116 protein-coding genes, 9 tRNA genes and 1 CRISPR repeat array (1 of these 126 only partly in view) are annotated in these 113405 nt (G+C 48.1%); of the genes, 81 read left to right on the top strand and 44 right to left on the bottom strand.

Annotation, left to right across the window (positions count from 1 at the left end; translation table 11 throughout):
• Both WHS43_00750 and WHS43_00745 read left to right on the top strand, forming a co-directional pair.
• Positions 1-336: the 3' portion of an archease gene (locus WHS43_00750; protein ID MEJ5338169.1), read on the top strand. The gene continues 81 nt to the left of window position 1, outside the view; only the last 336 of its 417 coding nucleotides appear in the window; its start codon lies beyond the left edge, outside the window; its stop codon occupies positions 334-336.
• On the top strand, positions 333-1175 hold the full coding sequence (locus WHS43_00745; GenBank protein MEJ5338168.1) for a UbiA-like polyprenyltransferase: 843 nt from the start codon (positions 333-335) through the stop codon (positions 1173-1175). The genes WHS43_00750 and WHS43_00745 overlap by 4 nt, the downstream gene beginning before the upstream one ends.
• Here the strand turns inward: WHS43_00745 and WHS43_00740 are convergent.
• Entirely contained in the window at positions 1172-1924 is a 753-nt protein-coding gene (locus WHS43_00740) for a YebC/PmpR family DNA-binding transcriptional regulator (GenBank protein MEJ5338167.1), read from the bottom strand. The genes WHS43_00745 and WHS43_00740 overlap by 4 nt on opposite strands.
• Positions 1925-1987: 63 nt before the next feature.
• Between WHS43_00740 and acpP the strand changes: the two genes are divergently transcribed.
• The 3 genes from acpP to rnc are packed head-to-tail and all read left to right on the top strand — an operon-like array spanning position 1988 to position 4138.
• On the top strand, positions 1988-2224 hold the full coding sequence (acpP, locus tag WHS43_00735) for an acyl carrier protein (GenBank protein MEJ5338166.1): 237 nt from the start codon (positions 1988-1990) through the stop codon (positions 2222-2224).
• Positions 2224-3462 carry a beta-ketoacyl-ACP synthase II gene (gene fabF / locus WHS43_00730; GenBank protein ID MEJ5338165.1) on the top strand — a complete coding sequence of 413 codons (1239 nt, stop codon included), beginning with the start codon at positions 2224-2226 and terminating at the stop codon, positions 3460-3462. The genes acpP and fabF overlap by 1 nt, the downstream gene beginning before the upstream one ends.
• Positions 3434-4138, top strand: coding sequence for a ribonuclease III (gene rnc, locus WHS43_00725; GenBank protein MEJ5338164.1), 705 nt, complete (start codon positions 3434-3436; stop codon positions 4136-4138). The genes fabF and rnc overlap by 29 nt, the downstream gene beginning before the upstream one ends.
• Here the strand turns inward: rnc and WHS43_00720 are convergent.
• Positions 4116-4619: a hypothetical protein gene (locus WHS43_00720; protein MEJ5338163.1), complete on the bottom strand. Its 504-nt coding sequence runs from the start codon at positions 4617-4619 to the stop codon at positions 4116-4118. The two genes, rnc and WHS43_00720, sit on opposite strands and share 23 nt — an antisense overlap.
• Positions 4561-4995, bottom strand: coding sequence for a toprim domain-containing protein (locus WHS43_00715; GenBank protein ID MEJ5338162.1), 435 nt, complete (start codon positions 4993-4995; stop codon positions 4561-4563). Before WHS43_00715 ends, WHS43_00720 begins: the two co-directional genes overlap by 59 nt.
• Here WHS43_00715 and WHS43_00710 point away from each other — a divergent pair.
• The 8 genes from WHS43_00710 to WHS43_00675 all read left to right on the top strand — a co-directional run bounded on the left by WHS43_00710 (position 4994) and on the right by WHS43_00675 (position 10372).
• Positions 4994-7285, top strand: coding sequence for a DNA topoisomerase (ATP-hydrolyzing) (locus tag WHS43_00710; protein ID MEJ5338161.1), 2292 nt, complete (start codon positions 4994-4996; stop codon positions 7283-7285). The two genes, WHS43_00715 and WHS43_00710, sit on opposite strands and share 2 nt — an antisense overlap.
• Before the next feature lie 87 nt (positions 7286-7372).
• Complete coding sequence (locus WHS43_00705) at positions 7373-7639, top strand: hypothetical protein (protein ID MEJ5338160.1); 267 nt, start codon at positions 7373-7375, stop codon at positions 7637-7639.
• A 1-nt stretch (position 7640) separates the two neighbouring features.
• Entirely contained in the window at positions 7641-7985 is a 345-nt protein-coding gene (locus WHS43_00700; GenBank protein MEJ5338159.1) for a hypothetical protein, read from the top strand.
• The gene (locus tag WHS43_00695; GenBank protein ID MEJ5338158.1) at positions 7954-8376 is read left to right on the top strand and encodes a PIN domain-containing protein; all 423 of its coding nucleotides are present in this window, start codon (positions 7954-7956) and stop codon (positions 8374-8376) included. The genes WHS43_00700 and WHS43_00695 overlap by 32 nt, the downstream gene beginning before the upstream one ends.
• A gap of 8 nt (positions 8377-8384) precedes the next feature.
• The gene (gene leuD, locus WHS43_00690; protein ID MEJ5338157.1) at positions 8385-8888 is read left to right on the top strand and encodes a 3-isopropylmalate dehydratase small subunit; all 504 of its coding nucleotides are present in this window, start codon (positions 8385-8387) and stop codon (positions 8886-8888) included.
• Positions 8881-9423, top strand: coding sequence for an orotate phosphoribosyltransferase (gene pyrE, locus WHS43_00685; protein ID MEJ5338156.1), 543 nt, complete (start codon positions 8881-8883; stop codon positions 9421-9423). The genes leuD and pyrE overlap by 8 nt, the downstream gene beginning before the upstream one ends.
• A gap of 41 nt (positions 9424-9464) precedes the next feature.
• Complete coding sequence (locus WHS43_00680) at positions 9465-9650, top strand: hypothetical protein (protein MEJ5338155.1); 186 nt, start codon at positions 9465-9467, stop codon at positions 9648-9650.
• Positions 9647-10372 (top strand): ZIP family metal transporter, encoded by a 726-nt coding sequence (locus WHS43_00675; GenBank protein MEJ5338154.1) that lies wholly within the window; start codon positions 9647-9649, stop codon positions 10370-10372. The genes WHS43_00680 and WHS43_00675 overlap by 4 nt, the downstream gene beginning before the upstream one ends.
• Here the strand turns inward: WHS43_00675 and WHS43_00670 are convergent.
• Positions 10364-11182 carry a hypothetical protein gene (locus tag WHS43_00670; GenBank protein MEJ5338153.1) on the bottom strand — a complete coding sequence of 273 codons (819 nt, stop codon included), beginning with the start codon at positions 11180-11182 and terminating at the stop codon, positions 10364-10366. The genes WHS43_00675 and WHS43_00670 overlap by 9 nt on opposite strands.
• A 93-nt stretch (positions 11183-11275) precedes the next feature.
• Here WHS43_00670 and WHS43_00665 point away from each other — a divergent pair, with 93 nt between their 5' ends.
• Positions 11276-12043, top strand: coding sequence for a Gfo/Idh/MocA family oxidoreductase (locus tag WHS43_00665; protein ID MEJ5338152.1), 768 nt, complete (start codon positions 11276-11278; stop codon positions 12041-12043).
• Here WHS43_00665 and WHS43_00660 read toward each other — a convergent pair.
• Both WHS43_00660 and lysS read right to left on the bottom strand, forming a co-directional pair.
• Positions 12040-12771 (bottom strand): ferredoxin reductase, encoded by a 732-nt coding sequence (locus WHS43_00660; protein MEJ5338151.1) that lies wholly within the window; start codon positions 12769-12771, stop codon positions 12040-12042. The two genes, WHS43_00665 and WHS43_00660, sit on opposite strands and share 4 nt — an antisense overlap.
• Positions 12771-14474, bottom strand: a complete 1704-nt coding sequence (lysS, locus tag WHS43_00655) for a lysine--tRNA ligase (GenBank protein MEJ5338150.1) — start codon at positions 14472-14474, stop codon at positions 12771-12773. The genes WHS43_00660 and lysS overlap by 1 nt, the downstream gene beginning before the upstream one ends.
• 40 nt (positions 14475-14514) lie before the next feature.
• On the opposite strand from lysS, the gene WHS43_00650 reads away from it, so the two are divergent.
• Positions 14515-15444 carry a histone deacetylase gene (locus WHS43_00650; GenBank protein MEJ5338149.1) on the top strand — a complete coding sequence of 310 codons (930 nt, stop codon included), beginning with the start codon at positions 14515-14517 and terminating at the stop codon, positions 15442-15444.
• Positions 15445-15651: a hypothetical protein gene (locus WHS43_00645; protein ID MEJ5338148.1), complete on the top strand. Its 207-nt coding sequence runs from the start codon at positions 15445-15447 to the stop codon at positions 15649-15651. It begins immediately after the preceding gene.
• Here the strand turns inward: WHS43_00645 and WHS43_00640 are convergent.
• The gene (locus tag WHS43_00640) at positions 15626-16642 is read right to left on the bottom strand and encodes an Lrp/AsnC family transcriptional regulator (GenBank protein ID MEJ5338147.1); all 1017 of its coding nucleotides are present in this window, start codon (positions 16640-16642) and stop codon (positions 15626-15628) included. The genes WHS43_00645 and WHS43_00640 overlap by 26 nt on opposite strands.
• A gap of 96 nt (positions 16643-16738) precedes the next feature.
• Between WHS43_00640 and WHS43_00635 the strand changes: the two genes are divergently transcribed.
• The 10 genes from WHS43_00635 to WHS43_00590 all read left to right on the top strand — a co-directional run bounded on the left by WHS43_00635 (position 16739) and on the right by WHS43_00590 (position 25668).
• Positions 16739-16813: transfer RNA gene (locus WHS43_00635), tRNA-Val, on the top strand.
• A 75-nt stretch (positions 16814-16888) separates the two neighbouring features.
• Positions 16889-17929 (top strand): hydrogenase small subunit, encoded by a 1041-nt coding sequence (locus WHS43_00630; GenBank protein ID MEJ5338146.1) that lies wholly within the window; start codon positions 16889-16891, stop codon positions 17927-17929.
• 1 nt (position 17930) lies between these two features.
• On the top strand, positions 17931-18602 hold the full coding sequence (locus WHS43_00625) for a hypothetical protein (GenBank protein ID MEJ5338145.1): 672 nt from the start codon (positions 17931-17933) through the stop codon (positions 18600-18602).
• 11 nt (positions 18603-18613) lie between these two features.
• Positions 18614-19921: a (Fe-S)-binding protein gene (locus WHS43_00620; GenBank protein ID MEJ5338144.1), complete on the top strand. Its 1308-nt coding sequence runs from the start codon at positions 18614-18616 to the stop codon at positions 19919-19921.
• Positions 19918-21618, top strand: a complete 1701-nt coding sequence (locus tag WHS43_00615; protein ID MEJ5338143.1) for a nickel-dependent hydrogenase large subunit — start codon at positions 19918-19920, stop codon at positions 21616-21618. The genes WHS43_00620 and WHS43_00615 overlap by 4 nt, the downstream gene beginning before the upstream one ends.
• A 32-nt stretch (positions 21619-21650) precedes the next feature.
• The gene (locus tag WHS43_00610) at positions 21651-23093 is read left to right on the top strand and encodes an RtcB family protein (protein MEJ5338142.1); all 1443 of its coding nucleotides are present in this window, start codon (positions 21651-21653) and stop codon (positions 23091-23093) included.
• A gap of 30 nt (positions 23094-23123) precedes the next feature.
• Positions 23124-24689, top strand: a complete 1566-nt coding sequence (locus tag WHS43_00605; GenBank protein ID MEJ5338141.1) for a S1 RNA-binding domain-containing protein — start codon at positions 23124-23126, stop codon at positions 24687-24689.
• Positions 24686-24928, top strand: a complete 243-nt coding sequence (locus tag WHS43_00600) for an HU family DNA-binding protein (protein MEJ5338140.1) — start codon at positions 24686-24688, stop codon at positions 24926-24928. The genes WHS43_00605 and WHS43_00600 overlap by 4 nt, the downstream gene beginning before the upstream one ends.
• A gap of 6 nt (positions 24929-24934) precedes the next feature.
• Positions 24935-25007 (top strand) — tRNA-Pro (locus WHS43_00595).
• A 22-nt stretch (positions 25008-25029) separates the two neighbouring features.
• Positions 25030-25668: a helix-turn-helix domain-containing protein gene (locus tag WHS43_00590; GenBank protein ID MEJ5338139.1), complete on the top strand. Its 639-nt coding sequence runs from the start codon at positions 25030-25032 to the stop codon at positions 25666-25668.
• On the opposite strand, the gene WHS43_00585 is transcribed toward WHS43_00590, so the two are convergent.
• A complete protein-coding gene (locus WHS43_00585; GenBank protein MEJ5338138.1) occupies positions 25646-26734 on the bottom strand; it encodes an AI-2E family transporter in 1089 nt (362 codons plus the stop codon). The genes WHS43_00590 and WHS43_00585 overlap by 23 nt on opposite strands.
• Before the next feature lie 124 nt (positions 26735-26858).
• A complete protein-coding gene (locus WHS43_00580) occupies positions 26859-27839 on the bottom strand; it encodes an NAD(P)H-dependent glycerol-3-phosphate dehydrogenase (GenBank protein ID MEJ5338137.1) in 981 nt (326 codons plus the stop codon).
• A 251-nt stretch (positions 27840-28090) separates the two neighbouring features.
• Between WHS43_00580 and WHS43_00575 the strand changes: the two genes are divergently transcribed.
• The 22 genes from WHS43_00575 (at position 28091) to guaB (ending at position 53231) form a co-directional block, all read left to right on the top strand.
• A complete protein-coding gene (locus WHS43_00575; protein MEJ5338136.1) occupies positions 28091-29170 on the top strand; it encodes a HEAT repeat domain-containing protein in 1080 nt (359 codons plus the stop codon).
• Positions 29158-30582 (top strand): glycosyltransferase, encoded by a 1425-nt coding sequence (locus WHS43_00570; protein MEJ5338135.1) that lies wholly within the window; start codon positions 29158-29160, stop codon positions 30580-30582. Before WHS43_00575 ends, WHS43_00570 begins: the two co-directional genes overlap by 13 nt.
• A complete protein-coding gene (locus WHS43_00565; GenBank protein MEJ5338134.1) occupies positions 30560-32977 on the top strand; it encodes a tetratricopeptide repeat protein in 2418 nt (805 codons plus the stop codon). Before WHS43_00570 ends, WHS43_00565 begins: the two co-directional genes overlap by 23 nt.
• A complete protein-coding gene (locus WHS43_00560; GenBank protein ID MEJ5338133.1) occupies positions 32974-33732 on the top strand; it encodes a polysaccharide deacetylase family protein in 759 nt (252 codons plus the stop codon). The genes WHS43_00565 and WHS43_00560 overlap by 4 nt, the downstream gene beginning before the upstream one ends.
• Positions 33729-35204 carry a hypothetical protein gene (locus tag WHS43_00555; GenBank protein MEJ5338132.1) on the top strand — a complete coding sequence of 492 codons (1476 nt, stop codon included), beginning with the start codon at positions 33729-33731 and terminating at the stop codon, positions 35202-35204. The genes WHS43_00560 and WHS43_00555 overlap by 4 nt, the downstream gene beginning before the upstream one ends.
• A gap of 42 nt (positions 35205-35246) precedes the next feature.
• On the top strand, positions 35247-35951 hold the full coding sequence (locus tag WHS43_00550; protein MEJ5338131.1) for an energy transducer TonB: 705 nt from the start codon (positions 35247-35249) through the stop codon (positions 35949-35951).
• A 4-nt stretch (positions 35952-35955) separates the two neighbouring features.
• Positions 35956-36747, top strand: coding sequence for a 2-amino-3,7-dideoxy-D-threo-hept-6-ulosonate synthase (locus tag WHS43_00545; protein MEJ5338130.1), 792 nt, complete (start codon positions 35956-35958; stop codon positions 36745-36747).
• 11 nt (positions 36748-36758) lie between these two features.
• Positions 36759-37580, top strand: a complete 822-nt coding sequence (locus WHS43_00540) for an enoyl-ACP reductase (protein ID MEJ5338129.1) — start codon at positions 36759-36761, stop codon at positions 37578-37580.
• Positions 37577-39790, top strand: a complete 2214-nt coding sequence (gene purL, locus WHS43_00535; protein ID MEJ5338128.1) for a phosphoribosylformylglycinamidine synthase subunit PurL — start codon at positions 37577-37579, stop codon at positions 39788-39790. Before WHS43_00540 ends, purL begins: the two co-directional genes overlap by 4 nt.
• Positions 39760-40245 carry a signal peptidase II gene (gene lspA / locus WHS43_00530; protein ID MEJ5338127.1) on the top strand — a complete coding sequence of 162 codons (486 nt, stop codon included), beginning with the start codon at positions 39760-39762 and terminating at the stop codon, positions 40243-40245. Before purL ends, lspA begins: the two co-directional genes overlap by 31 nt.
• Before the next feature lie 23 nt (positions 40246-40268).
• Entirely contained in the window at positions 40269-40538 is a 270-nt protein-coding gene (gene gatC / locus WHS43_00525) for an Asp-tRNA(Asn)/Glu-tRNA(Gln) amidotransferase subunit GatC (protein MEJ5338126.1), read from the top strand.
• A 12-nt stretch (positions 40539-40550) separates the two neighbouring features.
• Positions 40551-41573 carry a recombinase RecA gene (gene recA, locus WHS43_00520; protein ID MEJ5338125.1) on the top strand — a complete coding sequence of 341 codons (1023 nt, stop codon included), beginning with the start codon at positions 40551-40553 and terminating at the stop codon, positions 41571-41573.
• A complete protein-coding gene (locus WHS43_00515; protein MEJ5338124.1) occupies positions 41554-42651 on the top strand; it encodes a PilT/PilU family type 4a pilus ATPase in 1098 nt (365 codons plus the stop codon). Before recA ends, WHS43_00515 begins: the two co-directional genes overlap by 20 nt.
• Positions 42651-43316, top strand: coding sequence for a (d)CMP kinase (gene cmk, locus WHS43_00510; protein ID MEJ5338123.1), 666 nt, complete (start codon positions 42651-42653; stop codon positions 43314-43316). Before WHS43_00515 ends, cmk begins: the two co-directional genes overlap by 1 nt.
• A gap of 78 nt (positions 43317-43394) precedes the next feature.
• Positions 43395-44393, top strand: coding sequence for a 3-dehydroquinate synthase II (locus WHS43_00505; GenBank protein ID MEJ5338122.1), 999 nt, complete (start codon positions 43395-43397; stop codon positions 44391-44393).
• A gap of 82 nt (positions 44394-44475) precedes the next feature.
• Positions 44476-45873: a UDP-N-acetylmuramoyl-L-alanyl-D-glutamate--2,6-diaminopimelate ligase gene (locus tag WHS43_00500; protein MEJ5338121.1), complete on the top strand. Its 1398-nt coding sequence runs from the start codon at positions 44476-44478 to the stop codon at positions 45871-45873.
• Positions 45860-46120, top strand: a complete 261-nt coding sequence (locus WHS43_00495) for a hypothetical protein (GenBank protein MEJ5338120.1) — start codon at positions 45860-45862, stop codon at positions 46118-46120. Before WHS43_00500 ends, WHS43_00495 begins: the two co-directional genes overlap by 14 nt.
• Positions 46121-46130: 10 nt before the next feature.
• Positions 46131-47024 carry a decarboxylating 6-phosphogluconate dehydrogenase gene (gene gnd / locus WHS43_00490; protein MEJ5338119.1) on the top strand — a complete coding sequence of 298 codons (894 nt, stop codon included), beginning with the start codon at positions 46131-46133 and terminating at the stop codon, positions 47022-47024.
• Positions 47017-48351, top strand: a complete 1335-nt coding sequence (gene zwf, locus WHS43_00485) for a glucose-6-phosphate dehydrogenase (protein ID MEJ5338118.1) — start codon at positions 47017-47019, stop codon at positions 48349-48351. Before gnd ends, zwf begins: the two co-directional genes overlap by 8 nt.
• 16 nt (positions 48352-48367) lie before the next feature.
• Positions 48368-49392: a CRISPR direct-repeat array (repeat unit 29 nt; unit sequence GTTTCAACTCCACACGGTAGATTAGCAAC).
• A 381-nt stretch (positions 49393-49773) separates the two neighbouring features.
• Positions 49774-50418 carry a 6-phosphogluconolactonase gene (locus WHS43_00480; GenBank protein MEJ5338117.1) on the top strand — a complete coding sequence of 215 codons (645 nt, stop codon included), beginning with the start codon at positions 49774-49776 and terminating at the stop codon, positions 50416-50418.
• Between the two features lie 7 nt (positions 50419-50425).
• A complete protein-coding gene (locus WHS43_00475) occupies positions 50426-51766 on the top strand; it encodes a sigma-54 dependent transcriptional regulator (protein ID MEJ5338116.1) in 1341 nt (446 codons plus the stop codon).
• A 7-nt stretch (positions 51767-51773) separates the two neighbouring features.
• Positions 51774-53231, top strand: coding sequence for an IMP dehydrogenase (gene guaB, locus WHS43_00470; GenBank protein MEJ5338115.1), 1458 nt, complete (start codon positions 51774-51776; stop codon positions 53229-53231).
• Here guaB and queA read toward each other — a convergent pair whose 3' ends face one another.
• The 7 genes from queA to WHS43_00435 form a co-directional block, all read right to left on the bottom strand.
• Positions 53232-54236 (bottom strand): tRNA preQ1(34) S-adenosylmethionine ribosyltransferase-isomerase QueA, encoded by a 1005-nt coding sequence (gene queA, locus WHS43_00465; protein ID MEJ5338114.1) that lies wholly within the window; start codon positions 54234-54236, stop codon positions 53232-53234.
• Entirely contained in the window at positions 54233-55420 is a 1188-nt protein-coding gene (locus WHS43_00460; GenBank protein MEJ5338113.1) for a cation:proton antiporter, read from the bottom strand. Before WHS43_00460 ends, queA begins: the two co-directional genes overlap by 4 nt.
• A 3-nt stretch (positions 55421-55423) precedes the next feature.
• The gene (gene dut / locus WHS43_00455; protein ID MEJ5338112.1) at positions 55424-55870 is read right to left on the bottom strand and encodes a dUTP diphosphatase; all 447 of its coding nucleotides are present in this window, start codon (positions 55868-55870) and stop codon (positions 55424-55426) included.
• A gap of 11 nt (positions 55871-55881) precedes the next feature.
• A tRNA-Thr gene (locus tag WHS43_00450) sits at positions 55882-55953 on the bottom strand.
• Positions 55944-58019, bottom strand: a complete 2076-nt coding sequence (locus tag WHS43_00445) for a polyribonucleotide nucleotidyltransferase (GenBank protein ID MEJ5338111.1) — start codon at positions 58017-58019, stop codon at positions 55944-55946. The genes WHS43_00450 and WHS43_00445 overlap by 10 nt, the downstream gene beginning before the upstream one ends.
• Complete coding sequence (gene rpsO / locus WHS43_00440; GenBank protein MEJ5338110.1) at positions 58019-58291, bottom strand: 30S ribosomal protein S15; 273 nt, start codon at positions 58289-58291, stop codon at positions 58019-58021. Before rpsO ends, WHS43_00445 begins: the two co-directional genes overlap by 1 nt.
• A 40-nt stretch (positions 58292-58331) precedes the next feature.
• Entirely contained in the window at positions 58332-58637 is a 306-nt protein-coding gene (locus tag WHS43_00435; GenBank protein MEJ5338109.1) for a dephospho-CoA kinase, read from the bottom strand.
• A gap of 16 nt (positions 58638-58653) precedes the next feature.
• Between WHS43_00435 and rnr the strand changes: the two genes are divergently transcribed.
• Positions 58654-60738: a ribonuclease R gene (gene rnr / locus WHS43_00430; GenBank protein MEJ5338108.1), complete on the top strand. Its 2085-nt coding sequence runs from the start codon at positions 58654-58656 to the stop codon at positions 60736-60738.
• On the opposite strand, the gene WHS43_00425 is transcribed toward rnr, so the two are convergent.
• The 13 genes from WHS43_00425 to WHS43_00365 are packed head-to-tail and all read right to left on the bottom strand — an operon-like array spanning position 60735 to position 70365.
• A complete protein-coding gene (locus WHS43_00425; protein ID MEJ5338107.1) occupies positions 60735-61781 on the bottom strand; it encodes a flagellar basal body P-ring protein FlgI in 1047 nt (348 codons plus the stop codon). The genes rnr and WHS43_00425 overlap by 4 nt on opposite strands.
• Entirely contained in the window at positions 61781-62443 is a 663-nt protein-coding gene (locus WHS43_00420) for a flagellar basal body L-ring protein FlgH (GenBank protein ID MEJ5338106.1), read from the bottom strand. The genes WHS43_00425 and WHS43_00420 overlap by 1 nt, the downstream gene beginning before the upstream one ends.
• Positions 62444-62453: 10 nt before the next feature.
• The gene (locus WHS43_00415) at positions 62454-64187 is read right to left on the bottom strand and encodes a bifunctional 3'-5' exonuclease/DNA polymerase (GenBank protein MEJ5338105.1); all 1734 of its coding nucleotides are present in this window, start codon (positions 64185-64187) and stop codon (positions 62454-62456) included.
• A complete protein-coding gene (locus WHS43_00410; protein ID MEJ5338104.1) occupies positions 64171-64656 on the bottom strand; it encodes an N-acetyltransferase in 486 nt (161 codons plus the stop codon). Before WHS43_00410 ends, WHS43_00415 begins: the two co-directional genes overlap by 17 nt.
• Complete coding sequence (locus tag WHS43_00405) at positions 64650-65612, bottom strand: hypothetical protein (GenBank protein MEJ5338103.1); 963 nt, start codon at positions 65610-65612, stop codon at positions 64650-64652. The genes WHS43_00410 and WHS43_00405 overlap by 7 nt, the downstream gene beginning before the upstream one ends.
• Positions 65609-66904 (bottom strand): 3-phosphoshikimate 1-carboxyvinyltransferase, encoded by a 1296-nt coding sequence (aroA, locus tag WHS43_00400; protein ID MEJ5338102.1) that lies wholly within the window; start codon positions 66902-66904, stop codon positions 65609-65611. The genes WHS43_00405 and aroA overlap by 4 nt, the downstream gene beginning before the upstream one ends.
• 4 nt (positions 66905-66908) lie before the next feature.
• Positions 66909-67661: a sulfite exporter TauE/SafE family protein gene (locus WHS43_00395; protein ID MEJ5338101.1), complete on the bottom strand. Its 753-nt coding sequence runs from the start codon at positions 67659-67661 to the stop codon at positions 66909-66911.
• Positions 67661-68281: a nitroreductase family protein gene (locus WHS43_00390; protein MEJ5338100.1), complete on the bottom strand. Its 621-nt coding sequence runs from the start codon at positions 68279-68281 to the stop codon at positions 67661-67663. Before WHS43_00390 ends, WHS43_00395 begins: the two co-directional genes overlap by 1 nt.
• A complete protein-coding gene (locus WHS43_00385; GenBank protein ID MEJ5338099.1) occupies positions 68278-68856 on the bottom strand; it encodes an NAD(P)H-dependent oxidoreductase in 579 nt (192 codons plus the stop codon). The genes WHS43_00390 and WHS43_00385 overlap by 4 nt, the downstream gene beginning before the upstream one ends.
• Before the next feature lies 1 nt (position 68857).
• The gene (locus WHS43_00380) at positions 68858-69424 is read right to left on the bottom strand and encodes a class I SAM-dependent methyltransferase (GenBank protein ID MEJ5338098.1); all 567 of its coding nucleotides are present in this window, start codon (positions 69422-69424) and stop codon (positions 68858-68860) included.
• On the bottom strand, positions 69425-69652 hold the full coding sequence (locus tag WHS43_00375; protein ID MEJ5338097.1) for a hypothetical protein: 228 nt from the start codon (positions 69650-69652) through the stop codon (positions 69425-69427).
• A 12-nt stretch (positions 69653-69664) separates the two neighbouring features.
• Positions 69665-69859: a CDGSH iron-sulfur domain-containing protein gene (locus tag WHS43_00370; protein MEJ5338096.1), complete on the bottom strand. Its 195-nt coding sequence runs from the start codon at positions 69857-69859 to the stop codon at positions 69665-69667.
• Positions 69860-69861: 2 nt separating this feature from the next.
• A complete protein-coding gene (locus WHS43_00365) occupies positions 69862-70365 on the bottom strand; it encodes a hypothetical protein (GenBank protein ID MEJ5338095.1) in 504 nt (167 codons plus the stop codon).
• Here WHS43_00365 and WHS43_00360 point away from each other — a divergent pair.
• Positions 70364-70726 (top strand): helix-turn-helix domain-containing protein, encoded by a 363-nt coding sequence (locus tag WHS43_00360; GenBank protein ID MEJ5338094.1) that lies wholly within the window; start codon positions 70364-70366, stop codon positions 70724-70726. The genes WHS43_00365 and WHS43_00360 overlap by 2 nt on opposite strands.
• 2 nt (positions 70727-70728) lie before the next feature.
• On the opposite strand, the gene WHS43_00355 is transcribed toward WHS43_00360, so the two are convergent.
• The 6 genes from WHS43_00355 to WHS43_00330 form a co-directional block, all read right to left on the bottom strand.
• A complete protein-coding gene (locus WHS43_00355; protein ID MEJ5338093.1) occupies positions 70729-71112 on the bottom strand; it encodes a PaaI family thioesterase in 384 nt (127 codons plus the stop codon).
• Positions 71109-73193: a xanthine dehydrogenase family protein molybdopterin-binding subunit gene (locus tag WHS43_00350; GenBank protein MEJ5338092.1), complete on the bottom strand. Its 2085-nt coding sequence runs from the start codon at positions 73191-73193 to the stop codon at positions 71109-71111. The genes WHS43_00355 and WHS43_00350 overlap by 4 nt, the downstream gene beginning before the upstream one ends.
• Positions 73190-73651, bottom strand: coding sequence for a (2Fe-2S)-binding protein (locus WHS43_00345; protein ID MEJ5338091.1), 462 nt, complete (start codon positions 73649-73651; stop codon positions 73190-73192). The genes WHS43_00350 and WHS43_00345 overlap by 4 nt, the downstream gene beginning before the upstream one ends.
• Positions 73645-74202, bottom strand: coding sequence for a flavodoxin domain-containing protein (locus tag WHS43_00340; GenBank protein MEJ5338090.1), 558 nt, complete (start codon positions 74200-74202; stop codon positions 73645-73647). Before WHS43_00340 ends, WHS43_00345 begins: the two co-directional genes overlap by 7 nt.
• Before the next feature lie 2 nt (positions 74203-74204).
• Positions 74205-74753 (bottom strand): DJ-1/PfpI family protein, encoded by a 549-nt coding sequence (locus WHS43_00335; protein MEJ5338089.1) that lies wholly within the window; start codon positions 74751-74753, stop codon positions 74205-74207.
• A 90-nt stretch (positions 74754-74843) separates the two neighbouring features.
• Entirely contained in the window at positions 74844-75107 is a 264-nt protein-coding gene (locus tag WHS43_00330) for a hypothetical protein (GenBank protein ID MEJ5338088.1), read from the bottom strand.
• 56 nt (positions 75108-75163) lie between these two features.
• Between WHS43_00330 and WHS43_00325 the strand changes: the two genes are divergently transcribed.
• Positions 75164-76222 (top strand): hypothetical protein, encoded by a 1059-nt coding sequence (locus tag WHS43_00325; protein ID MEJ5338087.1) that lies wholly within the window; start codon positions 75164-75166, stop codon positions 76220-76222.
• A 9-nt stretch (positions 76223-76231) separates the two neighbouring features.
• Complete coding sequence (locus tag WHS43_00320; protein MEJ5338086.1) at positions 76232-76753, top strand: gamma carbonic anhydrase family protein; 522 nt, start codon at positions 76232-76234, stop codon at positions 76751-76753.
• Here WHS43_00320 and WHS43_00315 read toward each other — a convergent pair.
• Complete coding sequence (locus WHS43_00315; GenBank protein MEJ5338085.1) at positions 76737-77567, bottom strand: DMT family transporter; 831 nt, start codon at positions 77565-77567, stop codon at positions 76737-76739. The genes WHS43_00320 and WHS43_00315 overlap by 17 nt on opposite strands.
• Positions 77568-77587: 20 nt before the next feature.
• Here WHS43_00315 and WHS43_00310 point away from each other — a divergent pair, with 20 nt between their 5' ends.
• Genes WHS43_00310 through WHS43_00285 form a run of 6 tightly spaced genes read left to right on the top strand, consistent with a single transcriptional unit; the run spans position 77588 to position 83577 of the window.
• Positions 77588-78712 (top strand): alanine--glyoxylate aminotransferase family protein, encoded by a 1125-nt coding sequence (locus WHS43_00310; protein ID MEJ5338084.1) that lies wholly within the window; start codon positions 77588-77590, stop codon positions 78710-78712.
• Positions 78706-79341, top strand: a complete 636-nt coding sequence (locus tag WHS43_00305) for a histidine phosphatase family protein (protein ID MEJ5338083.1) — start codon at positions 78706-78708, stop codon at positions 79339-79341. Before WHS43_00310 ends, WHS43_00305 begins: the two co-directional genes overlap by 7 nt.
• A complete protein-coding gene (locus tag WHS43_00300) occupies positions 79316-81856 on the top strand; it encodes a tetratricopeptide repeat protein (protein MEJ5338082.1) in 2541 nt (846 codons plus the stop codon). The genes WHS43_00305 and WHS43_00300 overlap by 26 nt, the downstream gene beginning before the upstream one ends.
• Position 81857: 1 nt before the next feature.
• Positions 81858-82472, top strand: coding sequence for a MotA/TolQ/ExbB proton channel family protein (locus tag WHS43_00295; GenBank protein MEJ5338081.1), 615 nt, complete (start codon positions 81858-81860; stop codon positions 82470-82472).
• On the top strand, positions 82469-82861 hold the full coding sequence (locus WHS43_00290; GenBank protein MEJ5338080.1) for a biopolymer transporter ExbD: 393 nt from the start codon (positions 82469-82471) through the stop codon (positions 82859-82861). The genes WHS43_00295 and WHS43_00290 overlap by 4 nt, the downstream gene beginning before the upstream one ends.
• Positions 82858-83577 (top strand): YdcF family protein, encoded by a 720-nt coding sequence (locus WHS43_00285; GenBank protein ID MEJ5338079.1) that lies wholly within the window; start codon positions 82858-82860, stop codon positions 83575-83577. The genes WHS43_00290 and WHS43_00285 overlap by 4 nt, the downstream gene beginning before the upstream one ends.
• On the opposite strand, the gene WHS43_00280 is transcribed toward WHS43_00285, so the two are convergent.
• From WHS43_00280 to serS, 3 genes are read right to left on the bottom strand one after another with little or no spacing between them, the layout of a single operon-like run.
• The gene (locus WHS43_00280; protein MEJ5338078.1) at positions 83545-84546 is read right to left on the bottom strand and encodes a bifunctional oligoribonuclease/PAP phosphatase NrnA; all 1002 of its coding nucleotides are present in this window, start codon (positions 84544-84546) and stop codon (positions 83545-83547) included. The two genes, WHS43_00285 and WHS43_00280, sit on opposite strands and share 33 nt — an antisense overlap.
• A gap of 25 nt (positions 84547-84571) precedes the next feature.
• The gene (gene ileS, locus WHS43_00275; protein MEJ5338077.1) at positions 84572-87313 is read right to left on the bottom strand and encodes an isoleucine--tRNA ligase; all 2742 of its coding nucleotides are present in this window, start codon (positions 87311-87313) and stop codon (positions 84572-84574) included.
• Between the two features lie 9 nt (positions 87314-87322).
• Complete coding sequence (gene serS / locus WHS43_00270) at positions 87323-88594, bottom strand: serine--tRNA ligase (GenBank protein ID MEJ5338076.1); 1272 nt, start codon at positions 88592-88594, stop codon at positions 87323-87325.
• Positions 88595-88615: 21 nt separating this feature from the next.
• Between serS and WHS43_00265 the strand changes: the two genes are divergently transcribed.
• Both WHS43_00265 and WHS43_00260 read left to right on the top strand, forming a co-directional pair.
• Entirely contained in the window at positions 88616-88984 is a 369-nt protein-coding gene (locus WHS43_00265) for a HEAT repeat domain-containing protein (protein MEJ5338075.1), read from the top strand.
• Between the two features lie 11 nt (positions 88985-88995).
• Positions 88996-89292 carry a cupin domain-containing protein gene (locus tag WHS43_00260; protein ID MEJ5338074.1) on the top strand — a complete coding sequence of 99 codons (297 nt, stop codon included), beginning with the start codon at positions 88996-88998 and terminating at the stop codon, positions 89290-89292.
• Here WHS43_00260 and WHS43_00255 read toward each other — a convergent pair.
• The 5 genes from WHS43_00255 to WHS43_00235 are packed head-to-tail and all read right to left on the bottom strand — an operon-like array spanning position 89262 to position 95069.
• Positions 89262-90842 carry an alkaline phosphatase D family protein gene (locus tag WHS43_00255; protein ID MEJ5338073.1) on the bottom strand — a complete coding sequence of 527 codons (1581 nt, stop codon included), beginning with the start codon at positions 90840-90842 and terminating at the stop codon, positions 89262-89264. The genes WHS43_00260 and WHS43_00255 overlap by 31 nt on opposite strands.
• A gap of 35 nt (positions 90843-90877) precedes the next feature.
• Complete coding sequence (locus WHS43_00250) at positions 90878-91729, bottom strand: prephenate dehydrogenase/arogenate dehydrogenase family protein (protein ID MEJ5338072.1); 852 nt, start codon at positions 91727-91729, stop codon at positions 90878-90880.
• Positions 91722-92996: a dihydroorotase gene (locus WHS43_00245; GenBank protein ID MEJ5338071.1), complete on the bottom strand. Its 1275-nt coding sequence runs from the start codon at positions 92994-92996 to the stop codon at positions 91722-91724. Before WHS43_00245 ends, WHS43_00250 begins: the two co-directional genes overlap by 8 nt.
• Positions 92932-94134, bottom strand: a complete 1203-nt coding sequence (locus tag WHS43_00240) for a cation diffusion facilitator family transporter (protein ID MEJ5338070.1) — start codon at positions 94132-94134, stop codon at positions 92932-92934. The genes WHS43_00245 and WHS43_00240 overlap by 65 nt, the downstream gene beginning before the upstream one ends.
• Positions 94131-95069 carry a TIGR01212 family radical SAM protein gene (locus WHS43_00235; protein MEJ5338069.1) on the bottom strand — a complete coding sequence of 313 codons (939 nt, stop codon included), beginning with the start codon at positions 95067-95069 and terminating at the stop codon, positions 94131-94133. The genes WHS43_00240 and WHS43_00235 overlap by 4 nt, the downstream gene beginning before the upstream one ends.
• Positions 95070-95231: 162 nt before the next feature.
• Here WHS43_00235 and WHS43_00230 point away from each other — a divergent pair.
• The 21 genes from WHS43_00230 to WHS43_00130 all read left to right on the top strand — a co-directional run.
• Positions 95232-95304: transfer RNA gene (locus WHS43_00230), tRNA-Val, on the top strand.
• Between the two features lie 55 nt (positions 95305-95359).
• Positions 95360-95431 (top strand) — tRNA-Thr (locus tag WHS43_00225).
• Positions 95432-95440: 9 nt separating this feature from the next.
• A tRNA-Tyr gene (locus tag WHS43_00220) sits at positions 95441-95527 on the top strand.
• Positions 95528-95599 (top strand) — tRNA-Gly (locus WHS43_00215). It abuts the tRNA gene before it with no gap.
• A 13-nt stretch (positions 95600-95612) separates the two neighbouring features.
• A tRNA-Thr gene (locus WHS43_00210) sits at positions 95613-95685 on the top strand.
• An 18-nt stretch (positions 95686-95703) separates the two neighbouring features.
• A complete protein-coding gene (gene tuf, locus WHS43_00205; protein MEJ5338068.1) occupies positions 95704-96921 on the top strand; it encodes an elongation factor Tu in 1218 nt (405 codons plus the stop codon).
• Between the two features lie 10 nt (positions 96922-96931).
• Positions 96932-97090, top strand: coding sequence for a 50S ribosomal protein L33 (rpmG, locus tag WHS43_00200; GenBank protein MEJ5338067.1), 159 nt, complete (start codon positions 96932-96934; stop codon positions 97088-97090).
• Positions 97090-97162, top strand: a tRNA-Trp gene (locus tag WHS43_00195). Before rpmG ends, WHS43_00195 begins: the two co-directional genes overlap by 1 nt.
• A 12-nt stretch (positions 97163-97174) precedes the next feature.
• The gene (gene secE / locus WHS43_00190; protein MEJ5338066.1) at positions 97175-97366 is read left to right on the top strand and encodes a preprotein translocase subunit SecE; all 192 of its coding nucleotides are present in this window, start codon (positions 97175-97177) and stop codon (positions 97364-97366) included.
• A 2-nt stretch (positions 97367-97368) separates the two neighbouring features.
• Positions 97369-98094 (top strand): transcription termination/antitermination protein NusG, encoded by a 726-nt coding sequence (nusG, locus tag WHS43_00185; GenBank protein ID MEJ5338065.1) that lies wholly within the window; start codon positions 97369-97371, stop codon positions 98092-98094.
• Entirely contained in the window at positions 98091-98585 is a 495-nt protein-coding gene (locus WHS43_00180; GenBank protein MEJ5338064.1) for a hypothetical protein, read from the top strand. Before nusG ends, WHS43_00180 begins: the two co-directional genes overlap by 4 nt.
• The gene (gene rplK, locus WHS43_00175) at positions 98582-99016 is read left to right on the top strand and encodes a 50S ribosomal protein L11 (GenBank protein ID MEJ5338063.1); all 435 of its coding nucleotides are present in this window, start codon (positions 98582-98584) and stop codon (positions 99014-99016) included. The genes WHS43_00180 and rplK overlap by 4 nt, the downstream gene beginning before the upstream one ends.
• A gap of 4 nt (positions 99017-99020) precedes the next feature.
• Positions 99021-99746 (top strand): 50S ribosomal protein L1, encoded by a 726-nt coding sequence (gene rplA, locus WHS43_00170; GenBank protein MEJ5338062.1) that lies wholly within the window; start codon positions 99021-99023, stop codon positions 99744-99746.
• Between the two features lie 21 nt (positions 99747-99767).
• A complete protein-coding gene (rplJ, locus tag WHS43_00165; GenBank protein ID MEJ5338061.1) occupies positions 99768-100301 on the top strand; it encodes a 50S ribosomal protein L10 in 534 nt (177 codons plus the stop codon).
• 15 nt (positions 100302-100316) lie between these two features.
• The gene (gene rplL / locus WHS43_00160; GenBank protein ID MEJ5338060.1) at positions 100317-100706 is read left to right on the top strand and encodes a 50S ribosomal protein L7/L12; all 390 of its coding nucleotides are present in this window, start codon (positions 100317-100319) and stop codon (positions 100704-100706) included.
• A 129-nt stretch (positions 100707-100835) separates the two neighbouring features.
• Entirely contained in the window at positions 100836-105242 is a 4407-nt protein-coding gene (locus WHS43_00155) for a DNA-directed RNA polymerase subunit beta (protein ID MEJ5338059.1), read from the top strand.
• The gene (rpoC, locus tag WHS43_00150) at positions 105239-109936 is read left to right on the top strand and encodes a DNA-directed RNA polymerase subunit beta' (protein MEJ5338058.1); all 4698 of its coding nucleotides are present in this window, start codon (positions 105239-105241) and stop codon (positions 109934-109936) included. The genes WHS43_00155 and rpoC overlap by 4 nt, the downstream gene beginning before the upstream one ends.
• 24 nt (positions 109937-109960) lie before the next feature.
• Positions 109961-110368: a 30S ribosomal protein S12 gene (rpsL, locus tag WHS43_00145; GenBank protein ID MEJ5338057.1), complete on the top strand. Its 408-nt coding sequence runs from the start codon at positions 109961-109963 to the stop codon at positions 110366-110368.
• A complete protein-coding gene (rpsG, locus tag WHS43_00140; GenBank protein MEJ5338056.1) occupies positions 110368-110850 on the top strand; it encodes a 30S ribosomal protein S7 in 483 nt (160 codons plus the stop codon). Before rpsL ends, rpsG begins: the two co-directional genes overlap by 1 nt.
• Before the next feature lie 10 nt (positions 110851-110860).
• The gene (gene fusA, locus WHS43_00135) at positions 110861-112945 is read left to right on the top strand and encodes an elongation factor G (GenBank protein MEJ5338055.1); all 2085 of its coding nucleotides are present in this window, start codon (positions 110861-110863) and stop codon (positions 112943-112945) included.
• Between the two features lie 12 nt (positions 112946-112957).
• Positions 112958-113405 (top strand): GTP-binding protein (locus tag WHS43_00130; GenBank protein MEJ5338054.1); only part of this gene is annotated, 448 nt, incomplete at its 3' end.

Raw genomic sequence — 113405 nt, 5'->3', positions numbered from 1 at the left:
TGCAAGAGCATACTCGCTACCTTCAACGAGATGACGCCCATAGAGGCAGTTCGACCGGAGGAAGAGAAGATAGTTGAGGCCTCTTCAGAGCTGCCCTTTCTTCTTCCGGACATAATAAACTCGGCGATTGTCCTCCACGAGGCGGAGCTCTTCGTAGCGTCAAAATGCGAAGTTCTTGAGCTGAAAGAAGACTACGCCAGAGTAAGGCTTCTGGGCGAGAGGTTTGACCCTGACAGGCACGAATCTAAGCTCGTGATAAAGGCGGCAACTTACCACGACCTTAGGGTGGAGAGGGAAGGAGACCTGTGGGTGGCGGAGGTGATATTTGATATATGAGAAAGTACCTTGAACTCACCAGGTTTGAACACACCATCTTTGCCCTTCCTTTTGCGCTCGCAAGTATAGTTCTGCTCTATCAGCAGATGCCTTCTCTGTGGAGGCTTTTCTGGGTTCTTCTTGCCTTTATAAGCGCCCGCACTGCAGGAATGGCCCTCAACAGGCTCATAGACCTACCAGCAGACCGGCTCAATCCACGCACAAGGGGGTGGGTTCACGCAAGGGGTGAGGTTTCAGAGGAGAGCATAAAAAGGCTCGTGCTCCTGTCCTCAGGGCTATTTGTTTTTTCCACACTCATGATTAACCTATATGCCTTTCTTCTATCACCTGTAGTTCTCTTTCTCCTCTGGTTCTACCCCTATGCAAAAAGGGTCACATACTATCCACATCTTGTGCTTGGATTGGTCTATTTTCTGGTGCCTCTGGCAGTGGATGTTTCCTTCAATGAGCGTGTATCCCTCAATGCCATAATCCTTGGTCTTGCCATGGGCTTCTGGGTTGCGGGCTTTGATGTGCTGTATGCTCTTCAGGATTATGACTTTGACAGAAGCTATGGCTTGAAGTCCATACCGGTAAGATATGGAATTGAAAAAGCTATCTGGTTTGCCAGGTTTTTTCACGCTCTCACTTTTCTTTTCCTGCTGGTGCTTATGTTCAGAGTTGATTTTTTGGGCGTTTTATACCTCCTTGGGCTTCTTGCAGTGGCTGGCTTTCTCTACTACGAGCATTATCTTATAAAGCCTAACGACCTTTCAAAGATAAACAAAGCTTTCTTCACGGTGAACGGCTACATAAGCCTTGTGTTTTTTGTAGTTGTCCTGCTTGACAGGCTTCTTTAGAGGCTGACCTGCTGCATTAATTCCTTTGGTATATCAAAGTTGGCTATTACCTCTTTAACATCATCAAGGTCTTCCAGAGCATCAAGCAGCTTAAGCACCTTTTTTGCTGTTTCTGAATCCTGAACCTGAACAAGTGTATTTGGCTTATAGGCTATCTCTGCCCTTTCTATCTGAAGCCCCATGGACTCAAGGGCTTCTTTAACTGAGTACAGCTCCTCAGGATTTGTGTAAAGGGTATAGGCAACCTCTCCCGCTTCAATATCTTCAGCACCAGCCTCTATAGCCTTTTCATAAATCTCCTCCTCGCTCATGCCCTCCCTTGGCACTTCAATGATTCCTACCCTGTCAAAAAGAAAAGAAACACATCCAGAAGAGCCAAGGTTTCCCCCGTGCTTTGAAAGCACGTGCCTTACCTCGGAGGTTGTTCTGTTCCTGTTGTCTGTGAAGGTGAGTATCATAAGAGCCACACCGCCTGGGGCATAGCCCTCATACAGCACTTCTTCATAGTTTTCACCACCAAGTTCACCAGTTCCCTTCTTTATTGCCCTTTCTATAGTATCTGTGGGCATGTTGACCCTTCTGGCATTTTCTATGGCGGTTCTTAGCCTGGGGTTCGTTTCAGGATTTGGTCCTCCTTCTCTAACTGCAACGGTTATCTCACGGATTATTTTTGTGAATATCTTGCCCCTCTGTGCATCTATCTTTGCCTTCTTGTGCTTAATCTGCGCCCAGTGACTGTGTCCTGCCATGTTAAATATTATAGCCCGGTTTGTGGTATAATATCCATACACACAATATACAGGAGGTAAAAAATGGACCTGGAGCAGAGGATAAAAGAAATAATAGCAGACCAGCTTGGTGTTGAAGTGAGCAAGCTAAATCCTGGAGCTAAGTTTGTGGAAGACCTTGGTGCAGATTCTCTGGATGTGGTGGAGCTTGTGATGGCTTTTGAAGAAGAATTTGGCATTGAAATACCTGATGAAGATGCAGAGAAGATAAGAACTGTAGGGGATGTCATGGACTACCTCAAGGAGAGAGTAAAGGGCTGATGCGCCGCGTTGTGATAACAGGTCTCGGGGCTGTAACCCCCATAGGGACCGGTGTGGAGAAGTTCTGGGAAAATCTTGTGGCTGGCGTAAGCGGTATAGATACAATAAAGAGGTTTGACCCTGTTGAGATAGGGCTTTCCGTTCATATAGCAGGTGAGGTTAAGGATTTTGACCCTGAGAAATACTTTGACAGAAAGGATGTTCAGAAGGTCTCAGATTTTATAAAGTTTGCAGTTGCTGCTTCAGAAGAAGCCATAAAGGATAGCGGAATCTTAGAGAGCAAGGTTGACCCATACAGAGTGGGCGTGATAATAGGCACTGGCATAGGTGGGCTCAGGGACATAGAGGAACAGCAAAAGGTGCTTATGGAAAAGGGTCCCAGGAGGGTTTCTCCCTTCTTCATACCCTACGGCATCTCCAACATGGCAAGCGGCCTTGTGGCCATAAGGTCTGGCTTTAAGGGACCAAACTACTGCGTGGTATCCGCGTGTGCCACGGGAAACCATGCCATAGGTGATGCCATGAGACTCATACAGAAGGGGGACATTGATGTGGCAATAGCCGGTGGATGCGAAAGCGCCATAACTCCTCTGGGTGTGGCTGGTTTTGCTTCCATGAGGGCGCTTTCTACGAGGAACGATGAGCCCCAGAAAGCTTCAAGACCCTTTGACAGGGACAGGGATGGCTTTGTGATGGGTGAGGGTGCGGGAATTCTTGTGCTGGAAGAATACGAGCATGCAAAGGCACGAGGTGCAAGGATATACGCAGAGCTTGTGGGCTATGGTGCCACCGACGATGCCTATCACATAACAGCGCCCTGTGCGGACGGTGAGGGTGCCTACATGTGTATGAAGCTTGCCCTTGAGGATGCAGGAGTAAGACCTGAGGAGATAGACTACATAAACGCCCACGGCACATCCACACCACTTAACGACAAATCTGAAACCCTTGCCATAAAGAGACTCTTTGGAGAACATGCCTACAGGCTCAAGATAAGCTCCAACAAATCCATGATAGGTCATCTCCTTGGTGCTGCAGGGGCTGTGGAGGCGGTAGCAACAGTAAAGACCATAGAAACCGGCATTATACCGCCCACCATAAACCTTGAAAACCCGGACCCTGAATGCGACCTTGACTATGTGCCCAACAGGTCAATAAGCTATTCGGTAAATTATGCCCTTTCAAATTCCTTCGGTTTTGGTGGAACCAATGCCTGTCTCCTCTTTAAAAGACCTTGAAGACCTTCAGAAAAGGCTGGGCTATACCTTTAACAACTCCGAGCTTCTAATTCAGTCCCTCACCCACAAGTCATACGCCGGGGAGCATGGGCTCAAAAGCTATGAGACCCTTGAATTTCTAGGAGACTCTCTTATAAACTTCTTCGTTGTTGACCTTCTTCTTTCTGAATTTCCTGGGGCTTCTGAGGGTGAACTTGCCATGATGAAGTCCTACTTTGTCAGTGAAGACTATCTGCACGAGCTTGCGGAGGAGCTTTCCCTTGACATGCACATACTCTACGGAGGCAGGAGGAGGAACAACCATCTGAGTTCGTCGCTGATGGCAGACACCTTTGAGGCCCTCTGGGCTGCGGTATATCTTGACTGTGGCAGGTCTGCAGATTTCGTTAAATCTCTCTTTAACAACCTCTACAGGGAAAAGATAGTATCTGCTGTCAGAAGCAGAGACTACAAGAGGGATTATAAAACACTCCTTCAGGAAGAGACCCAGAGACGCTGGAAAGAGAGACCTGTATACCGTGTTGTAAGCACGGAGGGTCCCCATCACAGCAGAGTCTTTGAGGTGGAGTGCAGCATAAGGGAATTCAGAGCGACGGCAAAGGGGAAGAGCAAGAAGTCCGCGCAACAGCTCGCGGCAAAAAAGGTTCTTGAGCTTATCCTGTCTTCTGAAGGCTGAGCTCGTTTAGCCTTCTGTTAAACTCAATGCCCTGCTTTATTACCTCCCTGTAAACCCTGAAGGGAGTCAGTATGGCAAACATCTTCGGGCTTTCCTCTGCAACAAGGAGTATTTCATCCATTATGGTGATTATAAGCTCAAGCTTTGAATTTATTGAGTTCACCGCATCCAGCCTTTCTATCTCTCTTCCCAGCTCTTCCGGCAGCGTGGATAAGAAGGTTATGTCAAAGTTAAAAACCTCGTATATGTCGTATATGTGGTCCACGATCTCAGAAGTCTTGGTCAACAGGTCTGCTTCCACCTTGAGAACTATATCCCTGTATCTTCTGTATTCATCTTCAGAAAGGCAGGCTTCGGCAAGTAGATTCAATTCTTCCACATCTGCCCTTATTTCTCTAAGAACCCCTTCCAGCATCTGCATGTTAAGCCTTATAAGCCTGTCCTGCACCAGTAGAGCAGTCAGGACCGCCGACTTCTCCATGTAAGTCCTCCACGTAAATTATTCCCTTGTTCCTAAGTTCCTCACGGAAATCCTCTATTAAAATATAGCCCTGTTTTTCCAGAATTTCCTTAACCTTTGTGTTTATCCTCTCTCCATGTTTGTCAAGGTCAAAGAGGAGCACAACTTCTCTAAAGTCTTCTAGAAGGTCTGGAAGGTCTGACAGTCTTTTGCCCTCAAGGGTGAATACATTTTTAATTCCAAACCTCTGAAGAGCCCATCTGTCCCTTTTGCCCTCCACGAGGACAGCTCTGCCCTGAGAAGCTTCACGCAGTTTTCTTCTCCATTCCTCCAGCATGCTTTTATTATGGGTCTTGAGAAAAAGAAGGTCAAGGTGGTATAATATTTTCAACTTCATGGAAGTCATAACTGTCCCCATAGAGGAAGAGGTCAAGCAATCCTACATAGACTATGCCATGTCCGTTATTGTGGGCAGGGCTATCCCGGATGTGAGGGACGGTCTCAAGCCCGTCCAGAGAAGGATACTCTACGCCATGCACGACATGGGGCTTTATCCTGAAAAGCCCTTTGTCAAGAGTGCCAGAATTGTGGGTGCGGTGCTTGGATACTACCATCCGCATGGAGACCAGGCAGTCTATGAAGCCCTTGTGCGTATGGCTCAGGACTTCAACATGAACTATCCCCTCATAACTGGACAGGGAAACTTTGGCTCTGTGGACGGGGACCCGCCTGCAGCCATGAGATACACGGAGGCAAAGCTTTCCCGTTATGCGGTAAAGCTCCTCGAAGACATAGACAAAAACACGGTGGATTTTGTCCCCAACTTTGACGGCTCAACCTTTGAGCCCTCGGTGCTGCCCTCAAAATTTCCAAACCTTCTGTGCAACGGCACAAGCGGAATTGCGGTTGGTCTTGCCACTTCCATACCCTCTCACAACCTCAGAGAAGTATGTCAGGCTCTTATAGAGCTTGCAAAGAACCCTGAGCTAACCACCCAGGAAATCATGAAATACATAAAGGGTCCTGACTTTCCCACTGGCGGAATAGTGGAAAACTACTCAGAGCTGGTGGATTTTTACGAAAAGGGCAGGGGACAGGTGCGTATAAGGGCAAAAGCTCATGTGGAAAGGCTTCAGGGGGGAAAGGAGCAAATTGTAATAAGTGAGCTACCCTATCAGGTAAACAAGGCAGAGCTCATAAAACGCATGGCGGACCTTGCAAGAGAGGGAAGGTTAAAGGAAATATCCGATATAAGGGATGAGTCTGACAAAGAGGGCATAAGAATAGTGGTGGAACTCAAGCGTGAGGCAAAGGGTGAGAAGGTTCTTGAAAAGCTATACAGGCATACAGCCCTCAGAAAAAACTTCCCTCTGAACTTTGTGGTGCTGGTGAGGGGGGAGCCAAAGCTCCTTGGTATAAAGGCTCTCCTTCAGGAGTTTATAGGGCACAGACTGGAAGTTATATTAAGAAGGTCCAATTTTTACCTTCAGAAGGCAAAGGAAAGACTCCACATAGTGGAAGGTCTCCTCATAGCCCTCAAAAACCTTGACAATGTTATACAGGACATAAGGAGCTCCACAGATACTCAGGAAGCAAGAGAAAGGCTCATGAAAAATTACGGACTATCTCAGGCTCAGGCAAACGCAGTCCTTGACATGAGGCTTCAGAGGCTCACATCCCTTGAAAGAAGCAGGCTGGAAGAGGAGGAGAAGGAACTCAGACAGAAAATAGAGTATTACACAAGGCTGGTGGAGAAGGAAGAAGAAAGGATAAGGGTCTTTATAGAAGAGATGCAGGAAATTTCAAAATCTTACAGCACTCCAAGAAGAACTCTGGTTGAGGGACTTCAGACTCCAGAAGAGGGCAGTCTCACAGTGGTGGTATATGCCAGAGGAAGAGTCGTGCCTCTTGAAGAGATGGAAGAAGGCGAAGAGGTGGTAAACATTCTGGATGTGCCTTTCACCGACGGGCTCTTTATGGTCTCCGACAGGGGGAGAGTTTACTGGATAGCAGGCTCTCAGGCTCTCAGAGGAAGTATCCTGTCTCTGAAAGAAGCGGAAGAGAAGATAGTGGGCGCCTTTGTGCGTTCTGGTATGGAGGGAAGAATACTTCTTGCTACAGAAAAGGGCTATGTGAAAAAGATACCTCTTGTTGACTTTGAATACAAGTCTCAGGGAATGCAGATAATAAAGTTCTCTGAAGAAGATAGGGTTGTGAAGGTGGTTCAGGCTCCTGAAGAGGGGGACCTTTTGCTGTTCACATACAGGGGAAGGCTTCTGAGATTTCCTGTGGGCGAAGTTCCGCCTGCAACCACTGGTTCAAAGGGAGTTCAGGGAATAAGGCTTGAGGAGGGAGACAGGGTGGTGGGCATAAGGGCTCTGCGAGAAGCAGAAAACCTGCTGGTAATAACGGAGGATGGAAGTATCAAGAAGGTATCTCTGCAGGAAATCCCACAAAGGGGCAGATACACCAAGGGTGTGGAAATCCTTGGCTCCTCAAGGGAAAGGCTTTCAGATGTGGTGCCGCTGATAGGCTCCGTTGAGCTTATGCTTGTGAGCGGGGAAGGCAAGGTCTTTTACGACAGGATTGAAGAGAAAGACCTGCCTCTGAGCAGGCTTGACCAGAGGGCAAAGAGAAGGTGGGATCTGGAGGGGGACAGGCTCATAAGGGTGGTGGTAAAAGGATAGGGCAAACTCCCGTATATGTGAAAGGTCTTGACAAAGTAAACCGAAGTTATTACATTATAGAGTAGTAAAAACTAAGGAGGTGTGAAAATGGAAAAAGTCACTTTTAGAAACAATTCAGCATATGTAGATTTGCAGAAAATACCCATAGCTGCACTTTGTGCATATTCTAGTCTAGGCCACAGCAAATTGAAATACTTTGCAGAGATTAATTTGGGAAACTTAAATCGTTGTGTACCGCTTAGGAAGTTCGTTATTGAACTTCTTAAACGGAGTGGGAATAAAGTTAGCAGTTTTACTACGCAAGATGCGTGTATGGTTGCTGCACAGCTTGGGATAAGGGTGAAAAAGGTATAATATGAAAGTCAGTGAAATTTTTAGAATAAGAGGTAAGACAGTTGAAATAAGCTACGAAGACATAATAAGGTCTGCTCAGAAGGAATATGAAATCTATAAGGGAACAGATTATTTTGCCCTGGTAGAAGGTAGGCTGGTTCCAGCCAAGAGACTTGTGGAGGACGTGCTCACTTCAAAGGGTACAGGGCTCACTCTGCAGGACATTACCACCAAGTATGCGGTGGACATACTGAGAAAGTTTGATATACCTGTTATGAGAAAATCAGACGTTCTGAGGATGCTGGCGGGAAGTTTAAGCATTGGAGGCGATGCGGTTGAGGAGGAGAAGAAACTCTATTCTTCTTGACGCAAATGTGCTGGTTGCTTTCATAGACCAGAGAGATGCCCATCATGGGAGGGCAAAAGATGCCCTCCTTTCCCTTTCTGAAAATAAGGAACTTTCAATTCTTATACCGGTGCTTGGAGAGGCTTATTCTGTTATTGCGAGAAGATGTAGAGAAAGAGGTTATGACTGCAAAAAAGCCCTCCAAGCTATGAAATATATGGATGCCCTGCTTATAAAAGAGAATCCGTCACAGAACTATCACCCGAGGGTAGTGGATAGCATTCTGGATTTCCCAGATCTCAACTACAACGACTGGCTAATTATTCTGTATGCTCTTGATAATGGGATAGAGGTTTTATCCTTTGATGAAAAACTAAATCAGAAGATGAGAGAGCTTTCCGGTAGGTTATAATAAACATCATGCTTATAAGAGGAAAGGTCTGGAAGTTTGGAGACAACGTGGATACAGACCAGATAATACCAGCCAGATACCTCAACACCTCCGACCCCTACGAGCTTGCCCAGCATGTGATGGAAGACTCAGAGCATCCCGAGTTTGCAAAGGAGCACACAGAGGGTGACATCATAGTGGCGGGCAGGAACTTCGGTGCGGGTTCCTCTCGTGAGCATGCACCCATAGCCATAAAGTATGCAGGTGTTCCCGTAGTAATTGCCAAGTCCTTTGCAAGGATATTCTTCCGCAATTCCATAAACATAGGCCTGCCAATAGTGGAGGCGCCTGATGCTGTGGATGAGATAAGAGAGGGTGATGAGGTGGAAGTGGACCTGGAAAAGGGCATAGTCAGAAACCTCACCACTGGCAAGGAGTATCAGGCTACGAGGTTTCCAGAGACGCTGATGGCAATACTCAAAGCCGGTGGTCTTATGGAGTATGCCAAGGAAAAGCTAAAAGCCAATGGATAGACAAAGGCTCAAGGCTCTCATAAGGGAAAGGTCTTTGAGAGTCTCAGACCAGCCGGTCTTTAAACTATCCTCTGGAAGGCTCAGCAGATATTACATAGACCTCAAGCAGGTTACCTTTGACCCGGAGGGTGTGTATCTTCTGGGCAGGGTGCTTTATGAGAGCTTGAGAGAATTAAAACCCGATGGCGTGGGCGGACTTACCCTCGGTGCAGACCCCATAGCCTATGCAGTAAGCATGGTTTCATACCTTGAGGGAGACCCCATAAAGCCCTTTGTGGTCCGAAAAGAACCAAAAGCTCATGGCACTGGCAGGCAAGTGGAGGGGCTCTTAAAGTCTGGAGACAGGGTAGTGGTGCTGGAGGATGTGATAACCACCGGAGGTTCTGCCCTCAAAGCAGTTCAGGCGTGCAGAAGGGAGGGTTATGAGGTGCTCTGCGTGTATGCGGTGGTGGACAGAGAAGAAGGGGGCAGAGAAAACCTGCAGAGGGAAGGTCTTGAGGTTTACTCCCTTTTTAAACTTTCTGAGCTCCTGTAAAATAAGACTTTATGAAAGAGGAGCTTTAGCTTGTACCCAGCATGAGGCAGAGGCTTGAGAAGGAGCTTGACAGGGCGTGGGATTACGCAAGGGTGAGGATAAAGCTCTGGCTTGGAGATATGGAGAAGTCCTCTGAAGCTATAAGCTTTTTCTTCTATACCTTTGTAGCCTGCCCATACAGCCTTACCCAAGCACTTACCGAAAGCACAGAAGAAGACGAGGCATGAGCATACTTTTTGTATCTTCTCTTCTTCTTGCCGGCACCTTTCTGGGAAGTCTGCTCGCTGTGGTTTTCAGAAAGCCTTTTCTGAGCGTTGGCGTGAGCCTATCCTTTACAGGTGGGGTCATGCTGGTTGCTAGCTTTACGAGCCTCATACTGCCCGGGCTTGAGGTGGGTAGCTTTTTTGATGTAGCCCTTGGTATTGTTATGGGCTTTGCTGTTATGGCTCTTTTAGAAAACCTTGTTCCCCACGAGCATACTCTCAAGGGTGTGGAGGGTTTTTCACCTCAGAGAGTGGGCAGGCTCTACCTCATAGTGCTTGCAGTAATAATTCACAACATACCGGAGGGTCTGAGCGTGGGCATAGCCTCTGCTTACTCTCCAGAGAAAGGCATTGAAACTGCTATAGCCATAGCCCTTCAAGATGTGCCTGAGGGCTTCGTAGTCAGTCTTCCTCTCATGGTAATCACTGGTAAAATGCTCATGCCTCTGTGGGCTGGCTTTCTCAGCGGTCTTCTTGAAGCCCTCTTTGCCCTCGCAGGGTATGCCTTCTTTGAGGTTTTTAAAGGTTTTCTGGCAATGGGCCTTGGCTTTGGTGGCGGTGCCATGGTATACATAACCGCAAAGGAGGTTTTTCCAGAAGCTTATGCAGAGGGCAAACACACGCAGGTAACCCTCGCTTTCCTTCTGGGCCTTCTGCTCATGCTCTTTCTTGACACTTCACTTTAGAGCATCCTGCACCAGAACAGGTATAAGGTGCACATTGTGGCACCTGTAGCAATACTGACCTACTTCTGAAAGATGTCTGAAGACCACATCTCTGTTTACCTGGGGTGCGTTCAGTGCCTTTTGAAGGTTGTCAAGGGCGGCAAGATATTCCCTTCCTGCAAGGGATTCCACGGAAGCCTTTGATGTGTGGCACTTGGTGCACATGGTGTTTAGCTGCTTTGCCCTTTCAACAAAGTTATCTCCATGCTCTCTTGCTTTTGCAACTTCACCCTGAACCAGAAAGATTCTGAGAGACTTCATGGAATCTGAGAGCTTCTTCATGTAATCTCTGGTCTTTAAATTCTGAAGCTCCACAGGGTCTTCGAGGGTTATGTTATCATACCTCGGAAAATGGTAGTAGAGCTTTACAACTGCCTGATTTTCCTGATGACACTTGTTACAGGTCTGTCCCAGCTCCCTTGATGCTCTTATTACCGCATCCACATTCTTTGACTGAACAGCCCTTATGAGGCTATCCGCCAGTGCTGGCTTGAAGTAGTCTTTCCATTCAGGTACCATTCTTGCAGATTCTTCGTAAGTTCTTTTTAGCTGGTTTGCCCATTCAAGAGCCCTTTCCCATTTGCCTTCGTTGATGTTGAGAGTGATTCCATGAAAGGCTGTGCTCATGGTGTGCATGTTGGAAAGATACTCCATTTTTTGAGACTGGGGAGGATAGTATCTGTCCAGAGACTTTGGAGGTCTTTTCATGGTTATCTGCTGGGAAAAGGAGATTCCTGCAAGCAATGTTACCATAAGGGCTATATTTCTCATAGCTCCACCTCCTGAGTTTAAGCATAATTTTAGTAAGGACTCATGGGATTTCAACCTTATAAGCTTATGGCTATTCCTTTAAAATTCTATACCATGCATGTTCTGCTTGTGGGTCTTGGAAACATGGGAAACAAGTATTTCTGGAAGCTGGAACAGCTTGGTGAAAAGCTTGTGCTGTGTGATATAGACCCCACAAAGGAGAAAAAGCCCTACCCCTTCTATTGTCATTTTGGTGATGTTCAGGAAGAGCTCAAGTCGGTAATAGTGGCGGTCAGTCCCGAAGAACACGCAAAAATAGCGGAGAGCTTCTTGAAAAGGGGTATACCCGTTCTCCTTGAAAAACCTCCAGCCCTGAGCTCTGAGGAGTTTACAAAAATAGGAGATTATCCCTGTCTTTACATATCAGAGGTGGAGAATTATTCCGTATGTGTCAGCTTTTTGAGAAAGCCCAGGAGGTTTCTCAGAATAGAAAGGTTTGGAAGGGGAAGAGGGTATATCTCACCCCTCTGGGACCTTGCCTGGCATGACCTTTACCTCCTTCAGAGGGTTTCTGAAGATATAAATCTGGAAGGGCTCCATGTAAAAGAAGGTGTCTGGACGCTTAGTGGCTATTTGGAGGGAGTCCCTTTCAGTCTCAGCGTGGCGTGGGAACATCCAGAGCCAAGAAGGATATGGAACATAGATGATGAGCTGATTCTTGATTTTGGTGAGGAAAAAGTCTACCAGAGGGGTGAGCTCCTGACGGAGGAAAAGAGGGACAAGCTCAGGCTCATGCTGGAGGACTTCCTGAGGGGAAGTTATGACACAAAAAGCGTGGAAAGGGCTTACAGAAACCTAAAACTTCTTGAGAGCCTTTCTTAGTCGTATTTTTCCTTCTTTATCTTTTCTCTGTCCACCCTCAGCTCGAGGAGCATGCTGGCTATGTCTTCCACAAAGTTGGGAGGTCCACAAAGATAGTAGAGGTTAGTGGGTATGTCTTCCACTTCTTTCAATAGCATATCCGGGTTTATCCTTCCTGTGTATCCCTTCCAGTCCGGTGGATGTGACCTTGTGAGCGTGTGCACCACCTTAATGTTGGAACGCCTGTCCATTCTCTCCAGTTCTTCCCTGTATATTATTTCCTCGTAGTGGGTGTTGGAATACAGAAGCGTTGCCTTCACATGCTCAAGTCCGGCTGAGACTATGTATCTGAGAATGCACATGAGCGGAACAATACCGCTCCCCGCACCTATGAGAACTACACTTGTCCCCATCTGTGGAACCCAGATAAACTTTCCGTAGGGTCCCTTTATAAGAAACTTATCTCCCTCCCTCACGCTCTCCGTCAGATAAGCGGAAGCTCTTCCATCGGGCACCCTTTTTATGGTAAGCTCAAGTGTTTCCTTCTGCGTTGGAGGGCTTGCTATGGAGTAGGCTCTTTTGAGAAGCTGCCCCTCAAAGGGCACGTTCAGCATCACATACTGACCGGGGTAAAAGTCAAAGTCCACATGCCCTGTGTCAAAAACCAGAGTCTTTGTGGTGGGTGTTTCCTGGATTACCCTTATCACTTCTGCGTTGAATTCTTTTATGGGCTTTTTCTCAAGATCCATCAGGTCCTCCTGAGTGCAGGAAACAGAATTACTTCCCTTATAGAGTCCACATCCGTCAGTATCATTACAAGCCTGTCTATGCCTATTCCTTCACCTGCGGTGGGCGGCATTCCATATTCAAGGGCGGTTATAAAGTCCTCATCCATCTGCATGGCTTCTTCGTCCCCCATCTCCTTCTCTCTCAGTTGCTCCAGAAATCTCTCCCTCTGCTCAAAGGGGTCATTGAGCTCCGTGTAGGCGTTGGCAAGTTCCTTTCCTGCCACGAAGAGCTCAAACCTTTCCACAAGGTCAGGGTCTTCTCTGTGTGTTTTGGCAAGGGGTGAAAGTATTTTGGGAAAGTCAAGCACAAAGCAGGGTCCCCACAGCTCATCCTCCACCAGCAGGTCAAAGACCTTGTCAATGAGCTTTGCATGAGTAAGGCTTTCTGCCTTCGGCACTCCTATCTCCTTCGCCAGTTTTCTCAGCCCTTCTATATCTCTCAGAAAGAAATCCTTGTCCTTTCCTGTTTTTTCCTTCAGAAGCTCAAAGTAGCTATACCTCCTGTAAGGTGGTGTAAAGTCAAGCTCCCTGCCTCTGTAAAGCACTTTCAGGTTGCCCAGGGTGGAGAGAAGCACATGGGAAAGAAGCTTTTCCGTAAAGTCCATGAGGTCCCTGTAGTCCCAGTAGGCTGTGTAGAACTCCAGCATGGTAAATTCTGGGTTGTGGGTGGTATCCACGCCTTCGTTGCGAAAGTTTTTCCCAAGCTCGTAGACCCTGTTGAAGCCTCCCACCACAAGCCTTTTAAGATAGAGCTCAGGGGCTATCCTGAGATAGAGGTTCTGTTCAAGGTAGTTGTGGTATGTGATAAAGGGCTTTGCGTTGGCACCGGAGGCCACATGCTGAAGCACGGGGGTTTCCACTTCAAGAAAGCCTTCTGAGTTTAAAAAGTTTCTCAGCTCCTGAACAACCCTGCTTCTAATTAGGAATATGTTTCTTGCATCTTCGTTTGCCAGAAGGTCAAGATATCTCTGCCTGTATCGGACCTCCACATCCTTTATACCGTGCCACTTTTCTGGCATGGGGTGCAGGCTTTTTGAGAGTATCTGGAAAGTTTCCACCTCAACGGTAAGCTCGCCCGTGTTTGTCCTGAAGAGCTTTCCCCTCACCCCAAGTATGTCCCCCGTGTCCACAAGCTCTTCAAAGTCTCTGAAGGCTTCTTCTCCCACCACATCCTTTTTCAGGTATATCTGAATCCTTCCAGTGGCATCTTGAAGGTGACCAAATATGGCCTTTCCCATGCTTCTGAGAGTCATCAGCCTTCCGGCAATGGCCACCTCTTCAAAGCCAGGGTCAAGGTCGTATTCAGCTTTTACGGATTCTATTTCCAGAGCATCACCATCGTAAGGAGACGAATCATAAAGACAAAGTTTGCCCTCATACCTGCCGAGCCTTCCTCTCAGCGTGTATTCCTGCCCAACCTTCAAATCTTCCTGAGTTATGGCAAGCATTTCAACGCCTGAGAGGCTGGATAGCCTTATGAGATTACCTTCTTCAAGCTTTGAGGACCTTTTTACCACGCCCTTCAGTGTGATTTCTTTCCCCTCAGGGTGTTTCTCATACCTTTTCCTTATATCACCTATCTGTGCGCTCACCTCAAACCTGTAAGGATATGCCTGTTTTTTTTCTCTCAGCCTGCTCAGCTTTTCAAGCCTTGACCCTTCCATAGAAAAAGGATTATAGCACTTCTGAAGTATAATTTTCCCTATGAAAACTGGGCTGGTTTATGACAGCGTCTACCTTGAGCATCATTGGAAAGGACACCCTGAAAGCAAGGACAGGCTCATAGCCATTGTCCAGGAGCTTGAAAGGAAAGGCGTTTTAAAGGAGATGGTTCATATAAACCCGAGGAGAGCGTCAGCCCAGGAAGTAGCTCTCAACCATGACCCTGCCTATGTGCAGGAGGTGGCAGACTTTTGTTCTGCGGGTGGGGGTTATCTTGACCCAGATACTTACGCAGTGCCTGCCTCCTACGAGGTTGCCCTGTTTGCGGTTGGGGGTGTTCTTGAAGGTATTGATAGGCTCATAAGGAATGAAGTGGAGGCTGTCTTCTGTGCGGTAAGGCCTCCAGGGCATCATGCAGAGCATGCAAAGGCTATGGGCTTCTGTCTCTTCAACAACATAGCGGTTGGTGCCCACTACCTTCTCCAGAAGGGCTATCAGAGAATCTTCATAGTGGACTTTGACGCCCATCATGGCAACGGCACTCAGAGAAGCTTCTACGAGGATGACAGGGTCTTCTACTTTTCTTCACACGAATACCCCTTTTACCCCGGCACCGGCTCTTCGGAAGAAAAAGGTGCTGGTAAAGGCTACGGCTTTACCCACAATGAACCCCTTCCTGCAGGTGCCGGAGATGCAGAGTTTGAGAAAATATACGGAGAAGTCTTTCCAAAGCTCTTCTATGAGTATTCACCTCAGTTCCTTCTTGTTTCCGCAGGTTACGATGCCCACAGGGAGGACCCACTCACCTATCTGAATCTTTCCACAGAAGGCTTTGGGAGGGTTATAGAGCATCTTATTGATAACGCGAAAAGGCTTTCTGTGCCTGTGCTCTTTGCCCTTGAGGGGGGCTACAACCTGAAGGCCCTTTCTGAGTGCGTGAGCCTTACCCTGCAGAAGATGCTGGAGGCGTGAATGCTTAAGAAGGTAAAAAACTACCTCTTTCAAGCTTTTTCCTTTATACTGGTTGCTTATGGCTTTTACCTTCTCTTTCTCTTTTTTCTTGATACCATGCTGAGGGTAAACAGACCACTCGCCTACCCTTTTTCCGTTGCCCTCACACTTTTTCTTGTTACCCTCACCCTCTTATACTGGGTCAAGAAGAAGAGACTGCCCCTGTAAAGTCTCTGTACCAGGCGTAAAAATCTTCGGTAAAGTATATTACCCTTTTCTTCTTGAATTCTCTTGTGGAGAAAAGAACCCTGTAATCTTTTAGGGAAGCTTCATATGCTATTTTCCTTATGAGAGCCTTTACCTCTTCTCTGTCCCTTCCGTGCACCATAGAAAAGAGATTATACTTCCAGACACTGTTGGTAGTGCGTTCATAGCAGTGTGATACACCTCTGAAGCCTGCTATAAACCTTCCCACCTCCTCAACCCTTTCTTTTTCCACATTCCACACGGCCATTCCGTTGGCGGTAAAGCCAGCCTTTCTGTGGAAAAGTATGGCACCTATCCTTCTGAGAATACCTCTTTCTTTAAGGGAGCTCATAAGTTCAATAAGCTCTTCTTCTTCCATATCAAGTTTATCTGCCCATTCAAGAAAGGGTCTTTTTACAAGTGGCATATCCTCCTGAGTGACTCTTACTAACCTAATCTCCCTATCTCCAAGTGGTTTGTAAATGAACTCCTTTTCTTCTACCTCTTCTCTTTCTTCAAGATTTTCGTAAGTTAGCCTGACTCCAATCTTAAACATCCTGATGGTCCTAAGTATCACAAAGTCTTTCACACCACCCATCTTCGCCATAAGTTTTACAGTATCCTCAAGTCCGAGAGGAGAATCTGGGGGGACCGCCAGCGTAAACCACAGGTTGAATTCATCTTCCCTCTCGTAGTTATGGCTTACACCTGGATGGGAGTTCACGAGAGCTGCCACGTCCTCCAGTTTCTCTGCTTGGACTCTGAAGGCGACAAGGGAAGAATCGTATCCAAGCATTCTTGTGTCGTATATGGGGGATATCTGTCTGATAACTTTCTCTCGCTTCAAAGTGTTAAGCACCTCAATGACTTCTTCCTCTTTCATACCGATTTTATTTCCAACAAGCAGGAAAGGTCTGTTAGTGATTGGTATTTCCTGTTGAACCTCTTTGAGCAGGCTTTCATATGTTTTCATGTCTAATTTTAAATATAAACCTCTGTATGTAACTGACAACTTACTTCTGTTTTTAGCCAGAAAAGAGAAAGGATGTATAATAATAATAGAGTCACCGGGCGATTAGCTCAGAGGTAGAGCGCCATCCTCACAAGATGGAGGTCGGAGGTTCGAGTCCTCCATCGCCCACCATTTACAAAATTTGAGTTGACAAAAATCATACTACTCATATTTTCATACTCAACAATCTCCTCACTGGAGGCGATTATGGAAACCCTCTATGACATTTACAGAAGGAGGGGCTACTCAAGAAGGGACTTTCTTAAGTCCGCCCTGTTGCTTTCCACTGCCCTTGGGTTGTCCTCATCCATGCTTACAGACGTAGTAAGGGCTCTTGAAACAAAGCCCAAGCCAGTGGTCATATGGCTTGAGTTTCAGGACTGTGCAGGATGTACCGAATCTTTTATAAGAAGCACGAGCCTTCTGCCTGCCGATGTGCTGCTTGACTATGTATCCCTTGAATACCATGAAATCTTGATGGCACCTTCTGGTTTTTATGCAGAGGAGTCAAAGAGGGAGGCAATGGAAAAACACAGAGGCAAATATGTGCTCATAGTGGAGGGCTCTGTATCTCCAGACAGAGGAGGTGCATACTGCACCGTGGCGGGCAGGTCTAATCTGGAGCTCCTGAAAGAGGCGGCAGAGGGTGCTGGTCTCATAATCGCAGTGGGTAGCTGTGCCAGCTGGGGAGGCATACCCCATGCCTATCCCAACCCAACAGGTGCAATACCCGTCAGTGAAGCCCTGAGAGGAAGGCAGGTGGTCAATATCCCGGGCTGTCCCCCCATAGGGGATGTGATGGTCTCAGTAATAGCGGGCTATGTGCTCACAGGGAAATCTCCAGAGCTTGACAGCATGGGAAGACCAAAAACCTTTTACGGTCAGACAGTCCACGACAGATGCTACAGAAGACCCTTTTACAACGCTGGCAGGTTTGCCAGCTCCTTTGACGATGAAGGTGCTAAAAAAGGCTACTGTCTCTACAGGCTTGGTTGTAAGGGTCCTGTGACCAGAAACGCCTGTGCCACCATAAGGTGGAATGGGGGAATAAGCTTTCCCATACAATCCGGGCATCCATGCTTTGGTTGTTCAGAGCCAGACTTCTGGGACAGGGGGATGATATATACCCCTTTGTCCGTGGTAAGCGGAGGCTTTGGCCTTAAAGAAGCTCTGGCTGGCGTTGCGGTGGGGACTGCGGTGGGTGTGAGTGTGGCATACATGAACAAAAAGCTCAGGGGAGGTAAGTAAGATGACCGATGTTGCCTTCTACGACTTTGTCAGAGGTCCACTTCTAAGGTTTGCCCTTTTTGTTTTCTTCCTTGGCATAGCCTACAGGTTCTTCAGGGTGCTTTTCCTTGGACTTCCTCCAGACTACGCCAAACCCAAAGGTAACCCCTACCTCATGGCTGTAAAGAAAATAGTCATAAAGCCTACCATGGGCTGGACTTTCAATGAGATATTTTCAAGGAGGGCCATCAACTTCATAGGTGGCTTTCTCTTTCATCTTGGCTTCATAGGTCTTACCTTCTTTGTCCCAGCCCATGCTCTTTTGTGGAAAGAGATTACCGGCATACCCTTTCCAGTCCTGCCAAACATAGTCTCCGACATACTTGCCTACGCAGCCCTTGGGTCTCTCATAGCACTCACGATGCACAGAGCTTTAAACCCTGTTCTGAAGCTCCTGACAGGCAAGGACGAATACTTTGCCAACTTCCTCATAGCCATGATACTCTTCACTGGCCTTCTTGCCACACGCTGGGCCGGGGGCGGTAGCTACATATGGCTTTTGTCCCTTCATATGTTTCTTGCAGACCTTCTTATCCTCTACATTCCCTTCAGCAGACTTTCTCACTTTGTCTACTATTTCCTCTCTGTGGGCTTTATGGGATGGAACGCAGGCAAGAGGGGCGTTTCCTTTTGAGGAGGTGAGCCATGGCAGTGCTTTCAAAGGAAGAGATAGGTCAGGAGGAGGTTGAAAAGTTCTACCAGTTCTGTAAAAAGAGCATCGATATGGAGGTGGCTTCTTACCTTGAAGCCTGTGTACGTTGCGGCATATGTGCGGAGGCATGCCTCTTTTACATGGGGGAGAATGTCTCTGGAAGGATAGACCCAACCCTCACACCTGCCTACAAGGCAGACCTCCTGAGGGAGATATACAAGGAAAACTACACACTCTTGGGAAGGCTTAAAAAGCTCTTTGGCTTTGGGGTCAAGATAAAACCAGAGGAACTGAAAGAGCAGGCAAGGCTTGCCTTTTACACCTGCACCAACTGCGACAGGTGCACAAAGGCATGCCCCATGGGCATTGACACACCAAGGCTTGTGAGCATAGTAAGGGGTGCTCTCACCCATGCAGGACTGACGCCAAAGGACCTTGCGGATGCCACCAACCTTTCAGTGGAAAAGGGCAGTCCCCTGGGCGTGGACACGCAGACCTTCCTGCAGAGGCTTGAGTTCATCTCCGATGAGTATGAGGTGAACATTCCTATAGACAGAAAGCCCTCCGAGTATCTTTACATTCCATCCTCCATAGAGCTTATGAAGTTCCCATCCTCTGTCGCCTCTGCGGCAAAGGTTTTGAATAGGGCGGGAGTCAGCTGGAGCATGTCCACAGTAGCCCACGAGGCCACCAACTTTGGACTTTTTGCCCAGAGCAGGGAGGTAACGAGGGAGATGCTCAGAAGGGTGCTTCAGGGTGCAAAGGACCTTGGCGTCAAATACATCATAGCCCCAGAATGCGGACACGCTTATCAGTCCATGAGGTTTATAGCACCAAACGTGTTTCCAGAAGAGTGGGACTTTGAAGTGCTCAACATCGTGGAGCTCATAGACAGGATGCTGACGGAGGGCAGGCTCAGGTTGAAGGGCAAGGTGCTTAAAGAAACTGCAACACTTCACGATTCCTGTCAGATTGGAAGGAGAGGAGGGGTTCTCAGAGAGCCGAGAAGGATACTCAAGGAGCTTGCGGAGGACTTCAGAGACTCAGTGCTCATTCCAGAACACAACATATGCTGCGGCGGGGGTGGAGGTGTGCTTGTGATAGGCGATGCGGACTACTACAGACAGAAGGCTTTTATATCCAAGATGACCCTCTTTGACAAGACAAAGGCAAGGACGGTAGTCTGCTACTGTGCCAATTGCATGCTCGCCCTTACAAAGAGCAGTCAGGAGCTTAAGAGAGATTACAGGTTTGTCAGCATGGTTGAGCTTGTGGCAGAAGCTCTGGAGGAAGAGACATGAAAAGGCTGGTGATTGACCCCATAACAAGGATAGAAGGACACCTCAGGATTGAGGCTGAGCTGGAGGGGAACAGCATAAAGTCCGCCTACTCCTCTGGCACCATGGTGAGGGGCATTGAGATAATTCTGAGAGGAAGAGACCCCAGAGAGGCATGGGCTTTTGCCCAGAGGATATGTGGCGTATGCACCACGGTGCACGCCTTTGCCTCCATAAGGGCTGTGGAAGACGCTCTGAGTATAAAGGTGCCGAAGAACGCCTCTCTCATAAGAAAGCTCATGATAGGGACGCTCTTTGTGCACGACCATGTGGTGCACTTTTATCACCTTCATGCCCTTGACTGGATAAATCCCGTTCATGCCCTGAAGGCGGACCCCGTAAAGACCTCCGAACTTGCCAGAAGCCTGTCCAGTTATGAGAAGTCCACACCCTCTTACTTTAAAGAAGTTCAGGAAAAGATAAGGGCTCAGGTGGAGAGGGGTCAGCTGGGCATCTTCAGCAAGGGATACTGGAACCACCCCGATTACAGGCTTCCACCAGAGGCAAATCTGATGGCTGTTGCCCACTACCTCGATGCCCTCAACTGGCAGACACAGATAGTTCAGCTCCACACCATTTTTGGGGGCAAAAACCCCCACCCCAACTTTGCCGTTGGTGGCATGCCCTCACCCATAGACCTTCAGAGCGACACAGCCATAAACATGGAAAAGCTCAGCAGGGTTAAAACCCTCATAGACCAGATGGCGGACTTTGTGGAAAAGGTCTATCTTCCAGACCTTCTTGCCATAGCCAGCTTTTACGGGGACTGGTTCCAAAAGGGGGAAGGCGTTGGGAACTTTCTGGTTCTCGGTGAGCCAGAAGGGGACTCCTACAGAGATGGCAGGTTCTTTATACCCCCCACCTTCATAAGGGACAGAAAGCTGCAGGCTTATGAAGATGTGGACTACTCAAAGGTGGAGGAGTATGTGACCCATAGCTGGTATAAATACTCTAAGGGCGACCAGATAGGGCTTCACCCCTTTGAGGGGGAGACTGTTTTAAACTATACGGGACCAGAGCCACCTTACGAATATCTCAACGTGGAAGGCAAATACAGCTGGCTGAAGGCTCCAAGATACGGAGGCTTGTCTGCTGAGGTGGGACCTCTTGCCAGAATCCTTGCCCTCTACGCGAGGGGATTGCCGGGTGTGAGAGAGATGGTTGACTCCTACCTATCAAGGCTTGGACTTCCCATTTCAGCCCTTTACTCCACCATGGGCAGGACCCTCTCAAGGGGTCTTGAGACCTACCTTTATGCTCATGCCATGAAGGGCTGGTATGCCCAGCTCATTGAGAACATAAAGTCTGGCGACACAAGAACCTTCAACGCAGAAAAATGGGAGCCCTCCACATGGCCCCGAGAGGCAAAGGGTCTTGGACTTATGGAGGCACCACGGGGCTCTCTTTCCCACTGGGTTCATGTAAAGGAGGGCAGAATAGAAAACTATCAGGCTGTGGTGCCCACCACGTGGAACGGCTCTCCAAGGGATGCAAAGGGACAGCCCTCACCCTATGAAGCATCTCTCGTAGGTCACACCCTTGCAGACCCCAGAGAGCCCCTTGAGATTTTGAGAACCATACACTCCTTTGACCCCTGCCTTGCCTGCGCGGTGCATCTGTATAGGGAGGAAGAGGAGCTTATTTCAGTAAAATTGCTGTAGCTCAGGGCACTTGAAAGCATAAAATTAATACTATGAGCCTCAAGGAGAGCCTTCTTAAGGTTTCTGATTTTGTCTACAAACTTCCAGAAAATACCCTTCAGGGGCAGAAGGTGCCAGTCTACTTCTACCTGAGCGAGAGGCTCTATGAACTCCTTGAAGAGGATGCCATAAGACAGGCAGGTAACGCAGGGACGCTCCCCGGCGTAGAGAAAGCCATCTATGTAATGCCAGATGTGCATGTGGGCTACGGATTTCCTGTGGGTGGGGTGATGGCAACGGACATAGAAGAGGGCATAATAAGCCCAGGCTCCATAGGCTACGACATAAACTGCGGTGTAAGGCTTATAGCCACAAACCTGACCGCAGAGAGGGTCCAGCCTGTTAGAAAAGAGCTCATGCAGGAAATACTCAAAAACGTTCCTGCCGGTGTGGGTTCCACGGGAAAACTGAAACTTTCAAAGGCAGAGCTTGCTGAGGTGGCGATAAAAGGTGCAAGGTGGGCTATAGAGAAGGGTTATGGCTTTGAAGAAGACCTCGAGCATATAGAGAGCAATGGTGCCCTCCCGGGTGCAGACCCTTCAAAGGTTTCAGATTTTGCCTTTCAGCGGGGTTCTGATGAGCTGGGCACAGTGGGCTCTGGCAACCACTTTGTGGAAGTGCAGTATGTGGATGAGATTTACGAAGAGGGTGTGGCAAAAAAACTGGGTCTTCATCTCGGCCAGGTTACCATAATGGTTCATTCCGGCTCAAGGGGCTTCGGTCATCAGGTATGCGTGGACTACCTTAAAACCGCAAAGGATGCTCTAAAAAAATATGGCATAGATATACCCGATATGCAGCTTGCCTGCATGCCCTTTAAATCTCCAGAGGGTCAGGACTATTTTAGGGCGATGAACTCTGCAGCCAACTATGCCTTTGCCAATAGACAGATACTTGGCTATCTGACTGCAGACACGGTCAGAAGATTTTTTGGCTTATCTTGGGAAGAGTTTGGTTACAGGCTCCTATACGACCTTGCCCACAACATAGGAAAGGTAGAGGAGCACCGTGTTGAAGGTAAAAGGAAGAAGTTGCTTGTTCACCGTAAAGGTGCTACGAGGGCATTCCCCCCACACAATCCTGATGTTCCACCCGCCTACAGGGAAATAGGCCAGCCTGTCCTCCTTCCGGGAGATGTAGGAAGATATTCCTTTCTCCTCGTTGGTCAGGAAAAAAGCATGGACATGAGCTTTGGAAGTGCCTGCCATGGAGCTGGAAGACTTATGTCAAGGACAAAGGCAAAGGAGTTTGTCAGAAAAGAGGGGCTTGAAAAGGTTCTTGGTGGTCTCGTGGTGGTTGCAAGGGGTAAGGGAACGGTTGCAGAAGAGATTCCACAGGCATACAAGGATGTCTCAGAGGTTGCCTATGTGGTTCACTCTCTTGGCATAGCCAGGCTTGTGGCAAGATTCAAACCTTTAGGCACTTTAAAGGGTTAAGTGTTATAATAGAAAATTCTGGAGGAACTTATGGGTGAGTTTGAAAAGCTCTTTGAAGAGGGTCTTGAACTTAAAGAGATAAAGAGAGGGGAGGTGATAAAGGGTAAGGTGGTAAAGGTTGATGAAAGGAACCTATACGTGGATGTAGGATACAAGGTGGAGGCTATAATCCCAAGAGAAGAACTGCCAGAGGCCAGGGTTGGTGATGAGGTAAAAGCAGTGGTCCTCAGGTTCAGCAAAGGAGGTTCTCCCATACTGTCCTACAGGAGATACCTTGAAGAAAAGCTTACAGGTTTTCTAAAATCCTGCTATGAGAAAGGCAAGTTCATAACAGGGACGGTGCTGGAAAGGAAGGATGATAGTTATGTGGTTGATATTAGTGGTTTGAGGGCATCCCTTCCTGCAAAGGAAGCTCTGAGAAACCTCAAGGAAGGCAAAAAGATAGTGGCAAAGATAACGGAACTCAGAAGGGAGGAGGACGGTCTTAAGGTTGTGCTATCCCAGAGGGATTACATAAAGGCTCAGGAAGAAAAAAAGAAATCAAGGCTTCTCTCCAAAATAAAGGTGGGAGATTTGGTGGAAGGCAGGGTTATAAAGATAGACCCAGATAAGGGAATAACCCTGCTTGTGGGCAACGCCCTCAGAGCCTTTCTTCCCCTTGAAGAGCTGAGCTGGGGAAGGGACAGGAATCCTTACAACTATGCGGAGATTGACGAGAGGCTGAGGGTAAAGGTAAAGAGAATACCCAAAGACGGACAGTTTATCTTCGTTAGCCTGAGGGAAACAAAGGAAAACCCCTGGCTGAAAGCAGAACAGAGCATACAGAAGGGCCAGGTGGTGAGCGGAAGGGTTGTGGAGGTGAGGGAAAACGGACTGCTCCTTGAAGTCATAGAGGGTGTTGAGGGCTTTGTGCCAAAAGAGGAAATATCCTATGACGGAAGCACCTTCAAAAAGGGCGACAGGGTATCAGCTCAGGTGCTTGATTTTGACCCAAAAAGACACAAGCTGGTTTTGAGTATAAGGAGAACCCTTCCAAAGCCATGGGAAGAATACATAAAGGAACATCCCGTTGGAAGTAAGGTCACCGGCACCGTAGAGAAGATAGAAGGAGCCAGAGCTATAGTAAGGCTCGAAAAGGGTGTGCAGGGGGTTGTTCACAGAAGCGACCTGGCATGGATAAAGCCGGGTAGAGTTGAGGATGTGCTCCATGTGGGACAGTCCCTGGAGTTTATGGTGCTTGGGCTAGATGGAAAGTTTGTAAAGCTTGGTCTCAAACAGCTTATGGAAAATCCCTGGGAAGCCGTGCTTAAAAGCTACAGCATTGGTAAGAGGGTGAAGCTAAAGGTCAAAAGCGTGCATCCCTTTGGTGCCTTCCTGCAGTTTCCAGAGGGTGTGGACGGACTCTTGCCTATATCTGAAATGCCAAAAGGTCTGAAACTCCAGGAAGGTCAGGAGGTGGAAGCAAGAATAATAGAGCTCTCTCAGGATAAGATAACCTTCAGCATGAAGGAGGAGGAGAAAAGGGAGGAAATAATAACCACTTCTGACAAGGGCTTTACACTGGGCGACATACTCAAGAAAAAAATGAAGATATGAAAAAGAAAATACTGGTTCAGAAACTGCACGAGGAGCACTCTTCTCTTTATTCAAAGAAAAAGGTATACAGAATGGTGAACTTTCTGCTAAATATGATGAGGGAGGGCATAGCTTCTGGAGATGGTTTGAAAATCTCAGGCTTTGGCAGTTTCAGAAAGAGGGGAAAACGGGTAATATTCAGACCGAGTAAAAAGCTTCTATACAGGTTGAAAACAGAGGCAAAAAGGTCTAAAATGTAAGAATAACGGGGTGTGGCGCAGGCGGTAGCGCGCTGGCATGGGGGGCCAGAGGTCACGGGTTCAAGTCCCGTCACCCCGATATTACACAAAGGAGGCTAAATATGGTGGTGCTGGTAGAACCCGTGGAGAGAGACCTTGAATCACTTGTTTTGAGGGTCTTTTTAAAATCCATTGATGTGCTCGGTGGACTTTCCAGGCTGGCAGAATACAAAACCCTCACATGGCTTCCATCTCTTGCCAGGGCAGTTTACTGCGTGGTGCTAAGGGAAGAATACTTGAAAACAGACAGGGAAATAGCGGAGAAGGTGGGTCTCACTGTTCAGACGGTAAGAAACATACTCAGGGCGGAGCCATCCACAGCACTTGAAAAGCTCAGAAGGATAGAGGAACTCCTTGAAGAGGAAAGGAAAGAGCTGAAGGTCCACACCGCAGGCGGAATTGCAAAACTTGCATACAAGCTGGTGAAGGAGGGACACGAAGAACCACAGGTCTTTCTCCAATACTGTGAGAGGGTTGCCTATGCCCTTGACATTCCCTGGGCCTATATGGTGCTAAAAAGGCTCAAGGGAACAGACTTCCCCATACAGTCCGCAGACAGCATATCCAACAGACTTGAGGGTGTTTATATAAGGGGCAGAACTGCAAGGGAAGTGCTCCAGGAGCTGGAGTATCCCATAAAGAACCCGGCAGAGCTACTTCACAGGATAAGGGAAAACCTCAAGATGCACGGGCTTGAGTAGGCTCTTCCTTGCCCAGCACTCTCTTCTCATATATCAGGGCAAGGGTGAAAAGGGTTGTGAATATAATAGGTCCGAGGAATATACCCACAAAGCCAAAGGTCAGAAGACCACCCACTATGGAAAAAAAGAGCACTATGTAAGGCACGCTTATACCCATTTTCATGATAAGAGGTCTTATAAAGTTGTCTATGGTTGATATAATAAACATGCCATAGAGGAACATGAAAACGCCAGGGTATGTTCCCTTTGTTGCAAGGGTATAGACTGCTACAGGAAACCATACAAAGCCTGCGCCAAAGGGCGGTATAAAGGAGCTTATGAAGGTTGCCATGGCGAGGAGTATGGCGTAGTCCATGCCTGCCAGCTTGTATCCAATAAAACCCACCGAGCTCTGGGCTATCCCAACCCCTATGGAACCGTAGACGGTGGCAAGGACTGTCTTGTAAATGGTTATGGAGACCTGCTCTATATCTTCCCTGTGCATAGGAAGAAAACGCTCAGCGAATCTTACGAATTTTGGACCGTCCCTGAGTATGAAAAACAACGTGAGTAGAAATACGAAAGTTTTGAAGATAAAACCACCAATTGCCGGAAGCATGGAAGCTGCAAGGTTCAATCCCCTCTGAAGAAAGTCCCTGAGTCCGCTCATAAGTATGTTTCTGAATTCTTCAGACTCAAGGTATGCCAGAAAACCCTTTATTTCCTCTTCGGTAAATATCCTCTTGAGTAGCGGGTTTTCAAGCGTGCCCTTTATTAAATCCATGTAGGAGCTGTTCTGGGTGAGGCTGACCGCAAGATGAAGTAGCTCTATGGACTGCCTTATGGCCATGGTGAGCACGAGGCTGAAGGGGATTACCACAAGGGCGAGCACCAGCAATGTAAGCAAGAGGGCAGAAGATGTATTGCCTATTTTTCTTGAGAGTTTAATGTGTATGGGATACAGAACCAGAGAAAATATGACAGCCCAGAGTATGGGCTTTAGAAAGGGCAGAAGCATTGTAAAGGCAAGTGCCACAAAAAAGGCTGTCAGAGTAAGGAGAAAGTAAAGAAAGACTCTTTCTCTCACAGGACTAAATTATAAGTCATGGAAAAATGTCCCAAGTGTGGAGCTCTGCTTGAGGTTATAGAATGCTGCGGTGGTGGTATCTTCAGGTGCGAAAGCTGTGGGGAATACTACTTTTACGGAGAAATCATATCATCTCAAAAGGGCTCTGAGGAGGTCTTTTCAGAAGCTCAAGAGCCACATCCTTTGGAGGATAACCCTCAACCACAACCCTGTAAACCGCATTGTTTATAGGGGTATGTATTTTCCTATCCATTGCCAGCCTCTGAACAGCTCTTACGGTATGTATACCTTCCACTGTTTGATTGAGCCTTTTGAGGGCTTCTTCCAGAGGAAGGCCCTGACCTAGAAGATAGCCAAAGGTTCTGTTCCTTGACTGTGCAGAACTGGCGGTAAGAAATAAATCCCCCATGCCAGAGAGTCCGTAGAAGGTATCCTTTCTTGCACCAAGAGAAACACCAATCCTAACCATCTCTGCAAGCCCTCTGGTCATAAGGGAAGCCCTTGCATTCTCTCCCAGACCAAGACCATCAGATATACCGCAGGCAATGGCGATAACATTTTTCAGGGCACCACCAAGCTCAACACCCACAAGGTCTGTGGAAAGATAAACCCTGAAGTTCTCAGAGCTTATCCAGTTTCTTATCTTCTCCATTTCCTCAAGTTCTTCACCTGCGAGCACAAGGGCTGTGGGAAGCCCTTTTGAAACCTCGCTGGCAAAGGATGGACCAGACAGACAAAAGACCTTCAGAGAGGGTTCAAGCTCAAGAAGAAGCTCGGAAACTCTCTTTTCAGTGCCCACCTCAAGTCCCTTGGAAGCGGAGACAACCCTCTTACCCCTCAGAGGTTTTTGGGCTAACACCTCCCTTATGGCCTGGACTGGAAGGGCTATTATTACATAATCTGAAAAGGCAAGTGCATCCTCAAGGTCCTGAGTGGCTCCCACGTTCCTGAGCCTGACGCCCTCCATGTAGGGATGCTTTCCTTCCTCAATAGTTCTCACCGTTTCCTCTTTCCTGTCAAACACCATGATGCTGTGCCCCAGTTTACCGAGATGAATGGCAAGAGCAACCCCCCACCGGCCACCGCCAAGAATGGAAAAGTTCATAATGCTAATTATAATATTTTCACAAATACTTCACGCACAGGAACAACAAAGAATTTAAAATTAAAGCCATCATGATTGAGCTATTAGAGAGTAGATTAACTATTCTAATAATAGTCTCAATCATAATCTCTATACTTCTGGTTTCTACTCTTCTGTTGACTATTTCTATAATACGAAGAGTTAAAAATTCTATTGTCTACAGAAAAATAGACCAATTGAAGTCTTATTATCGTAATAAGATTTACAACATCGTGATAGAAACGGGGAATATAGAGCATATAAAAGATTTGGATAGGACCTCATTGAAACTCAATTCTCTGAGAGGAAGAGCCTTTATAGATATTCTTATTGAATTGTATGATTTGAATTCAGAATATATAAATAAAATTGCCAGAATGTATGAAGTAGACAAGTATTACGTAAACAGGTTAAAAAGTGGTTCCAGTAGAAACAGACTTGAAGCTGTTAAAATTCTTACAAATCTTGGTTTTACAGATAAGTTTAAGGAAATAATAGACACAATTAGAAAAGAGGAAAATTCGGAATTTCTATACAGAATGCTTTTCTATTTAACAAAAAGTTCCTTAAACATACATCAGATTGAAGAGGTCATTTACACCATACTAGATAAATACAAAAAGGGTAAGCTTTCTTTCAAAGAGATGTCTGTTTTGTTTTCCAATATGATTAATAAGCTCAGTATGAACGAAGTTGGAAGATTGATTGAATTATTAAATGATGAAGAACAGGCACTTATGGCGTTTCTTGATGCGCTATATTCTTCAGAAGACAAGGATAATATACCTTTAGATGTAATTTTAAACCTATTAAATAAGTACAATCCTGAAATACTTTCAAGAGCTTTAAAGGTTATAGCAATGTTTAAAGGTAGAAATTTAGAAAAGGGAGATACTTTAGTGCATGTTTTTCTGAGCCATCCAGTATGGTACGTTAGGCTAAATGCAGTTAAGGCTCTTGAATCTTTCAGATGCAATAGATACGTTATAAAGAAGCTTGCGGAGCTTCTTTACGATGATAATTGGCAAGTCAGAAGTGCGTCTGCAGGTATGCTGGTAAGGTGCATGGAGGGTAATTTTGATATAATACTTTCCATATTGGAATCAAAGGATGAATACGCAAAACAAGCTATTGCTGAGGCGATATCAAAATCAAACGCTGGTGTGAAGCTTAAGGAGGCCCTAAAAGCGTGTGACACAGAAGATTTAATTTATGCAATTAAAATAATGGAGATTCTATACCATGAATTAGGTTTTACAAATACCATAAGCCAGGAAGATATTGAGGAGGTAAGGAAATTATGTATTATTTAGCCCTTTTTGTGATAGCTTTTAATATTTTTGTTGGTATTTATTATAGCATATACAATGCTATTCTGACATTTTTGTTTATTTTAGCTTTCGTGTCTATATTAAACTATATAAGAATTATAAGGCTTTTCCCTGTTAAGGAATTACAGAAAACGGACATGCCCCCTGTATCTCTTATAATACCTGCATATAATGAAGAAAATGTAATAGTTAGAACGGTTCACAGTGCATTAAATATTAGCTATTCCAACTATGAAATAATTGTAGTAAACGATGGTTCAGGAGATGCAACACTTATAAATCTTATAAACGCATTTAATCTTAGAAAAATTGATTTAGTTTATAGACAACTGATAAAAACAGAAAAAGTTAAAGCCTTCTACTACAACCCAGAAATTCCTAATCTTATAGTAGTTGATAAAGAGCGGGGTGGTAAGTCAGACGCTCTAAATTGCGGAATAAATGTGAGTAAAGCTCCTTACATTTGCTCAATAGATGCAGACTCAATAATAGAAAAAGACTCTCTAATCAGATTAATGTCAAGGGTAATAGAGTCTGAAGTTCCCGTGATAGGCTTGGGGGGTGTAGTAAGAGTTCTAAACGGTGTAAAACTTAAAGACGGTGAGGTTGAAAAAATCGACCTCTCCAATAAGCCCATCGCAAATCTTCAGATAGTTGAATATTTGACAGCTTTTCTTCTTGGACGCTCGGGGTTTAATGTGCTTAATCAGACGATGATATTATCAGGGGCCTTTTCGCTGTTCAACAAAGGAGCCCTTATTCAAGTGGGTGGATATTCTAAGGATACTGTTACTGAGGACTTGGAAATAGTTGTGAGATTACATAAGCATTTTAGAGAAAGAGGAGAGAAGTACTATATAGGATTTATTACAGACCCAATATGTTGGACGGAAATTCCAGAAGATACTAGGACACTTGCAAAGCAGAGAAGAAGATGGCACCTTGGACTTATTCAAACTCTATATAAGTATAAGTTTATGCTTTTTAATCCCAGGTATGGGAGAATAGGTATGTTTGCTCTCCCCTATTACTTACTTTTTGAAGTGCTCGGTCCAATAATAGAGTTGATTGGGTATATAATGGTGCCATCAGCTTATGTATTAGGCTTAATTAGTTACAAGTTTTTCTTGCTTTTCCTCCTGCTTGCAGTGGTGTATGGCTCCTTTCTTTCAGTATGCGGTGTATTCTTGGAAGAGCTGACATATAGGAGATATCCAGAATGGAAGCACCTCTTTAGGTTAGTACTTTATGGTATCATGCAAAATCTTGGATACAGGCAACTAAATTCCTTTTGGAGATTGCAGGCAACTATAAAGTACATTGCGGGCTATAGAAGATGGGAATATGTAAAAAAGAAGGGGAGTGGTGTGTATGAATTTAAAGAAACTCCTTGAATTGGGCTACACAGCCTTACAAAAAGGTCATAATCAGGAGGCAGTAAACATATTTAGGCTTGCACTTCAGAAAGCTTCTAATAAGGAGGAAACAGGTGATGCTTATTACGGGTTAGGGCTGGCAATGTATAATCTGGGGGATATGCATACTGCGAGGTGGGCTCTATACAAAAGCCTTGAAGCTAATAACTCCGATAAAGTCTTAAAGATGCTGGAAATAGTTGAAAAATATATCACCAGTTTGAATAAGGTAAGCCTCCGAGAAAAATCAATTTTTAGAACTGCGGATGACTATATTCAGATAATGAGGGGAGGTAAATGGGAAAGCTTCTTTATCTTGGGGGTTAACATTGGACTTGGACTACCAGGCTATTTCCCCGGGGAGTATCCTATAAAAATGGGTACCTATCTCAGATGGTTCAAACTTATTTATGAACTCGGTGCAAATACCATAAGGGTTTATACATTACAAAATCCAGACTTTTACAGAGCGCTTTATGAGTTTAATAAAGATGGCATTAAACTCTACCTTTTGCAGGGTATATGGTATGAGCCACCTGAAAAGGGTGCTTTGGATGACAGAGATTTTATGGGCAAGGTTTTGCAGGATATAAGAGAAGTTGTAGACGCGGTCCATGGACATCTTGAACTTAAGGAATCTTATGGAAAACCGCATGGTGTTTATACAGCCGATGTTTCTGGATGTCTTATAGGATACTTATTCGGTAGAGAGCCAGAGGCATGCATGGTTAATAAATACAATGAAAAAAGATTGAGAAAGAAGGAGGACTATTACGGAAAGTTCCTGTACATACTTAACGGCGAACCTTTTGAGGTCTGGAACGTAAAAGTGTGTTATTATATACTTTCATATCAGCAAGAGGTATATGGGCACACAAGCTTGGTTTCTATAACAAATTGGCCTACGCTTGACCCATTAGAACATCATTCAGAATCGAGTTACGAAGAGGAACTTAAGGCTATGGGTCAAGAGGTGGCAGATGTGTGTTCGGAGAATGAGGATATGGAAACGCTCGATACCAGCAAGATAAGATGCACAGGAGAAACCTGCTTCTTCTCCAGTTACCATGTCTATCCTTACTATCCCGATTTCATGGTTAATGACTATCTTCAATCAGAAACTCCATACTTGGACTATTTAAGAGAACTTAAAACTCATCATAAAGGACAGCCCGTGGTTATAGCTGAGTTTGGCGTGCCCACCAGCAGGGAGTCAGCCCACTGGCAACAGGGAGGTTTAAATCATGGCGGACATGATGAAGTTCAGCAGGGTAGATATCTGATTCAGAAGCTGGAAGAAATAAAAAAAGCAGGTATGGCAGGCGCCATAATCTTTTCGTGGTTTGATGAGTGGTATAAAGTTAACTGGTTATTTCAGCCTTACTATAATCCAAAAGATAGAAAATCCCTCTGGTTTAATATAAGAGATCCCGAGGAAAATTACGGACTTGTTGCCGTGTATCCAGGCTACCCAGGTAAGACATGCACACTGTCCGGCAATCTAGGAGAGTGGGTAAATTCAGAAACCCTTTATTCTAAGGAAAAGGGTATACGATACTACAGCTTTGGAGATGATGGAGATGGAGGAAGAACACTAGTAGGTGTAAGAGTCAAGAGGGATGAAGGCTTTATCTATCTAGCGCTGGAGACGGCAGGTGAGATAGATTTTTTAGAAGCCTGTTATATTGTAGCAATAAATGTTGCAGGTCCAGACAAGGGCGAATATCTGCTCCCCTTTAATACGAAGTTGACCTTACCTATGGGCGTTCAGTTTCTCATGCATATATGTGGTAAGGGGAAAAGTAGAATACTGGTGCAGCACACTTACGACAGATTTACCAACTATGGTTCAGGGAAAACATTGTCCGTAGAATCCGCGCAGGGTGCATTTATACCCATGTATTTCTTGACAAATAGAAGGAGATTTAATAAGGAGCTTAGAAAAACATATCCAGCGAGGCATCATGCAGTAAGTCCGCTAAGAATGGGTTCCCTCAATCCCGATAGAAAGGACTATAACAGCCTAGCAGATTTTAATGTGAACGGAAATCTCATAGAACTTAGAATACCTTACTGCCTTATAAATTTTTCTGACCCAAGTTCTAGGAACATAATTTGGTGGGATGGTAAAGTAAAGAGTTTAGAAACAGATGGAGTGCGGTTTATTGTGTTATCTTACAAACCAAAGAAAGATAATTTCAATCTTGCCGAAGAAACAAGAAAACCATATAACATAACAGACATGCTTCCATACCCCCTGTCCTTTGAAAAGATAAAAACCTATAGTTGGGAAAGCTGGAGTACCCCCCTCTATCATGAGTATCTGAAAAAAAGTTACTACATACTCAAGAAACATATTAGGAGTCGAGGATGACAAGAAGAGATTTTCTATTTACGGCAGCCTCTTGGCTCTTTCTGGGAACCAGAATCAGGACAGCCCCAGCTTTCGAAGCCCTGAGCATTCCTGTACTAATGTACCATGATATATCAAACCATTATAAGGATGGTTATACGGTTTCTCCTTCTCTTTTCTACTCTCATATGGAATACCTGTATCAGAACAGCTATATTTCTGTTTTTCCTGAAGAGCTCAACAGATTTGATAAAAGTAGAAAGTTATTTATGCTTACATTTGATGATGGCTATCTTTCTTTCATGGATTACGCCTTTCCAGTTCTCAGAGATTATGGTTTTAAGGCAATCATAAACGTTATAGGCGCTTATGTAGGAAGCTATTACAACTTTAACGGTAAAAGACCTACATTGAGCTGGGATGATTATAGGTTTCTCATATCATCCGGTCTTGTCAGGGTGGGATATCATGGTTACGACATACATGTGACAAACTGGGTCAACAGGTTCACTCCGGAACAGCTCAGGCTAGATTCCATGAAGTTTTTAGATAAGTTAAATAAAGAGCTTGGAACGTCTACTGACATTTTTGCTGCGCCATACGGACAATACTCGGAGAGACATCTGGATGTTCTCAGAAAACTTGGCTTTAAATACTTCTTCACTTCTGAAGAAAGACTGTTTGGAATGACGGATATGGCTATACCCAGACTCAACATAAACAATTCAATAGACCTTGTTTCCTTCTCGCAATACATTGGAGGTGATAGATCATGAAAATAATATCTATAGTGGCTTCTTTTGTTCTTGCATGCGGGGTTTACGCTGTACAACCAGAGCTTCTTAAGTTGAAGGAAGAAGGAGACAGATATTACAGGGAAGGGAACTATAGAAAAGCGGCTGAGGTATACGCAAAAATCTGGAATCAAATGGGCGATTTATCAAGAGAAGAAAGATTTAGAATGGCTGTATCCGTGTCGTGGGGAGGCATGCTGAAAGAAGCCGAGATGATGCTGAAGGAGTTATTAGAAAAGTATCCAGAAGATTTACAGATAAGACTGCATCTTGCAAGAGTTCTTACATGGAGAGGGAAGAATTTTGAGGCTATAAAAGAGCTTGATTATATACTTTCAAAGGAACCTCAGAATTCTGATGCCCTTCTTGTAAAAGGTAATGCCCTTCGTTGGTCTGGAAGACCCGATAAGGCTACAGAAATATACGAGCGGATATACGCTGAAAGAAAGGACTTTGACAGCGGACTTGCTCTTTCTTATGGGTATATGGCATTGGATAGAAGGATTGATACCAAAAATACTCTTGAGAAGCTAAAGCCAATGTATACATATCAATCAAAGGAGCTTGATGAGGCTAAGGAGGCCTATTTACAGAAGTTCGGACCTCAGGTAAGTTCTGGCTATACATATTACAGAGATAGCGACGATAACAGAGTAGATACACTTACCCTTAGAGGCATTTTCTGGTTAGAAGACTATAGATTATCACCCTACTATAGGTATATATGGGCCGAGGATAATACAAGGGATAAGAAAGCCTACGAGTTCGGAATTGAACTGAATAAAAGAGTATCTGAAAATGCCCTCCTGTCTGGCACTTTTGGCACATTGTCTATAGGCTCATCAGAAAAGTTCATAGGTGGCGCTGGAGTATCTATTTTTGCTGGGAGGGGTAGTCTTAATATCTCCTTAAACACCAGCATTATGACTTATACTGCAGAGCTCTTACAAAATAAGATAAGAATGACTGCCTTTGCTATAAGTACCTTTCAGCGCATAAATGATAGTGTTGACTTCAGTGGTTCATATCAACTTCGTCTTTTCTCCGATGGTAATAAAGGCCATTTCATGATACTATCCCCAGCGTATAGGTTGACACAGTCCAATCCAAACTTTAAGATTGGCTACAGATTAATATACAGTAATTATGACAAACATAAAAGAATGGGTTATTTTGACCCAAAAGACTATATTTCAAACCATATATTTTTTGCATTACAGCACAATAGAGGTAATTTTTATGTCTACTTGGAGCCATTTATTGGTTATCAGAACTATAAAAGATACAATAAAACCAACAGTGATCTTATAGGTGGCGGGTATGCTTCTGTTGGTTTCAAGCTTAGCAGGAATACATGGATTGCTCTGGACTTTGAGGCTGGTAACTATGCAATGCAGACGGCTGCCGGTTGGAAGTATTATCAAGTCGGGGTAGGTCTAAGACATATATTCTAATCATTCAAAAAATATAGCCTATGTGCTATACTATGATACATAATGCTGAGAGAGGATAAAGTAGAAACATTATTTCACTGGGGCATATCTATAATTCTGAACCTTATGATGTTTACCCTTCTTTCACTCTATCTCTCTGTTAGAATTGAGGTGAACTCTCCAACGCCTCCCTTACAGGTATATGTTGAAGATATGCCACTTGCAAAGGAAATAAAGTTGGCGGGTGGAAGGCAGGGCATTCTTCATAAGCCAAGAGAGGGAGAAGGTATTACTAAAAAAGGAAAAGATAAGGCCATTGCATCTCCGGTTGAGGTATCAAGAGAGAAGGGAGACATTCAGGTGCCAGCAGGCACTCAAAAGGAAGAGCCTTCACTGCTTCAGGAGATTGAGCAGAAGGTAAGGGGAAGGGAAAGAGAGGTGGAGAGGGAGGGCGTAAAGAGTGCAGACATTGGAAGCATAACGGCGGTTGTATCACCTGGAGGTGTGGGGCTTTCAGGTGGTGGAAGGGCAACGGTTTATACACCCCCCCTTCCGAGGATAAGCTCTGATGAACCCCTCAGCCCCCTTAGAGTAAGGGTATGGATAGAGCCTTCTGGTGTGGTCTCAAGGGTTCAGATAATTCAGAAAAGCGGTTCAACCCAGGTGGACCAGAAGATGGTGGAGTTTGTAAGGGGTATAAGGTTTGAAGCCATAAGGGAAAACACGGTCCAGACAGGCATAATAACTTTCAGGTTTAAGGGAGGTTAAAAACATGAGCATAGGTAAACAGCTCAGGCTTGAGAGACTTATTAACAGAGATACGGGCAAGACAATAATAGTTCCCATGGACCATGGGGTAAGCTCCGGCCCGATGGAGGGGATTGAGAATATAAGAAAGGCGGTGGAAGATGTGGCGGAGGGCGGTGCCAATGCTGTGGTGCTCCATAAGGGCATGGTGAAGGCGGGGCACAGGGGGAAAGGCAGAGACATAGGGCTAATAGTTCACCTCTCTGCTTCTACCGACTGGGCACCTACAAAAAACGACAAGGTGCTGGTCTGCACGGTGGAAGAAGCCATAAAGCTGGGTGCAGACGGCGTATCGGTGCATGTGAACGTGGGTGCAGACATGGAGAGGGAAATGCTCAGAGACCTGGGCTATGTATCCAAAGTGTGTGAAGAATGGGGCATGCCCCTTCTTGCCATGGTTTACGGAAGGGGCAAGGACATGAACCAGTATGAGCCCAGAGTGGTAGCTCACTGTGCAAGGCTCGGTGCGGAATTGGGTGCGGACATAGTAAAAGTTCCCTACACGGGAGATCCTGAGAGCTTTTCAAAGGTGGTGGAAGGATGCCCTATTCCTGTGGTCATAGCCGGAGGTCCAAAGATGAAAACAGAAAGAGAGGTGCTTGAGATGGTTCATGGTGCCATAAGGGCTGGGGCAAGGGGCCTTTCCATCGGGCGGAACGTATTTCAGGCTAAAAACAGAGTGGGTATGGTGAGAGCCCTCAGCCTCATAGTGCACGAGGGCAGAAGCGTGGAAGAAGCCATAAAAATCATTCAGTAGAGGAGGCAAGTATGGGTCTTCTTGAAGGTAAAAGGGCCCTTATAACGGGTGTGGCAAACGAAAGAAGTATAGCTTACGGTATAGCAAAGGCCTTTCATAGGGAAGGTGCGGAGCTTGCCTTCACTTACGCCAGTGAAAAGCTAAAAAAAAGGGTGGAAGAGGTAGCAGAGGAGTTTGGTTCAGGTCTTATCTTTGAATATGATGTGTCAGAGGACCAAAATATAAGGGCTCTCAAGGACTGGCTTTCTGAGGTATGGGGCAGTCTGGACATAATAGTTCATTCCATTGCCTACGCACCAAAAGAAGAGTTCAGGGGTGGAGTGATAGACACGTCAAGGGAAGGCTTCAAAACTGCAATGGACATATCCGTATATTCCCTTATAGCCCTCACCAGAGAGCTTCTTCCTCTCATGGAGGGCAGGAGCGGCTCCATAATAACCCTTTCATACTACGGTGCAGAGAAGGTGGTTCCTCATTACAATGTTATGGGTATAGCAAAGTCCGCCCTTGAGTGCACGGTGCGTTATCTTGCCTACGATATAGCAAAGCAAGGGCACAGGATAAACGCCATATCTGCAGGTCCCATAAAGACCCTTGCCGCATACAGCATAACGGGTTTCCACCTCCTTATGGAACACACCACAAAGGTAAACCCCTTTGGAAGAGCCATAACCATAGAGGATGTGGGAGATACTGCTGTCTTTCTTTGTAGTGACTGGGCAAGGGCTATAACCGGTGAAGTGATTCATGTGGACAATGGCTATCACATAATGGGTGTCTTTGGAAGGGAAGAGGACATAAAGAAGGAGGTTTTCGGAGAACAGAAGGGATGAAACTCTACCAGCTTTATGGTCTCAAAGAGGAAGAATATGAAAGAATAGTCAGCAGGCTCGGGCGTGAACCAAACTCCGTGGAGCTTGGTGTTCTTGGTGCCCTCTGGTCTGAGCACTGCTCATACAAGTCTTCAAAGGTGCATCTGAGAAAGTTTCCCACCAGTGCAGACTGGGTGGTTCAGGGACCGGGTGAAAACGCAGGGGTGGTTGAGCTTGACGATAAGGTATGGCTTGCCTTCAAGATAGAAAGCCACAACCATCCTTCCTACATTGAACCCTTTCATGGTGCTGCCACGGGCGTTGGTGGGATAATAAGAGACATACTTTCCATGGGTGCAAGACCCATAGCCCTTGCAGACTCTCTCAGGTTTGGACTTCCTCCGGACAAAAGGATTGTGAAGGGTGTGGTGAGTGGCATATCCCATTACGGTAACTGCATAGGCATACCCACCGTTGCAGGTGAAACATACTTTGAGGAATGCTACAGAACAAACCCCCTTGTTAACGCCTTCTGTCTTGGGATTTTGCCCGCAGGCAGGATGTTCAGGGCAAGGGGAAGACCCGGAGACCTGCTCTTTCTTCTTGGCTCTTCCACGGGAAGGGATGGCATACACGGTGCTGTGATGGCTTCTGCGGAGTTTGGAGAAGGTATTGAAGAAAAACTGCCAAATGTGCAGATTGGAGACCCCTACTTTGGTAAGAAACTCATAGAGGCAGTTCTTCAAGCCCTTGAAGAAGAACTTGTAAGTGGTCTTCAGGACCTTGGAGCTGCCGGGCTTTCTGGTGCTTCCTCAGAGCTTGCAAACAAGTCAAAGTGCGGGGTGGAGCTCTGGCTTGACCGAGTTCCCCTCAGAGAGGAGGGCATGAAGGACTTTGAGATACTCCTCTCGGAAAGCCAGGAGAGAATGCTTCTTGTGACCCAGGAGGAAAAGGTTCACAGGCTTCTGGAGCTTTCTAAATACTACCATCTTGAGGGGGCAGTGGTGGGCAGGCTCACAGAGGATGGGCTTTTCAGGGCTTACCATAAGGGTGAGCTGGTGGTTGAGCTTCCGGTCAGCCTGATAGTGGAGGAGGCACCGGTATACGAAAAGCCATACAGAGAGCCAGATCGTCTCAAGTCCTTATGGGATTTTGACCAGAACAGCCTTCCTGAGGTTCCTCTTCAGGAGGCTCTTATAAAACTCCTTTCTTCTCCCAACATAGCCTCCAAGGAGTGGGTTTACAGCCAGTATGACCATCAGGTGGGCACAAACACGGTGCTCAAGCCCGGTGGTGATGCTGCGGTGATGAGGGTAAAATGGGTGGAAAAACCGGAGCTGAAAAGTGAGAGATTAATAGCCATCACCGCAGAGGGAAACGGGCGTATGCTTTTTCTTGACCCCTACGAGGGTGGTAAATACGCAGTGGCGGAAGCCCTCAGAAACCTTGCCTGCGTGGGAGCAAAGCCACTGGGCATAACTGACTGCCTGAACTTTGGAAACCCCGACAGACCAGAAGTGATGTGGCAGTTGGTAAGGGCCATAGAGGGCATATCGGAGGCCTGCAAATTTTTTGAGGTTCCTGTAGTGAGCGGTAATGTTTCCCTCTACAACGAGACGGTGGAAAGAGAGGAAATAAGGAACATATACCCCACACCCATAATGGTTGCAGTGGGTTATCTGGAGGATGGAAGGTTTCTTGACCACTGCTTTAAGGAAGAGGGAGACCTTATATTTTTGATGGGAGACCTAAAGAGAGAATTTTCCCTTGCCGGCAGCGAATACCTTAAGGTTATTCACGGAAGAGTTTCGGGGAGAACCCCTCAGGTAAACCTTGAGAAGGAAAAAAGGCTACATGCACTTCTTATTAAGCTAATTAAGGAAAACATACTGAGGTCCGCTCATGATGTTTCTCTGGGTGGGCTTGCGGTGGCTCTTCTGGAATGCCTCTTTGGCACAGGTTTGGGTGTTGAAGTGAACCTCTACATGGAGGAAAGGCTTGACTTTTTCCTCTTCTCAGAAAACCCCACCATGGTGGTGGTGAGTGTAAGAAGGGAAGATGCGGAGGTTTTTAAGGACCTTGTGGAAGGGCATGACCTTGACTGGCTATTTTTAGGGAGGGTGAAGGAAGAAGAGTTTTTTACCCTTACCAACAATGAGGAAAAAATCCTTGAACTGCAAGTCAGCGAACTTGAGGAGATATGGGAAAAAGCCTTAGAAAACCTGCTTTGATATACGCATTTACTGCGCTCGGTATCCTGCTTCTTGACCTTATCACCAAGAATCTTGCAGAATCCCTTCTAAAGGACAGGGATATAAGTCTTCTGCCCTTTTTGCACCTTGTGCTGGTTTACAACAGGGGGGTGGCCTTTGGCCTTCTTGCAGATGCACCAGATTTTTTAAGAATCCCCGTCCTTTTCATAACTCCCCTGGTAGCTCTTGTCATAACCTTTCTTTACGCTCTAAAAACAGGGGGGAAAATCCTTCCCCTTCTGATGGGCATGGTGGGAGGTGGAGCTCTCGGAAACCTCTATGACAGGGTTTTGCTTGGCTATGTGAGAGATTTTATATATCTATCCTACGGAGGGCTTTCGTGGCCAGCCTTTAACCTTGCAGATGCCAGCATAAGCATTGCCATATTCCTTCTCCTCCTGAGAGAGCTCTTTCTAAGGGGTGGAAAAAGCTAAAAGTTCTGCTATATTCTATTTCTATGGTGGAAAAGGTTGCCCACCTTGCAAGGCTCAGGCTCACAGAAGAAGAGAAGGAATACTTTGAAAAACAGCTCAAGAGCATACTGCATTTTGTGGAGCAACTGCAGGAGGTTGATACATGGCAAGTGGAGTCCTTCACCTCTCACTTTGATGAGACACCCATGAGAGAAGATGAGCCATCAAGGGACTTTGAGCCATATCTAATTTTAGAAAAGGCACCAGAGGGTGAAGGGGGTTTCTTTGTGGTGCCAAGAGTGGTAGAATATTAACAGGAGAGGTTTATGATAGAAGAAGTTCAGAAGGAAGTCCTTGAGAAAAGAAAGGCTCTGGAAAACGCCCTTACCAGCATAGAAAGGCGTTTTGGGAAGGGCTCCATAATGCCCCTGAAAAAGGCGGAGAAGGTGAAGGTGGATGTTATACCCACCGGTTCTATTGCACTGGACATAGCCACGGGTATAGGTGGCATACCCCGGGGCAGAGTTGTTGAAATATTTGGCCCCGAGTCCTCAGGTAAGACCACTCTTGCACTTCATATAATAGCGGAGGCCCAGAGGGCAGGAGGCATAGCGGTCTTCATTGATGCGGAGCACGCCCTTGACCCAAGGTATGCGGAGAAAATAGGCGTTGACACAGAAAGCCTCTACATTTCTCAGCCAGACTACGGAGAGCAGGCTCTTGAAATAGCGGAAAGCCTAATAGCAAGCAATGCCGTGGACGTTATAGTGGTGGACTCCGTGGCAGCGCTGGTGCCGAAGGATGAGCTCGAGGGTGAGATAGGTGAAGCCCATGTGGGCAAACAGGCAAGGCTCATGTCTCAGGCCCTCAGGAAGTTAAAGGGCATGGCCCACAGGGCAAACACAGCCATAATCTTCATAAACCAGCTCAGGGAAAAAATCGGTGTCATGTTTGGAAACCCAGAGACCACGCCCGGTGGTAGAGCCCTAAAGTTTTTTGCGGACATGAGGCTTGACGTGAGAAGGATTGGTGAGGTAAAGGATAGTGGAGAAAAGACAGGCAACAGGGTGAGGGTAAAAGTGGTTAAAAACAAGCTGGCACCACCCTTTCAGGAGGCTGAGTTTGATGTGCTCTACGGCGAGGGTATATGCAAGCTCTGTGACCTTATAGATACCGCAAGTGAACTGAAGGTGATAAACAAAAGCGGTGCATGGTATAGCTACGGTGACATAAGGCTGGGACAGGGGAGAGAACAGGCTAAAAAATTCCTTATGGAAAACCCAGAGCTTGCCCGGGAGATAGAAAAAAAGGTAAGGGAGGTAGCTGGGCTTGCTGCAGCTAATACTTAAAAAGGCAATAGAACTGGGTGCGTCAGATGTGCACCTTAAAACGGGAAGCGTGCCCGTCCTCAGGGTAAAGAAAAGGCTTATAAAGCTTTCTGATTTTCCGGCTATAGAAGAAAGAACAATGGAGATGATAGTCCGGGAGGTGCTTGAGAAAAATCGTAGGAAGGTGGCGGAGTTTGAGGAGTTTGGAGAAGCGGACACATCTTATTCACTGCCGGGTGTGGCCCGTTTCCGTGTTAACGTATACAAGCAGAGGACAACAACAGGTCTTGCCTTCAGAGTAATACCCTTTAACATACCATCCTTTGAAAGCCTTAACCTTCCCGAGGTTATGAAAAAGGTCATCCTTGAAAACACCAAGGGTCTTGTACTTGTGACAGGACCCACTGGTTCTGGCAAGTCCACGACACTGGCTTCGCTCATAAACATCATAAATTCCACAAGAGACTGCGTCATTGTTACTATAGAAGACCCCATAGAATACCTTTTCAGGGATAACGAAGCCTTTATAGTTCAGCGTGAGGTGGGTATTGATACCTCCTCCTTTGCTAAGGGGCTGAGGTCTGCATTAAGAGAAGACCCGGATGTAATCATGGTTGGTGAGATAAGGGACCCGGAAACAGCAGTCATAGCCCTGCAGGCTGCAGAGACAGGACACCTGGTAATGTCCACCCTTCATACCCTAGATGCAAAGGAGACCATAAACAGGCTAATAAGCATGTTCAACCTTGAGGTAAGAGAACAGATAAGAATACAGCTCGCTGAAACGCTCATTGCCATATTCTCTCAGAGACTACTTCCAAAAGCAGACGGAACGGGAGTTATTCCTGCAGTTGAGGTGCTGATAAACACTGCAGCCATAAAGGAGGCCATAGTAGACCCCGCCAAGTTTGACGATATACCCCTTCTCATTGAAAAAGGGAGGTCCGTTTATGGAACACAGCTATTTGACCAGCATCTTGAGGAATTGTACAGAAATGGTCTCATTGACTATACTACAGCCCTGATGTACGCCAGCAGGCCGGCAGACCTGGAGTTGAAGCTGAAGGGCATTGCATCGGGTGGCAGAAGCTACTTCTGATGAAAATAGCCATAGATGGACCTGCAGGTAGTGGTAAAAGCACGGCGGCAAGGGAGGTATCCAGAAGGCTCGGAATTCCATACCTGAACACAGGGCTAGTTTACAGAGCCTTTGCCTATGTATGCCTGATGAGGGGAATTGAACCAGAGAGGGCTCTGGAAGTATTTGAAGAGCCTGTCAGCGTGGAGCTCCTCCCGGGCGAGACAAAGGTCCACTACAGGGGGGAAGACATAGGGGGTATGCTGGTATCAGAAGAAGTGGGAAACATGGCGTCCAGAATCGGTGCACTGCCAGCCTTCAGGGAGAGGATAAACATGTTCTTCAGGTCTCTGGTGGGCAGAGGTCAGGTGGTGGCAGAGGGCAGAGACGCTGGCACGCATATCTTTCCAGACGCAGACCTGAAAGTCTTTCTTACTGCCTCTGCAGAAGAGAGGGCAAGAAGAAGATACGAGCAACTCAGAGCTCAGGGGCAGGATGTGAGCTACGAAGAAATCCTGAGGGCTGTGGTAGAGAGGGACGAAAGGGACGCAAACAGACCCCTCTATCCCTTCAGACCTGCGGAGGATGCGGTGGTCATAGACACCACGGGGCTGAGCCCACAGGAGGTGGTGGAGAAGATAATGGAGCTTCTCAGCTCCACAGCCCATGGATGTCAGAAGGAATAGAGTTAGCCAGTTAATGATAATCTGCAGAGAGAAGGGCAGAACAGAAAGGTGCAGAAAAAGTAGGGTTATAATTTTCTTATGAAAGACTTCTGGTACTGGGCGGAGGAATTTGACAAAAAGCTCATAACCACAGCCCTTGAGTCCGGGGCAGGTGTTATACTCCTCTCTGACCCCTCAAGGGTGCAGGAAGTGAAGGCTCTGGGAAGGGTGCAGGTGGCATCTGCAGAGGGGGCGGACCTCATAGAGGGCAGGGACTACGCTTATGTGCTCATAAGGGGCAAAGAGGACGAAGAAAGGGCCGCAAAGTTTCCACCCCATATGAAGGTCATAGTGGAAACCACTGACTGGACCATCATACCCCTTGAGAACCTCATAGCCCAGAGGGAAGAGCTCTATGCGGTGGTAAAAAACGAAGAGGAGGCAAGGCTTGCCGTAAAGGTGCTGGAAAAGGGCGTAAAGGGCATAGTGCTGAAAACTAAAGACATAAACACCATAAAGAGGGTTGGCAAGGTGCTGGAAGAGGAGGAAGAGAGGCTTCCGATGGTGGTGGTCAGAATTACCAGAATCCTGCCTCTTGGTCTTGGAGACAGGGTGTGCGTGGATACCACCTCTATGCTCAGCCGGGGAGAGGGTATGCTGGTGGGCAACTCCTCTGCTGGCATGTTTTTGGTGCACGCAGAGACCGAAGAGAACCCCTACGTGGCATCCAGACCTTTTAGAGTAAACGCAGGGGCAGTCCACATGTACATAAGGGTGCCTGAAAACAGAACAAAGTATCTGTGCGAGCTCTCCGCTGGAGACCCGGTGATGGTCTACGACTACACGGGAAGGGGAAGGCTCGTGTATGTGGGCAGGGCAAAGGTAGAAAGGCGTCCCATGCTCCTCGTGGAAGGGAAGTTTGAAAACAAGAAGGTCAGTGCAGTGCTTCAGAACGCAGAGACCATAAGGCTCACAAGACCTGACGGCACCCCCCTATCGGTGGCGGAGCTTAAAGAGGGAGACGAAGTGCTGGGATACATAGAAGAGGCAGGAAGGCATTTTGGAATGAAGGTGGAAGAGACGATAACTGAAAAGTAGCTTCTTATCCTCTTTTCAGAACCGTGGCTGACGAAAGAGAACTCTACTATGCTAAAATGTTTTGCAAGCATTCAACCAAGAAATGAACCTTAAGGAATTACTATCTGAATCAAAAGGCATAACCTCAAACTCCAAAGAAGTCAAGCCGGGCTACATCTTTGTCGCCATAAAAGGCACGCAGGCGGACGGGCACCACTTTGTTGAAGAGGCTCTCCAGAGGGGTGCCCTGTGGGTGCTGGTGGAGAGGGATGTAGACCTTTCGGACCCTCGCATACTGAAGGTCAAAGACACCAGAAGAGCCCTTGCGGAGCTGGCAGGCCTCTTTTATGGTAAACCCTCAGAGGAGCTCAGGGTCATAGGCATTACAGGCACCAACGGCAAAACCACCAGCACCCATGTAGTGGAGTCCATCCTTAGCAGAGCAGGCATAAAAACCGGGCTTATGGGAACCATATACTATAGGCTTGGCGAAAGGATATACGAGTATGAGGGCAGAACAACGCCAGACCCAGTTAAGTGGCACTCAACCCTCAGGGCAATGAAAGAGGATGGTGCTCAGGCAGTGGTCTGTGAAGTGTCCTCTCACGCCCTTGACCAGAAAAGGGTCTGGGGCACACGCTTTTACATGGTAGCCTTCACAAACCTCAGTCAGGACCATCTTGACTACCACCACACCATGGAAAACTACTTTCTTGCAAAGGCGAGGCTCTTTACAGAATACGAGTATGAGCATGCTCTCATAAATGCCGATGACCCGTGGGGAAAGAGGCTGACTACAATGGCAAAGAATGTAAAAACTTACGGAAGGGATGGAGACCTCAAAATCTTGGACTTTTCCACAGACTTTGAGGGCTCAAGGCTCAGGGTTGAATGCGAAGGAAGGCAATACCATTTCTCTTCTAACCTCAGGGGGAGCTTTCAGGCATATAACCTTTCTCTTGGTGTGCTTCTTGGCTTTCTGTGGGGGCTTTCTGCAGAGGTCATTCAGGAGGGTATCAGGGAGGTGTATGTGCCGGGGAGGTTTGAGACCTACATGGGGGATGGCTTTGTGGTGGTGGTAGACTATGCTCATACACCCGATGCCCTTGGAAAGCTTCTGAAAACTGCAAGGGGTCTTGCAAAAAACAGGCTTATTGTGGTCTTTGGCGCGGGGGGCAACCGCGACAGGAGCAAAAGACCCATCATGGGAAAGGTAGCAGAGAGCCTTTCAGACCTTGTAGTGCTCACCTCTGACAACCCAAGGTTTGAAGAGCCTACGGCGATAATAGAGGATATTCTCTCTGGCATCGAAGATAGAACTAAGGTGTTTGTAGAGCCCGACAGGAAAAAAGCCATTGAGCTTGCCATAGGTATGGCTAAGGAGGGGGATGTGGTGGTCATCGCTGGCAAGGGGCACGAAGATTATCAGGAAATAAAGGGTGTAAAATATCCCTTTAAAGATTCTGAAGTGGTCAAGGAGGTGCTCGGTGTGCGACTTTGAGACCCTTCACTACAACCTCAAAGATGAACTTCTCACCCTTTTTAAAGAGGCAGAGACCCCACAGCCAAGGCTCAAAATTACCAGTCTAAAAAGTGGTAAGATATGCGGGCTTGCCAACTTAGCCAAGCTTCTACTCTACTTTGAAAGGGAAGGCTACCTTGTGGTGCTCAACAAGGATGAGAACTACAAAGAATGGGAGATACAGATAGAACCCGGCATACTTGACCTCATGTTTGGCTATGGCTAAAATTTAAACCATGAAGCTCTACATGATAGGTCTGGGGAGGATGGGACTTGGAATGTCAAGAAGGCTTCTCTCAAAAGGGCACAGTGTGGTAGGCTACGACGCAAGCCAGCAGGCAAGGGCTCAGGCAAGGTCCTCTATGGAGGTTATGGAGGACATGAGCCATCTGGCCTCTGAAGAGGGAAAAAACATCTGGCTTATGGTGCCCCATGAGGTGGTGGACAAGGTGTTGGATGGGCTAAAGCCCTACCTGAAGGAAGGGGACACAGTTGTGGACGGTGGCAACAGCCACTACAGGGACTCACAGAGGAGATACGAGGAGCTAAGAAGGCTGGGTGTCTCTTTCCTTGATGTGGGCGTAAGCGGTGGAGTTTACGGAGAGGAGCTTGGCTATTGCCTGATGGTGGGAGGAGACCGGCCGGCCTTTGAGAATCTTGAGCCCATCTTCAGAGACCTCTCCTACGAGGGCAGGGGGTACGCATACCTTGGACCATCGGGTGCAGGACACTTTGCCAAGATGGTTCACAACGGCATAGAATACGCCTTCATGCAGGCAATAGGCGAGGGCTTTGAGCTCCTGAGAGAGAGCGGTTTTGGCTACGACCTTAAGGAGGTGGCACGCATATACAACACGGGCAGTGTAATACGGAGCTGGTTGATGGATCTCACTCAGAAGGTCTTTGAGGACTTTGGAAACCTTGAGGAGCTAAAGCCCTACGTGGAAGACACGGGTGAGGGTCGCTGGACGGTGGAAGAAGCCATAAAGAGGGCTGTGCCCGTTCCAACCATAGCAGAAGCCCTCTTTGCCCGCTTTCGCTCAAGACAGGAAAACTCCTTCAGAGACAGGCTTCTGGCAGGGCTAAGATACCAGTTTGGAAGGCATCAGGTAAAGAAAAGGGATGGCTGAGAGCTTTTCTCTCTTTATACTTGGTGGCACGGGAGACCTGGCAAAAAACAAGCTTTTTCCTTCCCTCTCAAGGCTTTTCGCAAAGGGATACCTCTCTGGGCTTGACAGGGTTTACTCTCTTGCAAGAAGTAGAAGAGAGGACTGGGAAAAGGTGGTCTGCGAGCTTGACAGGGGCTTTGGAAAGCTCTGCAACTTCCTGCCCTTTGACGCAAAAGACTGGAATTCCTACGTGGAGCTGGGAAAGCTTATAGAAGAGCTCAGGGGTCAGGAGCTCATATTCTTTCTGTCTCTAAGCCCATATCTTTTTGAGGAAACCATTAGAAACCTTGGCAGGCTTCTCAGAAACTACACGAACCCAAGAAAAATAGTGGTAGAAAAGCCCTTTGGCTTTGACCTCAGGTCTGCCCAGAGGCTCAACGACCTCCTTCACAGATACTTCATAGAGGAGGAGATATACCGCATTGACCACTTTCTTGGAAAGGACACCATACAGAACATATTTTCTCTCAGGTTTTCCAACACTATATTTGAGGGCATATGGGACAGAAACTTTATTGACCATGTGCAGATAGTTGCCCTTGAGAGTGTGGGTGTTGAAGGAAGGGGAGAGTTCTACGACAGGGTGGGAGCCATAAGGGATATGCTACAGAACCACATGCTACAGATGCTTGCCTTTACCGCTATGGAGCCTCCAGCTTACATGTCTGAGAAGTTTATAAGAGATGAAAAGGTAAAGGTGCTCAAGAATGCACGCATTGAAGGGCTTATAAGGGGTCAGTATGAGGGCTACAGGGAAGAGGTGGGTGTTAGCAATTCAAACAGGGAAACATTTGTGGTGGCAAAGGTGCTGGTGGATAACTTCCGCTGGCACGGAGTGCCCTTTTACCTCATGACAGGCAAAGCCCTATCTCAGAAGCTCACTCAGATAACAGTTGTCTTTAAGGAAGTCCCGCAGAGCTTTATGAAACTCCTTGATTGCAAGCCTCTTCAGAACAGGATAGTTTTTCAGACCGCACCAGAGAGCAAGCTACAGATAGTTTTTGAACTCAGACCCCCAACGGGCAGGTTTATGGCATGTCCTGTGGAGACTTTCATGGAATACAGGTTTCCCTCAGAGTTTGCGGAGGCCTATGAGGTGCTTCTTCTTGATGTGGTGGAGGGAGACCAGTCCCTTTTCATTAGGGGTGATGAGATAGAAGCTCTGTGGGAGGTTGTCCAGCCTTACCTTGACCTTCAGAATGAGCCCTTCCAGTATAAAAAGGGCATAAGCCTGCCACAGCAGGCAGAAGAATTTCTTGCGTCAGAGGGCAGAAGCTGGTTGCTATAAGAAGGGGCTTCAACTCGTCTCAACTCCACACGGTAGATTAGCAACCCGAATGGAAGAAGGTTGTTAAGTTTAAATCAGAGGTTTCAACTCCACACGGTAGATTAGCAACACAGTTAAAACTTATGGATGCAAGGGCTAAGGCAATGGTTTCAACTCCACACGGTAGATTAGCAACGGTTTTCCTATTAATAGCTCTGCCCTGTAGTCCCATGTTTCAACTCCACACGGTAGATTAGCAACAGTTTGAAGCTACTCAAAGAGTTGCTGAAACTGAAACAGTTTCAACTCCACACGGTAGATTAGCAACGAAGCCTGGAAGAAAGATGGGAAAGCCACACATACCATGAAGTTTCAACTCCACACGGTAGATTAGCAACTAAGTCTTATTACGCCATTATCAAGCATAAGATCATCGTTTCAACTCCACACGGTAGATTAGCAACTATAGAAAATTTACGAAACACAAGGTCTGGTATCAGTTGGTTTCAACTCCACACGGTAGATTAGCAACCAGACACTATACAACATAAGACAACGCTTCTTTCAAACGTTTCAACTCCACACGGTAGATTAGCAACCTTATGCATCCTAAACTCCCTTTTAGCTTGATATTCCGTTTCAACTCCACACGGTAGATTAGCAACACTGAAGTTAATAGAAGAAATTTATGTTAGATATTGGGTGTTTCAACTCCACACGGTAGATTAGCAACAGTTGCAGCTGGAATTGTGTATTCGTTTATGGTGATGTTTCAACTCCACACGGTAGATTAGCAACAGGTTTTAGTTAGATATATTATACAACTTTTTATAGTTTCAACTCCACACGGTAGATTAGCAACACTTCTACACAAACCTCACCTTCTTCTTTTACTATTGCGTTTCAACTCCACACGGTAGATTAGCAACTTCAAATAAGCATCAACAGTTCTATACTCTAAACCGTGGTTTCAACTCCACACGGTAGATTAGCAACTTTATCACAGCTCTAAGATGCGGGACAAGTTTTATGTGTTTCAACTCCACACGGTAGATTAGCAACCCTAAATCGCTACCTTAGAAATAATAAGAAATATCAAGCCTTTTGTCAACCCCCCACCCCTCTCAAAAGGGGGTTATTTGCCAGAAGTCGGAGGTTCTGCAGACTTGAGTGTGTTGTTGTCAAGTTCAGAGCTCTGTCTTTCAACGCTCAGAAGCACACGCCATACCGCCGTAAAACCGTAAAGCCATACGTATGGTCATATGGTCATACGGTCGTATGGCATAATAAAGACTATGAAAGGCAAGGCTCAGAAAAAGGGAAAACACAGAGAATAGGCCTTACAGGCAGAAAGCTCCCTCTTCTCTGGATTTAAAAAGCCCAATTCAGTTGCCAAGATGTCAAGGGAGTTAAACTCCCTACCTGTTTGTATAATTATAACACATGCCTGTCAACAAAAAGTATGCGGTTTTTTCCTCTCCGAGGGTGGATGCCCTTCTTCTTAGTTTTCTCAGGAGAGTTTCCGGGCTTTTTCTGAGGAGGGAAAGGGTCTGTCATATAGCTCTTGCAGGTGGCAGAACACCTCTTGAGCTTTACAGGATGCTCTCCAGAGAGAGGCTTTCGTGGGAGAGGCTGAGGTTTTACCTCACTGACGAGAGGTATGTTCCCCTCTCTTCTGAACTTAGCAACTACAGAGCTGTCAGGGAAGCTCTGGGTGAGAGGGCAAGGCTTGCCTTTTTCAAGACGGAGATGTCTCCGGAGGAGTGTGCTATGGATTACAGCTTTCAGCTGCCTCGGAGGCTTCATATAGCCCTTCTGGGTGTGGGTGCGGACGGTCACACTGCATCTCTCTTCCCGGGTGTTGAATGTGAGGATGTGAGTCCAAAGGTATGCATGAGCAGGTCTCCCGATGGACTTTTGAGGCTGTCCCTCAAGGAGGAGTATCTGAACTCTACCTGCGTAGTTGTCTTTTTCCTAAAGGGAGAAGAAAAAAGGCCTGCTCTTGAAGCCATGCTCAGAGGTGAAAAAATTCCGGCAGGCAGGGTCAGGGGAATGCTGAAGACATGCATATTCACTGACCTTTTATAATTTTCCTATGGAAGCCAGCATCCTTGTTGTGGACGACGAAAGATCCATTAGGGAAACGCTCAGGAGCATTCTTGAGGAGGAGGGATACAGGGTCTTTACCGCCGACAGCATTAAGTCCATGAAGGATAGGGTGGAGAGGAGCTTCTTTCACTGCGTGCTTCTGGACCTGTGGCTTCCCGATGGAAACGGTCTTGAATACATATCCTATCTGAAGGAAAAGCTCCCGGGCTCTGCGGTAATAGTGATAACGGGACATGGCAAAACGGAGCATGCGGTAAGGGCGGTTAAGGAAGGTGCCTACGACTTTTTAGAAAAGCCCTTCTCCATGGATAGGCTCATAACCACTGTGGAGAGGTCTCTCAGGGAAAGCATAAGGTCAAGGAGGGAGGAGGAAGAAGACCCTATTCTGGGCAACAGCAGGCAAATCCTTCAGGTAAAGGAGCTCATAAGCAAGGTGGCACCTACCGGTGCCAGCATCCTGATTCTGGGCGAGAGTGGGACGGGAAAGGAGCTTGTAGCCAGAAGAATTCACAGCCTTTCAGAAAGGTCAGAAGGTCCCTTTGTGGACATAAACTGCGCGGGGCTTCCTGATGAACTGGTGGAGGCGGAGCTCTTCGGCTACGAGAAGGGGGCCTTTACCTCCGCAAGCCAGAGGAAGCTGGGAAAGATTGAGCTGGCACACGGCGGAACTCTTTTTCTTGATGAGGTTTCAGAGCTGAGCCAGAAGGCTCAGGCAAAACTCCTGAGGGTGATTGAAACAAGGGAGTTCACAAGGCTTGGGGGCAATCAGGTGATAAGGTCAGACTTCAGGCTTGTGTGTGCTACCAACAAAAACCTGCAGGAAGAGGTAAAAAAGGGCAACTTCAGAGAGGACCTTTACCACCGCATATCTACCTTTGTGATAACTCTGCCACCTCTCAGAGAAAGGGGCGAAGATATAGCCCTGCTGGCAGAGCATTTTCTGAGCAGGTTTCTAAAAGAATATGGCAAGCCTCCCAAATATCTCAGCGAGGGGGCAAAGAGACTCCTTGAGACCTACCAGTGGAAGGGCAACGTGAGGGAGCTTAAAAACCTCATGGAAAGGCTCGCCATACTTCATGAGGGCACGCAGATAACGGAAAAAGACCTGAGAAGCCTTCTTGGCTTTGACCATGAGCCGGAGGATATAAACTCACTGCTGATGGAAAAGGACCTTAGAAAGGCAAGGCAGGGCTTTGAAAGGCTGTTTATAGAACGCAAACTCAGAGAATATGGCTACGACCTGAAAAAGACTGCAGAAGCCATAGGTATAGACCTCTCCAATCTCTACAGAAAGATAAGACAGTATGAAATAGAGGTTGGAATATAATTAATACATGGAAGTATTTGATGCCTATACTTTTGATGACCTGCTTTTAATTCCTCAGTATTCTGAAGTTCTGCCTCACGAGGTGAATGTATCCACATGGCTCACAAAGAAGATAAGGCTCAACATACCCATAGTCTCCGCCGCCATGGATACTGTGACTGAGTCCCGCCTTGCCATAGCCCTCGCCCGTGAGGGAGGAATAGGCATAGTCCACAGAAACCTCTCCGTAGAAGAGCAGGCTCAGGAGGTGGAAAGGGTCAAAAAGTCAGAGAGTGGTATGATACTCCAGCCGGTAACGGTCACACCGGATACAACAGTCAGGCAAGCCCTTGAGATAATGGAAAGATACAGGATATCGGGTGTTCCCGTTGTGAGCGACGGCAACAGGCTTGTGGGGATACTGACCAACAGAGACCTGAGGTTCATAAAGTCCACCGACTACGACAAGCCCGTCTCCCTCTTTATGACCTCCGAGAACCTTGTGGTGGCTCAGGAAAGGGTTACCCTTGAGGAGGCTACAGAGATACTTCAAAAACACAAGGTGGAAAAACTGCCCATTGTGGACAGGGAAGGAAGGCTCGTGGGCCTTATAACCATAAAGGACATAACCAAAAGAAGAAAGTATCCTAACGCCTGTAAGGATGAGCTGGGAAGGCTGAGGGTTGGTGCGGCGGTGGGCACAGGCCCAGACACCATGGAAAGGGTCTCCGCCCTTGTCTCCGCTGGAGTGGACGCTGTGGCGGTAGACACAGCCCATGGTCATTCAAAGAGGGTTCTGGAGACGGTAGAAAACATAAAATCCCACTATCCAGAGCTTCAGGTAATCGCAGGCAACGTGGCTACAAAGGAAGGTGCCCTTGACCTTATAAAGGCGGGTGCGGATGCCATAAAAGTAGGAGTGGGTCCAGGTTCCATATGCACCACGCGCATAGTGGCTGGGGTTGGAGTGCCGCAGCTAACTGCCATAAGGTGGGCTTACGAGGTGGCACAGGAGTATGGAGTTCCAGTGATTGCAGATGGAGGTATAAGGTATTCGGGAGACATAGTAAAAGCCCTTGCGGTGGGCGCAAGCTCTGTTATGCTGGGAAACCTGCTTGCAGGCACGGAAGAGTCCCCCGGCGAGACCGTCTACTATCAGGGAAGGGCTTATAAAGTATACAGGGGGATGGGTTCACTGGGTGCCATGATGAGCAGGAGGAGCGCAGACAGATACGCACAGGAGAGGCTGGAGAAGTTCGTGCCCGAAGGCATAGAGGGCAGAGTGCCCTACAGGGGCAAACTGAGCGATGTTATATATCAACTTGTGGGGGGTCTCAGGTCTGGCATGGGCTATGTGGGTGCCAGCAGTCTTGAGGAGCTGCGTCAGAAGGCAAAGTTTGTGCGTATCACCTGGGCGGGCTACAGGGAGTCTCACGTGCACGATGTGCAGATAACGAAGGAAGCACCCAACTACTGGGTGGAGTAGTCAGAGTATAAGCATCCCATCCCCGTAGCTGTAAAACCTGTATTTCTCCCTTACAGCCTCTTCGTAAGCCCTGAGTATAAACTCCCTACCTCCAAAGGCACAGACAAGAAAGAGGAGAGAAGACCTTGGAAGGTGGAAGTTGGTGATAAGGGCGTCCACCACCCTGAAGCTGTATCCCGGATATACATACAGGTCCGTCCATCCCTCAAAAGGCTCATAGCCTGCAGTTTCTAAGGCTCTAACCACTGTGGTGCCTACAGCCACAACCCTCCTGCCCAGGGCTTTTGCCTCTCTTATGGCTCTTACCGCCTCCTCCGAGACCTTCACATACTCAGGGTCCACCCTGTGCAGCTCCACCTCCTGAACCCTTACAGGCTTAAAGGTGCCGTAGGATATATGAAGGGTTATGAAGGTCCTTTTTATGCCATGCTCCTCAAGCCTTTTAAGAAGCTCTTCAGAAAAGTGCAGGCTGGCGGTGGGCGCCGCCACAGAGCCTTCCATCTGGGCAAAAACTGTCTGATAGTAAACCCTGTCTAATGGCTCTTCTTCTCTTTTCAGGTATGGTGGTATGGGAATCTTCCCATGTCTGTCAAGGGCTTTTATGGGGTCAGGAGAGTGAAGCCTGACACGGAAGCGTCCTTCCTCAAGGTGCTCTAATATCTCCACCCTAAGGTCCTCCGCAACCTCAATGCTGAGACCTTCCCTTATGCCCCTGCCTCCTATGAGTGCATACCACTCCTCCCTGCTGATAAAGTCTGTAAGAAGCACCTCCACCCTTCCACCTGTGGGCTTTCTTCCATAGAGCCTTGCGGGCAGAACCTTTGAGTTGTTAAAGACAAGAAGGTCCCCCTCCTGAAGGTAAAGGGGCAGGTTCCAGAAGGTGTCGTGCCTTAAGCTCTGGTCCTTTCTATCAAGCACCATGAGCCTTGCACTGTGTCTTGGCTGGGCTGGATACTTTGCTATGAGGTCCTCCGGAAGGTGATAGTCAAAGTCTTCTACCTTCATTCTCTTGCAAGGTATTTGAGCACGATGGGTGCCATCAGTGTGGTGACCGCCACCACAAAGATAACAACTGCGTATAGTGTGTCATCATAGAGCTTGCTCTGCCTTCCAAACTCTGCAAAGATGAGCCCCACCTCGCCCCTGGGCAGCATGGAAAAGCCAACAAGGAGCTTCTCCCTCATGGTGCCGCTGACAAAAAAGCCAGAGATGACCTTACCCACGATTGCCACAAGCAGTATTAGCGCCGATAGCGTCCAGAACTTTGCTGAGGAAAAGTCTATCGCCTTGAGGTTGAGCTGAAGACCCACATACACGAAGAATATGGGCGTGAGGACCCATACAAGGGGCATTATGGTATGCTCCACCTTGTGGGCGAGCCTTTCATCAGTTCTCAAAAAGAGGGCAAAGGGTAGGGCAAAACGTCTTGAGAGGGCAAGTCCTGCGGTAAAGGCACCCAGTATTTCCGGAGAGCCCACCTCATGAGCAAGAAAGGCAAAGAGGAATATGGTGGCAACCACTGTAGGTGGTATGAAGTCCTCCGTTCTTAGCTTTCTTGATAGCATGGCTATTATCCTTGCAAGAATCTGGGCAAGTATGGGCGAGAAGATGAAGAAGGTGGCAATATACAAAATGAGCATGGTAAGGGCATCAAAGTGAACCACGCCCTCCCTTGAAAATTCATACAGCCCTGCAAGCACTATAACCCCAAAGATGTCATCAAGCACCGCCGCACCCAGAACAATCTGGGCAAACCTCTCCTTCATCTTCCCGAGGTCATCGAGCACCCTTACCGTTATGCCTATGCTGGTGGCGGTCAGCGTTCCGCCTATAAAGAGGGAAACGGTAAGGGGCAGGTTAAGCGCGTAGTAGCTCAGGAGTGTTCCAAGCGCCATGGGCGTAAAAGCCCCCACAGTAGCCACCACAAAGGCTGAAATACCAACCTTTTTCAGCTGGTTTATGTCTGCCTCAAGGCCGATGTGAAAAAGAAGAAGTATTACCCCTATCTCTGCAAGAAGTCTTATAACCTCACTGGGCTCAATAAGCCCCAGGGCACTCTTTCCGAGGATAACACCCACCAGTATCTCCCCCAGAACCGGGGGAAGCCCGAGCCTTCCAAAGGTGTCTCCTATTATTCTGGCGAGAAACAGTATTATGGCAAGATAGAGGAATATGGTATGAAGGTCCATGGCCTATATATTATATCCCGTTGAGCCAAAGCCTCCATCAGACCTATGTGTATCGCTGAGTTCCTCCACCTCCTCCAGCTCCACCTTTACCACAGGACATATGACCATCTGCGCTATTCTGTCCCCTCTGTTTATGGTAAAGCCCTCTTCCCCGAGGTTTATGAGAATCACCTTTATCTCCCCTCTGTAGTCCGCATCTATGGTACCTGGGGTATTGAGAAGGGTTATGCCGTGTCTTATGGCGAGGCCACTTCTCGGTCTTATCTGAGCTTCGTAGCCCTGTGGCAGCTCAATTACGATGCCTGTGGGCACGAGGACCCTCTGCAGGGGCCTTAGAACTAGGGGCTCATAGACTGCAGCCAGCAGGTCCATGCCAGAGGCATGCTCTGTGGCATAAAAGGGCAGTGGGAGTCCCTCTGAGTGTGGAAGCCTCTTGACCTTTATCTTCATGGTCTTCTCCAAGCCGGCGGTGGGATTTGAACCCACGGCCTAGGCATTACGAGTGCCTCGCTCTGCCTCTGAGCTACGCCGGCTCCCTTATGCCCATGTTGGTTAGCTTCGCCCTTCCCTGTTCGTCCACCTCGAGCACCTTCACCAGAAGCTCATCCCCCACGCTGAAACGGGCCCTCACGTCTTTAATATAACCCTCCATCTTGCTCACGTGCAGAAGTCCCACCTTGCCGGGCAGTATCTCCACAAAGACTCCATAGGGCTCTACCCTTGTGACCTTCCCTTTATACACTTTTCCAACCTCTACTTCCGCAATAAGGTTCTGAATTGCCCTCTTTACTTCCTCTATAGCTTCCCTTGAGCTGGATGTGAGAGAAACTCTACCACCTTCATGCACCCATACAGATACCCCCATCTTGTCCCTAAACTCTTTCACGTTCCTGCCACCGGGTCCTATAACCACAAGAGCCTTGTCTTCGGGTATGGTGATTATCTCAATCTTAGGTGCGTAGGGGGAGACCTCTTTTCTTGGCTCTGGCATTGCCCCGTACATCTTTTCCAGTATGTAGAGCCTTCCTTCTTTTGCCTGCTGAAGGGCTTCTTTCATGATTTCCTTTCTGAGGCCCTTTACCTTTATATCCATCTGCACGCTGGTGATTCCATCTTTTGTGCCAGCCACCTTGAAGTCCATGTCCCCAAGCTGGTCCTCATCTCCCAGTATGTCTGAAAGTATGGCATACCTGTCTCCTTCCATGATAAGCCCCATGGCTATGCCCGCCACATGCTTTTTGAGGGGCACTCCTGCATCAAAAAGAGCCAGAGAACCGGCGCATACGGTTGCCATAGAGGTGGATCCGTTGGACTCAAGGATGTTGGAAACCACCCTTATGATGTAGGGGAACTCCGTCTCTGGTGGTATGAGAGGCTCTATTGCCCTCTCTGCAAGGGCTCCATGCCCTATTTCTCTCCTTCTGGGTGGACCCCAGGGCTTTGCCTCTCCTGTGGAGAAGGGAGGGAAGTTGTAGTGGAGCATGAACCTTTTGAAGGTTTCTCCCTCGTATATGCTTTCCACCATCTGGGCTTCTTCTGGAGATCCCAGCGTTGCAGTGGCAAAAGCCTGAGTCTGACCCCTGGTGAATATGGCACTTCCGTGCGGCCTTTCAAAAGGATGAACCTCTATACTTATGGGCCGGATGTCCTTTGGACCCCTTCCGTCAATACGCACACCCTCAAGGAGCACTTTCTTTCTCATGAGCTTGCTTATGAGCTTTTTGTAGTTGTAGCTCAGCTTGAAATGAAGCTCCTCCGGCACCTGATGGCTTTCTATAAAGCTCTTTAACAGGTTTGACTGGAAGTTCTTTCTTTCCCGCTTATCTGCTATGCTAAAAGACTGGAATATGCCCTCCGTGCAGAAATCCTCCAGAGCCCTCTGAAGGTCTTCAGGGAGTTCCATACCTTCAAAGGATACCTTTGTCACGCCTACCCTGCTTCTGAGCTCTTCCTGAGCCCTTATGATGTCCTGAATTGCATGGAGTCCAAAGTATAGAGCATCTGTGAGCGTATCCTCGTCCACCTCCTTTGCACCGCCCTCCACCATCACTATGGCGTCCTTGCTTCCCGCCATAACTATCTCAAGGTCTGCCTTCTGACGCTCCTCGTAGGTGGGGTTTGCCACAAACTGCCCATCTATCCTGCAAACTCTAACACCCGCTATGGGACCTTCGAAGGGTATTCTTGAAATGTGCAGGGCTGCAGAGGCACCGGTTATGGCAAGCACATCCGGGTCATATCTGTCATCTGCCGAAAGGGTCAGGGCTGTGATTATCACATCGTGAAAAAAGCCCTCTGGAAGCATGGGTCTTATGGGTCTGTCTATGACCCTTGAGACCAGCACCTCCCTGTCTGTGGGCTTGCCCTCTCTCTTGACAAAACCTCCGGGGATTTTACCCCATGCAGAGGACTGCTCCCTGTAGTCCACAGAAAGCGGGACAAAGTCTATGCCCTGAACGGGCTCTTCCGACATCACCGCAGTAACCAGAACCGCCGTATCACCCTGACGAACAACAACAGCACCATCGGCAAGTTTGGCGTAGAGCCCAGTCTCTATTACAATCTCCGATTCTCCCAGCTTTGCAGAAACTCTTTCCATCATCTTACCTTCAGCCCAAGTCTTTCTACTACCTCCAGGTATTTCCTGTAATCTCTTTCTTTAAGGTATTCAAGATGTTTTCTCCTTGCATGTATGAGTGCTATAAGGCCACGTCTTGAATGCACATCCTTTTTGTGCTTTTTCATATGCTCAGTAAGCTTGTTTATGCGCTCGGTTAGTATGGCTATCTGCACTTCGGGTGAGCCTGTGTCCTTCTCATGCCTCTGAAAGCTTCTTATGACCTCTTCCTTTAATGCCTTTGGTAATGCCATCTTTTTCCTCCTGGGTTTCTTCAAAATTTATTATTATATCTCAACCACCACCGTATTCGCTCTGGTCTATCTCCATAAGAAACTCCTCTACCATATCCTTTATTAGCTTTGCGGTCTCTTCAGCAGGTGCCTCAAAGTAATACTCAAAGAGCTCTATCTTTCTCTCGTGTGCATGCTCTTCATCGGTGTAATACCTCAGAAGCACGTAGGGCACTCTAAAACGGGTATCAAAGTCTGGGTCTTCGGGAGTTTTAAGTTCATACTCCACATCAAGACCGCTCAGGCTTTCTTCAAGGGCTTTTCTAAGCTCTTCGATTTTTGCACTGTAATTTTTCCAGTCTTTCATGGTTAAATATTTTACAATGGAAGGGGTTTCCATAGAAGAGTTAACTCTAAACCTGCTCAAGGGCAGCAAGAAGCCCCTTAGCTTTGAAGAGATAGCCAGACAGCTTGGGCTAGACCAGAAGGGAAGAAAGGCTCTCAAGAAAACCTTGAAGGCTCTCAGAAAGTCAGGCAAGGTGAGTCTGCAAAAGGGTAAGTATTTCTGTGCTGAAGAGGAGATAGTTAGCGGCAGGGTAATACCCTATCCTGCTGGCTTTGGCTTTCTGCAGATTGGGGAGGGCAGAAAGGACATATACATACCCCCTTTTGAGATGGCGAGGCTCTTCGGCGGGGATGTGGTGAGAGCCAGGGTGGTTGAATACAGAGGAAAGAAGGAAGTGAGGGTTCTCAGGGTTTTAAAAAGGGCAAAAAAGGAGATAGTCTGCAAGCTTCAGAAGAAGAAAAAATCCTGCCTTGCCCTGCCTGTGGATGAAAATCAGCATCAGACCATAATCCTTGAGGGAAACGCATGCGGTGACCTTAGGGATGGGACACTTGTGGTGGTGGAGATAAAAAAATTTCCCACAAAGGAAGGTCCTGCTGTGGGCAGGATAAGGGAGGTGCTTGGACATCCGGAAGAGAGGAACCTTATCATAGATGTGCTCATAAGAAAGTATGACTTGCCCATCTCATACCCTGAGGAAGTGCTCAGAGAAGTGGGTGGTATGGGGGTAGACTTCAAAAGAGAACTTAAAAGAAGGAAAGACCTGAGAGACCAGCTGTGCTTTACCATAGACCCAGAGAAGGCAAAGGACTTTGACGATGCGGTAGCAATAGAAAAGTCTCCAGAAGGTTACAGACTCTGGGTTCATATAGCAGATGTTTCTCATTTTGTGCAGGAGGGGTCTGCAACGGACAAGGAAGCATTTAAAAGAGGTTTTACCTTTTATCTGCCAGACAGGGCACTTCACATGCTTCCAGAGAGGCTTGCAGGAGACCTGTGCAGTCTTAAACCTTACGAGGACAGGCTGGCTTTTACCTGCGAGATGCTCTTTGATGAGGGGGGAAGGCTCTTAGAGTATGATATATATGAAAGCGTAATAAGGAGCAAGGCAAGGCTCACCTATAGGGAAGCCCTTATGCTTATTGTGGGCGACCCGGCTCTTGAGAACAGGTATCCACAGCTGGTGGAACCTCTCAGGCTTATGGAAAACCTTTACAGGATACTTTCAAAGGTAAGATGGGAGAGGGGGAGCATAGACTTTGACCTGCCAGAGGCGGAGCTCATCGTGGACGAATATGGGGAGCCTGTTGCCCTTATGCCCTATGAAAGACATGTTGCCCACAGGATAATAGAGCAGTTTATGGTGTCTGCCAACGAGACGGTTGCCATGCACCTTGAAAGGGCAGGCTATCCCTGTCTTTACAGGGTTCACGAAAAGCCAGACCCTCAGAAGGTGGAGAATCTGCTTGAGATTCTTGCGGGGCTTGGCTACAAGGTTAAAAAGCCCTCTCTGAGCCCCAAGTTTTTCCAGAAGATAATAGAGGACTTTGAGGGAAGACCTGAGGAAAATCTGGTGAGGTTTCTTACCTTAAGAAGCATGAAAAGGGCCCACTATTCGCCCCACAATCTGGGACACTTCGGCCTCGCCTCTGAACACTATGCCCACTTTACTTCACCAATAAGAAGGTATCCTGACCTCATAGTTCACAGGCTTCTGAAGAAGGCTCTCAGAGGTGAGGATATAGACTTCGAAAAAACAGTTGGATACCTTGAAATGGCTGGCATGCACCTCTCACAGCAGGAAAGGCTTGCAGAGGATGTGGAAAGGGAGGCAATAGACAGACTCAAAGCTCGCTTTATGAAAGCCCACATAGGTGAAGAGTTTGAGGGAATAATAACCGGCGTGACTTCCTTTGGTATCTTTGTAGAGATTCAGGAGTATCTTGTGGAAGGGCTTGTGAGCATAACGAGCTTGAAGGAAGACCAGTATATTTACGATGAACCCGCTCACAGGCTTGTGGGAGTGAGCAGTGGTAAAGTTTTCAGGCTGGGTGACAGGGTAAAGGTCACAGTGGTGGGTGTGGACGAGGAAAGGGCAAGGCTTGAGCTTCAGCTCCTTTAGAGCACTTCCAGCTTTGCCCTTAGAGCTCCTGCAGCCTTTATTGCCTGAAGGACGGAGATTATCTCCCTTGGCGTTGCACCTATTCTGTTTAGAGACTCCACAAGCTGTGAAACACTGGCACCTCTGAGCTCGAGAAGCCTTGCCTCTTTTTCCTGAACTTTCAGCTCCGTTCTGGGAACGACCCTTGTCTCTCCTGGCGATAGGGGTGGGGGCTGGACCACTTCCGGTGTTTCCCTTATAGTGACTGTAAGGCTCCCCACAGCCACGGACACGGGGTTTATGGTCACATCACCACCAAGCAGAACCGTCCCGGTCCTGCCGTCTATAACAACCCTTGCCACAGAAGGCACATCTATATTTATGTCCTCAACCCTTGCGAGAAAGTCAACAGGGTTAACGCCGGCGGGGATTCTCAGTCTGACTGTGCCTGCGTCAAGTGCCTGAGCAACCTGCATGCCAAATTCTGCGTTTATCCTGTCCTGAATTAGCCTTGCCATGGAAAAGCTGGGGTTGTCCAGATAGATGTTGAGCTCCTCTGGCATCCCTTGAAGGGGCAGCTCCCTTTCTACGATAGCCCCGTTTGGTATTCTCCCCACTGTGGGCGTGTTTTTTATCTGCTGAGCTCCTCTTCCCCTTGCTTCGTAGCCCCCCACGATTACCTGCCCTTGCGCAAGGGCGTATACTTCGCCGTCTGGACCCTTCAGTGGAGTAAGCAGGAGAGTGCCACCCTCAAGACTTTTTGCATCACCTATGGAAGAGACCTCCACGTCCATAGCCATTCCTGGCTTTGCATAGGGTGGAAGCTTGGCGGTGACCATCACTGCGGCCACGTTCTTTGTGGTCATGCGTCTGGGGTCCACCACAATACCCATTCTGCTCAGCATGTTGGCTATACTTCTTACTGTGAAGAGGGTGCTCTTTCCATCACCAGTTCCTCTAAGACCCACCACAAGACCGTAGCCCACAAGATAGTTACTTCTGTTTCCCTCTATGGTGGCCACATCTCCTATGCGTGTGGCAAAGCTAAGAGAAAAAAGAAGCATCAGAAGGGCAAAACCTTTGCAAGTATTCTTGCAAACCATCCGGGGCTACCTCCGTCAGCCAGAAAACCCTTTCCATCTATAAAAACTTCAAGGTTTGCTATTCTGTCGCTGGAGACAGTGTTGGTGCTGTCTATATCTTCAGGTCTGACTATGCCCCTGAGGACCACCTCTCTCTGTGCCTTGTTCATGATTATTTCTTTCTTCGCCTCCACAAGCATGGTGCCGTTAGGATAAACTTTCATCACCCTTCCGGCGAGCTTTGTGGTCAGAACACCTGTCTGCTGCACTTTGCCTGAGCCCTTTGTGTTTATCTGCCCAGAGCCCTGACCTCCTATGTCTGTAAGGGTATTCTGAGAAAGCCCGAAGAAGGAGCTTATTCCCTGCTGAAAGGCTGAAGACCTCTGAGTCTGGTTTGAGACACTCTCCACTGCGTTTATGCTTTCCACCACCTGAAGGAATATTAAGTCTCCAACCCTTGAGGCCCTCCTCTCTGAGTATAGGTCCTGATAGCCATTTCTGGGCATAAGGCTTCCTTTTGAAGCATACTGGAGCCTCTCTTCACCGGCGGGGTATGGGTTTTTCTTCTCGTATTCTTCCAGCGTGCTCAGCTTTGGACCGCAGGAGAAGATTAAAATTCCTAAGAGAACCCACAGCCTCCCCATGCTTAATAATTTAATCCTTCTCCCATCTTTTGTTTACAAAAACCTCAACCTCCACCGGAACTTGCTTTAGAACTATCCTGCCTGCATGCTTCATGGTTCTCTCAAGAACTTCTTTCACCTTCTCTGCTTGAGTTTCTTCACACTCAACGAGCACTTCGTCGTGAACCAGGTTGACCACACTGGCTTTCAGGTTTTCCCTTCTTGCCTCCGCATCAAACATGAGCACCGAGAGCTTTAGAAGGTCTGCACCCGTCCCCTGTATAGGGTAGTTCACCGCATCAGGGAAAGTATGGGCAATGTATGGTCTTCCAAGAAGGGTATGCCCCCTTGATTCTTTGAACTCTCTGAGTTCCTTTTTTACTCTTTCGTGCCATGCCCTTATGGAGGTGTAATAGTTGAAAAAGCTATCCCTTATTTTCTGTGCAGATTCAGGGGAGAGGTCCACTCCGTAGGTTTTTGCATACTCCACAAGACCTTTTGCAGATATGCCGTATATGAGCCCGAAGTTCACAGCCTTCGCAAGCTGACGCTCTTCTTTTGTTATATCTTCTTCAGCTTTTCCCAGAAATACGCTTGCGGTATACCTGTGGAGGTCTCTACCCTGCAGAAAAGCCTGAATCATCTTCTCTTCTCCCACATACTCGCTTGCGATTTTGAGCTCTATCTGGGAGAAGTCTGCTATTACAAAGGTTTTTCCTTCTTCTGCTTTAAATATGCTTCTGAGGTTTCTTGGTATGTTCTGCACGTTTGGGTTCATGCTTGCCATCCTTCCAGTTATGGCACCAATCTGCTTGAACTCTGGATAAACTCTGTTTCCTCTGAGTTTATCTCTGATTTCCTGAAGCTTTTCTATGGTCTTTTTTAATCCTCTTATCTCAAGAAGTTCAGAAACTGCAGGGTGAAGTGAATGCTCTGCAAGAACTTTATCGTCTGTTGAGACGTTCCCCTTTTCTGTTTTTGGCAGGTCAAGACCAAACTTTTTTGTGAGAAGCTCTCCCACCTGCTTTGGGGACATGGGGTCTGCTCTGTAGCGGAACATAAAGTCCATGACCTTTTTCTGAAGGAGTTTTTCCTGTTCTCTCAGCTTTCTTTCCAACTCCTCCCTATCCACAGGTATGCCCTTCAGCTCCAGCTTTGCAGTCTCCTGCACAAAGGCCATCTCCACTATGGCGACCGGGTTAAGAAGTCCAAAAACCTTTGAGGTTCTGGTTTTTAAAAGAACCTCCTCCCTGTGAGGATGCTCGTTGAGCTTATCAAGGAAAATATGGAAAAGCTCTCTGACCACCTTTACATCCAGCGCTGCATACTCAAGCTGTTCTCTTCCCAGAAAGGGCTGCCCCCAGTTGGATGCCTGAAGGCCTTTGTCCAGAACCTGCCCAAGATAATGCATGGCAACCTTCTGGAGGGAGTGCTTGTCCGTATCGCCGAGGAGCTGACTGGCTATCATGGTATCAAAGACAGCGTAGGGCTCTATCCCATAAGCATACAGGTATTTGAGGTCAAACTTCAGATTGTGGCCAACTATACCTCTGCCAGAAAGTAGTCTTTTCAGAAAAAGAATACCCTCCTCACCCAGGTCAAAGAGGTCCAGTATGAATATTTCATCCTTTCCCCCAACCTGAACTAACCTTATCTGGTCACCAGAGACTTCAGTATCAAGGAAGAGGTATCTTTCCTCCCTGAGTTGCTCGTATACGCTACTCAGCCTTTCCCTTGAAGTTATGTAGCTAAACTTTGGCGTCATGTTTAAAGGCAACTTTTTCAAGGTCAACCCACATGGCAACTTCATCGCAGGAGGGAAACTTGACGCAGTTTATGCACTCGCCCCAGACCTTGTGAGGTAGTTTTATCTTCTCCACTTCCTCAAAGCTTAGCTTTGAGAAGAAACTCTGGGCATAAGTAAGCACAAAGACCCTTTTTACCCCAAGCTCTTCAGCTTCCTTCAGACATGCCTCCACAAGCATGGTTCCTATACCCAGGCCTCTGTAATCTTCACTCACAGCAAGGCTCTTAATTTCTGCAAGGTCCTCCCAGACCACATGAAGCGCTGCACATCCCACCACCTTTCCGTCCATCTCATACACCCAGAAATCTCTGATGTTTTCGTATATGGAGTTGAGACTTCTGGGAAGAAGTATGCCACTTTTGGCATAATGGTTTATAAGGTTATAAATCTCGGAAGTGTCCTTGAGCCTTGCCTTTCTAATCACCATTCAAAACTCTGAACAACTATGTATCCCTGCTTCTGAGCCTCTTCCAGAAAGGCTTTGCTGGCAAAGTGAGTCACAATAACTGGCAATACTTGCTCTGGAGTGTATTCCACAAATCTTTCAAGCACTGTCCTTATTTTGTCCTCCACTTCTTCAAATACATCTCTTGCTCTTTCTGGTCCTATAGATAGCCTGCTTTTTGCTTCACCCACTATCAACACCTTAGTGCCATTACGCACACCTTCCGCCAGAAGGTTTATCTCTTTTCCGCCAATTTCTTCTCTTATGATGCGACTTATCACTTTTATTCCCAGGTGCTTCTCAAGGTAGGCAGGTAGATGCCTGTAGGCCTCGTTCTCAAGCATATACCCCATAGTCTGGTCTATACCACCGAGTTTTTTGTTCATTTCCCTTTGAGCTATCAGCATATCCTGGAGTATTTCCTGCGTTTTTCTAACTTCAGAAGCCAGCTCCGCAAACCTCTGCTCTGTGATTTTCTTGTATTCTCTCAGCTCCTCTTCAGTTCTTTTCTGAGCCTCTGCAAGTTCTGCCACCTTCTGCTCAGTTATCTTCTGAGCTTCTGAGAGCCTTTTGAGCTCCTCTTCAGTTCTTTTCTGAGCCTCTGCAAGTTCTGCTACCTTCTGCTCAGTTATCTTCTGAGCTTCTGAGAGCCTTTTGAGCTCCTCTTCAGTTCTTTTCTGAGCCTCTGCAAGTTCTGCCACCTTCTGCTCGGTTATCTTCTGAACCTCTTTCAGCTCCCTCAGCTCCTCTTCTGTTTTCTTCTGAGTAAGAGCAAGTTCTCTCACCACATCTGTGAGGGAATTTATTGCCTCTTTTACTTCAAGAAAGTCTGTGGCTTTCACAAGCTGGTCCATAAACTTGATAAGTTCAGTGAGCACCTCCACTTGCTCTGGAGTAAAGACCGCTCGCATTCTGAGAAGAAGGTCATCCACTCTCATCCCTTTAAAATATAGTCAAGGTGCCTGTAGAAGGCTGGATAAGATACAGCAACGCACTCTGGATTGTCAATCAGTGTCTCTCCCTCTGCCACAAGCCCTGCAACAGAGAAAGCCATGGCTATTCTGTGGTCTGAGTAGGTTTTTATGACCGCACCCCTGAGCACTTCAACGCCTTCAATCTCAAAACCATCCTCGTATTCTTCTACTATGGCTCCCATGGCTCTGAGGTTTTCCACCACAGCCTTTATGCGGTCGCTCTCTTTGACACGGAGCTCCTGAGCACCCCTCACGGAAGACCTGCCCTCTGCCAGAGCCATGACAACAGCAAGTATTGGAAGTTCGTCAATCATTGAGGGCACTTCCTCCGCAGACACATGCGTGCCCCTGAGCCTTCCCCTGTATTGCACATAAACATCCGCTATGGGTTCACCCGAGATTTCTCTCATGTTTTCGTATCTTATGTCTGCCCCCATCTGCCTGAGCTTTCTGAAAAAGCCATCCCTTGTGGGATTTACCAGCACATCTTTCAGAAGTAGCTCTGAGCCTTCCAGCAGGGTGCCAAAAGCCACAAAGAAGCTGGCGGAGGATGGGTCTGAAGGACAGAAAACCTCTGTGGCTGTGAGCTTCTGACCTCCTTTCAGCTTTGCCACATGGCCCTTTTCACCCTCCATCTGCAGGACTTCCACTCCAAAGGCTCTGAGCATTCTCTCCGTGTGGTCCCTTGAGAGGACTGGCTCAACCACCTCCGTATAGCCTTCAGCTCTGAGTCCTGCAAGAAGCAGGGCGGACTTTACCTGAGCGGACGCCTTCTTGTTAAAGAAGGAAATGCCTCTGAGCTGACCACCCCTTATGCATACAGGCAGTCTGTTTCCACTCTCTCTTCCGTCAAGGAAGGCCCCCATCTGCCTGAGAGGCTCTACAACCCTCAGCATGGGTCTGCCTCTGAGGCTCTCATCTCCCGTTATTACGCTGAAGAAAGGCTGAGTTGAAAGCATTCCCATCATAAGCCTTGCTGTGGTGCCGGAGTTTCTGGCGTCCAGCACATCAGCAGGCTCACAGAAGTGGAAGTTCTTTCCCACCACCCTTAGGTTCCTGCCCCTTCTCTTTACCTCCACGCCAAGGCTCTGAACAATCTTGAGGGTTGCCTTAGTGTCTTCGGAAGGGAGCCACTCTCTTATGTAGCTTTCGCCCTCTGCCAGTGCAGAGAGTATCACAGCCCTGTGGGATATGGACTTGTCGGAAGGGACTCTCAGCTCTCCTTTTGCAGTTTTTGCCCTGTTGAGCTTGAGCATACAACTATTCTACCACCAGCATGTAAACTCCAATAGAAAACCCCCACATGACCACAAAAAGCCTGACCACCCTGGGTCTTAGTCCCAGAGAAACCCTCGCTCCCACATATCCACCCAGTGCAAAGCCTGGCATCATAGAAAGGGCATAAAGCCAGCTCACTTTTCCGCTAAGCACGAAGATGGAAGCACCCAGAAGGTTTATTGAAAAGCCCAGAAGGTTTTTGAGGGCGTTGGCGGTGTGGATGCGATGAACTCCAGAAAGGGTCAGGCTCGCCAGCATCATTATGCCAATGCCTGCGCCAAAGTAGCTCCCGTATACACCTGTAAGGAATTGAAGAAAAAGAGGCAAGAGCAGGTATAGCCCCCTTTTCTCAGGGGAAAACCTGGAGATGAGCCTTTTTATCACCTCGCTCAGGGCAAGCATGGAGACTGCAAAGAATATGAGGAAGGGCACCACTGACCTGAAGGTCTGGGAGGGTGTATTGAGGAGAAGAAGGGCACCAGCCAATGCACCAAGAGCAGAAGACAGGAAAAAGGGTGCTATGAGGCTTTTTATCTCCTTGAATTCTTTTCTGAAGCCAAAGGCACCAGAAAGTGAACCTATCCAGAGGGCTACCGTGTTGGTAATGTTGGCAACTACAGGGTCAAGCCCAAGCCAGAGAAGAGCGGGAAAGGTGATGAGAGTTCCACCGCCGGCCACTGCGTTTATTGCCCCCGCGAGGAAGGCAGAGCCGAAGGATATAAAAAAGGACTCCACTAAACTATCCTTCCAAACTCCTCGAACCTGAACCTGTAAGCCCTCGGCAGTAGCTCTTTTGAAGGGTCCTTGTAGCCTATGGCTATTATCATGGGCACCACCTTGTGCTCTTCTATAAGGAGAAATTCCTTAAGCTTTTGCTCGTCGTAGCCTTCCATGGGGTGGGTTTCAAGTCCGTAGGCTCTGGCAACAATCATTATGGTCATGCCAAAGAGGGCTGTGTCCCTGACCGCTTTCCTGAAAGCCCTCTGTGGGTCCTGCCAGCCTGCGGTAATCTGAGCCTTCAGGCTCTCCCTTGCCTCTGGCTTTACATATCCCAGCTCTATCCAGCTGTCAAGAACTCTGTCCACATGCTCAAATCCAGCCCTTGTGTTGGCAAGGAGCACTATGTTGGCGCTGGCGTCTTCCACCTTCTGCTGGTTATAGCAGATTTCCTTTAGTTTCCTTTTCTTTTCCCTGTCCTTTACCACAATGACCTCCCAGGGCTGTATGTTGTAGCCAGAAGGAGCAGTGGCGGAGACCTCAAGAATCTCCTTTATAAGCTCATCGGGCACATCTTTTGTAGGGTCAAAAAAGGTGATGGACCTTCTTTCTGTGATTAGCTTCAGACACTCTCTCATAGGACCTCCTCCAGTTCTTTTCTGATCATTTCCAGCATGGCCTTCCTTTCATCCTCGGTTATGTAAGGCACCGAGTAGAGGAAAAGGTGTCTGAGCACCTCCACGCCACAGAACTTGAAAATACCCGTGTCTGTGGTCTTTATCAGACATTCTTCCATACCTGACGGTCTATAATCAAGCTCTGAAGCTCCGAGGGTGTTTATTATGAATGCTTTCTTGTCAGAAAGAAGCCCTACAAGCTCACCATCCCTTTCCTCATAAGCAAAGCCATAGCTAAAGACCCTGTCTATGTAGCCCTTGAGGATGGCGGGCATACCCGTCCACCATATGGGGTAGATAAAAAGAAGCAGGCTGGACGCCTTTATAATGTCCTGCTCTCTCCTTATGTCCTCGGGCACATTTCCAGAAAGAAAGGTCTCAAAATCCCTCGCAGAAAGCACAGGGTCAAAGCCCATGGCATACAGGTCTCTAAGTTCATACCTGAGACCCTTTGAGGAGAGAAAGCCGAGCACCTCTTCCTTTATGGCGTGATTGAAGCTCTTGGGATTGGGATGGGCGTAAATTACTGTTATCATGTTATGCCTCCTTTGCTCTGAAGATTAAAAAGTAGTGGTAGGGGAAGACAGAGTGTCTCTCCAGCAGTTTAAAGCCTCTCTTTTCCATGAAGCTGAGCACCTCATCCTCTGGCACTCTCTCTTCAAGGGGTGGACCAGCTGGTGAGTGCACAGGATGCCAGTCTATAAGTATTATTCTGTGACTGGTTATCCTGCCAACTTCTTCCAAAAAATCCTCGGGCTTTAAGAGTTCATGAAAGAGATTGGCAAGAAGGCTCACACTGACCGCTCTGTCCTCTAAAGGCATGTGGTCTTCCTCACAGAGCATATATTCTATGTTTTTCAGTCCCTCTTTCTGAACCCTTTCCCTGCACCTTTCCAGCATAAAGGAGGACTGGTCTATGGCATATACCTTTTTTACATGCTGAGCTAAAGGCAGGGTAAAGTATCCCGGACCACAGCCTATGTCCGCCCAGACCTCATATTCTTTTGGCTCCACCACCTTGAAGAAATCCTCTACGCTTTGCCAGCTTTCTCTTTGTGGAAGCAAAAGCACCTGCCAGTTGGTTTCTGGAAACTTAAAGACCATTTACTCCTCCACAGATACCATGTAATTCCAGTGTTCTATAGCTTCTTGAACTGCCTCCTGATGCTCCTTTAGGCTATCGTATAGCCTCTTCATGAAGACTTCACAACCCTCCACAGGAGCGTAGCTTGCGCATACCTCCACCTCTTCAAGGCAGGCTGAAAGAAGGTCTTTAAGGCTTTCAAGCCTTTTCACATACTCAACCGCCTTTTCCCTGTCAAAGTTCTTCATAAAAAGCCTCCTTTATAGCTTTATTTCTATCCTTGAGTTTTCATCATATAAGTATAGCTTACCGTCCTCTTCGTCCTTTGTTCTTTTGTGAGAGCCATCGCAGAAGGGAAACTTCTTAGAAAGACCGCACTGGCAAAGATAATAGGTTTCCTCGCCAGCCTCTAACTTGTAGGGTCCTTTTTCTGTAAGCTTTACAAGTCTTGCCATGTTTACACCTCCTTTTGTGGTGGATTGTAAAGAAAGCCAGTTACTCCACCCCACACTGCGTGGAGCACAAAGGTGCTTATCTGTGCATTCACGGGCATGGGCTTTTGAAACCACAGGGCGTTGCCAAGGCTTCCCACAAAGGAAACTATCATGACAAATATGTGCCAGAGCACTCCGTAGATTATGCCCTTGAGAAGTCCCGGACCCGGTAGAAGCCTCCATACATAGGGAAGCACCAGAGGTATGGCAAAAAGGGTGGCATCTATCTGATGCTTGAGAACCCAGCCCCAGTCCTTTGTGCCGGGGAATACGCCAAAAAGCCCAAACCATCCTGCATACACCATATCAAGCACCACCATAGCCCATCCCCCCATCTGAGATGCGAAGAGAAAGCTCCAGAAGTTTACCCCCTTCATTACGCTCATGGTTATACCTCCTGCCTTTGAGTTTATCCCCCGATGCATGTCTGTCAAGAACGGTCTGTTTTGATATATACTATCTTCCATGAAACATAGAAACAACTCAGTAGTTTGCCCTGCAGAGCTCGCCATACAGACGCTGAGCGGTAAATGGAAGCTCTACATACTAAAAAACCTCATGAACGGCAAAAAGAGGTTTTCTGAGCTTCAAAGGGCAATACCTGGAATCACCCAGAGAATGCTCTCAAAACAGCTCAGGGAGCTCGAAGCCTGTGGGCTTGTAAGCAGAACTATCTATCCCGTGGTGCCTCCCATGGTGGAATACGAGCTTACGGAAATAGGCAGAAGCCTTGAGGATATCTTTGAAGCCATGCACCGCTGGGGTCTGAAGTATATAGAGTTTATGTCCGTTGAAGGCATAACCTATCCGGAGGAGAGTGGGGATTAGGTTCAGGAGCTTCTGAATTCAAGCACCGCATAGGTGCCCGTGGCGTAGGCAACCAGCTCTGAGCCCTGCCAGACCTCCACCACTGCAAAGGCAACTCTTTTACCCATCTTAAGAACTTTCCCCTTTGCGACCAGCTCACCCCTCTCCGCAGGCTTGAGGTAGTTAACCTTTATCTCTATGGTGACAGAGGTTCTGTCTTCTGGGAGGTTTGCCACCACCGCATACCAGCCTGTGTTGTCCGCAAGGCTTGATATGACTCCACCATGCACATAGCCAAGGTGTTGAAGGTGATAGTCCCTCACATCTATCATCAGAACCGCCTCCTCTGGGGAGAGGCTCACCAGCTCCGCACCTATGTGTTCCAGAAAGGGCAGGCTCAATTTCACAGCAGGCTCTTTATGTATTCTGGGCTCATGGGCAATCTGTTTACCCTTATGCCATAGCCCCACAGGAGGGCGTTGGCGACCGCAGGCGCAGTGGGTGGTAGTCCTGGCTCTCCAACCCCACCCATCTCACGCCTTGAGGTGAGTATGTGAACCTCTATCTCCGGCGCTTCATCGGTCCTCAGAAGCTGGTATGTGCCAAAGTTTGTGTTCTCAACGCCACCGCCTGCAAACTTCACCTGCTCTTTTAGAGCCATGCTGAGCCCCATAACCACAGCCCCTTCCACCTGAGAGCGGATAAGGTCGGGATGGACCACCACAGGACCCACATCTATGACCGCCACCACCCTGTGAACCCTTACCTGACCGGTTTTTCTGTCAAGGCTTACCTCCGCCACATGGCAGGCATGACTTCCAAAGGAGTAGTGGTAGGCAATGCCGAGGTTTTTCTTCCTGCCCCAGCCTGCCTTTTCCATGGCGGTCTGGACTACCCTGTAGGCTACCGGGTTGTTTTTGAGGAGCCTTAGCCTGAGCTCACCCGGGTCCTGCCTTGTCTGGTAGGCTATACGGTCTATAAATGTCTCAAGGCTTAAGGCGTTGTGGGTTGAGCCCACTGACCTCCAGAACCACACGCTAACTGGAAGCTCCACATCCACCCTTTCTACATGCAGGTTGGGAATGTCATAAAACATGTTTTCCACACCCTCTACTGATGCTCTCCCACCCAGAAGTGGCTGGACTGCTATCTTAAAGCTAAGAGAGGTTATGTTGCCCTTCTGGTCTGCGGAAGCTCTCAGAAGGGTTGCACTGTAAGGTCTGAAGTAGCCAGACCTGATGTCGTCCTCTCTCGTGTATATGAGCTTGACGGGCTTTCCAAGCCTCTTTGATATCTCAAGGGCTTCTGCCACAAACTCTGCGTTTGCCTTTCTTCCAAAGCCACCCCCAAGATATGTGGTTATGACCCTTATCCTGCTCTCTGGAAGCCCGCTTATTCTCTTTGCCGCCTCCAGAACCCATGTCTGGGACTGAGTGGGAGCGTAGACTATGCACTCGTCCTTCTTTACCCAGGCAAGGCACGCCATGGGCTCCATGGTTGCGTGATATAGATAGGGTTGTATATAGGTCTCTTCCAGCCTTGTGGATGAGCTTTCAAAAACCTTCTGGGGGCTTCCCTTAACCTTTACCACTTCACCTCTCTCTTTCAACTTCTGCAAAAAGTATCTTTCAAGGTCCTCATTCCCCCAGCCCTTCACAAGGCTCTCACTCCACTCTATCCTTACCCTTTCTCTTGCCTTCTGACAGGACCAGAAGGACTGCCCGCATACCGCCACACCTGTGGATATGGGAAAGACATCCACCACCTCAGGCAAAGACTTTGCTTCGCTGGCCTCCACCTTCATAGGCTTTGCACCAAAGTAGGGAGGTCTTTCTACCACCGCATAGACCATGCCATCTTCAAAGGTATCTATGCCAAAGATTGCTCTGCCCTCTACCTTCTCCGGTGCATCAAGCCTGGGCACAGACCTGCCAATATATATAAACTCATCCGGTTTTTTGAGTCTGGGTTTTGACGGCACAGGCTCTTTCATGGCGAGGTCTGCAAACTCACCGTAGGTGTAGCGCCTGCCGCCTGCAACAATCAGTCCCCTCTCAGCCCTTATCTGCTCTGCTGGAATACTCAGCTTTTTGCTGGCAGAACTGATAAGCATCTCCCTCATGCTGGCACCGGCGAGCCTGAGGGTCTCATACATGTTTCTTACGCTGGTGCTTCCCCCAGTAAGCTGTATACCCATCTTGGGGTCTACATAGGCTCTGCCTGCAGGAGCTGGTCTTACCCTTACCCTTTCCCAGGGAAAGTCAAGCTCCTCCGCTATGAGCATGGGAAGACCTGTGTAGACGCCCTGACCCATCTCTGACTTGTTTACAAAGACAGTAAGATAGTTGTCTTTTGAAAGGTTTATCCAGAGGTTTGGGGCATACCTTCTTGGCACTTCCTGAGCCTTGAGAATTCTGTAGCCGCCGGGCGTTAACATGACGGAAAGAGTAAGACCACCCAGTCTTAAAAGTTCTCTTCTCGTAATCATGCTTTGCCTCCTCTTGAGGCGGTTTCTACCGCCCTGACTATCCTGTTGTAGGTGCCACACCTGCATATGTGAGAAGAGAGCCTCTGGATGATTTGCTCCCTTGTGGGTCTTGGATTTTCCATCAGAAGTGCATATGCCTCCATGAGCTGACCGGGCTGACAGTATCCACATTGAGGCACCTGAAGCTCAAGCCATGCCCTTTTGAGGGGATGGTCGGAGGGTATGCCTTCTATGGTTGTTATCTCCTTTCCCACCGCATCCTTTACAGGCAGAAGACAGGACCGGACCGCCTGCCTGCCCATCAGAACCGTGCAGGAACCACACATGCCAATACCACACCCAAACTTTGTGCCAGTCAATCTAAGCCTCTCGCGTATAACCCACAGAAGGGGCTCATCTTCGTAAGCCCTAACCCTGTATAGTCTGCCGTTTATCTTCAGTTCAAAGTCTTTTACCATGGAAACTTACCTCCAAAGCTTATTATGTGCTCTAAAAGCTCTCTTCTTCCCCCGTAAACCACCGCCACATACTGGGCAAGCCTTTCGCCCAGTCGCAGGCAGGCTTCCTTTTCCTCTTGAGTTCTTGGCTCTCCTGCCACAACTGCGCCATAATGAAGGGTAAACTTTTTTCCAGTGTAGTCAGTGAGCCCAAAGACTAAAAAGCCGTAGTTTATCAGCATATAAAGCACAGAGAGGCACGCCACTTCATTGCCACCGCCCCATCCACCTGAAGAGGAAAAGGCACAGCCAATCTTGCCATCAATCTTTCCCCACAGGTCTCCTATTACATCGTCAAAAAACCTCTTGAGCTTCCAGGACACTATACCCATGTTGGTGGGCGTGCCCACAGCCATACCATGGCACCAGAGCACATCTTCCTTAGTGGCTTCCTCAACAGACCTGAGCCTGACCTCAGTGTCTGCTACCCTCCTTGCTCCCTCTGCCACCAGCTCTGCCATCTTCTTCGTGTTTCCCGTTCTGCTGTCGTATAACACGAGCACATTCCCCATCTTTAACCCTTTAAGAGTTTAAGAAACTCTCTCATTATCTCTGGAAGGTCTGGCCAGGCTCTGCCAGAAACAAGGTTCTTATCCACAACCACACCGTCCACATACTCACCCCCTGCCATCTCAACATCGGCTTTCAGCACATAAAAGGCGCTCACCTTCCTGCCCTTTACCACACCTGCCGCCACCAGCAGTTGAGGACCATGGCAGAGAGTTGCCACAGGCTTGTTCTTCTCAAAAAAGTGCCTGACAACCTCTACAGCTTTCTGATGAGTCCTTACATACTCGGGAGCTCTCCCCCCGGGTATAAAAAGGGCATCAAAGTCTTCGGGATTTACCTCCTTGAGGGTAAGGTCTGCCTCCAGCCTGTAGCCAAGCTTCTCCGTATAGGTCTCCATCACACCTGGCTCCATGTCGTGGACAACTGTCTGAACCAGCTTTCTGCCAGGCGTTGCCACCTTCACATCAAAACCCTCTTCTCTTAACCTGTAAAGGGGATAGAAGACCTCAAGGGCTTCTGAAGCATCTCCAGTGAGGATAAGAACCTTCTTCATGACCGCACCTCCTTCCCTGAAAGTATATGTCTCTCTTCAGGTGCGGTCAAGAAGGGTTTTACCTTTAACTTAGTTACATCTCTGTAAGCTTTACCAGTCCCAGCGTGGGTGTTTTTTCCAGCGCTTGGGTCCACGCTTTTCTATTATGACCACCTTTTCGTAAGGGGCATAGTAATATACGGGTGTGGGCCTTATTATGACCACATCCGGGCTTCTGTCCGCATACACCACCCTCCTTTCAGGACAGGACGGGTATCCAAGGTTTACCCCTAGGGAAAGGTAAACCCTGTCGCCTGCGGCGCTTACTCCACTTAGGCCCATAAGGGCTGCAGACAAAAGGACGAGCTTTTTCATGGCACTTCCTCCTTATGGAGGAGTATAATCACTCAAAAATGAAAAGAGGATGAAAGGTGTTTGAGTGCCTCCTATTGCAAGCAGAAGGGCTATTCAACAGCGCTATCTTTGCATCCGACGGGCATGTCCTTACAGGAAGGGTTTTCAGTGAGGGCGAGGGATACCAGGCCCTTCTCCTGGATGAAAGGAGGAGGATTGCCTTTCTCATAGGGGATAAAAGGGATGAGAGTTTATACAGCGTGAAAAAATGTGGTGGGAATTATGTGGCAGCAGGACACTCGGGAGAAAGGTCCTTGCTTCTGATTTACAACAGCACCTCTGGAGTTATAAGCTCTTTTCTGGGTCCAGAGGGTATACTCTGGCAGGTCAGCTGTGAGTATGCGGTAGGAGGCCTGAGGGAAAATCTCTGGCGTCTCTTCATTGTAGAAGTGGCGAAAAGAAGGGGCAGAGCCTATTCTGCTGACAATAACATATACGCCTACAGCCTTGCAGGGACAGGAGGTGGCTATGTGGTGGTGGGAAGGGTAGGAGAAGAAGGGAAATACGATGGCTTTATATTGTGGACAGACCCTTATATGAAACCTCTGAAGGCCATAAGAAGCGGATGGAAGGAGAACGACTATCTAAGATACACAAACGGAAGGTGGGCTGCTGGGAGGATGGAAATTGGTGGGGACTCGGAGGGTTTCCTTGTTAAGCTCGCAGGCCTCGAGAGTATACTTTACAAAAGACCAGGCTTTGATTATTTCAGATTTGTATCCTCGGACGGGCTTTTCATAGCCGGTGAGGGTGATGGGCAGAATCAGGTGAGGAAAGCCTTGCTTGTGCACAACAGGCACGGCTCGCTGCTTGGTGAAGGTTTCTCTGCGGTGAGGTTTTATGATGAGAGGTCCATGAATGCCTACGGATATGTCTACAAAGAGTGGAGAGCTTATGCCTTCAGGCTCAGGCACTCCCATGTTGAATCGGGGTTTAATTACCTTACTGAACATAAACCTCTCAAGTGGAAGAGTCTCAAACTGTCTGCAAAGAGAGGCTCTTTAGAGCTCAGGGAGCAAAATTTTCCTGTCAGTGAGGTTGCATACACTTGGGAAGAATGCGGGAAGCTCCCTTAAAATATTCCTATGGCGCTCCTGATGCCCTACAGAGACAAGCACCCTCTCATACCACCTTCAGTCTTTCTTGCAGAAAACTCGGTAGTTATCGGAGATGTGGAGATGGGTGAGGATTCTTCTGTCTGGTTCGGCACCGTCATAAGGGGTGATGTGAATTACATACGCATAGGAAGGGGGACAAACATACAGGACAACTCGGTGGTGCATGTAACTCATGACACACATCCCACCATAATAGGAGACTTTGTAACGGTGGGACACAGGGTTATACTGCACGGGTGCAGGATAGGGAACCATGTGTTGGTGGGGATGGGCGCTGTAGTGATGGATGGGGTTGAGGTAGGAGACTACGTGCTCATAGGGGCTGGTGCACTTCTTACGCCAGGAAAGAAATTCCCTTCAGGCGTGCTTGTGGCGGGCTTTCCCGCAAAGGTGGTTAGGGACCTGAAAGAGGAGGAAATAAGGCTTATTGAAGAGTCTGCCAGAAACTACATATCCTATAAGAACTCATACCTCAGTCAGAGGCCATAAGTGCGTTGCCTGCTACCATAAGCATGGCTGGAAGCAATATCCTCTCCGCCCTTTCCCTCAAGAAGAGCTTTCCATAGAGGAGGACCACGAGCAGAGAAAGCCTTTCTGCGGAGGCAACATAAGATGAAAGGGTGAAGAAAAGTGCCAGGTTGTAGAGCACATCACCTATGGCGAAGAATAAACCCAGAAGTGGGACCTCCCAGTGCGCGTAGTTTTCCTTTTTGAGAACTTCAGAGGGCTTCACAAACAGTAGAGTTCCCAGGCTCATGCAGAAAGTATAGAACCAGCTGAAGAAGAGGCTATTGCTCTCCATTATGGAAGCCTTGCCAAGAACCACATTAAAACCAAAAAGGGCGGTGGAGATAAGCATGTAGAGAACTCCCCTGTTTTTTCTAAAAAACTCTCTTGGAGAAAAGCCCACGAGAAGGAGGCTTGCCATCACCACCAGAGACATACCCAGTATACCAGCGAGGGAAGGCTCCTCGGAGAGGAGAAGCCAGCCAAATAAGGCTGAGAAGACTGGCATGAAGGAGTAGAAGGACATGGCGACAGAGAGAGGTGCGTGTTTCAGGCCCTTCATAAAGAAGACTCCACCCAGAACCTCAAGGGGGAGCCACAGGAGGGCATACAGGACTACTTTTACGCTTAAATCCCAGTAAAGGGCACCCAGAGGTGCAAGCAGGAGGCATGCTATGGGAAACCTGACCCAAAGAGTGAAGTTCTCATCAACCCCCTTTAGTAGAACCCTTTTGCTCAGGTAGTCGTTTGTTCCCCAGAAAAGGGAGGAGAGCAAAGCAAGAGAAAGTCCGAGCATTTGGGGTAAAATATTCTACCATGTCTCAGGAAAGAATCTTCACACCCGGTCCTGTTGAGCTTCCCGAGAGAGTAAGAGAAGTTCTCGGAAGGCAAATAATACATCACAGAACCGAAGAGTTCAGGCACGCCTTTCTTGAAGTTAGAGAGCTCTTCAAAAAGCTTCTTGATGAGCCCTCGGAGAGCTTTGTCTTTTTTGCCTCTTCAGGCACTGGGGCCATGGAGGCAACAGTTCTCAACTTTTTCAGAGAAGGTGAGAAGGTGCTTGTGATAAACGGGGGGAAATTTGGCGAAAGATGGTTAAAGCTTGCACAGCACTGGGGGCTAAAGCCCATAGAATACAGGGTAGAGTGGGGCAAGTCTGCAGACCCGGAAAGGGTAAGGAAGCTTCTCAAGGAAAACCCGGATTGCAGAGGAGTTCTCTTTCAGATATCTGAAACCTCTACTGGTGTTTACCACCCAGCTCTGGAGATAGGAAGAATATGCAGGGAGTTTGATGCCCTGTGCATTGCGGATGCCATAACCGCTCTTGGAGTTTATCACATTAAGCCCTCAGAGTGGGGTCTTGATGTGCTTGTGGGTGGCTCGCAGAAGGGCTTTCTCCTCCCTCCCGGGCTTTCCACCCTCTGGTTCTCGGAAAGGGCAGAAAAAAATCTCACAGACAGAGCCTTCTACTTCAGCATAAGGAAAGAACTATCAAAACAGAAGGAGGGTCAGACTGCATGGACACCTGCCATAAGCCTTATACTTGCTCTGAGAGAGTCTCTGCACATGCTCCTTGAGGAAGGTATGGAAAGAGTTGAAAAAAGGCACAGGGCTGTCTCTGAGGGAACTATAAGGGCGGTTGAAGCCCTTGGTCTGAGGAGGTTTGCAGAGAACCCCGCCCTCTCGGTAAGTGCGATAAGTTCTGAAAGGTCTGAAGAGTTAAGAAAAGAGCTTCTCAAGCTCGGCATAAGGGTTGCAGGTGGTCAGGATGAGCTCAAGGGTAAAATATTCCGCATATCCCACATGGGCGTTGACCCCAAAGATGGTCTTATGCTTCTTGGTATGCTTGAGGTGGTGCTAAAGAGGTCGGGTTTTCCCGTAAACCTCGGGGAAGGTGTAAAAGCTTACAGCCAGACCCTTATAGAACACAGAATATGGTAAAGCTCTACATCATAAGGCACGCAGAGAGTCAGTGGAATCCCATAGGCAGGTATCAGGGGCTTCTTGACCCAGAGCTTTCAGAAAGGGGCAGAGAGCAGGCCAGAAGGCTTGGAGAGCACTTCAAGGATGTAGAACTCCATGCCCTTTACTCCTCCCCTCTTAAAAGGACCCTTCAGACGGCTCAGGAGATAGCCAGTGTGAAAGGTCTTGAGGTGGTGGAAGAAAGGAGAGTTATAGAGATTGACCACGGCAACTGGTCTGGGCTTCTTGTGGAAGAGGTGCAGGAAAGATATCCTGAGCAGTTCAGACAGTGGTTGGAAGAGCCTCACAGGGTGAGCTTTGAGGGTGGTGAGAGTCTGCAGGATGTTTACAGCAGAGTGAATAGCTTTATGGAATACTTGAAGGAAAGGCACTGGGGTCAGAATGTGGCTGTTGTCTCACATACCGTTCCCATAAGGTGTATGTATTGCGGTCTTCTTAAGGTGGACCTTTCTAAGTTCTGGTCTTTTGGATGCGATAATGCCAGCTATTCTCTTGTTCACATGGAAAAGGACAGGAATGTTATAATGAGGCTTAACATAACCTGTCATCTGGGGGAACTTTATGTGGAAGCCTATAAGGCTCTTTAGCCTATTACTACTTCTGGCTATTGCCTTTGCCCAGCAGATAAGTAAGGAGTTTGACGTAAGCGTGGAGCTTACCGGAAAGGTTTTTGAGGAAAAGCCCAGGCTAATGCCTCCGGAGAAGCTTCCCATGCCTATCGCAAGAGAGCTCGACCTGACTCCTACCCTGCTTGAAACTCCAAGGGTTATGGAATTCGCTCAGGTCAAGCCGGTGGAGAGAGCAAGCAGTATAAGCTGCGGAGAGCCAAAGGACGCCCTGTCTTACAGGCTTGGTGTTGACTACTACCTGAAGGGCAGAAGCTCTCAGGCTGAGGAGGAGCTCGGGAAGGTTATTGTGATTCCCAACTCACCCTTCAAACCTATGGCAGAGTATGTGCTTGGAATAATAGCCTACTCAAAAGACCAGAAAGGCAGAGCCCTTGAGCTTTTCAGTAATTCCTGTCAGTTTTCCCACATGTATCAGAAACCTGCCTGTGAGGCTTACTATGCCCTTCACTTTGTCCTGAAAGGCTCTGTTCCTGAAAATAGGGACGGGCTCTGGCAAGTGGTAAGGAATATAAAAGAAGGCAAGGCAGAAAAACCAGATTGTAAAAGTGCGGTCTTTAGCCAATACTGTCAGTATGTATCAGATTTTGTGGAAGGTAAGGAAAACCCTCTATACAGGGACAGCACATTGCTGAGGGCTGCTATCATAAAATACTTTGCAGGAAGCCTGCCTGAGGCAAAAGGCATACTCTCCTCCTATTCTACCCCAGGAAAGCCATACAGAGACATAGCTCTTTATTACCTTGCACTGATTGAATACAGGGAAGGGAAGGGAGAGCAGGCTTTCAGGTATGCAGGAGTGCTGGAAAGCCTCAGCCCAAGACTTGCGGGTGAGCTCTATGCCTTCATATCGGAGAAGGACTTTTATCTTTCAAGGCTCACATATGCTATGACAAAAAATCCCCGCTTTTTAGAAAACGCTGGCATCATAGCTTACAACGCAGGGGATTACTCCCTTGCGTTCAAGAGCTTTCTTGAGGCTGGAAATCTCAGGTATGCGGTATACTCTGCAGTCAGGGTGGGAGACTACAAAAGGGTTATAAGTCTTTTAGAAAACAAGAGAGGTAAGGACAGGGAAGATTACATGTGGCTTCTTGAGGCTCTCTACTGGACTGGTGGGGACATGAACTCTTTGCTTTCTGAGGCGGCGGGGCTATATCCAGAGCTTGCCAGAGAGTTCAGCGGATGGGAAAGGTTCAGGAGAGGAGACTGGCTAGGAGCTCTGGGGTTCTTCCAAGACCCTTACTACAGGTCCATAGCCCTTTACAACCTTAAGAGATACAGAGAGGTCATTAGTTTGCTCCAGGGAAGGAATGACCAGAGGTCAAAATTACTCAAAGCCCGCTCCGCCCTGATGTTGGGAGATACGGGGCTGGCAAGGAGCTTTCTCACAGACAGGTCCGACGAGGAAGTTTACCTTCTGGGCATGTCCTATTTTCTTGAGGGTAACTATCAGAGAGCCATATCCTTCTTTGACAGAGTTTCAGAAAAAAGCCCCCTCAAAGCGAGAGCTATGCTGAGGGTGGGAGATGCTCACTACAATATGGGAAACAGAGAAAAAGCAAAGGAAAGCTACTATGAGGTTTTGCGCAGGTTTCCTGACAGGGAGGAGGCAAAACAGGCAACCCTCTCCCTTCTTGAGTTTTCTGGCAAGGATATAAGGGATGAGGAGATGGAGAGGCTTATAAAAGGCTACATGGAAAGGGAGAAAAACCCACCACCCGAAATAATCTATCAGTACGCAGTGCTTCAGGCAAAGAGGGGAGATAGAAAGGGGGCTGAGCAGGAACTTCTCAGACTACTTAACACGCCTCTGAAGTTCAAGGCCATCCTTAAGCTTGCCCAACTGGAAGAGGAGATTCCCAAAAAACTTGTCCTGTATTACAAAGTTTACAGGGAGGCAGAGCTTGAAGAAGACAGAAGGCAGGCAAGGGAAGAGCTTATAAAGCTCTACACATCAGCGGGTGATACTAAGAGCCTTGCGGACCTTCTTGCTGAAGGGGAAAACCCCGACAGGGTGAGGGCTGTGGGTCTTTACCTAGCTCTGAGAGATACTTCCTCTGCCCTCTCCCTCTCCCGTGATATCATAAAGGGGGGATACAGAAGTCAGGAGTTTGAAAGGTATCTCATAGACCTTTACAGGCAGAGTGGGGATACAGCTTTACTGGACTATGTTGTAAAAAGCCCAGATAGAAGCCTAAGAGGGGAAGCGATTCTTCTTCTGGGCTTTGACAACCTGAAAAAGGGTGATAAGAAAAAAGCCCTTGAGAACTTTGTGGAAGTATCTCTCAACTATAGGGGGGAACCCTACTACAATCAGGCAGTGCTTGAGGGTGCCCGTGTGCTTCTGGAGCTTGGTGCAAGAAGAGATGCCAGCTGTATGCTGGAGAGGTTTGACCTTAGCAGGTCAAGTCCCGAGGATGTTAACTTATACAACAGGCTGAGGCAGGGTCTACCAAAGTGTGAGGTGAGGTGATATGGAAGGACTTTTTGAGCTATTGCAGAAAGGCGGACTTGCCATGTATCCTTTGCTATTTCTTTCAGTGCTTTCCTGGGCTGTGATAGTGGAACGCATATTTCATCTCCGTGCCTCCAACTACATAAGCAGGACTGTAAGGGACCTGAAGCCTCTTATCGCAAGTGGGGACATAGAGGGGGCCATAAAACTGCTTTCCACTGACAGCTCCCATACCGCAGGCATGCTCAAAGAAATGCTGCAGAATTACAGAGAAGGCAAGGCTGGCAGGGAGGATATGATAAAAAGCCTTGACCTTGAGCTCTCACTGCTCGTGCCAAAGCTGGAGAAGAATCTTCCTCTGCTGTCCACCGTGGCAAGCGTTGCCCCCCTGATAGGTCTGTTTGGGACCATTACTGGACTCATAAAGGTTTTTTCAGCCTTTGCCACGGCAAACCCCGAGCAGGCAATGGTTTTGCTTTCAAAGGGTATAAGTGAGGCTCTTGTGGCTGCGGCGACAGGGCTTGCGGTTGCCATACCCGCATTGATTGCCTACTGGCTCTTCAGGATATGGGGCAACAGCATCCTTAACAGGATTGAGTCTGAAGTCTTTGAGGTTTTGAGGATACTCAGATGAGAAGAAGAAGGCTGAGCTACGACGAAAGGGCATACATAGATGTTGTCCCTCTTGTGGACACGCTTCTTGCGGTCTTTCTATTTCTTGCAGTCATTGCCTTTCAGTCGCCCGTGACCTTTCTTGCAGTAAAGCTTCCCTTTGCAAAGGAGGGTGAAAAGCTGAGCCTTGAGGTTTTCAGGGTTCAGGTGCTCAGGGATGGCAGGTATCAGGTAGGTGGGAGGGATATGAGCCTGAAAGATATAGAAAGGGATATTCAGGAAAAGAAGCCAAAGACCCTTGTGGTGGAGGCTGATGAGGATGTGCCACACAAGTTTGTGGTTGCCCTCATGGATGTGGGTAAAGGTGCTGGCGTGGAAAATGTGCTCATAGGTGTCCGGACAGGGAGATGAGCTTTTTTCTGAAAAAGCTCCTGAGCTTTCTTCTTCTTCCACCTGCCATATTTATTCTCATGTTCTTTCTTATAGCCATGATTTCAAAGAGGAAATCTGTGAATTTCATAGCAATCTTCGGTGCTCTGAGTCTGTATTTGCTATCGGTAGAGCCTGTAAAAGATATGCTTTACAGACCTCTGGAGAAAGCCTACCCTGTTCCGGAGAGTCTGAGGGTTGATGCACTGGTAGTTCTTGGTGGCGGAGCCTATAACACGGGGATTCTCAAGGAGGACTCCATGAAAAGGCTTCTAACTGGCTTTATACTTCACAAAAAATATGGGCTCCCTCTCATACTCTCAGGTGGTGCAAGCATAGGAAAGCTCCCTGAGGCGGAGGTCATGAGACAGGTTCTTGAGGAGCTGGGAGTGGACAAAAACAGCATAATCACAGAAGTCAGAAGCAGGGATACCTTTGAAAATGCGAGGTATGTGAAGGAAATATGCAAGAGGAGAGGTTTTGAAAGAGTTGCCCTCATAACATCCGCATATCACATGCCGAGGGCTGTTGAAACTTTTAAAAGGTCAGGTCTGGAGGTTGTGCCCTACCCTACAGATTTCAAGCAAGATAAAACTTATAATCTTTACAGCTTCATCCCTCGCATGAGTGTTCTCAATGACAGCTACAAGGCTCTCAGGGAACACTTAGGCGGTCTGGCTTACAGCGTGTTTTATTAGACCGTCTCTCTCAAGGCCTTCTCTCACAGCCTTCAGGAGTTTCTCAAGAGCTTCCTGATAACCACCTGCCTGAATCTTGCATCCAGAGGCGTATTTGTGCCCTCCACCGCCCAGGGCTTCCGCAATCTTTGCTACATCTGCCCTACCCTTTGACCTGAGAGACACCTTCCACACGCCCTCCTCTGGTTTTTCTATAATAGCGTAGGCTACTTCAACCCCTTCCAGAGACCTAGGATAGTTTACAAGCCCTTCACTGTCCGGGTATTCACAGCCCGTTTCTCTGAAAAACCTGTCAAAGATGGTTATGCCTGCCACGAGCCCATCTTCGTGAAGAGACATAGTTTCAAGCACCTTTGATATAAGTTTCATTTTGTTTAAGCTTTCTCTTTCTGCAAAGTTCACAAAGGTCCAGTGGGGCTGAGCCCCCAGCTCCACCAGCTCCTTAGCCAGCTGGAAGGTTTCTGCGTCTGTGTTGGAATATTTAAAAAAGCCAGTATCTGTTGCAAGTCCGGCATAGAGGTTTTCCGCCATATCTCTGTCTATGGCAGACCTGTCCCATTCACAGATTAACCTGTATATAAGTGCTGTGGTGGATGGTGCGTCGGGGTCTATGTAATCATACTCTCCATAGAACTCTCCACCCACGTGATGGTCTATCCTTACCCTTTTGAAAGTCTTCACTTCTGCGTTAACCCTGTAGAAACCGCTGGCATCCACCACTATAGCAAGACTGAATACCTCATTAACCGGCAACCTGACCACCTCCTCAGCACCCGGTAGAAAGTCAAGGAAGTGGGGCACCCTATCCTTGCATCCTACCACAACCCTTTTGCCCTTTTTCCTGAGAAACATGTAAAGAGCAAGAGCACTGCCAAGAGTATCCGCATCGGGATTTTCATGGCTTGCGATTAGGATTGGACCCTCTTCTTCCTTTAAAAGCTCTATGAGAGGTATGCTTTGCTTCATCATAATTAGACCTCCAAACATACTAAATTTATACCTCCTGAAGCACCCCTGCACATCTTCTGCATACTTCTCCCTCAAACTCCTCCTCAGGATAGTAAAGCCAGCACCTCGGGCACTTCCTCCCTTCTGCAGGGGACACGCCCACCTTTACGCCTTTTACGGACTCGCCCTCCAGCACATACTGACCACCTTCGGAGAAGTGAACCCTGCTGACTGTGAAAAAGTATTTGAGATAGTCTTCATACTCTCTTGCCACTTCCAGCCCATCTCCCCAGAGAAAGAGCTGAGCCTCGTAAGGATGGTTCACCGCCTTTTCCCTTCGGGCTACCTCTATAGTCTTCATCACATCCTCCCTCAGTTTTATGAGATACTCGTAGTCTTTCAGGAGTTTTTCATCGGTCAGCTCTTTCCTTGGCTGGGGTATCTGGTGCATAAAGACGCTTTCTGGAAGCTCCGGGTTTATGCCTCTAAGATGCTCCCATACCTCCTCTGCGGTGAAGCTCAGGAAGGGTGCCACCGAAGTTATCAGGGCTTCAGCCAGAGCGTATAGCACCGTCTGGGCAGACCTTCTTTCCGGGCTCTGGGGTACGTAAACATAAAGCCTGTCTTTGAGCACATCAAGGTAGAGGCTGGAAAGCTCTACAGAGCAGAAGTTTCTTATGAGGTGATAGACCCTGTGAAAGGCATAATTTTCGTAGTGCTTGTGGACTTCCTCAAGAACCTTCTGCAGGTAAGAGAGCATCCAGCGGTCAAAGTGGTGGAGCTCATCAAAGGATATAGACCTTGACAATTCAAAATCGTAGAGGTTTCCCAGAAGAAACCTTATAGTGTTTCTTATCTTTTTGTAGTCTTCCACAAGCCTCTGAATTATACCCTTTCCAAGCCTGACATCTTCAGTGTAGTCTTCGGAAACTACCCAGAGCCTGAGGATATCTGCACCATACTGGGATATGACCTCCTGAGGGGAGACCACATTACCCAGCGACTTGGACATCTTTCTGCCCTTTTCGTCCACCACAAAGCCGTGGGTCAGAACCGCCCTGTAGGGTGCATGTCCGTAGCTGGCAACGGACTCCAAAAGCGATGCCTGAAACCACCCCCTGTGCTGGTCTGAGCCCTCAAGGTAGAGGTCTGCCCTGTCTATTCCCCTTTTTCTGAGCACATGGGCATGGGAAGAGCCAGAGTCAAACCACACATCCAGTATGTCTTCCTCTTTTATGAACTCTTTAGAGCCGCAGGCTGGACAGGTGTATCCCTCTGGCAGAAGCTCATGCGGGGATTTTTCAAACCAGAGGTCTGCACCCTCTGGGGAGCCCTCTATCAGGCTGGAGACTCTTTCAAAGACCTCTTTTTCTGCCACCACATGACCGCAGTTTTTGCAGTAGAAAACCGTTATGGGCACTCCCCAGAACCTCTGACGGGATATGCACCAGTCGGGTCTATTTTCCACCATTGACGCTATCCTGTTTCTGCCATAAGAGGGTATCCACTGAACCTTCTCTATCTCTTCAAGGCTCTTTTCCCTCAATCCTGTCATGCTTATAAACCACTGGGGCGTTGCCCTGAAGATGACGGGGTTTTTGCACCTCCAGCAGTGGGGATAGGAGTGCCTTATCCTGCCCTCGTGCAGCAAAAGCCCTCTGGAGCGCAGGTCCTCCACTATGAGGGGGTTTGCTTCAAAGACCCTCATGCCCCTTATAAACTCTGGAGCCTCCTCAGTAAACCTTCCTTCATCGTCAAGGGGTGCAAAGGGCTCAAGTCCGTATCTGAGACCCACCATGTAGTCTTCCCTACCATGTCCCGGTGCCATGTGGACAAGACCCGTTCCAGTGGAGAGCTCCACAAACTCGGAGGGGTATGTTCTGTTCACTCTTTCCCCGTAGGGGGCAATATACTCAAGACCCACTATCTCTGAGCCCTTTACCTCCCTTATGACCTCCCCCTCAACGCCCGTTAGGCTTTTGAGGCTTTCAAGCAGAGCCTTTGCAAGCACATAGGTTTCCTCTCCAACACTGAAGAACACATAGTCGTATTCCTCGCCCACCATAACTCCAAGGTTTGCCGGCAGTGTCCACGGGGTGGTGGTCCAGATTAAAAGGTATGTGTCTGGCTGGTCTTTTAGGGGAAACTTCACATATATGCTGGGGTCTTCCTTCTCGTAGTATTCTACCTCAGCCTCTGCCTCTGCGGTTTTGTCGTATATGCACCAGTAGACAGGCTTTTTGCTCCTCACTACAAAGCCCCTCTGGAAGACCCTTCCCAGCTCTCTAACTTCCTGAGCCTGATAGGTTGGGTCCATGGTTATGTAGGGGTTCTCCCAGTCTGCGAGCACGCCAAGGCGGATAAACTCCTCCTTTTGAACTTCTATAAACCTCTTTGCATACTCCCTGCAGAGCCTTCTGAACTGAACCTTTCCAATATCCTCCTTTGTGAGCTTTTTAGCCTTTAGCTCCTTTTCCACCTGCTGCTCTATTGGAAGCCCATGGCAATCCCATCCGGGCACAAAGTCCACATCATACCCCGTAAGGAGCCTGTATTTTACGATAACATCCTTCAATACCTTGTTGAGGGCGTGTCCTATGTGTATGTGTCCATTGGCATAGGGCGGTCCGTCGTGAAGGACAAAGAGGGGCTTTACCCTGTTTCTTTCCCTGAGCTTTCTGTATAGCCCCTGCCACTTCTGAAGTATCTGAGGCTCTCTCTCTGGCAGGTTTGCCTTCATGGGGAAGTCTGTTTTTGGAAGGTTTAGCGTTTCTGCGTAGTTTCGCATGGTGTTATATTATAGCCTTATAACATCAGCCTTCAGGTAATCTCTGAGTGCTTCTGGCACCACCACGGACCCATCTTCCTGCTGGTAGTTTTCTAAGATTGCCACCAGCGTCCTCCCCACCGCAAGCCCAGAGCCGTTGAGTGTGTGAACAAAGTGAAGCCTGCCACTGATATCCCTGTAGCGTGTGTTCATCCTCCTCGCCTGAAAGTCCTCACAGTTTGAGCAGGAAGATATTTCCCTGTATCGTCCCTGAGAGGGCAGCCATACCTCTATATCGTAGGTTTTTGCTGAGGCAAAGCCCATGTCTCCTGTGCACAGAAGGACCACTCTGTAAGGGAGTCCCAGTGCTTGCAGAACATCCTCCGCATCAGAGGTGAGTCTTTCCAGCTCTTCGTAAGAATGCTCCGGTTTTACGATTTTCACCAGCTCCACCTTGTTGAACTGATGTTGCCTTATGATTCCCCTTATGTCTTTTCCGTAGGCACCAGCCTCTCTTCTGTAGCATGGCGTGTAAGAGACCATGTATATGGGTAGGTCCTCTTCAGAAAGAATCTCTTCCCTGAAAAGGTTTGTAAGGGGCACCTCGGCAGTGGGTATCAGGTAAAGGTCATCCCTTTCGCACCTGTAGAGCTCTTCTTCAAACTTGGGAAGCTGACCTGTTCCAAGTAGAATCTCTGGTCTTACAAGGTGAGGGGGCAATACCTCCCTGTATCCCTTCCTTGAATGGAGGTCAAGCATGAAGTTTATGAGAGCTCTCTCTAACTTTGCACCCCAGCCCTTGAGGACCACAAAACGACTGCCAGAGAGTTTGCTTGCCCTTTCAAAATCAAGGATTCCCAGCCTCTCACCTATCTCCCAGTGAGGCTTTGGCTCAAAGGAAAATTCTCTGGGCTTTCCCCATCTTCGGACCTCCACATTCTGACTCTCATCTTCCCCATAGGGCACGCTCTCGTGAGGCAGGTTTGGAATGCGAAGCATAAGGTCTTTTAGCTGGCTCTCAACTGCAGAGAGCTCCTCTTCCCTCTTCTCTATATTCTCTCTTAGCCTCTTTACCTCTTCCTCAAGTGGTGAAGTATCCTGCCCCTGTTTTTTCAGCATACCTATTTCTTTGCTCTTTGCGTTCCTTGTAGCCCTCAGATCCTCAAGCTCCCTGAGAATGCTTCTCCTCTGTGCATCAAGCTCGAGGACTCTGTCCACAAGACCCGCAAGCTCTTTATCTCTTAATGCAAGCCTTTCTCTGACGAGCTCTGGGTTTTTTCTTATAAGCTCCATATCAAGCATGATAAGGATATTTTAATAGGTGTGAAGTGGTTCTGTCCCTATTGCTGGCATGAGGTCACAGAGAAGGACCTTAAGTGCCCAAACTGTGGTGCAGACCTTGAGAGCTTTCACAGCATGGATTTTGACGACAAGCTAATTCTTGGGCTGAAAAACCCCATCACACAGACAAGGATGTTTGTAATAGAGCTCATAGGCAGGAGACGCGTAGAGAAGGCGGTTGAACATCTGTGCCAGCTTGCCAGAGACAGCGAAGATACCTATGAGCTTGTGACCATATTCAACGCCCTTCATGCCATAGGTGCACAGGGAGCTCTTGAATGTATGAAAGAGCTTGCAGACAGAAAGAACAATCACATCCTGAAAAAACACATAGAGCAACTTCTGGGTTAAAATCTTCAACCATGGACATAAAAACCGCAGAGGAAAGGCTCAGAAACATGGGCTATGAAGGTTTTTATGTCTGGTATGACCCGCCGGGCACCTTCTACGACTGGCATACGCACCCTGAGGATGAAGTCCGTTATGTGCTGGAGGGAGAGATAACCATCGGCACGGAGGAGGGAGTCTACCATCTAAAGGCCGGAGACCTCCTTGAGGTAAAGGCCGGCACAAGGCACTGGGCAAAGACAGAGAGAGGTGTGAGATACTTGTGTGGGAGCAGGAAGGCTCAGGCTCTTTCAAGTAATCCCCCACTATAGAAAAATCTTGCGTCTATCTTCTTATCTGCGTCCCTTCTGTATTTGTTTACCGAGTATATGGTGCATTCTGCCTTTTCTCTGCCAAGCGTCAGCACGCTGTAGCCCCAGCAGTTTATGGAGTTGATGTGCTTTATCCACTGGTTTTGAGCCATTTCAGCCCTCTGGAAGTCCTCAAGGGAGGGGTAGCTCCAGCTCCTTCTCCACCAGCCTCCTTCGTTAGCGTTGATGGAGGAAACCGCCGGCGTCATAAACTCTGCACCTAAGACCCTTTCGGGTTTTTCGTAGCTGTCTGGAATTTCTGCCACAAGGCTTGCGTGCCTGTCGCCCGTTATGGCGATGAGGTTCTGCATGCCCTTCTCTTTCAGAAAGTCCAGCACTTGCTGACGCTCGCCGGCGTATCCGTCCCACGCATCCAGCGAGCCAAACCTTCCATCTGTCATGGACCTTGAAAGCTGAACACTGCTTGCCCATACCTTCCAGCGATAACTGCCTTCTGCCAGTTTTGAGAAGAACCACCTTTTCTGGTCCGCACCCAGCATGGAGGTCCTGAACTGTTCTCTGCAACCTTCTACTCCAAACCTTCCCTCGCATGGGGGCCTATCTTTGTAGCTTCGCAGGTCTGTCACAATAAGATGCCCCAGACCTCCGAGGTCAAAGTCCCTGTATATGGTAATCCATGAGAGGGGGTCTCTGTTTCCAAAGTCAGTCTTTACCCTCGCTGGCACGTATTCAAGCCATGCCTTGAGGGCTTCCTGCCTCAGGCGCAGTATCTTTTCCCTGTCACCACCGAAGGGGTGCTTTGTAAAATACCCCCATGTGCCCCTATGATAGTCAAAGTAGTGGTCGTTGAGAAACTCGTGGTCATCCCAGGTGGCTATAAAGGGGTGCATGGCACGGGCGAGCCTGAAGTCTGGGTCGGAAAGGTAGGTCCTGTATAGATACCTGTAGTCCTCAAGGTTTACGCATATGTCTTCACCCGAGGGCATGCGAAGGTCTCTTCCGGGCACCCTTGCCGGTCCGTATATTTTTTCGTAGATAAAGTCCCCAAGGTGAACCACAAAGTGCACGTCTTCCTGTGCCAGATGCCTGTAGGCAGTGTAGTATCCATCCGCATAATTCTGGCATACCACGAAAGCAAGGGAGAACTCCTCAGCCCTTTCTGGAAGGGTTCTGAACCTGCCCACCATGGAGGGCACATCTGCGTAAATAAACCTGTAGTAATAGGTCTTTCCGGGCTGGAGCTTACCATCAAGGTCTATACGCACCGTAAAGTCGTCGCCGACATTTATAGAGCCCGCAGGAATCCTGCCAGTAAAGGCTCTTTTGAAGTCTGGCTCTTCCGATATCTGCAGTATAAGGTCTCTATTCATCTTCTTGTGGACGGCGGGGTTTACCCGTGTCCAGAGTATAGCTCCCGTCTGTGTGGGGTCTCCGCTGGCAATTCCCTGGGGAAATACTTCCTCTGCATCCTGTGCAAAGCTGAGGTTGTTTATGTGAAAGAGTAGGACACTTGCAAAACAACTTTCAAGAAAACTTCTTCTCGTGAGCACAGTCTTAATTCTACAGACAGACTGTTAAACTTCTGTTAAGCTTCTTCTAAAGACCTCCTTCTTATGCTTGCCCTCTGAAGGTATTGTGTGAGCTCCATTTCCTTCCCCTTCTCAATGAGTTTCCTCAGCTCTTGAAGTGAGGAAGTGAAAGCTTCTATAGCCTTCATAACCTCCTGCGAATTTTCCATAAATATGTCTCTCCACATTATTGGGTCTGAAGCCGCTATGCGGGTAAAATCTTTGAAGCCGCCCCCGGGGTATTTGAAAAGGTCTATTTCCGTGCTGAGCCTCTCTATGGTGTTCATGAGGGCAAAGGCCACCGCATGGGGAAGGTGCGACACTGCACCAAAGACAAAGTCGTGAAGCTGTGGGTCCATCTCCTCCACCACCGAGCCTATATCTGTCCATAAATTCCTTATCTTTTCCTTGGCTTCAAGGTCTGTCCTTTCTGTAGGCGTGAGTATAAGCCTTTTTCCTCTAAAGAGGTCTCTGAGTGCATTTTCCACTCCTGCCTTTTCAGTGCCCGCTATGGGATGCCCTCCCACAAACCTGTTGCCCAGAATCTCCTCAAGCCTGTAGACCAGAGAACCTTTCACCGAGCCAAGGTCAGAAACTATACAGTCTGGGGTTATGAGGTCCTTCAGCCTTTCGGCTATGGGCAGGAATGTCCTAACAGGGGTCGCCAGCACCACCAGTTCTGGCTCATAGGTTTTTATGGCTTCCAGCTCTGTAGAGCCATTATCTAACACTCTCAGCTCTTTGCCCTTTTCTATCGCCTCCGGCTTTATGTCCACTCCAAAGACCTCACAGCCTGTTGCCTCTCTGCAGGCAAGAGCAAAAGAGCCTCCCATAAAGCCAACACCGATTATCATAACCCTTTTAAACATCCTGATGAACTATCCTGCCCTCAAAAATTGTGTATATCACTTTCCCTCTGAGTGTTTTGCCCCAGATGGGCGTGTTTCTGGACTTTGAGAGGTTTGTCTCATCGTTTAGCACCCATTCTATCTCTGGGTCAAAAAGCACCAGGTTTGCCCTTGAGCCTTCCTTCAGACTTCCGCAATCCTCAAGACCAAGTATTCTTGCAGGTCTGCAGGACATTAGCTCTACCAGCTTTGAAAGGTTGATGATTTCCTGTCTTACAAGCTCAAGCATCATAGGCAATGCGGTCTGAAGCCCTATAATGCCAGGCATGGCACTTTCTAACTGTCCTTTTTCCCATACCGCATGGGGTGCATGGTCTGTTGCTATACAATCTACTGTGCCATCCTTCAGACCTTCAATCAGAGCACTTCTGTCTTCTTCCCTTCTCAGAGGTGGGTTTACCTTTGCGTATGAAGAAGACCTGAGGAGCTCCTCCTCCGTAAACATAAGATGATAGGGGTTTACTTCACATGTAACCCTCACTCCCTTTTCCTTAAATAGCCTTATTATTTCAACACCCAGCCTGCTACTCAGATGCTGGATGTGCACATGTCCCCCTGTATGATAGGCAAGGATGCAGTCCCTTGCCACAAGCACATCTTCTGCGCTCGCAGGTCTTGAATATAGACCCAGCACGGAGCTAACGTATCCATCGTTAATGTGTCCGTATGCAAGCCTGTCATCCTCACAGTGGTTCATCACAAAAGACCCGAGCTGTGCGGTGAGCTTTAGAGCCCTTTCCATCAGGGCTGAGTCCATGAGGGGTGCACCATCGTCGGTAAAGGCAACACAGCCAGCCCTTTTCAGGGCATAAAAGTCCACAAGTTCCTGTCCCCTTCTGCCCTTTGTTATGGCACCCGCAGGCAGAACTCTACAGAGCCCTATGTCCTCAGACTTTCTCCTTACATATTCCACGACCTCAGGTGAGTCTATGGGTGGTTTCGTGTTGGGCATGCATACCAGAGTGGTGAATCCACCTGCTACCGCACATCTCATCCCGCTCTCTAAATCTTCCTTGTATTCCTGACCAGGGTCTCTCAGATGCACATGAAGGTCCACAAAAGCGGGGCATGCGATGAGCCCTTTTGCCTCTATAACCTGAGCCTCAAGCTCAAAGAGGTCATCCCCTATTGCCCTTATCCTTCCCTTTTCTATAAGTATATCTTTAATGCTGTCCAGTTTCTGAGAGGGGTCTATAAGCCTTGCCTTCTTTATCAGGATTCTGGACATTACAAAGATTATAAACCACCTCCTTCAGGGCTTTGTATGGGTTCTTCTCATCCGTTTCCCACACAAAAACGCCCCCCTGACTAAGTATGCCCTTTGCAGTTGATGACTCAGGATGATGTCCGCATACCACCACGAGCAGACCTTTACTCCTTATAAGCTCTGAGAGAACTTTTTCATCCTCCGGCAGTTCCCGTATCCTTTCGGGAGAGCCACCAAAAATGAGAAGCTCCTTAGCTTTTTCAAACTTCTGACTTATACTGCCCCCCTCGTCTACAAGCACACCAATCCTCAGGTCTTCACCATCTGTGGGTTCGTAGTGAATAAACACCATATCTAACTCCTTTATTTCCTCCTTGAGCCTTTCCTCTATGTGGTCAACAAGCTGATGCATCCTTATAAAATCTCTACCCTCCAGCACAAGCACAAGGTCCGCAAAGAGCCTCCCACCAGAACTTCTCACAAAGAGCCCCTTTATTTCCTTAACCTCAGGAAAAGAGAGAAGAACATGCCTTATTCTATCAAGGGTCCTTTCATCCACGGAAACATCTAAAAGCACAGAGACCTCCCTCCAGAGTATGTTAAAGGCGGTGTAGCTGATAAGCAGGGCAACACCAAGGGCAAAGTATCTGTCCAGTTGATAGCCCATGTAAACTCCAAGGAAGCTCATGAGCACCAGAGAAGAACCGAAGGCATCTGTAAGGGTATGATAGGAGTCTGCTATAAGCGTTGGTGAGTTGAGCCTTTTACCTGCCCTTCTTTCCAGCACCGATAGAGCCAGTGAGCTGAAAAGAGAAAAGACTACCACGCCAAGACCAAATCCTAAATACTCCTCCCTTACAACCACCTCCTTCCCTATAGCCCTCCTTATCATCTCGTAGGCTGTCAGGAGCAGAAAGAAGGCTATCACTATGGAGCCTATGTTTTCAAGTCTGTAAAGACCATAGGGGAACTTACTGGTTTTTTTATCGGAGAGCTTTATGGTAACAAAGGCTACCACTGATGCGAAGGAGTCAGACAGAGAATGCACAGCTTCTCCAATGAGGGAAAGACTCCCTGTGAAGAGCCCTGCTACCAGCTTCAGAAATGCCTGCAGCAGATTAACCGTAAGAGAAATCAGAGCCCAGTGATGCTTTTTCATCGGTTAAAGGCTATTTTACACCCCTGATGGCTCTCTCGCCTCCTCAGCTCTTCCTCAATAGCCTTTATAACTTCCTGCTTTTTTGCGTAGGTGCAGTAGTCCGGTGCTATAAGCCTGTCTGGTTCTACCTCACCGGTGAGCCTGTGAATGACCACAGAAGGGGGAAGTATCTCTATTATGTCTGCGGCACGCTCTGCGTATTCCTGCAGGCTCAGGACTTCAAACTCGCCTCTCATATACTGCTCCGCCATTCTGGTGTTCTTTATTACGTGCAGAGGGTGTATCTTCACGCCGTCTATGGGAAGGCTGGCAAGGAGCTTGCCTGTCTCCAACATATCCTCCCTGTCTTCCCCGGGAAGCCCGAGGATTATGTGAGCGCATACTTTCAGGTTTCTTCTTTTTGTTCTGAGCACTGCGTCCACAAAGTCTGAAACTCCATGTGCTCTGTTTATGAACCTGAGGGTCCTGAAGTTGGCGCTCTGAAGCCCGTACTCCACCCATACCTCAAGCCCCCTGTTTGAATAGCTCTCCAGAAGGTCAAGCACCCATTCGGGAGCACAGTCAGGTCTTGTGCCCACATCTATCCCTACTACTTCTTCAAACTCAAGAGCCGTATCGTATATGGATTTGAGGTATTCATACTCTCCGTAAGTGTTGGAATAAGACTGATAGTAGATAAAAAACAGGATTTTTTCTCCGTATCTGTTTTTTGCCCTCCTTATGCCCTCTTCTATCTGCTGGCGCAGGGGTATATAAGGCTCAAGATGTGCAGGTCGGGTGCCTGAAAAACAGTAGGTGCAGCCACCCCTCGCCTTGGTGCCATCTATATTTGGACAGGTAAAGGGAAGAGCAACGGTTATCTTCTGAACTCTTCTACCATATTTTTCCTTCAGGTAATCCTTGAGTGAATAATAAAGTCTTTCTGTGGTGACCATGGCTTATTCTTTGTCAATACACTCGTTTAGCAGTGCTGCTACCATCCCCGGAATCACCGCGTGCCCTCCAAGGATGCTAACTACTATGGTGATTGCCTGCATCCGGTCCATTGGTTATATTATAGTCTTGTTGCCAGGATTGTGCTATACTATTTACCTCCAAGGCGCGTAGCTCAGCTGGCAGAGCGCCTCCCTTACAAGGAGGAGGTCGGCGGTTCAAGTCCGCCCGTGCCTATACACTTCTCTTGACTGAAAGTCCCGAAGGTAGTATGATATAATATTGCCCTTAAGCTGGCGTAGCTCAGTGGCAGAGCGCGGGATTTGTAATCCCGCGGGCGTGGGTTCGACCCCCACCGCCAGCTCTGAGGTCAGGAGGGGTGGCCGAGCGGCCAAAGGCAGGGGACTGTAAATCCCCCGGGCTCCGCCCTACGCAGGTTCGAATCCTGCCCCCTCCACCAGCGGGCGTAGCTCAGTGGTAGAGCAGCTGCCTTCCAAGCAGCAGGCCGTGGGTTCGAGTCCCATCGCCCGCTTTTTATTAAACTCGCCCAGGTAGCTCAGTAGGCAGAGCACACCCTTGGTAAGGGTGAGGTCGCCGGTTCAAGTCCGGTCCTGGGCTTAATAAGGAGGTAAAAGGATGGCAAAGGAGAAGTTTGTAAGGGAAAAGGAGCATGTGAACGTGGGCACCATAGGGCACGTGGACCACGGAAAGTCTACACTCACCTCAGCCATAACCTGTGTGCTTGCAGCAGGGGTCATGCCAGGAGGAAAGGCAAAGTGCATGAGGTATGAGGAGATAGACAAGGCACCAGAAGAGAAGGAAAGGGGAATAACCATAAACATCACACACGTAGAATACGAGACACCCAAGAGGCACTATGCCCACGTGGACTGTCCTGGACACGCAGACTACATAAAGAACATGATAACAGGAGCAGCACAGATGGATGGGGCAATACTGGTGGTATCAGCAGCAGACGGACCCATGCCCCAGACAAGAGAACACGTATTGCTAGCCCGTCAGGTGAACGTGCCATACATAGTAGTCTTTATGAACAAGTGCGACATGGTAGACGACCCAGAACTACTTGACCTTGTAGAACTTGAAGTAAGGGAACTTCTTTCCAAGTATGAATTTCCTGGGGATGAAGTGCCAGTGATTCGTGGTTCAGCTCTTGGAGCACTTCAGGAGCTTGACGCGGGCAAACCAGACCAGTGGTGCAACGCCATAGTAGAACTTATGAATGCACTGGACCAGTATATACCCACACCACAGAGGGAAGCGGACAAACCCTTCCTCATGCCCATAGAGGACGTGTTTACCATATCAGGGCGTGGAACAGTGGTGACTGGGAGAGTGGAGAGAGGGGTATTAAAGCCGGGAGAGGAAGTGGAGATAGTGGGGCTGAGAGAGGAGCCACTCAAGACAGTGGCCACATCCATAGAGATGTTCAGGAAGATACTTGATGAGGCGCTACCGGGGGACAACGTGGGAGTGCTGCTGAGGGGAGTGGGCAAGGACGATGTGGAGAGGGGGCAGGTGTTGGCGAAGCCTGGGACAGTCAAGCCTCACAGGAAGTTCAGGGCGCAGGTATACGTGCTTAGCAAGGAGGAAGGTGGAAGGCATACACCCTTTTTCCTCAACTACAGGCCACAGTTTTACTTCAGGACGGCTGATGTGACTGGGACGGTGGTAAAACTTCCTGAGGGTCAGGAGATGGTGATGCCGGGTGACAATGTGGAGATAGAGGTGGAGCTAGTCAAGCCTGTGGCTATGGAGGAGCAGCTCAGGTTTGCCATAAGAGAGGGTGGAAGGACTGTGGGTGCTGGTGTGGTCACTAAGATTATTGAGTGAGGTGTAAAAGATGGCTGCAGTAAGAGAAATCATAGTTCTTGCCTGCACAGAGTGCAAAAGGAGGAACTACTCCACCACAAAAAACAAGCAGAAGCATCCCCAGAGGATGGAGCTTAAAAAATACTGCAAGTGGTGCAAAAAGCACACACTGCACAGAGAGGTAAAATAGGGGCGCTAGCTCAACTGGCAGAGCGCGGGACTCCAAATCCCGCGGTTGGGGGTTCGAGTCCTCCGCGCCCCGCAGGAAAGAATCATGGAGAGACTTAAAGAGTTCATAAGAAGTGTAAAGAGGGAACTTGACAAGGTTTCATGGCCCACAAGGAATCTTGTGCTGAAAGCCACAATAAGTGTTATAATATTTTCTTTGGCTTTTGGTATAAGCCTGTGGGTCTTTGACCTTGTGTTTACCAGGCTTATACACTTCTTGCTTTCTTTGAGGGGCTAAGGATGGATGAGTTTAAATGGTATGCGTTGCAGGTAGAGGCAGGCAAGGAGGCCACGGCAAGGGAAAACCTGCTGAAGGTGCTTGAGCTTGAGGGACTTCTCCAGCAGGTAGAGGATGTTATAGTGCCTGCAGAGGAAAAGGTGGTCATAAAGACTATGGGCAAGGAAAAATACAGGCTGTCTCTACTTGGCAACAACAGAGATATAAGTGTGCTTGGTAAAAAGGGAGTTACCACTTTCAGAATAGAGAATGGTGAAGTGAGGGTTGTGGAGAGCGTTGAAGGAGACATATGCGTGGAGGCACCACCCATATCAAAGCCCGGTCAGAAGATAACCTGCAAGGAGAATAAAACCGAGGCAAAGGTAATCCTTGAATCAAAGATGTTCCCGGGCTATCTCCTTATCAAGGCTGTTATGAACGATGCCCTTATGAGGGCCATAGAGAAAACGCCTCATGTTTACAAGCCCGTTCTTGTGGGGGGAAGGGTTGCACCCCTTGACGAGAAGGAAGTGGAAAGGATAATCGCCTTTGTGAAGAAGGGTGTTAAACCTGTGCGAGTGCTCTTTGAAAAGGGTGACCAGGTGAGGGTTATAGAAGGTCCTTTCATGAACTTCACGGGCACTGTGGAAGAAGTTCATCCAGAAAAAGAAAAGGTGGTTGTTCTGGTGAGCATATTTGGAAGGCTTACGCCCGTTGAATTAGATTATTCTCAGGTGGAAAAGCTATGAAGGAATGGATAGGTGGTGCAATAAAGAAGGTGACTCTTGAGCTCATCTATAACATAGTGGACGAAAGGACAGCCGCTATTCTGGACAAGCAGGAAAAAGACAAACAAGAACTGTTGGGATACATAAGGAGGATTGAGGAAAAACAGGAAAAGGATAAGCAGGAACTTTTGGGGCACATAAGAAGGATTGAGGAAAGGCAGGAAAGGGACAAGCAGGAATTTCTGGAGAAGCATGAAAAAGACAAGCAAGAACTGCTGGCATACATAAGAAGGATTGAAGAAAGGCAGGAGAAAGATAAACAAGAATTGCTGGGGCATATAAAATCACTCAGGGATGAATTCACAGAACGTCTCAACAGAGTAGAAGACAGACAGGAAAAGTATCAGGAGGAAACGAGGGCAGAATTGAGGCACATAAACCAGAGGCTTGATACTCTGATGAACATGCTCCTTACTCTTTATATGGAAAGGAAAAAGGAGGAAAGAGGATGAAAAAGGTATCTGCAAAGGTTGAACTGATGCTGCCCGCCCAGCAGGCAACGCCTGCACCCCCTGTGGGTCCTGCCCTGGGTCAGCATGGTGTGAACATAATGGAGTTTGTAAAGCAGTTCAACGCTGCAAGCAAGGACTTTGAGCCGGGAACTGTTGTGCCCGTGGTGATAACCATTTATCAGGATAGAAGCTTTAGCTTTATACTCAAAACTCCTCCGGTTTCTTACCTCCTCAAGAAAGCAGCAAAGCTCCAGAAAGGTTCTTCAGACCCCAAAAAGCAAAAGGTGGGTAGGGTAAACCTTCAGCAAGTGGAGGAAATAGCAAAGCTTAAACTTAAAGATATGAATACGAAGGACCTCAGGGCTGCCATGAGGCAGGTCGTTGGAACAGCAAGAAGCATGGGCATAGAAGTAGAAGGATGGAAGGAGTAAAGCCATGAAAAAGGGAAAAAGATACCAGAAATGTCTACAGCTTTATGAGAAGGACTCCTTCTACACGGTAGAAGGGGCTGTGGAAGTTCTCAAGAAACTGCACGCAGAGTGTGGTCCGAAGTTTGACCAGACGGTGGAGCTTGCCATGAGGCTCGGGGTTGACCCCAAGTATGCGGACCAGATGGTGAGAGGCTCTGTTGTTCTGCCCAACGGGCTAGGTAGAGAGCTGAAGGTGCTTGTGCTTGCAGAAGGTGAGTATCAGAAAGTGGCAAAGGATGCTGGTGCAGACTATGTGGGTGGTGAAGACCTCATAAACAAAATAGCCAAAGAAGAATGGGTGGACTACGATGTGGTTATAGCCACTCCTGAAATAATGCCAAAGGTGGCAAGGCTGGGTAAGATACTCGGTCCCAAGGGTCTTATGCCCAACCCCAAAACTGGAACAGTCACCACCAACATAAGACAGGCAATAGAAGAGGCCAAGAAGGGAAGAGTCGAATTCAGAGTAGATAAAACAGGAAATCTTCATATGCCCGTGGGGAAGATATCCTTTGAAGAACAGAAGCTCATTCAGAACATTTACACCGCCATAGATGCGGTGGTGAAGGCAAAGCCCCCTGGTGCGAAGGGTCAGTATGTGAAGGGCATGGCTCTCGCTCTTACCATGAGCCCTTCTGTGAAGCTGGATGTGCCCACAACGCTGAAAAGGCTTCAGGAGCTCGTAGCATGATAAGAAATACAGGAGGCTAACATGAGAAAGAGTTGGGAACAGAAGGAACAAGTTATTAACTCCTATAGCGAGAGGATAGACAGGTCAAGCCTTGTAATCTTTTTTGACTTTACGGGAATTGATGCTCAAGCTATCACAAGGCTCAGGGCGGATGTAAAGGAGGCTGAAGGAGAAGTGCTTGTGGGTAAAAACACCCTTTTCTACAGAGCCTTCATGAACACTGTTATGGCGGACCACAGAGAGGTTCTTACGGGACCTACCGCCCTTGCCTTCGCCTATGGTGACCCGGTCAGAGTTGCCAAAATGCTCTATGATTTTGTGAAGGAGATAGACAAGGAAAAGCCCCTCTCTAAAATAAAGGGGGCTTACATGCAGGGGAAGTTTTTAAAACCTGCAGATGTGCAAGCACTTGCAGAGCTTCCGCCCAAGGAGGTGCTGGTCTCAAAGCTCATGGGAGCCATTCAGGGACCCATATACGCCCTCCTCATGGCTCTCAAGTCTGCACCTCAGAAGCTTGTGCTTACCATTAAGGCTTTAGAAGAAAAGAAATCTTAATAAGGAGGTATAGACATGGCAACACTTACCATTGACGAGATCGTTGAAGCCATAGGCAACATGACCCTGCTTGAGGTTTCAGAGCTCGTCAAAAAGCTTGAGGAGAAGTTTGGCGTGTCTGCAGCAATGGTGGCTGCAGCACCTGTGGCAGCAGCCGGAGCACCTGCAGCTGGAGCACCAGCGGCTGAGGAGAAAACAGAGTTTGACGTAATCCTGAAGTCCCCTGGAGCCAACAAGATAAACGTCATTAAGGTGGTCAGGGAGCTCACGGGGCTCGGCCTCAAAGAGGCAAAGGACCTTGTGGAAGGTGCTCCCAAACCTGTCAAAGAGGGAGTTCCGAAGGAGGAGGCGGAGAAGATTGCGGCAAAGCTGAAGGAGGCCGGTGCTGAAGTAGAGATAAAGTGAACTCATCCTTATGAGAGGGTTTTATAAGGCTCACCCCCTGTGTATGCAGGGGGTATTTTGTTTTTGTGTTGACAGCTTTAGAATACCGGTGTATAATTATAAGTTTATCCTATCTTAGAGGGTTGAAAGATGAGAAAAAATATGCCCTTACCAAGAAAGTTCTTTGGTAGAAGGGAAGAGCTTGTCAGTCCGCCAAACCTGCTTTTCCTTCCAAAGGAATCCTTTGAAACCTTCCTCCAGTTTTACACTCCTCCCACCAGCAGGGAGCAGAAAGGTCTTGAGTATGTGTTTTCTACCTCTTTCCCTTTTAAGGACCCTGATGAGAAGATAAATCTTGAGTATCTGGGCTACGAGGTGGGAGACTGGGAGTGCAACAGGTGTGGCTACAAGGCCTACACAGACCAGAGCTTTCTGGGAGGTTATGGGGTTAACTGTCCAAAGTGTGGGACTCTGCTGGTGCACAAGGAGAAGTATACGGAGGAAGAGTGTAAGGTAAAGGGCTTTACCTATTCCATACCTCTCAGGGTGATGGTAAGACTCAGGACAAAGACGAAGAAGGGTGAGAGGGTGGGTGAGCCCAGGAAGGTATACTTCGGCGAAGTGCCCATGATGACGCAGACGGGCTCATTTATTATAAACGGCAGTGAGAGAATCGTGGTAAGCCAGCTCATACGCTCCCCTGGCGTTTTCTTTGAGGAAAAAGAAGAGCGTCAGAAGGAGACAACCATAATCCGGATGATATACAGGGCAAGCATCATACCCGACAAGGGACCAAGGGTTGAGTTTGAGCTTTCCAGCACCACCGACATACTCTCTTCAAGGATAGACAGAAGGAAGGTTGGTGGAACCTTTGTTCTCAGGGCTCTTGGTCTTGAAACCGCCTATGACATCCTGAAGCCCTTCTATCCGGATGCAAGGGCTTTCTTTGTGCAGAATGGTGTAATATTTGACAGAGATACAGGTGAGGAGTTCAGGCTTGAAGACCTTGAAGGCTTCTACCTTTTTGCCATTCTGCGCTACAGGGCAAAGGTGGAAGATAGAGGCGTGGAAGAGGACATACTTGAGGAGAGGTTTATTGAGGAACTCTCTCAGCTTGAAAGACTTCTTAAGGATGAGAGAATAAAAATAGACCTTATTTCGGCAGTCCCTAGGGAAAGCGCTGTCAAAAGCCCATACGGAAAGATACTTATAGAGACCCTCGTGGCAGAAACTGCACCCAAAGACCAGGACAAGAGAAGCCCCCTCAAGATACCTGCAAGGTTTACCCTAAGAGACTACGCCCTTGTGGACATATACAAAAAGCTCAGGGCTGTGGAGCCCATGGTGATGGAGCTTGAACACCTCATAAGCAGGGCAAGGTCCCACTTTGACCTGTATTTTAGAGACCTCACCAGGTATGACCTTTCAAAGGTGGGAAGGGTAAAGCTCAATGCAAAGGTTTACAGAGTTCCCAAAGAGCTAAGGCCTGCAGACCTTGAAAGGCTCTCAGAACTTCCTCATCTTGCTCTTGCAGAAGACGTGGGCGATTTCAGGGCCGGCACACCGCTCACTGAGGAAATACTCTCCGAGATTTTCAAACAAAAGGACAGTGTAAAGGTAAAGGATTACACAGAAGGACAGGCAAGGTTTCTGAATGCCCTTGACCTTGTGAACACCATAAAGTATCTAATAAACCTCAGATACGGAAGGGAGAAAAAGGATGACATAGCCTACCTTGGAAACAGAAGGATAAGGGCTGTGGGCGAGCTGCTGGAAAATCAGGCAAGAATAGGCATAGCCCGCATGGAAAAGTTCTTCAGGGACAGGTGCACCGTTGCAAACCCAGAAGACCCAAATCTCAAGCCTCAGGACCTTCTCAACCCCAGGTATCTCACAAGCTCTCTCTATGAGTTTCTCAAGGGTGGTATGCTCTCTCAGTATCTTGACAACACAAACCCCCTCTCAGCACTTACGCACAAGAGGAGGCTCTCCGCCCTCGGACCGGGTGGACTTACAAGGGAGAGTGCAAAGTTTGAGATAAGAGACGTTCATCCATCCCACTACGGAAGGATTTGCCCCATTGAAACTCCAGAGGGTCAGAACATAGGACTGGTGACTTCCCTTACCGTTTATGCCCAGACAAACGAATACGGCTTTATCGTGACTCCCTACAGGAAGGTGGAAAAGGGAATAGTAACCGATAAGGTGGAACACCTGGCCGCCTACGAGGAGGAAAACTTTGTCATAGCCCAGCACACACCCACAGACAGCGAAGGTAGAATCCTCAGCGATAGAGTTTATGTGCGCTACAGAAATGACATACAGATAGTAAAGCCTGAGCAGGTTCACTACATGGATGTCTCACCAAGGCAGGTCATATCCGTGTCCGCCTCTCTGATACCCTTCCTTGAGCACGACGATGCCAACAGAGCCCTCATGGGCTCCAACATGCAGAGACAGGCCGTCCCTCTCATGTTTACCTCTTCTCCTCTTATAGGCACCGGTATGGAAAAGAAGGTGGCCTTTGACAGCGGTGCAGTGGTTGTGGCCAGGAGGGGCGGCCATGTGGAGGAAGTGGACTCTAGAAGGATAATCATAAGGGTAAACCCTGAGGAGATAAACTTTGCCGACCCTACTGACATAGGTATAGACCTTTATGAGCTCAAGAAGTTTGAAAGGACAAACCAGAACACTTGCGTCAATCAGAGACCTCTTGTGGTAAAGGGACAGAAGGTCCAGAAGGGAGACCTCCTTGCGGATGGTCAGTCCACTTTCAGGGGAGAGCTTGCTCTGGGCAAAGATGTGCTTGTTGCCTTTATGCCATGGAGGGGATACAACTTTGAAGACGCCATAGTCATATCAGAAAGGCTTGTGAAAGAAGATGTTTACACCTCCATACACATAGAGGAGCTGGAAGTGGAAGCAAGGGAGACAAAGATTGGAAACGAGGAGATAACCCGTCAAATACCGGGGATTCCTGAGAGGTTGCTATCTCACCTGGACGAATTCGGAATAGTAAAGCTGGGGACCTACGTAAAGCCCGGTGATATACTGGTTGGAAAGGTAACTCCAAAAGGAGAAGCTCAGCTAACGCCAGAGGAGAAGCTCCTTCAGGCCATATTTGGTGAGAAATCAAGGGATGTGAAAGACTCCTCGCTGAGATGTCCTCCGGGTGTGGAAGGTGTGGTGGTTGATGTGAAGGTCTTTGTAAGAAAGACCGGAGAGAGAAGAAACTACCTTGCAGAGCACGTGGAGAGAGCTGAAAGGGAAGAGCTTGAAAGGGAGCTTGAGAAGAAAAAGAGGCTCATAGTTGAGGGGAGAAACCGAATAGTAAAGGACCTCGTGCTGGGCAAAAAGCTTGATAAGGAGATAACTGTCAAGAAGAAGGTATACAGACCGGGCACTGTGGTGGACGAACAGGTGTTTGAAGCGCTGCTCAACTACATCATAACCAAGCCGGAAAACCTCTTTGAAGATGAGGAACTGTGCAGAAGGATAAACGACCTGAGGGAAAGAACCCGCTTCCAGGTGGATATGGTTTCAAAACTATACGAGGACAAGATGGAGTCCATAGGCAAAAGAAGTGAGCTACCACCAGGCGTAAATACCCTCGTAAAGGTATACATAGCCCAGAAGAGGAAGATAAAAGTTGGCGATAAGATGGCAGGAAGGCATGGGAACAAGGGCGTCATATCTGTGGTTCTTCCTGTGGAGGACATGCCCTTTCTTGAGGATGGAACCCCGGTTGACGTGGTGCTAAATCCCCTTGGTGTTCCCTCCCGTATGAACGTGGGACAGATACTGGAAACTCATCTTGGCTGGGCCTCCAGAGAGCTGGGCAAAAGGCTCAGAGAGCTTGTTGAAGAGGGTGCAGAGAAACAGGAGCTCATAGACTTTCTCAAGGAGATTTACGCAGTGGGTGATGTGAAGGGTGAAAACCAGAAGTATGTGGAAGAATTTCTGCAAGGTCTGGAGGAAGAGAGCTTTGAGGAGGTTATTAACCTCTATGCAGAAAGGGGCGTGCCCATGGCAACCTCCGCCTTTGAGGGTGCAAGCGAGGAGCACATAAGGGAGCTCCTCAGGATGGCAGGTCTTCCTGAAGATGGCAAGACAGTGCTCTACGATGGAAGGACTGGAGAGCCTTTTGACATGAGGGTCACCGTTGGATACATGCACATGCTCAAGCTCATTCATATGGTGGACGACAAGATACATGCAAGAAGCACGGGACCCTACTCGCTGGTGACCCAGCAGCCTCTCGGTGGTAGAGCCCAGTTTGGTGGTCAGAGACTTGGAGAGATGGAGGTGTGGGCTCTTGAGGCACACGGTGCAGCACATACCCTCCAGGAGATGCTTACCGTCAAATCCGACGATATAGAGGGAAGGACAAAGGTCTACGAGTCCATAGTAAAGGGCAGATACATATACCAGCCAGGAGTGCCGGAGTCCTTCAGAGTGCTTGTGCGTGAGCTGAAAGCCCTCGGGCTGGATGTGAGGTGTGAGAACGGGGCAGTAATGCCCTGTGACCAGATAGAAGTTGAGGAGGAACAACCATGAGGAAAGGACTTCTCCCCTTTGAAAGAATAAAGCTCATGCTCGCCTCTCCTGAGGAGATAAGGAGCTGGAGCTATGGGGAGGTGAAAAAGCCAGAAACCATAAACTACAGAACCCACAAGCCTGAAAAGGATGGACTATTCTGTGCCAAGATATTCGGTCCAATAAAGGATTACGAGTGCCTGTGTGGAAAATACAGGGGCAAGCGTTTTGAGGGCACTATATGCGACAGATGCGGTGTTGAGGTTACAAAATCCTACGTAAGGAGGAAGAGATTCGGACACATAGACCTTGCTGCACCTGTAGCCCACATATGGTTTCTCAAAAGCACACCCTCAAAAATAGCCACCCTAATGGGTCTTTCTGTAAGGGATGTGGAAAGGGTTATCTACTTTGAGTCCTATCTGGTTATAGAGTATCCCATGAACGAGGAAGAAGAAAGGGCCTTTGCCCAGCAGGAAGATACCCTTCCCCTAAAGGATGATATGGGCAACACGAGGTTTGTCCGGCTCCATGTGGTGGATGAGGATACTTACAACGCCGAGTTTGCAACAAGCCTGGAGCACAAGTATGAAGGGGGTATGGGTGCTGAAATAATAAAGAAAATTCTTTCTTCCCTTGACCTTGAAACCTATGCAAAGAAGCTCAGGGAGGAGATAAGGCCCTACAGTCTGGGTTATGAGGACCTTTCAGAGGAGCTCTTTAACAGGTACAGAAAGCTTTACGAGCGTATGGTCAGGGTGCTGGCGGAAGACCTGAGCCTGTATGGTGCAGACATCAAGGCTCCCGAGGGTATGGCGCTCAATGAGGTTCTGCATAATATCATATGCGAAAAGCTTTACCTTGACCCTGAAAGCGGTAGCCTTTCTCAGGAGCCTGCAGAGGGCTTCATGACGGGAAGAGAGGCTATTCAGTCCTATTATGAAAAACTCCGTCAAAAGAAAAAGGACCTCCCTGTATTTGAGAAGATAAAGGGTGACATAAGGAGCGCGGTCCTGAAAGAGGTTTCAGAATCAAAGGTAAAAAAGATACTGAGGGTCCTCAAGCTTGTGGAGGACTTTATAAAGAGCGGTAGCAGGCCAGAGTGGATGATACTTGAGGTGCTCCCTGTTCTTCCACCAGAGCTCAGACCACTGGTTGCCCTTGATGGCGGGCGTTTTGCCACATCGGACCTCAATGACCTCTACAGAAGAATCATAAACCGCAACAACAGGTTAAGGAGGCTCATAGAGCTTGATGCACCCGAGATAATCATAAGGAACGAAAAGAGGATGCTTCAGGAGGTGGTCTCCGCCCTCATTGACAACGGAAAGCGTGGAAGGGTCGTTACCCAGAACGGAAGGGCTCTCAAGTCCCTATCAGATTACCTGAGGGGTAAGCAGGGGCGCTTCAGGCAGAACCTGCTTGGTAAAAGGGTTGACTACTCGGGAAGAAGCGTCATAGTGGTAGGTCCAGAGCTCAAGATGCACCAGTGCGGTCTCCCCAGAATAATGGCCCTTGAGCTCTTCAAGCCCTTTGTTTACAGAAGGCTTGAGGAAAAGGGCTACGCAACTTCCATAAAGAACGCCAAGAAGCTTGTGGACCAGAAGACGCCAGAGGTCTGGGAGTGCCTGGAGGAAGTGGTAAAACAGCATCCAGTTCTCCTTAACCGTGCACCAACCCTTCACAGAATGTCCATACAGGCCTTTGAGCCAGTCCTTGTGGATGGAAAAGCCATACAACTTCATCCTCTAGTGTGTCCTCCCTTTAATGCGGACTTTGATGGGGACCAGATGGCGGTGCATGTTCCTCTGGGGATTACAGCACAGCTTGAAGCCTACATTCTTATGCTCTCCACCCAGAACATACTCTCCCCAGCACATGGCAAGCCCATAACCATGCCCTCTCAGGATATGATACTGGGCGTTTACTACATGACTCAGGAGATATCTGGAGTGAAGGGTGAGGGCAAGCTTTTCTTCAGCAGAGAGGAGGTGCTTCTTGCTCTTGAAAACAAGAGAGTGGACATGCACGCCCGCATAAAACTCAGGCTTGAGGATGGAAAGCTTGTCGAGACAACCCCTGGTAGGGTTCTCTTCAACAGCATACTACCAGAAGGACATCCCTTTGTAAACGAGCCCATGGACAAGAAAAAGGTCTCCAAGCTCATAGCAAGCATATACAACAGATACGGTACTGAAAGAACCGCCAGGTTCCTCGATGATCTGAAAGAGCTCGGCTATAACATTGCCACGAGGGCTGCGGTATCCATAGGTGTTGAAGACCTTCAGATTCCGGGTGTAAAGAAGGAGGTTCTCTCTCAGGCTTTTGAACAGACAGACGAAATCGCAGAGCTTCACAGGAACGGCATAATAACTGCAAAGGAGCGCTATAACAGGATAATTGACCTCTGGTCTGAGATAACGGACAGGGTCTCAAAGGCTATGTTTGAGGAGATAGAAAAAAGCACGAGAAGAGAGGGGGAAAAGGTATACACGGGCATATTCAACCCCATATACATGATGGCAAACTCTGGAGCCCGTGGAAACAGGGACCAGATAAGACAGCTTGCTGCCATGAGGGGCCTCATGGCAAAGCATACGGGAGAGTTCATAGAGACACCAATTGTATCCAACTTCAGAGAGGGCCTTTCCGTGCTTGAATACTTCATCTCCACCTACGGAGCCAGAAAGGGCCTTGCAGATACTGCACTCAAGACCGCCTTTGCAGGATACCTTACAAGAAGGCTTGTGGATGTGGCACAGGACATAACCATAGTGGAGAAAGACTGTGGAACATACAGGGGCATAGTTATGGAGCCCATAGTGGAGGGGGGTGAAGAAAAGGTATCCCTCAAGGACAGGATAATAGGTAGGACCCTTGCAGAGGATGTGTTTGACCCTTACACGGGTGAGGCGATAGCCCAGAGGAACCAAATTGTGGACGAGGAGCTTGCGGACAGGATAGTGCATGCAGGAATAGAAAGGGTTATGGTCAGGTCTTCCCTCACCTGTGAGTCCCAGCATGGCATATGTGCCATGTGCTACGGATGGGACCTTTCCCAGAGGAAGCTGGTGGACGTGGGTGAGGCGGTGGGAATAATAGCAGCCCAGTCCATAGGAGAGCCAGGAACACAGCTTACCATGAGAACCTTCCACATAGGTGGTGCCGCCGTAGCTGAGAGGGTGAAGGGTGAACTCTTCAACGAGAAGGCAGGAGTGGTCAGATATTACAACATAAGGCTCATAACCAACAGAGAAGGAAAGAGGATAAACATATCCAAGGATGGTGCAATAGGTATACTGGACTCCGAGGGAAGGATGGTGGAGCGTCACGCGGTGCCATACGGAGCCAGCATACTTGCGGAAGAAGGAAAAGAAGTCTCAGAAAATACCCTCCTTGCAGAGTGGGACCCCTTCAACACCTTCATAATCGCAGAGGAACCTGGAAGGGTTGAGTTCAAGGACATAGCCCTTGACATAACAGTAAAGGAAGAGAGAGACCCCCTTACCGGCAAAACCTCCACCATAGTCTCCTTCACGAGACCCAAAGATGCTATGCTCCACACGCCAAAGATAGTGGTCCACACAGAGGATGGAAGAGAGGTTTCCTACGACCTTCCAGTCAACTCCATACTCAACGTGCCTGCAGAGAGGGTAAGTTTTGAATGGGTGGTATGTCCAACCTGCAGTGAGTCTGAGGGAACAGAGATACAGCACAAGTATTATGTGGTTAAAGACTACATGGTTCAGCCAGGAGATGTGCTGGCACGCATTCCAAAGGAAATGGCAAAGGTGCGAGACATAGTGGGAGGTCTTCCCAGAGTTGAGGAGCTCTTTGAGGCAAGAAGGCCCAAAAACCCCGCTATCCTGACGGAGATTGACGGCATTGTGAGAATCTTTGAGGATGCAGACGAGGTTATAGTCTTTAACCCCAGAACCGGCGAGACAAGAAAGTATGACATAAAGAAGGACGAATACATCCTTGTGAGCCACGGACAGTATGTGCAGAAGGGAACGAAGATAACAGACCGCATAGAGGCAGAGATAGAAGGACAGGTCCGGATAAAGGGAAGGGGTTACAGGGTTGTGGTTTATAACAGGGAAACTGGTCTTCAGAAGGAATACTTTGTGCCCAAGGGTAAACATCTTCTCGTGAAGAATGGAGACCTTGTAAACGCCGGAGACCCACTTACCGATGGAACACCTGTCCCAGAGGAAATACTCAGGATAAAGGGCGTGGAGGAGCTTCAGAGGTTTCTCCTGAAAGAGGTTCAGATGGTTTACAGGCTTCAGGGAGTGGACATAAACGACAAGCACTTTGAGATAATCATACGCCAGATGCTCAGACGCAGACGCATAGTGGACCCGGGCGACAGCAGATTTCTAATGAACGAGGAAGTGGAAGTGGAAGAGCTTCAGCAAGAGATAGAGAGAATAAGGGAGGAAGGAGGCAAGATACCAAAGGCGGAGCCCATCCTCGTGGGCATATCAAAGGCAGCCCTTACTTCCAGAAGCTGGATATCTTCAGCCTCCTTCCAGGAAACCACAAAGGTCCTCACAGATGCTGCCTGCGAAGGGAAGGTGGACGACCTGAGAGGTATAAAGGAAAACGTGATAATAGGAAACCTCATACCTGCAGGAACAGGTCTGTGGGAATATGCAGAGGTAGAGGTGCTTGAAGAAGAGAAGGCAAAAGTTTTGAAAGATGTGCTATAATAATTGGCTTAGGAGGTTTCAGGTATGCCTACCATAAACCAGCTTGTGAAGCAAGGTAGGGAAGCGAGAAAAAAGAAGAGCAAGGCCCCCGCACTTCAGGGCAACCCTCAGAAGAGAGGAGTCTGCGTGAGGGTTTACACGGTAACCCCCAAAAAGCCCAACTCAGCCCTGAGAAAGGTTACCAGGGTCAGACTATCAAACGGCATTGAGGTTACTGCCTACATACCGGGTGAGGGACACAACCTTCAGGAGCACTCTCTTGTTCTTGTGAGGGGTGGAAGGGTAAAGGACCTGCCCGGAGTAAGATACAAGGTGGTGAGAGGTGCCCTGGATACTGCCGGAGTGGCAAACAGGAGACAATCAAGGTCAAAGTATGGAGCCAAGAGGCCAAAACCCGGTCAACAGGCTCAGGCAAAGGGAGGTAAGAAGTAATGCCAAGGAAAGGTCCAGTTCCTGCAAGAGAGATAGCGCCAGACCCCAAATACGGGGATGTTGTAGTCCACAAGCTGATTAACAAGGTAATGGAAAGCGGCAAAAAGTCTGTGGCGGAGTGGATAGTCTACAACGCCCTTGAATCTGCAGCAAAAGAGGTCAACATGCATCCTGTTGAGCTACTTCACAAGGTGGTGGAAAAGTTAAAACCAGAGTTTGAAGTGCGTCCCAGAAGGGTAGGTGGTGCCACCTACCAGGTTCCCGTGGAGGTTCCACCCCGCAGACAGGTAAGCCTTGCCCTCAAGTGGCTCGTTCAGTCTGCAAGGGAGAGGTCAAAACACAGGGGAAGCTACACAATGGTGGAAAGGCTAAAAGCTGAGCTTCTTGATGCTCTTCAGGAAAAGGGTGGCGCCATAAAGAAAAAGGAAGACACCCACAAGATGGCAGAGGCCAACAAGGTCTTTGCACATTTCAGATGGTAAGGAGGTTCCCATGGCAAGGCTTGTTCCCATAGAAAGGCTCAGGAACATAGGAATAGTGGCTCACATAGACGCAGGTAAAACCACAACTACGGAAAGGATACTCTATTACACGGGCAAAACTTACAAGATAGGTGAGGTGCACGAGGGTGCTGCCACAATGGACTGGATGCCTCAGGAGAGGGAAAGGGGCATAACCATAACCGCCGCAACCACCGCCTGCTACTGGAAGGACCATCAGATAAACATCATAGACACGCCAGGGCACGTAGACTTCTCGGTGGAAGTGGTCCGTTCCATGAAGGTGCTGGATGGCATAATCTTCATCTTCTCAGCGGTGGAAGGTGTCCAGCCCCAGTCGGAGGCAAACTGGAGGTGGGCAGACAGGTTTGGTGTTCCCAGAATCGCCTTTATAAACAAGCTGGACAGACTGGGTGCAGACTTCTACAGGGTTTTCAACGAGATAGAGAAAAAGCTCAGCATAAAGCCGGTGGCAGTCCAGATACCCATAGGTGCCGAGGACCAGTTTAAGGGCGTGGTGGACCTCATGGACATGAAGGCCATAATCTGGCTTGAGGAGACCCTGGGTGCAAAGTATGAGGTGGTGGATATTCCTTCAGAGTATGCTGACAGGGCTCAGGAATGGCGTGCAAAGATGGTGGAGGCTATCGTGGAAAAGGACGATGAGCTCATGATGAGATACCTTGAGGGAGAGGAAATACCCACACAGGACCTCAAGAGGGTCCTCAGGAAGGCAACCATAAACAAGGAGCTCGTTCCAGTCCTCTGCGGTTCAGCCTTCAAGAACAAGGGTGTTCAGCCCCTTCTGGACGCAGTTCTGGATTACCTGCCCTCTCCCCTTGATGTTCCACCTGTGCGCGGAATAAACCCAAAAACCTCAGAGGAAGAGGAAAGAAAACCTCTTGATGAAGAGCCTTTCTGTGCCTATGCCTTCAAGGTAATGAGCGACCCATACGCAGGTCAGCTCACCTACTTCAGGGTATTCTCTGGAAAGGTCACAGCAGGTTCTTATGTTTACAACGCCACCAAGGACAAGAAGGAAAGGGTGGGAAGGCTTCTTCTCATGCACGCCAACTCAAGGGAAGATGTGCAGGAAGTCTCCGCTGGTGAAATAGTGGCTGCTGTGGGAATGGACGCGGCAACTGGAGACACCCTCTGCGATGAAAAGCATCCCATACTTCTTGAAAAGTTAGAGTTCCCAGAGCCTGTTATATCTATGGCAATAGAGCCCAAAACAAAGAAAGACCAGGAAAAACTGTCTCAGGTGCTAAACAAGTTTATGAAGGAAGACCCCACCTTCAAGGCAAGCGCAGACCCGGAAACTGGCCAGACCCTCATACATGGTATGGGAGAGCTTCACCTTGAGATAATAGTGGACAGAATGAAGAGAGAATACGGTATTGAGGTAAACGTAGGCAAGCCTCAGGTTGCCTACAAGGAGACCATAAAGGGTAAGGCGGTGGCGGAGGGTAAGTTCATACGTCAGACGGGTGGTAGGGGTCAGTATGGACATGCAGTCATAGAAATAGAACCCCTTGAAAGGGGTCAGGGCTTTATCTTTGAAAACGCCATAGTGGGTGGAATAATACCCAAGGAGTTTATTCCTGCGGTAGAAGAAGGCGTAAAAGAGGCCATGCAGAACGGTGTGCTTGCTGGTTATCCAGTGGTGGACGTAAAGGTCAAACTCTTTGATGGTTCCTACCACGAGGTGGACTCTTCAGAGATGGCCTTCAAGATTGCTGGCTCTCTCGCCTTCAAAGAAGCTTCAAGGAAGGCGGGGCTTGTTCTTCTTGAGCCCATAATGGAAGTGGAAGTGGAAACACCTGAGGATTATGTGGGTGATGTGATAGGAGACCTCAACTCAAGACGCGGCAAAATCATGGGTATGGAAAACAAGGGCATAATAACCGCCATAAGGGCATACGTGCCCCTTGCGGAGATGTTTGGTTATGCCACCACACTCAGGAGCTTGACACAGGGAAGAGGAACCTTTATAATGAAATTTTCTCATTACGATGAGGTTCCCCAGAGCATAGCAGAGCAGATAGTTGGGGAAAGAACCTTAGCAGCAAAATAAGGAGGTAAGGCGATGGCAAAGGAGAAGTTTGTAAGGGAAAAGGAGCATGTGAACGTGGGCACCATAGGGCACGTGGACCACGGAAAGTCTACACTCACCTCAGCCATAACCTGTGTGCTTGCAGCAGGGGTCATGCCAGGAGGAAAGGCAAAGTGCATGAGGTATGAGGAGATAGACAAGGCACCAGAAGAGAAGGAAAGGGGAATAACCATAAACATCACACACGTAGAATACGAGACACCCAAGAGGCACTATGCCCACGTGGACTGTCCTGGACACGCAGACTACATAAAGAACATGATAACAGGAGCAGCACAGATGGACGGGGCAATACTGGTGGTATCAGCAGCAGACGGACCCATGCCCCAGACAAGAGAACACGTATTGCTAGCCCGTCAGGTGAACGTGCCATACATAGTAGTCTTTATGAACAAGTGCGACATGGTAGACGACCCAGAGC

The sequence above is a fragment of the Aquificaceae bacterium genome (assembly GCA_037481935.1).
Taxonomy (GTDB): Bacteria; Aquificota; Aquificia; order Aquificales; family Aquificaceae; genus Pampinifervens.
Note: the sequence above shows the minus strand (reverse complement) of the source record. Positions and strands in the feature narration are given on the sequence as shown.

Bases quoted from the DNA above. Each gene is read 5' to 3' on its own strand.
- WHS43_00745 (MEJ5338168.1), top strand. From the start codon at position 333: ATGAGAAAGTACCTTGAACTCACCAGGTTTGAACACACCATCTTTGCC.
- WHS43_00740 (MEJ5338167.1), bottom strand. From the start codon at position 1,924: ATGGCAGGACACAGTCACTGGGCGCAGATTAAGCACAAGAAGGCAAAG.
- acpP (MEJ5338166.1), top strand. From the start codon at position 1,988: ATGGACCTGGAGCAGAGGATAAAAGAAATAATAGCAGACCAGCTTGGT.
- fabF (MEJ5338165.1), top strand. From the start codon at position 2,224: ATGCGCCGCGTTGTGATAACAGGTCTCGGGGCTGTAACCCCCATAGGG.
- rnc (MEJ5338164.1), top strand. From the start codon at position 3,434: ATGCCTGTCTCCTCTTTAAAAGACCTTGAAGACCTTCAGAAAAGGCTG.
- WHS43_00720 (MEJ5338163.1), bottom strand. From the start codon at position 4,619: ATGGAGAAGTCGGCGGTCCTGACTGCTCTACTGGTGCAGGACAGGCTT.
- WHS43_00710 (MEJ5338161.1), top strand. From the start codon at position 4,994: ATGGAAGTCATAACTGTCCCCATAGAGGAAGAGGTCAAGCAATCCTAC.
- WHS43_00715 (MEJ5338162.1), bottom strand. From the start codon at position 4,995: ATGAAGTTGAAAATATTATACCACCTTGACCTTCTTTTTCTCAAGACC.
- WHS43_00705 (MEJ5338160.1), top strand. From the start codon at position 7,373: ATGGAAAAAGTCACTTTTAGAAACAATTCAGCATATGTAGATTTGCAG.
- WHS43_00700 (MEJ5338159.1), top strand. From the start codon at position 7,641: ATGAAAGTCAGTGAAATTTTTAGAATAAGAGGTAAGACAGTTGAAATA.
- leuD (MEJ5338157.1), top strand. From the start codon at position 8,385: ATGCTTATAAGAGGAAAGGTCTGGAAGTTTGGAGACAACGTGGATACA.
- pyrE (MEJ5338156.1), top strand. From the start codon at position 8,881: ATGGATAGACAAAGGCTCAAGGCTCTCATAAGGGAAAGGTCTTTGAGA.
- WHS43_00680 (MEJ5338155.1), top strand. From the start codon at position 9,465: ATGAGGCAGAGGCTTGAGAAGGAGCTTGACAGGGCGTGGGATTACGCA.
- WHS43_00675 (MEJ5338154.1), top strand. From the start codon at position 9,647: ATGAGCATACTTTTTGTATCTTCTCTTCTTCTTGCCGGCACCTTTCTG.
- WHS43_00670 (MEJ5338153.1), bottom strand. From the start codon at position 11,182: ATGAGAAATATAGCCCTTATGGTAACATTGCTTGCAGGAATCTCCTTT.
- WHS43_00665 (MEJ5338152.1), top strand. From the start codon at position 11,276: ATGCATGTTCTGCTTGTGGGTCTTGGAAACATGGGAAACAAGTATTTC.
- WHS43_00660 (MEJ5338151.1), bottom strand. From the start codon at position 12,771: ATGGATCTTGAGAAAAAGCCCATAAAAGAATTCAACGCAGAAGTGATA.
- lysS (MEJ5338150.1), bottom strand. From the start codon at position 14,474: ATGGAAGGGTCAAGGCTTGAAAAGCTGAGCAGGCTGAGAGAAAAAAAA.
- WHS43_00650 (MEJ5338149.1), top strand. From the start codon at position 14,515: ATGAAAACTGGGCTGGTTTATGACAGCGTCTACCTTGAGCATCATTGG.
- WHS43_00645 (MEJ5338148.1), top strand. From the start codon at position 15,445: ATGCTTAAGAAGGTAAAAAACTACCTCTTTCAAGCTTTTTCCTTTATA.
- WHS43_00640 (MEJ5338147.1), bottom strand. From the start codon at position 16,642: ATGAAAACATATGAAAGCCTGCTCAAAGAGGTTCAACAGGAAATACCA.
- WHS43_00630 (MEJ5338146.1), top strand. From the start codon at position 16,889: ATGGAAACCCTCTATGACATTTACAGAAGGAGGGGCTACTCAAGAAGG.
- WHS43_00625 (MEJ5338145.1), top strand. From the start codon at position 17,931: ATGACCGATGTTGCCTTCTACGACTTTGTCAGAGGTCCACTTCTAAGG.
- WHS43_00620 (MEJ5338144.1), top strand. From the start codon at position 18,614: ATGGCAGTGCTTTCAAAGGAAGAGATAGGTCAGGAGGAGGTTGAAAAG.
- WHS43_00615 (MEJ5338143.1), top strand. From the start codon at position 19,918: ATGAAAAGGCTGGTGATTGACCCCATAACAAGGATAGAAGGACACCTC.
- WHS43_00610 (MEJ5338142.1), top strand. From the start codon at position 21,651: ATGAGCCTCAAGGAGAGCCTTCTTAAGGTTTCTGATTTTGTCTACAAA.
- WHS43_00605 (MEJ5338141.1), top strand. From the start codon at position 23,124: ATGGGTGAGTTTGAAAAGCTCTTTGAAGAGGGTCTTGAACTTAAAGAG.
- WHS43_00600 (MEJ5338140.1), top strand. From the start codon at position 24,686: ATGAAAAAGAAAATACTGGTTCAGAAACTGCACGAGGAGCACTCTTCT.
- WHS43_00590 (MEJ5338139.1), top strand. From the start codon at position 25,030: ATGGTGGTGCTGGTAGAACCCGTGGAGAGAGACCTTGAATCACTTGTT.
- WHS43_00580 (MEJ5338137.1), bottom strand. From the start codon at position 27,839: ATGAACTTTTCCATTCTTGGCGGTGGCCGGTGGGGGGTTGCTCTTGCC.
- WHS43_00570 (MEJ5338135.1), top strand. From the start codon at position 29,158: ATGTATTATTTAGCCCTTTTTGTGATAGCTTTTAATATTTTTGTTGGT.
- WHS43_00565 (MEJ5338134.1), top strand. From the start codon at position 30,560: ATGAATTTAAAGAAACTCCTTGAATTGGGCTACACAGCCTTACAAAAA.
- WHS43_00560 (MEJ5338133.1), top strand. From the start codon at position 32,974: ATGACAAGAAGAGATTTTCTATTTACGGCAGCCTCTTGGCTCTTTCTG.
- WHS43_00555 (MEJ5338132.1), top strand. From the start codon at position 33,729: ATGAAAATAATATCTATAGTGGCTTCTTTTGTTCTTGCATGCGGGGTT.
- WHS43_00550 (MEJ5338131.1), top strand. From the start codon at position 35,247: ATGCTGAGAGAGGATAAAGTAGAAACATTATTTCACTGGGGCATATCT.
- WHS43_00545 (MEJ5338130.1), top strand. From the start codon at position 35,956: ATGAGCATAGGTAAACAGCTCAGGCTTGAGAGACTTATTAACAGAGAT.
- WHS43_00540 (MEJ5338129.1), top strand. From the start codon at position 36,759: ATGGGTCTTCTTGAAGGTAAAAGGGCCCTTATAACGGGTGTGGCAAAC.
- purL (MEJ5338128.1), top strand. From the start codon at position 37,577: ATGAAACTCTACCAGCTTTATGGTCTCAAAGAGGAAGAATATGAAAGA.
- lspA (MEJ5338127.1), top strand. From the start codon at position 39,760: ATGGGAAAAAGCCTTAGAAAACCTGCTTTGATATACGCATTTACTGCG.
- gatC (MEJ5338126.1), top strand. From the start codon at position 40,269: ATGGTGGAAAAGGTTGCCCACCTTGCAAGGCTCAGGCTCACAGAAGAA.
- recA (MEJ5338125.1), top strand. From the start codon at position 40,551: ATGATAGAAGAAGTTCAGAAGGAAGTCCTTGAGAAAAGAAAGGCTCTG.
- cmk (MEJ5338123.1), top strand. From the start codon at position 42,651: ATGAAAATAGCCATAGATGGACCTGCAGGTAGTGGTAAAAGCACGGCG.
- WHS43_00505 (MEJ5338122.1), top strand. From the start codon at position 43,395: ATGAAAGACTTCTGGTACTGGGCGGAGGAATTTGACAAAAAGCTCATA.
- WHS43_00500 (MEJ5338121.1), top strand. From the start codon at position 44,476: ATGAACCTTAAGGAATTACTATCTGAATCAAAAGGCATAACCTCAAAC.
- gnd (MEJ5338119.1), top strand. From the start codon at position 46,131: ATGAAGCTCTACATGATAGGTCTGGGGAGGATGGGACTTGGAATGTCA.
- zwf (MEJ5338118.1), top strand. From the start codon at position 47,017: ATGGCTGAGAGCTTTTCTCTCTTTATACTTGGTGGCACGGGAGACCTG.
- WHS43_00480 (MEJ5338117.1), top strand. From the start codon at position 49,774: ATGCCTGTCAACAAAAAGTATGCGGTTTTTTCCTCTCCGAGGGTGGAT.
- WHS43_00475 (MEJ5338116.1), top strand. From the start codon at position 50,426: ATGGAAGCCAGCATCCTTGTTGTGGACGACGAAAGATCCATTAGGGAA.
- guaB (MEJ5338115.1), top strand. From the start codon at position 51,774: ATGGAAGTATTTGATGCCTATACTTTTGATGACCTGCTTTTAATTCCT.
- queA (MEJ5338114.1), bottom strand. From the start codon at position 54,236: ATGAAGGTAGAAGACTTTGACTATCACCTTCCGGAGGACCTCATAGCA.
- WHS43_00460 (MEJ5338113.1), bottom strand. From the start codon at position 55,420: ATGGACCTTCATACCATATTCCTCTATCTTGCCATAATACTGTTTCTC.
- dut (MEJ5338112.1), bottom strand. From the start codon at position 55,870: ATGAAGATAAAGGTCAAGAGGCTTCCACACTCAGAGGGACTCCCACTG.
- WHS43_00445 (MEJ5338111.1), bottom strand. From the start codon at position 58,019: ATGGAAAGAGTTTCTGCAAAGCTGGGAGAATCGGAGATTGTAATAGAG.
- rpsO (MEJ5338110.1), bottom strand. From the start codon at position 58,291: ATGGCATTACCAAAGGCATTAAAGGAAGAGGTCATAAGAAGCTTTCAG.
- WHS43_00435 (MEJ5338109.1), bottom strand. From the start codon at position 58,637: ATGAAAGACTGGAAAAATTACAGTGCAAAAATCGAAGAGCTTAGAAAA.
- rnr (MEJ5338108.1), top strand. From the start codon at position 58,654: ATGGAAGGGGTTTCCATAGAAGAGTTAACTCTAAACCTGCTCAAGGGC.
- WHS43_00425 (MEJ5338107.1), bottom strand. From the start codon at position 61,781: ATGCTTCTTTTTTCTCTTAGCTTTGCCACACGCATAGGAGATGTGGCC.
- WHS43_00420 (MEJ5338106.1), bottom strand. From the start codon at position 62,443: ATGGGGAGGCTGTGGGTTCTCTTAGGAATTTTAATCTTCTCCTGCGGT.
- WHS43_00415 (MEJ5338105.1), bottom strand. From the start codon at position 64,187: ATGACGCCAAAGTTTAGCTACATAACTTCAAGGGAAAGGCTGAGTAGC.
- WHS43_00410 (MEJ5338104.1), bottom strand. From the start codon at position 64,656: ATGGTGATTAGAAAGGCAAGGCTCAAGGACACTTCCGAGATTTATAAC.
- WHS43_00405 (MEJ5338103.1), bottom strand. From the start codon at position 65,612: ATGAGAGTGGATGACCTTCTTCTCAGAATGCGAGCGGTCTTTACTCCA.
- aroA (MEJ5338102.1), bottom strand. From the start codon at position 66,904: ATGCTCAAGCTCAACAGGGCAAAAACTGCAAAAGGAGAGCTGAGAGTC.
- WHS43_00390 (MEJ5338100.1), bottom strand. From the start codon at position 68,281: ATGAGAGAGTGTCTGAAGCTAATCACAGAAAGAAGGTCCATCACCTTT.
- WHS43_00385 (MEJ5338099.1), bottom strand. From the start codon at position 68,856: ATGATAACAGTAATTTACGCCCATCCCAATCCCAAGAGCTTCAATCAC.
- WHS43_00380 (MEJ5338098.1), bottom strand. From the start codon at position 69,424: ATGGTCTTTAAGTTTCCAGAAACCAACTGGCAGGTGCTTTTGCTTCCA.
- WHS43_00375 (MEJ5338097.1), bottom strand. From the start codon at position 69,652: ATGAAGAACTTTGACAGGGAAAAGGCGGTTGAGTATGTGAAAAGGCTT.
- WHS43_00370 (MEJ5338096.1), bottom strand. From the start codon at position 69,859: ATGGCAAGACTTGTAAAGCTTACAGAAAAAGGACCCTACAAGTTAGAG.
- WHS43_00360 (MEJ5338094.1), top strand. From the start codon at position 70,364: ATGAAACATAGAAACAACTCAGTAGTTTGCCCTGCAGAGCTCGCCATA.
- WHS43_00365 (MEJ5338095.1), bottom strand. From the start codon at position 70,365: ATGGAAGATAGTATATATCAAAACAGACCGTTCTTGACAGACATGCAT.
- WHS43_00350 (MEJ5338092.1), bottom strand. From the start codon at position 73,193: ATGATTACGAGAAGAGAACTTTTAAGACTGGGTGGTCTTACTCTTTCC.
- WHS43_00345 (MEJ5338091.1), bottom strand. From the start codon at position 73,651: ATGGTAAAAGACTTTGAACTGAAGATAAACGGCAGACTATACAGGGTT.
- WHS43_00340 (MEJ5338090.1), bottom strand. From the start codon at position 74,202: ATGGGGAATGTGCTCGTGTTATACGACAGCAGAACGGGAAACACGAAG.
- WHS43_00335 (MEJ5338089.1), bottom strand. From the start codon at position 74,753: ATGAAGAAGGTTCTTATCCTCACTGGAGATGCTTCAGAAGCCCTTGAG.
- WHS43_00330 (MEJ5338088.1), bottom strand. From the start codon at position 75,107: ATGAAAAAGCTCGTCCTTTTGTCTGCAGCCCTTATGGGCCTAAGTGGA.
- WHS43_00320 (MEJ5338086.1), top strand. From the start codon at position 76,232: ATGGCGCTCCTGATGCCCTACAGAGACAAGCACCCTCTCATACCACCT.
- WHS43_00315 (MEJ5338085.1), bottom strand. From the start codon at position 77,567: ATGCTCGGACTTTCTCTTGCTTTGCTCTCCTCCCTTTTCTGGGGAACA.
- WHS43_00310 (MEJ5338084.1), top strand. From the start codon at position 77,588: ATGTCTCAGGAAAGAATCTTCACACCCGGTCCTGTTGAGCTTCCCGAG.
- WHS43_00305 (MEJ5338083.1), top strand. From the start codon at position 78,706: ATGGTAAAGCTCTACATCATAAGGCACGCAGAGAGTCAGTGGAATCCC.
- WHS43_00300 (MEJ5338082.1), top strand. From the start codon at position 79,316: ATGTGGAAGCCTATAAGGCTCTTTAGCCTATTACTACTTCTGGCTATT.
- WHS43_00295 (MEJ5338081.1), top strand. From the start codon at position 81,858: ATGGAAGGACTTTTTGAGCTATTGCAGAAAGGCGGACTTGCCATGTAT.
- WHS43_00290 (MEJ5338080.1), top strand. From the start codon at position 82,469: ATGAGAAGAAGAAGGCTGAGCTACGACGAAAGGGCATACATAGATGTT.
- WHS43_00285 (MEJ5338079.1), top strand. From the start codon at position 82,858: ATGAGCTTTTTTCTGAAAAAGCTCCTGAGCTTTCTTCTTCTTCCACCT.
- WHS43_00280 (MEJ5338078.1), bottom strand. From the start codon at position 84,546: ATGATGAAGCAAAGCATACCTCTCATAGAGCTTTTAAAGGAAGAAGAG.
- ileS (MEJ5338077.1), bottom strand. From the start codon at position 87,313: ATGCGAAACTACGCAGAAACGCTAAACCTTCCAAAAACAGACTTCCCC.
- serS (MEJ5338076.1), bottom strand. From the start codon at position 88,594: ATGCTTGATATGGAGCTTATAAGAAAAAACCCAGAGCTCGTCAGAGAA.
- WHS43_00260 (MEJ5338074.1), top strand. From the start codon at position 88,996: ATGGACATAAAAACCGCAGAGGAAAGGCTCAGAAACATGGGCTATGAA.
- WHS43_00250 (MEJ5338072.1), bottom strand. From the start codon at position 91,729: ATGTTTAAAAGGGTTATGATAATCGGTGTTGGCTTTATGGGAGGCTCT.
- WHS43_00245 (MEJ5338071.1), bottom strand. From the start codon at position 92,996: ATGTCCAGAATCCTGATAAAGAAGGCAAGGCTTATAGACCCCTCTCAG.
- WHS43_00240 (MEJ5338070.1), bottom strand. From the start codon at position 94,134: ATGAAAAAGCATCACTGGGCTCTGATTTCTCTTACGGTTAATCTGCTG.
- WHS43_00235 (MEJ5338069.1), bottom strand. From the start codon at position 95,069: ATGGTCACCACAGAAAGACTTTATTATTCACTCAAGGATTACCTGAAG.
- tuf (MEJ5338068.1), top strand. From the start codon at position 95,704: ATGGCAAAGGAGAAGTTTGTAAGGGAAAAGGAGCATGTGAACGTGGGC.
- rpmG (MEJ5338067.1), top strand. From the start codon at position 96,932: ATGGCTGCAGTAAGAGAAATCATAGTTCTTGCCTGCACAGAGTGCAAA.
- secE (MEJ5338066.1), top strand. From the start codon at position 97,175: ATGGAGAGACTTAAAGAGTTCATAAGAAGTGTAAAGAGGGAACTTGAC.
- nusG (MEJ5338065.1), top strand. From the start codon at position 97,369: ATGGATGAGTTTAAATGGTATGCGTTGCAGGTAGAGGCAGGCAAGGAG.
- WHS43_00180 (MEJ5338064.1), top strand. From the start codon at position 98,091: ATGAAGGAATGGATAGGTGGTGCAATAAAGAAGGTGACTCTTGAGCTC.
- rplK (MEJ5338063.1), top strand. From the start codon at position 98,582: ATGAAAAAGGTATCTGCAAAGGTTGAACTGATGCTGCCCGCCCAGCAG.
- rplA (MEJ5338062.1), top strand. From the start codon at position 99,021: ATGAAAAAGGGAAAAAGATACCAGAAATGTCTACAGCTTTATGAGAAG.
- rplJ (MEJ5338061.1), top strand. From the start codon at position 99,768: ATGAGAAAGAGTTGGGAACAGAAGGAACAAGTTATTAACTCCTATAGC.
- rplL (MEJ5338060.1), top strand. From the start codon at position 100,317: ATGGCAACACTTACCATTGACGAGATCGTTGAAGCCATAGGCAACATG.
- WHS43_00155 (MEJ5338059.1), top strand. From the start codon at position 100,836: ATGAGAAAAAATATGCCCTTACCAAGAAAGTTCTTTGGTAGAAGGGAA.
- rpoC (MEJ5338058.1), top strand. From the start codon at position 105,239: ATGAGGAAAGGACTTCTCCCCTTTGAAAGAATAAAGCTCATGCTCGCC.
- rpsL (MEJ5338057.1), top strand. From the start codon at position 109,961: ATGCCTACCATAAACCAGCTTGTGAAGCAAGGTAGGGAAGCGAGAAAA.
- rpsG (MEJ5338056.1), top strand. From the start codon at position 110,368: ATGCCAAGGAAAGGTCCAGTTCCTGCAAGAGAGATAGCGCCAGACCCC.
- fusA (MEJ5338055.1), top strand. From the start codon at position 110,861: ATGGCAAGGCTTGTTCCCATAGAAAGGCTCAGGAACATAGGAATAGTG.